Below are 113631 nucleotides of genomic sequence, written 5' to 3' on the forward strand. Positions count from 1 at the left end.
CACCGCTCGATCTACCAGGAGTTCCTCTGCTGCCAGCGGCAACACGCCCACCCGAGCTCAGTTCAGGAACAGGCTCTAACACTGTTTCTCACTCACGACTGTCAGCGGCCGTTCCAGTGCACGGTGGCCGGTGGCTCGAAGTACTTCCGCAGGTGCTGCTCCTCCGGGCGGCCGTGCAGCGGGAAGCGGAAGCTGGACCCGTCCGGCCAGGTCAGCGTGCGCTTCGGGAAGTTCAGCGCGGGGGCCTGCGGCTGCCGGGCCTCCCAGACGATCTTCGGCGGGGGCGCGTCGGCCGGGTCGGTGACGGTCGATCCGGTGTCCACCACCGCGAGGCACGACGGCGAGCACACCAGCCACGGCCCGCCGACCGGCCGCAGCCGGTCGGCCAGGTCGAGCACCAGCGCGTTCGCCGGACCGGAAACCCGGACCTCGCGCCGGAACGGCCGACCCGGCGCGCCGCCGTTGGCCAGTGCGAAGACGGCGAACACCGCCGTGCCGATCCCGCGCAGGACGTTCCAGAAGAACCGCCGGACGAGCCGCTTGCCCTTGACCGTGCCGTCCTGGCGACGGCCGGGGACGTCGAACCCCACGTCGGTGTCGCCGAGGCGCAGCACGATGACCGGCTCGCGCCACCGGTCCCGCATCAGCGCCTCGACGCTTTCCCGGAACCCCGGCCGGACCTGCGCTTCGGCCGACCAGCGCTCGACGCGGTCGGCGAACCCGTTCAGATGTCCAGGTCCCGGCGCGTGTCCTCCGGGCTCCGGTCCCCGCCGATCTCGCTCTTGTCGAACCACGGTTCGTCCCCCTCCGGCGTGACGGCTTCCTTGCCTTCGGCGAAGGCACCCTTCCCGGCCCCGATGCCCGCCTTGACCCCCGCGCCGGCGAGGAACGGCTTGACGCCGGCCGAGGTGCCGAACATCGTCGTGAGCGCCCGGTTGCTCGGCTGCCAGCCCTGGGCCGCCGCGCCGAAGCCGAACTTCGTCTCCCCCGGCATCACGCCGACCCGCAGCTTCCGGGTGAACACCTCGAGCTTCCCGGAGTACCTGACCAGGAACTCCATGAACTTGTCGAGCAGCTTGCCGAACTTGCCCAGGTAGCGCGTCACCTTCTGCAGCACGCTGGCCGCCTTGGCGATCGACGCGGTCATCGCGGCCGCGACCGAGCCGCCGAAGCTGATCACCGACGCGGCCAGCGCCGGCAGCCACAGCGTGATCAGCCAGGACACCAGCTCGGTGATGATCCCCTTGATCAGCTCTTCGATGACCACCATCACCATCGACCACATCTGCAGCACCTCGGCCACCGAACCGGCGGCCGAGCCGATGCCGCGGATCCCCGAGGAGAAGTCGCCGAGCGCTTCCTTCGCCGCGTTGCCGGCGTCGTCCACCCACTCGGCCAGCGCGGTGTCGCCGGTCTTCTCGAAGTCCTCGGCGAGCGCGACGAACCCCTGCGCGATCGTGACGAAGTTTTCCGAGGCGTGCCCGATGGCCGGGCCGTCGCCGGTGACCTGGTGCAGCGCGTCCTGCAGCGGCTGGACCAGTTCGAGCAGCATGTTGAGGCCGTGGCTGACCAGCCAGCCGATCGGGTCCATGGCGAAGGTGACCATGTCGCCGGCCGCGGCGCCGACGAACGCCGCGCCGTCACCCACCAGCGCGGCGCCCGCGGACGCCAGCTCGCCGGGGCCGTCGGCCTCCGCCGCCTGCCGCGCGTGCTCCCCGATCTTCTTGCCCGCCTTGTAGGCGGTGCCGGCCACCGGCACGTACCCGGCGGCGCGGTCGAGGTTGGCGCCCGTGCTCTCGTCGTAGGCCTCGACGTCCAGCGCGTCGGCGATGCTCTTCTTCGGCTCGGTCATCAGTCCTGCCCGATCGCGTCGATTTCCGCCTCGTACCGGCCGAAGGTGACCTTGCCGGCGTCTTCGGTGCCCTGGTACATCTCCGCGGCCTTGTTCAGTTTCGTGGTGAAGCCGTCCACGCCGTCCTTGAGGTCGGTCAGCAGCGAGCGCAGCTCGGCGAGGCGGTCGGTGTAGCCCTGCTTGGCGAAGAGGCCGACCAGCCCCCAGGCTTCGTTCGTCACGTCGGCGGCGTCGATCTTCGCGCCGAACTTGTCGGCTTCCTGCTCGTAGAACGGCAGTTGCCTGGCGTAGGCGGAGATCGCCCCGATGTTGGTCTGGATTCCTTCTGGCATCGCGGGTTCCCTCAGGATCGGCGGAGGATGGGGCCTTGACCGAAGTCGTCGTCGTCCTCGGCGGCGGGCCGGCGGGCGGGCCGCGACGGCTGCCGCGGCTGGGGTTCCGACGCAGGCTCGGCCGCCGCGGTTCCGAACGCTTCGGCCTGGGCTTCCCGCACCTGCGCCGAGACGTCCACGCCGAACGCGCCGCCGAAGGTCTCGTCGACGATCCCGGCCTGCTGCTGCGCGGCCCCGGCCGCGGCCCGGCGGATGGTGTCCATGATGGTGGCGGCCAGCTGCCCGGCTTCGACGCGCGTGGCGCCGGCGGTGAGCCGCAGGCCGGTGATGGTCCCGCCGGCGCCCGCGGTGACGGTCACGGTCCCGTCGGGCGAGGTGACGGTGGTCTCCAGCCGGGCGATCCGCTCCTGCATGTCACCCACGCCGGCGAAGCGAGCCTCGGCCTGCCGCACCTTGCTCTGGAAGTTCTGGAACTGGGCGATCAGCTCGTCCATCTGGGCGGACATCGTGTCTCCCTTGCGCGGTTCGGGGCCTGTGTCCGCATCATGGCAGATCCGGTCCGCCACCGATCGCGTTTCGCCGGAACGGGGCGCTCACGGACCGGCGAGCTCCACGGTCACGGTGCAGACGTCGCCCACGCCGAGCCCTTCGGCTTCGCGGACGGCCCGCTTGACGGGCAGCACGTAGGCGCCGCGCGAGGCGTCCGGGAAGATCGAGGTCCGCCAGTTCGTGGCGCCGATCGTCACCCGGACGCGCACCGAGCCGAAGCCGCGCCGCGGCCCGGCGTGGCGCGCGCGGATGTCGTCCGGCTCCTCGGCGGGCAGGCTGACGAAGGTCCAGCTGTCGGTGCGCCGGGCGTCCCATTCCCACAGCTCGGCCGCGAAGACGACGGTCAGAGGCACGGCGGGCGGTAGCCGTCGACGCGCAGGCCGCGGAACTCCAGCTCGTTCGGCGTCTTGCCCACGAACACCAGCCCTCGCGCCTCCTTCAGCGCCGAGGCGAACGAGTACGACGGCGTTCCCAGCTCGGGCAGCGACGTCCACCGGCGCGGCGAGAAGGCGAAGAACCGCGTCACCAGCCGGCCGCCCGTCGAGGGCACCAGGGTGAGCCACTTGTCGCCGCCGCTCCAGTGGGACGCCGGGCGCAGCTGGACGTACAGGTCCTCGGTCGCGCGGTAGGTCAGCAGGAAGCCCGCCGAGCGGGACAGGTCGGCCTGCGCCTCGAACCGGTTCCCCAGCCAGACGACGGCCACGTGCCACTCGGCGTTCAGGAACGTCACCTTGGCCGCGTACCGGCGGCCCTCCGGCACGAGGAGGCTCCCGGTGGCTGGGACGGTCGTCCCTTCGCCGCTGGCCAGCCACTGCTGCAGCCGGTCGATCGACGGGGTCGCGCACTCGCCGCCAGGCGACGCGGACGCGGCCGCCGGGGCGGTCAGCGGGAGGAGGAGCAGGGCAGCCAGGGCGGAAAGCGTTCTGGCGAAAGGAAACCAACCGCGCATTCCCGGCAAGTTAGCACCGCGGCCCGCCGAGCACCACCTGCCCGGGCGGGGCGGCAGGCCGCACGGCTAGGCTCTTCTCCGGCGAAAACGACCATTTTCGCCGAGGCAAGCGCACCACGACGCGGGAGAACAACCCATGCTGGACCGAGCGGTCATCGACGCACTCTTCCCTGCCGACCTGCCCGAACCCGAGCACTGGGAGCAGCAGTACCCCGCCCGCGACCTCCCCGGCGGCGCGCTGGTCACGCGCCTGGGCCCGTCCCCGACCGGGTCCCTCCACCTCGGCGGCGTCTACGTCGGCCTGATCGACCAGGACGTCGCCCGGCGCTCCGGCGGCCGCTACCTCGTGCGCATCGAGGACACCGACCAGTCCCGCGAGGTCGAGGGCATCCTGGAGCAGTTCGAGCGCGGTTTCTCGTACTTCGGCCTCGCCGCCGACGAGGACCTCGACCGCGGCGGCGACTACGGCCCGTACCAGCAGTCGGCCCGCGAGCGGATCTACCTCAGCTACGTCCGCCACCTCCTCCGCCAGGGCAAGGCGTACCTGGACTTCGCCACCAAGGAGGAGCTGGCCGCGATCACCCAGCGGCAGCAGGCCACCAAGCTGCCCACCGGCTACTACGGCAGCTGGGCCATCTGGCGCGACGCCGACCCGGCCGACGTCCAGGCCAAGCTCGACGCCGGCGCGCCGTACGTCGTGCGGTTCCGCGCACCGGACGACACCGGCGCGCGCGCCCGGTTCACCGACGCCATCCGCGGGCCCCTGGAAGCCGAGGCCAACCGCAACGACGTCGTCATCCTGAAGAGCTCCGACCAGAGCCCGCGGCTGCCGACGTACCACTTCGCGCACGCCGTCGACGACCACCTCATGCGGGTGAACCTGGTGATCCGCGGCGACGAGTGGATTTCCTCGGTCCCGGTGCACCAGCAGCTGTTCGACGCGCTGGGCTTCGAGCCGATCACCTACGCGCACATCGCACCGCTGATGAAGCAGGAGGGCGGCAGCAAGCGCAAGCTGTCCAAGCGCAAGGACCCGGAAGCGTCCGTCGACTTCTTCATCGAGGCCGGCTACCCCGCCGAAGCCGTCCTGTACTACCTGCGCGGCCTGGTCAACGGCCGCCTCGCCGAGATGCCGCTGGAGCAGGCGCTCACCGAGCCGATCAACCTCGCCGAGTGCGGCGTCGCCGGCCCGCTGGTGGACCTGGTCAAGCTGGACGACATCGCGGCCGACCACATCGCCACGCTGTCCGGCGCGGAGATCCTCGAGGCCGTCCGCGGCTGGGCCGGGCGGTTCGACCCCGAGCTGCGCCGGGTCCTGGACGAGGAGCCGGACCTCGCGCTGCGCGCGCTGGCCGTCGAGCGCGAAGGGGCCGAGAACCCGCGCAAGGACCTGAAGAAGTGGAGCGAGTTCCGCGCGGTCTACGGCTTCTTCTTCCCGCAGCTCCACGCGGCGGTCACCGGCCCCGAAGACGAGCGCATCGCGGCCCTCGGCGTCGACCCGGCGGTCGTGGCGGCGGTCGCCCGCGACTTCGCGGCGGACTACCGCCAGCTCGACGACGGCCAGGAGTGGTTCGACCAGATCCGCACGGTCGCGGCCAAGCACGGCTTCGCCCGCAACGCCAAGGAGTTCAAGAAGAACCCCGAGGGCTTCCCGGGCTCGATCCGCGAGGCGTCCCAGATCATCCGCATCGCCCTGACCGGGTCGACGCGCAGCCCGGACCTGCACGCGATCACGCAGGCATTGGGTCAGGAAGAAGTCCTGGGGCGGATCGCCGCGCTCACGAAGTAGCGGGCGGAGGCTCCGGCGTCACGCGCCGGAGCCCTCGCCGTCCTCGAACGGACGGAACGCGAACCGCACCACGCTCGGAACCCTTGCCCCGCTGTCGGCCACCGCGGCGATCAGGCCCGCCGCGTCCTCGCGATCGAGCCGGGCCAACAGCCGGGCCAGAGCCTCCGGCGCCCCCACCGGCTCCCCCGGCGTCTGGATCAGGGTGCGGTGGAGGATGCCCACGTCCCAGCCGTCGCCGCTGCCGCTGCCCGCCGCCGTGCGGATCGTTGCGTCGAGCAGCCAGCGGGGTGGCTTTCCGGTCAGTGCCGGTGTCGCGTGCGCCGTCAGGCCGACGACCTGGTCGGCGCGGAGCAGGCCGTCGCTGAGCGTGGCGAGCCACACGTTGGTCAACCCCATGGATCAACGATTAACAGCCCGGCGCGGGCGCCGCAATCCCCCGGCCGCTCACTCGGGGGCTTCGGTCTTCGTTTCCTCCATCATCAGCAACGCGCCGTGGCTGTCGCCGTTCGGGCCGCGCAGCGGGCTGCACAGCAGCCGGACCACCGCCGCGCGGCCGCGCCGGTTGATCGCGTCCAGCGTCAGCTCGCCGTAGTACGTCGCGTCGGACAGCGCTTCGCGCACCACCGGGCGCACCTCCGCCACCGGCAGGCCGATGTCCAGGTTCAGCAGGTGGGTGCCTTCGGCCTCCTCCCGCCGCACGCCCCAGAGGTCCTCGGCGCCGCGGTTCCACGCCTTGATCCGCATCTCGGCGTCGATCACCACGATGCCCGCCCGGATCGAGGTGAGCACCGACTCGAGGAACTCGTTCACCTCGTCGAGGTCGAGGCTGCGCTCGCGCAGGGCGTCGTTGATCGTCTGCAGCTCGTCGTTGGTGGACTGTAGCTCCTCGTTCATCGTCTCCAGTTCCTCGTTGGTGGACTGGAGCTCCTCGTTGGTGGTCTCCAGCTCCTCCACTGTGGACTGGAGTTCCTCGTTCGTGGTCTCGAGTTCCTCGTTGGTCGACTGCAGTTCCTCGTAGGCCGACTCCAGCTGCCGGTTCGTGTGCTCCAGCTCGGTGAGCAGCTGGCGCGCCCAGCTCACGTCGTGGAACACCACCGAGACGCCGAGCAGCGTCTTGTCCTTGTTCACCAACGGGTTGACGTGCACCTCGTACCACACGGTCTCGCCGGCCCGGCGCCACTCGACGTCCTTGATCCGCAGCGACCGGCGTTCCAGGCGGGCCTGCTCGACGTAGGCGCGCAGGGCCACCGGGCGGTAGGAGACGTCCAGGTCGCGCAGCGGCCGCCCGATGTCGCGATCGGACAGTCCGAACGCGACCTCCGCCTGGGAGTTGATCAGCGCCGTCGTCTCGCCCTCGGTGAAGACGATCTGCGCGACCGGGCTGGCCGAGAACGCGTGCTCGCGCAGCTCCTCGATGCCGGAGATCTCCTGGGTGCGGCGCTGCGGGAAGCCGTGCGAGACGAAGTGGTTGAAGCTCACCGGCGCGTTGACCGCCTTGCGGAAGACCCGCCGCTTGAGGTCCATCGGCTCGAAGATCCGGCTGTGCGACAGCAGCATCTCGGCCTTGCCGAGGAACAGCACCCCGCGCGGGGCGAGCGCGAAGTGGAAGCGCTCCAGGATCTTGGTCTGCGTCTCGGCGTTGAAGTACATCAGCGTGTTGCGGCAGACCAGCAGGTCGATCCGCGAGATCGGCGCGTCCTGCACCAGGTCGTTGCGCCCGAAGATCACCGACCGGCGCAGGTCCTTGCGGAAGCAGTACCGGCTGCCCTGCAGCTCGAAGAACTGCTCCAGCTGCGCTTCGGAGAGCCCATCGACCTCCGCCGGGGTGTAGGCGGCGTGCCGGGCCTGCGCCAGCGCCTCGTCGTCGACGTCGGTCGCGTAGATCTTCACCCGCTGCCGGAACGCTTCGATGCCGAGCGCGTCGGCGAAGAGCATCGCCAGGCTGTACGCCTCCTGCCCGGCCGCGCAGCCGGCGCTCCACACGCGGATCGGCTCTTCGGGGCTGCGCTCGGCCAGCAGCGCCGGCAGCACCTGACCCCGCAGGTGATCCCACGCGTCCGGATCGCGGAAGAACCCGGTCACGTTGATCAGGATGGTGTTGAACAGCGCGACGAACTCGTCGGCGTTGACCTGCAGCTGGTCGATGTAGTCCGCGTAGCTGTCGATCTCGACCTGGCTCATCCGGCGGCGGACCCGGCGCATGAGGCTGCTCCGCTTGTACCCGGTGAAGTCGAAGCCGCGCGATTCCTTGAGGTAGGTCAGCACGGACTCGAACTCGCCGTTGGGTTCCCTGGGCTCGCTCACGATCCGATACGCTACCCGGCGGAACGGGCACCGGCGGGCCGGGGACGGCGAAGCAGAACCGCCCAGACGACCTTCCCGCTGGCCCAGGATCGGCTGCAGCCCCACGAACGGGCGATCTGCGCGACGAGCTTCAACCCCATGCCGGGTTCGAACGGGGACAGCCGTTCGAGCAGCATGGCCGGGCGCGCGTCCTGGTCGGCCACAGCGACCGTGCACACCCCGCGGCGCAGGTCGAGCCGCAACCTCGGCTCGGAAGTCGTGTGCCGCAACACGTTCTCGACGAGCTCGGTGGCGATCAGGCGGGCGTCTTCGGCGAGCTCCGGGACCTGCCATTCGGTCAGCTTGTCGGTGACGAACTCGCGGATGTGCGACGACGTGCCCTCGACGCGCGGGAAGGTGCGTTCGCACCGGCGGCGCACCGGGTGGTCCAGTGCCGCCGTCGCCGCCGCCAGGTCGCCGCGGACCGGGACGTAGCGGTCGACGACGTGGCGGCGCAGCAGGTCCTGGAGCGCGGCCCCGGCGACGAGCGTGAACGGGATGCCCGGCCAGTCACCGATCCGCATGGCGATCAGGGAGAAGACGCTCACCAGCGAGGAGTCGTCGACGGCCAGGTCGCGGATGTCGGCCACCAGGCCGTCCGGTGCGTCGGTGGCGATCTTGAGCAGGCCGTCCCGGAGGGTCGGGTACGAGGCGAGGTTCAGCTCGCCGGTGACCCCGACGACGGTCGCCCGCTCCTGCCGGTCGACGTCCAGCCGGACGGAAGCGCGAGTCACGACGACGCCGTTTCCTCCCCGAAGGGGCCGGTCGCGTCGAGCAGGAACCGGCGCAGGGTCTCCGCGGCTTCGGCGGCCTCCCTGGCGGAGGTCGCATAGCGGTCCGCCAGGCCGCCGGGGCGGCTGCCGGAGAACTGTGCTGCCAGTTTCCGGGCCAGGCCCGCCTTTTCGTCGAGCGCGCGCAGCGCCTTCTCCAGCGCGAACCGGAACTCGTCGTCGTGGGCGGCGAACAGGGCCTGCGCCGACCAGGCGTGCCCGATCCGGCAGCGGTACCGGCCCTCCGGGTCGACTTCGGTGAGCCCACCCTGGCAGTCGGGGCAGGTGTACCCCGAGCCGTCGTGCTCGGCGGGCGGGAACGCGCCTGCCCGCACCGACTCGCGCGCGATCCGGTCCTCCAGCAGGAGCATTTCCGCGGGCGGCGGCACCGCGGACGGCTCCACCGGCATCCGGACCAGCTTGTCGAGCAACGCGCCGAGTTCACCGGCCCGCACCACGTGCTCGGTGTCCACCGCGGCCAGCGCGTTCTGCGGCATCCCACCGTACAGCGCGTCGTCGGGGTCCTGGACCACGGCGGCACCGCCCCGGTCCACGATCGCGCGCAGCCCGGCGGCCCCGTCGTCCAGCACCCCGGAGAGCACGACGCCGATGACCTTCGGCCCGCCGGTCAGCGCGGCCGAGCGGAAGGTCGCGTTGATCGCCGGCCGGTGCCCGTTCTCGGTCGGTCCCCGCGTGAGGACCAGGGCGCCGTCTTCGGTGAGCAGGTGCCGGTCGGGCAGCGCGACGTACACGGTGCCCGGCTCGATCGGCGTGCCGTGGCGGGCGGGCCGGGCGGGCAACGGGCCGGCCCGGTCGAGGATCCGGGCCAGTGCGCTCTGGGTGCCGGCGGCGAGGTGCATGACGACGAGCAGCGCCCCGGGGAAGTCCGGCGGCAGGGCGGACATCATCGTGCGCAGCGCTTCGACCCCGCCGGCCGAGGCGCCGACGACCACGAGGTCACGCCGGAAAGGTGGCACCCACCCCCACCTCCTCACTGTTCACTTCACGGTAGTAGAGGCCGTTCACTACGTCGAGTAGCCCCCGCGGCCGGAGCTAAACGCCGTCAGCGAGGCTTCCCGGCCGACGTGGTCCACGACGGCCCCGGCGATGCGGGACAGCGGCAGCACGGCGTGGACCAGGCCGGTGCCGATGGCGGCGCCGGGCATGCCGAAGTGCGCCGACGTCGCCTCGTCCTGGGCGAACACGGTGCCGCCGCACCGCGCGACGGCGCGGATCCCGGCCTGCGCGTCGGTGCCCTTGCCGGTCAGGACGACCGCCAGCGCCCGGGGCCCGCAGGTGACGGCGAGCGTGGCCAGCAGCAGGTCCGCCGACGGCCGCGCGGGCGGCAACGGGCCGGAGTCGACCAGCACGACGCTTTGCTCCGGGGTCAGCAGGAGGTGCCGTCCGGCCGGCACGACCAGCACCACGCCCGGTGCGAGGGCGTCGCCGTCCCGGGCTTCGGCGACCCGCAGCGCAGTGCGCTCGGCCAGGATCGACGTCAGGTGGCTCGCGCGGAACGGGTCCAGGTGCTGGGCGACCAGGACCGCCGCGGGGAGGTCCGCGGGAAGCGGGCCGAGCACCCGCGCGAGGGCGTCCAGGCCACCGGCCGAGGCGACCAGGGCGACGACCGGCACCCGCGCCGGATGGCCGGCGGTCACCGGCGCTCACCGCCGGCGACGACCGGCGAAATCCGCCGTCCTGCTCGACGGGCCCGCACCGATCCATCGTGTCACGGATCCGGGGCGGCGACCAGCGGACCGGGCCGGCCGCGGACGTGAGATGCTCGACCGCGCAGGCAGGCCGAAGGCGGGAGGCGCAGCGGGTGACCACCTGGATCGACGTGATCAACTTTGTCCGGACGCGGTACGAGGTCCTCGAGGAGTCGGAGGGCTGGCTGCGGTTCCGGCTGGAGGGCCCGCGGAACCGCACCCAGCAGGCGACGGTGCACCACCTCGCCGAGCTCGACGGCGGCTCCTGGATCGAGATCTCCTCCCCGGTCGGCTGGGCCGACCGGGTCGACCTGCGGCGGCTGCTCGAGCTCGCCGGCGCCTCGGCGGTCGGCGGCGCGGCGGTGGTCGACGGCGTCGCGCTGCTCAAGCACACGGTGCCGCTGGAGGACCTCAGCATCCAGGAGGAGTTCGAGCGCCCGTTGAAGGCGGTCGTCGCCCGCGCGGACGCGTTCGAGCACGAGCTCACCGACGCCGACGAGTTCTGACCGTCCACACCGGACAGGTCAGGCTCCGGCGCGGCGCGCCCGGTCGGTGCGCCGCCGGTTCTCCTTCTCCAGCGCGGTGACGAGCTCGTCCTTCGACATCCGGGACCGCCCGGGGACACCGAGCTGCTTCGCGCGTTCGTAGAGGTGCTGCCGGCTCGCGGTCGCGTTCACGCCGCCGCGGGTCGGCCGCTCCGGCTGCCCGGCCCCGCCGGCGGCCTGTTCGTCGGACGGCCCGCGTTCGGGTTTGGGTTCCCAGTGGTCGCCGACCTTCTCGAAGGTGTGTTTCAGCGCCGAGTAGGCGGTCTGCTGGGCCCGTCGGCCGGGGCCGTAGGTCCGCAGGGCGGAGTCGTGCGCGGCCACCCAGGTGTCCTGGGCCTTGCGCGGCGACCGCAGAAGGGTGCTGGGCAGGTCTTCGCGTCCGGGCATGCGGGCTCGGCTACCCGGTCGCCGGGGTGGTGAAACGGCGACGTGCGGCCACGCCGCGGATCCGGCTGCCGTCCGAAGAGGACCGGCGGGAGCCTCCCGTGCGGTGCCACGGCGGGATCGGGCATTCTGGGGGCCGGTGTGTTCGGGGACGAGAGGGCGGACATGGGTGTTTCACCCGATTTGACCATTCCGGCGCGGGTCGACAGCCCGGTGCCGCCGCAGCCACCCGCTTCCGGCGTGGCCCGGTGGCTGCTGGAGCACCGGGTGGCGCCCGTCGGGCGGGCCGGCGGTGAAGACCACGGCACGCCGCAGGCCTGGTGGAAGGTCATGTGCCTGACCGGCGTCGACTACTTCTCCACCCTCTCCTACCTGCCCGGGATCGCCGCGCTCGCCGCCGGGGCGCTGTCGCCGCTCGCGACGCTGCTGATCGTCGCGCTGACCCTGTTCGGCATGCTCCCGATGTACCGCCGGGTCGCCCGCGAGAGCCCGCACGGGCAGGGCTCGGTGGCCATGCTGGAGAACCTGCTGCCGTTCTGGCGGGGCAAGCTGTTCGTGCTCACGCTGCTCGGGTTCGTCGCCACGTCGTGGATCATCACGATCACCCTGTCGTCGGCCGACGCCACTGTGCACATGCTCGAAAACCCGTACCTGCCCGGGTTCCTGCACGGGCACGCGGTGCTGATCACCGTCGTGCTGCTGCTGATCCTCGGCGGCGTGTTCCTGCTCGGGTTCAGCGAGGCCGTCGGGGTTGCCATCCCCCTCGTCGCCGTCTTCCTGCTGCTCAACGCCGTGGTCACGGTCGCCGGCGTGATCGACCTGCTCGGCGACTCCGCCGCGCTGTCGCACTGGACCGACGCGCTGACCGCCGGCGGCGGCGGGTTCGGCGGCATCATCGGGCCCGCGGTCATCGCGTTCCCGATGCTGGTGCTGGGCCTGTCCGGGTTCGAGACCGGCGTCAGCATGATGCCGCTGGTGGCGGCGGACGGGAAGACCGCCGAGGAGAAGCTCGAGTCCCGGATCCGCAACACGCGCAAGCTGCTGACCGCCGCGGCGCTCATCATGTCGGTGTTCCTGATCGCGACCAGCTTCGTCACGACCGTGCTGATCCCCGCCGACGCGTTCAAGGACGGCGGTGAGGCCAACGGCCGGGCCATGGCCTACCTGGCCCACCACGAACTCGGCGAGATCTTCGGGACGGTGTACGACGTCAGCAGCGTCCTGATCCTGTGGTTCGCCGGCGCCTCGGCGATGGCCGGGCTGATCAACATCGTGCCGCGGTACCTGCCGTCCTACGGCATGGCCCCGGAGTGGGGCCGCGCCGTCCGGCCGGTGGTGATCGTCTACACGGCGATCAGCATCCTGATCACCATCGCGTTCGGCGCGGACGTCAACGCCCAAGCCGGCGCGTACGCGACCGGCATCCTGGCGATGATGGTCTCGGGCGCGGTCGCGGTCAGCATCTCGGCGATCCGGCACCGGCAGCGCGGCGCCGCGGCCGGCTTCCTCGTGCTCACGCTGGTCCTGCTCTACGCCCTGGTCGAGAACGTCATCGAGAAGCCGGACGGGATCGCCATCTCGGCGCTGTTCATCCTCGGGATCATCGTGGTCTCGCTGGTTTCCCGGGTCACCAGGACCACGGAGTTGCGGGCCGACCACATCGAGTTCGACGACGAGGCGCGCCGGTTCATCACGGAATCACTGGCCCACGACGGCGCCCTGCACATCATCGCCAACCGCCGCCAGGGCGGCGACGACGCCGAGTATTCGGCCAAGGAAGCCGAGCAGCGCGCGATGAACCCGGTGCCCGGCGCGGCGGACATCCTGTTCCTCGAGATCGACGTGGTGGACCCGTCGGAGTTCAGCAACGTGCTGAAGGTCCGAGGAGTCGACATCGACGGCCACCGGGTGCTCCGCGCGGCGAGCCCGGCGGCCCCCAACGCGATCGCGGCGATCCTGCTGGCGCTGCGCGACGTGACGGGGGTCCGGCCGCAGTGTCATTTCGAGTGGGCTGAAGGGAATCCGCTCGGCCACTTGTTCCGTTACCTGCTCCTCGGCCGCGGCGACACGGCACCGGTCGTGCGGGAGATCATCCGCAGCAGCGAGAAGGACCCGGACCGCCGCCCGGGCATCCACGTCGGCGGCTGATGCCCTCGGCGGCGGGGCACCTGCTTCGCCGCCGAGGCTCGCTGGCGTGGGCCGGGCCAGCTGCCGGGGCTCGCGCTGGGGCGGGCCACACCACCCGACTCCCCTGCCGACAGCCAGGCTCGCAGCCCTGGCTCCGCTCAGCAGGCGGTCATCGCACCGATGGGGGCGGGCCGCCCCGGCGGTCCGAGGGGTCTGGGTCCAGCCCACGGTCGCCCGCCGGGCGGCGCGCCTGGGCTTGGGCCTGAGGAGCCTGGGATGGCTGCGGGGCCGCCGGGCGGCGGCCGCAGGCCGGGCGTTCGGGCGGCGGCGCAGAGGCGGGCCAGCCGCAGAGGGCCGAACCAGCTACCGGAGCTCGCGCCGAGGGCGGTCCATCCCAGCCAACTCCCCCGCCGACGCCCGCGGCATCCGGGCTCCTTCAGCAGGCGATCATCGCGCCGGTGGAGGCGGGCCACCCCGGCGAGCCGGGGCGCGCGACGGAGCCCGCGCCGGCCCCCGATCGCCCGCCGGGCGGCGGGCCTGGGCCTGAGTCTGGGACTGGGCCCGAGCCGGGGCCCGGGACGGCTGCGGGGCCGCCGGCCGCCGGGCGCGGGCCGGGCGCTCGGGCGGTGGCACCGGGCCCGGCCGGTTGACCCACGAGTCGAAGAGCAGGATCAAGCCCGCGAAGACGGCGAACCCGATCCCCAGCCCCACGTTGACCAGTGCGCCGAGGATCCCCGCGACGAGCAGCACCGGGAACACCGCCATCAGGCAAAACGGGTCGATCCGGCCGAATTTCGGGCGCTTTCCTTCGCGCGGACTCACGCCGGGTTCCTTCGCGCCATTCCTGCAGTATGCAGGGCGCGGCCCGGCGTTGCCACCCGATCGGCCCATCTGGCCGATCATAATCACGGCGGGTGAGCACTGCGTGACGGCGGACAGAAACGGACAGGATTCCGCCGGTTCCGGGGAAGAACCGGCGAGTCCGTGGTGCAATGGCGCCCGCCGGAAAGGGGTAGGCGCATGAAGCGGCTCGGTCACGCACTCCTGGTCCTGGTCACGATGGGCAGCGCACTCGCCGGGGCCGCCGCCCCGGCCACCGCGAGCCCCGCACCGCCCTCGCTGGTGTTCGCCAACCCGGACAGTCAGGCGCTGTTCGGCAGCGCCTACGCCGCCGCGCTGCAGAACCTGTTGCGCACCAACACCATCGCCTACGACGCCAAGTACGACCGGGCCGGGCTGCTCGACCCGGCCACCGGGATCGTCCGCGCCGGCGGCGGGTACGCCCAGCCCTGGACCCGCGACGCGTCGGTCAACAGCTGGAACGCCGCCAGCCTGCTCGACCCGGCCCTGGCGAAGAACACGCTGTGGGCGGTCGTCGACAAGGACGCGACCGGTGCCCTGCGCGTGCAGCAGGACGACCAGCAGTGGGACCAGGTCGTCTGGGTCACCGCCGCCTGGCACCACTACCTGGTCACCGGCGACCGCGGGTTCCTCGAGAACGCCTACCGGACCGCGGCGGACACGCTGGCCATCCGCGAACACGCCACCACGGCCGGCTACAACACCGCGTACGGCCTGTTCACCGGCGCGTCGTTCTTCAACGACGGGATCGCCGGCTACCCCGCGCCGCCCGCGGACGCGACCGAGTCGGTCAGCACCGGGAGCATGCCGTGGCCGGGCGTCGCGAGCGGGATGTACCTGAGCACCAACGAGCTCTACTACGCCGCCTACGTCAACGCCGCCAACATGGCCGAGACGCTGGCCCGGCCGGAGACCGCCGGGTACCGGGCCAGGGCCGAGGCGCTCCGGACGGCGATCAACGACCACTTCTGGAACCCCGCCACCGGGCTGTACGACTACCAGCTCCTGGCCGACGGCCGCCGCGGCGCCTTCCAGGAGGGCACCGGGCTGGCGTTCGCGCTGATCTTCGGCGTCGCGAACCCCGCGCAGGCCCGGTCGATCGTGAGCCACGCCCGGGAACTGCCCTGGGGCATGCCGGACACCTACCCGAACTGGGCGCGCTACAGCGACGCGCAGCCCGGCCGGCACAACGCCATCGTCTGGCCGCTCGTCCAGGGGCTGTGGGCGAAAGCCCTCGCCGGGCAGGGCGAAACGAACGCCTACGCCGCGGAAACCGCGCGCCTGGCCAAGCTGGCCGGCGCCAACAGCGGGTTCTGGGAGATCCACCACGGCACCACCGGTGTCGTCGACGGCGGCTGGCAGCGGCTGGGCGACACCGTGAAGTTCCACTGGGGCTCCGAACCGGACCAGACGTGGTCGGCCACGGCGTTCCTCGACATGATCCACACCGGCCTGTTCGGGCTGACCTTCACTGACCGCGGACTGTCGTTCACCCCGCACCTGCCGGCCGGCTGGGGCGACGTCACGCTGCGGAACGTGCGGTACCGCGCGGCGAACCTCACCGTCACGCTGCACGGCGCGGGCGCCGCGATCCGGTCGGTCGCGGTGGACGGCCGGGCCGCCCGCGCGGAGCTGCCGGCCACGCTGACCGGCGACCACACCGTCGACATCACCCTCGCCGGCGCCCCGGCCGGCGACCGGGACGGCGACGGCGTGCCCGACGCGCAGGACCGCTGCGCCGACACCGCGGGCACCGCGGCCCTCACCGGCTGCCCCGACCCGGCGCACCTGGAAGCCGAGGACGCGCACAACTCCGGCGGCGTGAAGACGAACGTGAACCACACGGGCTATTCGGGCCGCGCGTTCCTCGACGGCCTCTGGGCGCAGGGTGCGTCGAGCTCCTTCACCGTGCACCGCACCACGACGGCGCCGGCCCGCGGCCCGATCACCGTCCGGTACGCCAACGCCAACAGCGACACGCGCACGATGACGCTGTCCGTGGACGGGCAGCCGCTGCGGCAGGTCGCCTTCCCGAAGGTGTCCGACAGCTGGGACGCGTGGGGCACGACGACGTTCGCCGACGTGCCGCTGACCGGCCGGGACCCGGTGGTGACCCTGTCCTACGGCCCGGGCGACACCGGCGCGATCAACCTCGACTGGCTGGCGTACCGCTAGCGGACCGCGAAGACCATCCCGATGTCGGCGGCCGCCTGGACCGGGTCCTGCACGGCCTCGACGGTGAAGCCGCGCGCGGTGAAGACGTCACGGACGGTTTCGCGGTGCTGCCCCCAGCCTTCGACCTCGACGACGGCCTGCCGGACCAGCGGCCAGTGCCGGTCTTCCAGGCCGCGCAGCACGTCGAGCTCGGCGCCTTCGACGTCGACCTTGAGCAGGTCGACGCGGTCGATGCCCTGTTCGTCGAGCACCGCCGAGAGCGGCCGGACGCGGACGCGGTGGGTCTCGAGCTGCCGCATCACCCGCAGCTTGCGCCCGACGATCCCGCGCAGCACGGGCGCGGGCACGCGGCGCAGGCCGGCGCCGAGTCCGCCGCGGCGGATCATCTCGACGACGCTGGCGGTGACTCGCCGCCGCTCGGCCTCGACGTTCCCCTCGTCCCGCCACGACGACGAGAAGATCGTCGCCGCCGGGAAGTAGCTGAAGTCGAGCTCGTCCTCGCGGGCGGCCAGGCCGTAAGGCAGCGCTTTCAGGCGGCCGCCGAAGAAGTCGCGGCCGTTGCGGTCGAGGGTCGCGTGCAGCGGCGGCAGCGGCTCGAACGCGTAGATCCGCACGTCCCCGTCCAGCCGCTCGTACACGGCCGCGGAGAAGACTCCGATGTTGGCGCCGACGTCGAGGACGGTGGCGCCGGGGGCGAGGCCGATCCCGTTGGCGAAGTAGGCGCCCACCTCTTCGCGCAGGAAGGACACCTCCCACGGGTTGATGCTGTGCAGGTCGATCGCGTCCATGGTCACGCGCAGAGGCTTATCAGCATCGGATTCCGCGGGGCACCCCCGTTCGGCGGCACTCCCCGCCGCGGCTTCAGTCCCCGGGTTCGTCTTCGATGTGCAGGGCGCCCTGTTCCGGGCCTGCGGCCACGGCCGGGCCCGCGTCCACCGCGACCTCGTCGGGCTCGGTGTCGGACGGCGGCCCGTCGCCCTCGACCGGCTCCAGCTGGATCGGGTCCTGCATCACCTCGCCGGTGTCGGGGTCCTCGCGCGCCCACTTGCGGGAGTCCTGGCCGCCGGGGTCGTGGTCGAGCTCGAGCCGCTCCTGCTGCTCGGAGCGGGCAGTGTCCGGTTCGGACATTCGTGGTACCTCCTCACTCGGTGGCCGGGTCCGGCACTTCGGTCGCCGGGTCCGGGCGCTCCTCGCCGAGCCGGTCGCCCAGCCCGCGCGGGTGGGCCTGCTCCCACGGCGTCATCCCGTACTTCGTGACGCCCGACCAGTGCTCGGGCGGGTCCATGCCCTCTTCGAGCGGGTCGGCCTTGATCCGGTCCTCGTCGAGGTCCTCGGCGCTGTTGAGCGCGGCGGGGTCGGTCTCGACGGCGTCGGGCTCGCCGGTGTCCTGCGGCGGGTCGTAGCTCTGGTTCGGCTCGGTCATCGGGCTCCTCCGTCCGGTGTTCCCCGGGCTTCCCGCTGACGCCGAGCCGAAACACGCTGCGGCCGCCTGGTGCACGCCGGGCTTTGATGCCGCGAATGACTCATTCGGGACGCCGGAGGTCCCGAATGAGTCATTCGCGGCATCGGTGGGCGCCCGGAGCCGGCTTCAGCCCCGGCCCCGGGGGTACCCCGCCTCCATGACCGAATCCGAAGAAGGCCCGCTGACCCCCGACGTCCCGCCGCCGCCCGGCACCCCGGAACTCGACCTCGACGTGCCCATCCCCGAGACCCACCGGGAACAGCCCGCCGCTCAGGACGTCGACGAGGACGCCGGCGAAGTGGAACCACCCAGCTGAGGCCATGGCGTGGCCGCCGCCATCAGGCCGATCATGCCCGCGACCAGGCGCATCTGGTCCACCGTGCGGATGTCGGCCTCCACCAGCCGCGGCGAGCACACCAGGACCGCCAGGGCCTGTGCCCGTGACAGCGCCACGTTGAGCCGGTTGCGGGACAGCAGGAAGTCCAGGCCGCGCGGCAGGTCGACCGCCGACGACGACGTCATCGTGGTGATCACCACCGGGGCCTCCTGGCCCTGGAACCGGTCGACCGTGCCCACCCTGACCCCGGGGAACCCGGCGTCCGCCAGAGCGCGGGTCACCGTCCGCGCCTGCAGGTTGTACGGGGCCACGACGAGGATGTCGGCGTCGCCGAGCGGCCGCGGCGGTCCGTGGTCGGTCCACAAGCGACCGTGCACTTCGGACACGATGCGGACCACCGCGGCCGCTTCCTCCACCGACCGGGTGGTGTTCCCGTGGTGGTCCACTTCGGACACATACAGCCCCGCCGCGACGCCCTCAAGTGCGCGGTCGGCGGCGGAGGCGTGCGCGTGCAGCCGTCCGGCGTAGGACAGGTTCGACACCGGTTCGCACACCGCCGGGTGCATGCGCCGCGTCTCGTCGAGGAAGTAGCCCAGCGACGGCGGCATGATGTCCGCCTCGCCGATCAGGTGCCCCAGCGCCGATGCCTCCGCGCCCGCCGGGTGGGTGCCCTGCACCACCTGCGGCAGCTGCTGCGGGTCGCCCAGCAGCAGGACGTTGCGCGCGCAGACCGACACCGCGAGCGCGTCGGCCAGGGCGAACTGCCCGGCTTCGTCGATGATCAGCAGGTCGAACGGCTCTTCGCGGATCGCCGCGTTGGCGAACGTCCAGGCCGTGCCGCCGACCAGGTGCCCGGTGTCGTGCTCCTCGCGCCACTTCACCAGCGCCGGGTTGCTCTTCGGCTGCTCCCAGGGCGCCGCCGGGTCCGGCGTCCGCTTCGCGCGCTTGGCGCACGGCAGGTCCGGTGCGCTCTTCATGGCCGCGCTCAGCACGTTCTCGACGGCCTTGTGGCTGTTCGACGTCACCGCGACGGTCCGCCCGGCCCGCACGAGGTGGGCGATCAGCTTCCCGGCGAGGTAGGTCTTGCCCGCGCCCGGCGGCCCCTGCACGGCCAGCGTCGACCCGTCCAGTGCGTCGACCGCCTCGATCACCGTGGCGACCAGGTCCGGCCCCGGTCCGGGCAGCGCCGCGCCGCCCCGCAGCCGCGGCGGGGTCCGCCGGAGCAGGTCGACGCCGGGGTGCCGGGGCAGCTCCGGGAGCGCGTCGACGACCAGGCGGGCGAGCTCGGCGACCGCCTCGTCCTTGGGCGAGGGCCGGACCGGGCTGCCGGGCAGCACCGCGGACGGCCGGTCGTTCGTGGTCGCGTCCGGCGGGCAGCTTTCCTCCAGGGTCAGCTCCACGGCCGACGCGGCGACGACCTTCGCGTCGCGGGCGGTGTCGCCGTAGCGCAGCCGCACGTCGTCGCCCGGTGCGAACGGGTGCGGCCGGTCCGGGTCGCACGCCAGCTGCAGGGTCCGCTTCGCGGTGCGCGCCCGCCCGGACGGCGGCACCCACTCCCCCGCGTCCAGGGCGACCGGCACGGCGCACGCGGTGTCCACTTCGAGGTCGCCGAGCGGCGCGGCCAGCTGGCGGAAGTACTCCCACCACGCCGGGTTCGTCTCGCGGCGGTGGTAGCCGACGGACGCCGCGAGCAGCGCGCGGGCCCGTTCCTCGCCGGTGAAGGCACCGGGGTCGTCCGGCAGCCCGTCGAGCAGCGGGTCGACCAGCGCGGCCAGCTGCGCGGCTCGTTCGGCGCGCCGCTCGGCGGCGACGTCCTCCTCGGCCGCGCGCAGCAGTGCGTCCTCCGCGGATTCGACGGCCGGTTCCGGGACCTCGATCCCCGCCTCGGCCCGGACCCGGTGCAGGAACTCGAACAGCCGCTGCGCGGAGACGCAGTCGTCCTCGGTGTTCTCGGCGATGCGGCGCAGCACCTCGCCGGCGCGTTCCGGCTCCCCGGACTGCGCGAACGCCAGGTACTCCTCGTACGCGTCGACGTCGGACACGGCGGTCTTCGCGCGGGCGCCCGGCTGGTAGAGCGGCTCGAGGTGCCGGATCGAATACGACCGCTGCGAGACGCGCAGCGCCTTGCGCACGACCGCGTGCAGGTCCACCACCGCGCCGCTGCGCAGCAGGTGGTCGACGGTCTCCTCGCGGGTGCCGTGCACCGCCGCGAGCCGTTTGATCGCGGTGACCTCGTACGGCGCGTAGTGGTAGACGTGCGAGCCGGGGTGCTCGGCGATCCGCGCCGCGGCGAAGTCGACGAACTCCTCGAACGCGCGCCGCTCCTGGGCCCGGCTGTGCGCCCAGAACGGCGTGAACTCCCGGCCGCCGACCGCGCCGAACAGGTACTCCAGCCCCTCGCCCGCCAGGGCGTGCGGGTCGCCGGCCAGATCGGCGAACACGTCGCCGGGCGCGGGAGCGGGCAGGGCGGCCAGCTCGTCCGGGTCGACGATCTCGTAGGCGACTTCGCCGGTGGCGTCCTGCCGGACCTGCAGGGCGGCCTGGGCGCGCAAGGTGGCGAACGCGGTCGCGGACAGGTCCCGCGGCCGGTCGGCCGGGCCGGCCGCGGCCAGGGCGTCGATCGAGCCGAGCCCGGCGTCGACCAGCTTGCGGCGCTGGTCGGCGCGCAGGCCGGCGACCAGCGAGAGGTCCCGGTCGGCTTCGCGGGCCGTCGCGCAGTGCCGGGCGAAGCCGCAGCCGGCGCAGGCCGGGCGCTCGTCGGCCCACAGCGGGACCGGCAGCCGCGGCGGCCGCCCGGCCAGCCGGGTCCGCAGCCGGTCCACGAGCGGCCGGAAGTCCTCGACGCGCAGGGTCCGCGTGCCGCCGTCGGTGAGCCTCAGGTGCAGGTGCGGCCCGGCGGGCCAGCCGGCGCGGGCCAGCGCGTCGGCGCACGCGGTCAGCCGGACGACGGTCGCGGGGGTGGCCTGCCGGACCGGGGTCGTGTCGTGGACCTCGTAGCGGCCTTCGCCGTCCCGGACCAGGACGTCCGCCTGCGCCGAGAACCCGCCGTCGAGGAAGACGGCCCGGTGGATCACCGGTGCGCCGGAGCGGAGTGCCTCCTCCGTCGCCTTCGCGGCGAGCGTCAGGTCTTCGGCGTCGGTGCGCTCGTGGCTGCCGGGCTCGGGCCGCGGCGCTCCCGGCAGGCCCGCGGCGAGCGCTTGGACGAGGAGGCTGCGGTGCTCGCATTCGAGCAGGTCGGCGAGATCGGCTGGGGTGACCATCGCCGCGCAGTCTGACACGGCCGCCGCGGGCCGCCGCCGCCCGACACGCCGGGCCGGGAACCCCGCGGCGCCCGCGTCCGTTGTCGGTTCCTACGGCACCGTAAGTTACGGTCGCGTAGGTACGGAAGGACATCCCCCATGCCGGTCCCCGAAACCACCCGCCTGCTGCACGAACTGGAAGGCACGGTCGAAGAGAACCTCAACCGGCACCTCGCCGCCGCCCAGGAGTGGATGCCGCACGAGTACGTCCCGTGGAGCCAGGGCCGCGACTTCGCCGAGCTCGGCGGCGAAGCGTGGGACCCGGAGCAGTCCCGGGTGAGCCCGATCGCCCGGACGGCCCTGGAGGTCAACCTCCTCACCGAGGACAACCTGCCCAGCTACCACCGCGAAATCGAGCGCGCGTTCGGCCGCGACGGCGCGTGGGGCACCTGGGTGCACCGGTGGACGGCCGAGGAGGGCCGCCACGGCATCTGCATCCGCGACTACCTGCTGGTCACCCGCGCCGTCGACCCGGTCGAGCTGGAGCGGATGCGGATGGAGACCATGCAGGCGGGCTACGACACCGGCGACAAGCCGCTGCTCAACGTCTGCGCGTACGTCTCGTTCCAGGAGCTGGCGACCCGGCTTTCCCACCGCAACACCGGCCGCTACACCCAGGACCCGCTGGCCGAGAAGCTGCTGGCCCGGGTGTCCACGGACGAGAACCTGCACATGGTCTTCTACCGCAACCTGGTCAAGGCGGCGCTGGAGATCTCGCCGGACGCCATGATGCGTGCGATCACCGACGAGGTGCTGAACTTCGCGATGCCGGGCGCGGTGATCCCGAGCTTCCAGCGCAAAGCCGCGCTGATGGCCAAGGCCGGCATTTACGACCTGCGCATCCACCACGACGACGTCGTGCAGCCACTGCTGCGGTACTGGAAGGTCTTCGACCTGACCGGCCTCGGCGCGGCCGGCGAAGCCGCCCGTGAGGAGCTGGCGACCTTCCTGAAGGGCCTGGACACGCAGGCGTCCCGGTTCGAGGAGCGCCGTGACGCGGCCGCCGCGCGCCGGGCCGCGCGGGGCATAGTGGACGCCTGAGCCACACCAGCCGGAGGTCGCCGTGCCGCACCGAGGTCGCGTGCCCGGCGCCACCGGGCCGGTGCTCGGCCGCGCGCTGCGGGTCCTCGCGGCGTTCTCGCCGGACCGGCCGGCGCTGCGGCTGGGCGAGGTCGCACGCCGGGCCGGGCTGCCGGCCGCGACCGCGCACCGCCTGCTGCGGGAGTTCTGCGAGTGGGGCGCGCTGGAGCGGGACGAGGCCGGCGTCTACCGGGTCGGGCTGCGGCTGTGGGAGCTGGGCTCGCTCGCGCCGCGGGGCCTGGGCCTGCGGGAACTCGCGCTGCCGTTCCTGGAGGACCTTTCGCAGATCACCCGCGAGAACGTCCAGCTCGCCGTCCGCGAAGGCACCGAAGTGGTGTACATCGAGCGGATCGCCGGAACGGGCGCGGTGCCGGTGCTGACCCGCGTCGGCGGCCGGTTCGCGCTGACCGCGACGGGCGTCGGGCTCGTCCTGCTCGCCCACGCCCCCGCCGAGGTGCAGGACGAGGTGCTCGGCGGCCCGATCGAGCGGTACACCCCCGAGACGGTGACCGACCCGGACCGCCTCCGGCACCTGCTGGCCGACGTGCGGACGCACGGGTTCTCGATCAGCGAGCGCCAGGTGACCCGGGACGCGCTGTCGGTCGGTGCGCCGATCCACGACGGGCGGGGCCGGGTGGTGGCCGCGGTGTCGCTGGTCGTGCGGTACGGGAGCGCGTCGCCGCACGCGCTGGCCCCGCTGGTGATGACCAGCGCGCGCGCCATCTCCCGCGCGCTTTCCATCTTATGAAAGTGCCCTTCGTGGTGCCGGGCCGCTCGCCCAGGCTGTGACCCGGCCCACCACGAAAGGACGACCGATGAGCGCCATTCCCCGCGACCAGTGGTACGTCGCCGCCTACAGCTCCGAGATCGGCACCGAACTGTTCGGCCGCACCGTCTGCGGCGAGCCGATCCTGTTCTGGCGGACCCGCGACGGGAGCGTCACCGCGATGGCCGACCGGTGCGTGCACCGGCGGTTCCCGTTGTCCCAGGCGCCTTCGCGGCTCGTCGACGACCAGGTCGTGTGCGGCTACCACGGCTTCACCTACGGCGTCGACGGCAAGTGCGTGGCCGTGCCCGGGCAGACCCGGGTGCCGCGGACCGCGCGGCTGGCGCGCTACCCGCTGGTGGAACAGGACTCCTTCGTCTGGGTGTTCATCGGCGACCCCGCGAAGGCCGACGCCTCGGCGATCCCGCGGGCGCCCTGGCTCGACTCGCCGGGCTACACCACGGTCTGCGGGATGGAGCCGCTCAAGGCGCGGTTCTCGCTGCTGGTGGACAACCTGCTGGACCTGTCCCACGAGACCTACCTGCACGGCGGCTACATCGGCACCCCGGAAGTCGCCGAAACGCCGATCACCACCGAGGTCGACGAGGCGGCCGGGATCGTCTACGTGTCGCGGCACATGGCCGACGCGGCGTGCCCGCCCTTCTACGCCAAGTCGACCGGCCTGGAGGGCCGCATCACGCGCTGGCAGGACATCGAGTACACCCCGCCGTGCCTGTACAAGCTGCACAGCCGCATCGCGCCGGTCGGATCGGTGCCGAACCCGGACGGCAGCGACCCGGACGCCTTCCACGTCGAGGTCGTGTACGCGATCACCCCGGAAACCGAGCACTCGACGCACGACTTCTGGGCGGTGGCCCGCGACTTCGCGCTCGACGACGAAGGCGTGTCGGCGTTCCTCGCGGAGAACAACCGGACCGTGGTGCTGCAGGACGTCGAAGCCCTCGACGTCCTCGAGCGGGTGATCGCCACCGAACCGGACGGCTACCAGGAGCTGTCGATCAACATCGACACCGGCGGCCTCGCGGCCCGCCGCCTGCTGCAGCGGCTGACCGGGCCGGTCACGTCATGACCCGGCCGATGCTGACGGGCGACCGCGTCAACCGGATCCACTGGGTGCTCGGCACGGACCGGCTGCGCGCGGTCTGCCACTGCGGCGCCGAGCGCGAGTTCGACGACCCCGTGCAGCTGTGGGACTGGCTGCTCGCCCACCCCGAAGGACACCGATGACCCTCGAACTCCTGGTGGACCGCAAGGAAGAGATCGCCGACGGGGTGGCCCGGCTGACGCTGCGCGCACCCGGCGGCGGTTCACTGCCGCCGTGGGAGCCGGGGGCCCACATCGACCTGGTCCTGCCGGGCTTCGTGCGGCAGTACTCGCTGTGCGGCGACCCGGCGGACACCTCGGCGTACCAGGTGGCGGTGCTGCACGAGCCCGGCGGCCGCGGCGGCTCGGCGTACGTGCACGACAAGCTGTCCGCCGGGGATCGCGTCGAGGTTTCCGCCCCGCGCAACCACTTCCCGCTGGTGGACGCCGGACGGTACCTGTTCATCGCGGGCGGCATCGGCATCACGCCGATCCTGCCGATGCTCGCCCGCGCGGGCGGTGACTGGCAGCTGGTCTACGGCGGCCGGACCCGTTCCTCGATGGCCTTCGCGGACGAGCTGGCCCGCCACGGCGACCGGGTCGTCTTCCGGCCGCAGGACGAGCACGGGCTGCTGGACCTGCCGGCGCTGCTGGCCTCGGCCGGGCCGGGCACGGCGGTGTACTGCTGCGGCCCGCAGCCGCTGCTGGCCGCGGTGGAGGCGCTGAAGCCGGACGACCTGCATGTCGAGCGCTTTACGGCCGTTGCGGACGAGGGGCCGCGCACGGCGTTCGAGGTCGAGCTCGCCGGGTCGGGGCGGGTGCTGCCGGTGCCCGCGGACCGGTCGATCCTGGAGGTGGTCGAGGAAGCCGGCGTCACGGTGCTGTCGTCGTGCCGGGAAGGGACGTGCGGCACGTGCGAAACCGGCGTGCTGGGCGGGGAGCCGGACCACCGGGATTCGGTGCTGACCGCGGACGAGCGGCTGGAGAACGAGGTGATGATGCTGTGTGTGTCCCGGGCGTGTTCGCCGCGGCTGGTGCTCGACCTCTGACGCTGCGTCGCTGCGCGGCGAACCGGGCCGATCTGTAGTGACATAGGACGGGTGAGAACTTTTCACTCTTTCGTGGATAAGGTGGACGAGCGGCTCGGCGACAGCCTGGAGCGGATCCTGTGCGCCCACCACCGGCGGCGGCTGCGCCGGCTCGGGTGGGGTGAGGTGCTCGAACCCGGCGGGGCCGGTGACCGGCTCGGCGGCCGGGCGCCCGTTCGCGACGGCAACCGGGTCGAGGTGCTGGTCGACGGGGAGGAGTCGCTGCCCGCCGTGGCCGAGGCCGTCCGGCGGGCGACCTCGCACGTGCACATCGCCAACTGGCACGCCAGCGCGGACTTCCGGCTGACGCGGGAGCCCGGTTCGCCCACCCTGCGCGAGCTGCTGGCCGAGGCCGCCGCGCGGGGCGTCGAAGTCCGCGTCCTGCTGTGGGCCGGGCCGCCGTTCCCCGCCTTCCAGCCGTCGCGGAAACTGGCGCGCTCGGAACAGCGGAAGTTCACCGAAGGCACCGGCGTGCGCTGCGTGCTGGACGCCCGTGAGCGGACTCTGCACTGCCACCACGAAAAGCTCGTCATCGTCGACGACGCCGTCGCCTTCGTCGGCGGTGTCGACTTCACCGCGCTCGAGGGCGACCGGCACGACAGCCCGGAGCACCCGCCGCGGCCGATCGGGTGGCACGACCTGATGGCGCGGGTCGAAGGGCCCGCCGTCGCCGACGTCGCCGTCCACTTCCGGCGGCGGTGGACCGAGGTGGCCGGCGAGACGCTGCCCGAGCCGGCGGTCCCGCCGGCCGCCGGCGCCAGCCGCGTCCAGCTGCAGAAGACGGTGCCGAACGACACCTACGGCTTCCTGCCGAAGGGCGAGTTCACCGTGCTCGACGGCTACCTGCGCGCCCTGCGCTCGGCGCGGCGGCTGGTCTACCTGGAGAACCAGTTCCTGTGGTCGCCGGAGATCGCCGAGGTCCTGCTGGACAAGCTCCGGAACCCGCCCGACGACCGCTTCCGGGTGGTCCTGGTGCTGCCGCGCAAGCCCAGCAACGGCTCGGACACCACCCGCGGCCAGCTGGGCAGGCTGCTGGACGCCGACGACGGCCACCACCGCCTGCTGGCAGCGACGATCAGCGCCCACGACGGGGACGCGTCGGCCCCGGTCTACGTCCACGCGAAGCTCGGCATCGTGGACGACGAGTGGCTGACCGTGGGCTCGGCGAACCTGAACGAGCATTCGCTGTTCAACGACACCGAGGTCAACCTCACCACCGACGACCCCGAGGTGGCCCGCAGCACCCGGCTGCGGCTGTGGGCCGAACACCTCGGGCGTCCGGTGCCGGAGCTGGACGCGCGCGACCCGGCCGACGTCGTGGACAACCTGTGGCGGCCGCTGGCCGAGGAGCAGGCCGAGCGGGAACGCCACGGCGAGCGGCGGACCCACCGGCTGGTGCTGCTGCCGGGGACCTCGCGCCGCGCGGCCCGGCTGCAGGGACCGTTGCGGGGACTGCTGGTGGACGGCTGAGCCCTGAACTCAATAAGGATTGCAGGGTCTCCCTCAGACCGCAGGGGGCGCAGGACGTAGCCCTCTGTGGCTACGGTCGCTGTCCGCCCTATTCAAACGGTTACCACCCAGTGCTGATGCAGCACCTTCTAGTGGACAAACTATTAGACTTTGCGCTCCGCGCAGTCCATCGGTCGAGTGCCAGGCCCCCAATCGGGCGCGAGCCGAACGCGCGACGATAGCTCTTCGTAACGGCTACGGCCACTGCGACCGACGCAAGCTGCCCGCTTCATCAGCAACGACTGCCTGAGCCGCAAGATCCAGAGGAACACTGATCCTGCGCAATGCGTAACTACGACTGCTCACGCTAGACTACTCACCGTGCCCCTTCGGCAGAACCGGCACCAGATAGGAGGTGCATCCGAATTGCCAAGCAGTACAACGCGTCAGGACGTCGTTCCAATTATCGCGGAACATGACACTTGGATAAGCGTCGACCCGATAATCGGCTGTCCAGCCAGGTGTTCGTACTGCTACCTTGGCCCAATAGACCTACGGGCACACCGCCCAAACGTGAGGCTGTCTCCCCAAGAATCAGTTGAATTGCTATGCGACTATCTTGCCGATACTCGCGACGACCTGCTCAATAGCCCAGATTCAACTCCAGTCTGCATAGGAAACTATACAGACATGCTTATGACACCATCAAACCGGCAGTACCTATATGATTTTGTTAGCGAGGTAGCCACCAGAAAGATCGACCGGATCATCGTACTCGTATCCAAGGGGCGAATGTCTCGGCCATTCGCCCAAGAGCTCGACACATTAGGGGTCAGAATAATCGCGTTCCACTCCCAGTCTTTTCATCGAGTGACGATGGACCGACCAACAGAGACAGGTCCCGTTCTCACCCCGGAGGGAACCTTCGCAGCCGCAGGCGCTTACCACAACTTGACAAACATCACCCCCATTCACTTCTGGCGGCCGATCACGAGAAAGAGCATTCCATCAAAGGAATGGTCAGTCGAAACAATCAGTAAGCTCAAAAATGCCGGATTCCGCGCGTCGGTCGCCATCGGCTTGGCGATTGGTCCCGGAATCGATCAGGCCGACCTGATCGACGACAGACTCTTGGAGCACAACTCGGAAGCAAGTGGCGAGATCTGGGACCAATCGACTTGGCTGGATATTTCCAATGCTGCCAAAATTGTGGGATACCCGGTTTACAGGAGTACATCCTGCGCGATCGCCCTGGCGAGAAGCAAACCGGAAGAGTTGGGCACATGGCACCGATCGAGGGGCGCCACATCGCGATGCATACCGTGCAATTGTCCGCAAACTCAGCGAGCAAAGTGCAAAGTCGGCCGACTCAGCTCCGCCAACTTAGGAAAAAATATTTCGTGGATCGCCGATTATGCAGGAAAAAAAGTCTCTCAGTTCACCGTCCTAGCCGACCGACGAGTTCGAGTAGCCGGCCAAATCAGACAATCGGCAGTCAGTTTGGCCCTGCATAAGTACCAAATCGAACTCGTACCCGATTCTGTTTTCACCGAACGCGCATGGGTTGGGCATTTCGGCAGAGGACTCGACAGTGAATAGCGACAGGACCCGCGCATCATTGCTACCAGGCTGGCTTCACTCCGCAGCGAGCAGACTCCGAGACATCACCGGTTTCATCACCGTGTATCCACATGGCGGAGATCAACGGACGCGCGCGTTTTCACGCTACGATCACGTCGCCCGAGTTACATCCCTTGCACTATCAATGGCAAATTACCGCGGCGTTGATCGGCAAGAGGTACTACTTCTCTCCTGGTTACACGACATCAATCGGTGGCCTTTTGCACATAATTCAGAAAGAGGAAATTTTGATCAGGCTCATGACATTGCACGTTTCATAGCAGGCCGACTTCCGGACAGAACAGTCGAACAGGCAGTCGGCGTAGCCAATAAGGACATAGCATTACTGAACGATCCAGCACAAATCGTCTTGTTAGCCGACATTGTGACAGGATTCATTGAAGACACCCTCTTCACGATCACCGGCCTAAACCTCACGCCCTCCGACCTGCCAACCGAAGCATTAGACCTGATGCGACTACCAGTAGGCGATGCAACCTTCCTCGAAGAGCTGCAATACCTGCACAATTCCTTGAACCGAGACCGCGATATACCGAGATACACCCAGAACTTCAACTCGCTCGTATTTAGATCGGCTCATCGCTTTTTGGCAGATCACAGTTTTTGGAACGAAAGCGTACTTCAGAACGAGAGGTTCTGGAATATCAGGAGGTTCCTTCGCGACGAACTATTAAGAGAACATATCTTTCCACTAAATAACGAAAAGGTGTGTCACGGCCAACTGATTCGGGAAACCTTGATAGCGCCACTGCTAGACAATCTCGGTCGCAGCGCTAGCGAGCATCTGACTCAGTGGACCGAAGTCGACATCTTTACCTACTGCCTACAACACAATCTAGCATCTGACAACACATTGATTGATTTAGTCCCAGAAATCGACTACATTCAGCACAATGAACCTATGCGATCTTTTATGCAACAGTTACCATGATATGACGCTTACGCATCAACCGTTGGCGCGCCGCCATGCACTTAGATACTCCTGGTAGATGAACTTTTGAGCCGGACTGCCCCGAAATGAATAACGCTTCAAGGCAGTCCGCGCCCCCACCCAAATGCCTCCAACCTTAGGAATTCCCGGCACAGTCGTCGCCGCTGCCGATAAACCTTCCGCAAGCTGCTTCTCCAATGGCGTCAATTCTGCCGTACTCAATCCCAGGCGTTCGTTGAGCTTCTGTGCAATCTCGTCAATGCCTCTTTCGAAGCGAAGAACGTCTTCTTCAGTCTTGACGCTCCGGACAATATCGCGAAGAGGCGCTGCCTCCCTTCGATAACTCAAGATTCGATCGCAAACTAGATTGATCCATTCACGCTCGGGTCGCACACCAGCCTCTTCATCACTCCACAATCTGCCCCCTACCAAGGGAAGCTCAAGGCGAAGTAGTTCGAGCTGACGAGCCAACTTCGAACTGCCTGAATAATTCAGCCCTGAATGTATACCACGCACCAATTTGATAATATCGATCGCAACGTCTTCCCCAAGATCCGCAGAAAAAATTTGACCGGTAACCGCAAAATCTCGCCGGAGCCCATGAGGCTGGTAAGCATGGCCGGCAACCGTGGCGCGGGCCTGATATTTCAAGGATCTCGCCAGTGCCGCAATCAGGTTCGAAGGTTCGACCGCATCAGGCATCATCGGGCGAAACAGTTCACCGATCGACACCGAGGCGGCGCGAACCCACTCGCCAAGGCGATCTACTTCAATCCCATCCTTAGTGGGCACGCGCACTAAGTGATGAGGAATCTGCGATTGATGAAACTGGTTCCATTGCAATATCCTTCGCCGGAGCCCCAGCCCTCCCGCAGCCTCGGTCTCGCGATCACATGTTTCCATCGAGTTCAAATAGGAGAGCATCGCCGCAATGCCCTTAGTTTGAAGTGTCACGAGAACGTCCGCCTCTGCATCAGCGAGGCGCCGAACCGATCCGGCATGAACACGAACTGGTGACACCACGCCAAGTTCGAACAACCGACGCAACAGATAAGGCTCTTCGCCGAAGTCATGAGGCCTAGGGTCAAGATTGACCGGATGGATCACACTCACTGCAGGCTGGAAGATAATCGATTGAACGAGTTCAATATACGATTGCCGGGCGAATGGATCCAAACTGCGCTCACCGCGGTTTTGAGCACAAATGAACTCCTGAGCACTGATAAAGGTAGAATTGTCCAGCGCTATAGGAGGGTTTTCCATGTGACTTACCTTACAGCTTGGTCAATCATCGCGCCAGCGCTCTCTCTCCAGGAGCTCTGATTTCGGCAGTTGATCTAACACAGGCACGCCGCCACCTGCAGTCGTGGCTGATGGGTGACATGAAGGCAAAGCTAGCTGCCGATCTTGGTCCCGAGTGAAAGCCAGCGGCAGACGATGCCGCCGCCGGCGCTTCCGGCAGGTTCCGCGGTTTAGGCCAGTTACACGGTGATCAAGTAAGTGATCATGAAGTGCGACAACAACCAAGCCGAAAATAGGCCTAGCAGACCAACTGGCCATCGCCTCACACTCGTAAGCCCAGATGCCGCTCAGCGCTACCGGATCCGCAGCTTCCGCATCAGCTTGAGCCCGGAAAGCATGCTCTCCACGTACTTTTCGTACCCCTGGCCCGGCCGCGGCCCCATGACCTGCTTCTTCAGCACGGCCAGGTTCTGCACGTCCGTGTACTTGAGCAGCCCCTGGTCACCGTGCCGCGCGCCGACGCCGGAGTTCTTCACCCCGCCGGACGGGGTGCCCTTCGCCGCGTAAGCCGTCGCCAGGACGTCGTTGACGTTGACGTTCCCCGACTCGATCCGCGCCGCCAGCGCGCACCCCGCCACGACGTCGCCGCTCCAGACCGAGGCGTTCAGGCCGTAGTCCGTGTCGTTGGCCAGCGCCACGGCCTCGTCGACCGTGCGGTACTTGTGCAGGGCCACCACCGGGCCGAAGGTTTCGGTGACGCCGCACAGCATGTCCGTGGTGACGCCCTCGAGGATCGTCGGCTCGAAGAACGCCGGGCCCAGGTCGGGGCGGGGCTTGCCGCCGTGCAGCACCGTCGCGCCCTTCGCCACCGCATCGTCCACATGGGACTTCACCCGGCGCATGTGGTCCACCGAGACCAGCGAACCCATGTCGGGGCCGAAGTCGTACGCCGCGCGGACGTCGAGGGCCGCGGCCGCCGCCACGAACGCCGTCTTGAACTCGTCGTAGCGGGACTCCGGCAGGTAGATCCGCTCGATGTGCATGCAGATCTGGCCGGTGTTGCCGAACGCGCCGAAGACCGCGCCCGGCACCGCCTGCGAGAAATCGGCGTCCTCGAGCACGATCATCGGGTTCTTGCCGCCGAGCTCGAGGCAGCAGCCGATCAGGTTGCGGCCCGCGCGTTCGCCGATCACCCGGCCGGTCGCCGTCGAGCCGGTGAACATCACGTAGTCCGCGCGGTCGATCAGCGGCGGCCCGACGTCCGGGCCCTCGCCGCAGACCACCTGGAACAGCCCCTCCGGCAGGCCCGCCTCCTCCAGCAGCCGGACACCGTACAGCGGCGAGAGGGCGGTCTTGTTGTCCGGCTTCAGCACCACCGCGTTGCCGGCCATCAGGGCGGGCACCGCGTCGGAAACGCCGGTGGCGAACGGGAAGTTCCACGGCGCGATGATGCCGACCACGCCCTTGGGCAGCCGGACCTCGGTCGACGTGGTGAGCATCGGGACCGGGCCGCCGCGCTTCACCGGCGCCAGCAACCGGGCCGCCCGCTTCAGGTAGTGGCTCATCACCATCGGCGGGTCGCAGGTCTCCTCGATCGCCATCCGCCGGTTCTTGCCGCTCTCGACCTGGATGAGGTCGGCGACGGTCCGCGCGTGCTCGACGAACAGCGCGTGCGCCCGCCGGAACACCGCCAGCCGCTGCTTGACCGGTGTCGCCGCCCACTTCCGCTGGGCCTCCCGGGCGGCGGCGAACGCCCGCTCGATGTCGTCGGCCGTCGACTGCGGCAACTCGACGAGCACGTCGCCGGTATAGACCTCGGTGAGCTTCCAGGTCTCGCCGGACGAGCCCGGCACGCGGGAGACCAGCTGCTGCAGGAAGGCGTCGGTGACCGACGCGGGACGGCCGAGGCCGAGTGGCGTGAGCGTCATGACCGGCTCCCGAGAACGAGCTGGGCGCCCATTTCGCCGATCATGATGCAGGGCGCGTTGGTGTTGCCGCCGGTGATCGACGGCATGATCGAGGCGTCGCAGACCCGCAAGCCCTCGACCCCGTTCACGCGCAGGTCGGGGCCGACGACGGCGAGCTCGTCGACGCCCATCCGGCAAGTACCGACGCCGTGGTAGACCGATGTCGCGCGGTTGAGGATGGCGTCGCGCAGCGCCTGGCCCGTGAGGTCCTTGCCCGGGTGGATCTCTTCCTTGACCGCACCTTTGAACGCCTTGGACGCGAAGATCTCGCGCACCATCTCCGAGCCCTCGCCGAGCAGTTCGAGGTCGGCCGGGTCGGACAGGTACTGGAAGTCGATGAGCGGCGCCGCGGCCGGGTCGGCCGAGGCGAGCCGCAGCGTGCCGCGGCTCTTCGGGTAGATCAGGGTCGTCAGCACGGTGAGCGCGGGCCGCTTGTCGACGTCGTGGCGGATCGGCGCGTCCTGGTTGGGCGACACGTAGGCCCACGGCAGCAGGTGCAGCTGCAGGTCGGGGACGGCACCGGCCTGCGAGGTCCGCAGGAACGCGACCGCTTCGAAGACCGAGTTGGCCAGGAACGTGCTGCCCGGCCGCAGCAGCTCGCGGGCCAGGCCGCGGGCGAAGTACGGCGCGGTGCCCTTGTTCTTGCTGGTCGACACGTGGAACGTCAGTGCGTGGAACATGTGGTCGTGCATGTTGTCCCCGACCGGCAGGTCGGCGACGACGTCGATGCCGTGTTCCTTGAGGTGCTCGGCGTGGCCGATGCCCGACAGCATGAGCAGCTGCGCGGACCCGATGACACCGGCGGCGAGGATGACCTCCTGGCCGGCGCGGATGGTGCGGCGGCGGCCGCGGTCGAGGACCTCGACGCCGACGGCGCGGCCGTTCTCGATCAGCACCTTCTCGGCCACCACCCGGTCCTGGAGTTCCAGCGTCGGGGGCGCGAGGTGGTGGAGGTAGCCGCGTGAGGCGCTGTAGCGCAGGCCGTCGGCGGCGTTCTGCTGCATCCGGCTGACGCCTTCTTGGGACTCGGCGTTGTAGTCGTCGAGGATCTTGCAGCCGAGCGCGTCGGCGGTGGCGTCGACGAACTGCAGCGAGCCTTCCTGGGGGTGCTTCGCACGGGTGACCCGGATTGGGCCGCCCGCGCCGCGGAAGGCGTTCTCGCCGTCCTCGAAGTCCTCCATGCGCTTGTAGGCGGCGTTGACGCTGTCGGCGTCCCAGCCGGTGTTGCCCTCGGCGGCCCAGGAGTCGAAGTTGGCGCGGTTGCCGCGGACGTAGACCATGCCGTTGATGGAGCTGGAGCCGCCGACGACCCGGCCGCGCGGCACCGGCATCCGGCGATCGAGAACGTGTTTCTGCGGGACGCCGTAGAAGCCCCAGTCGTTGAGCGCCTTGAGCTGCGGCACGGCGTGCATCGGGCCGACCAGCCCGGGCTTCTTCACCAGCAGCTGCTCGTCGCTCTTGCCGGCTTCGAGGACGATCACGCTGGCCCCGGCCTGCGCCAGCCGCCCCGCGATCGCCGCCCCCGAGCTCCCCGACCCGACGACGACGTAGTCGGCCTCGTCGCCGCGCGCCGCCCTGTTCGCCATGTCCGCTCCTCGCTACGACCGGCCACCAGAACTGTAACGTGTTCTAGTTCAAGGCAACCGTATAGCGCCGACCCCGGGAAGCGCAACGGCCCGCGGCGGCCGGCCGGATGCCGCGAATGACTCATTCGGGACGCCGGAGGTCCCGAATGAGTCATTCGCGGCATCGGTGGGCGCCCGGAGCGGGGGTCAGCCCCAGGTCAGGAAGCGGTAGTGCAGGCCGGTCGAGGACTCCAGCCACTCCCCCGCCGACTCCGGCGCACGCCCCACCTCAGGCGCGTACGTGTCGCCCTCGAAGGACTCCCGCAGCTCGGTGACGACGATCCGGTCCGCGAACGGCAGCGCCGCCCGGTACACCGCCGCGCCGCCGATCACCCACAGGTCGCCGGGCACCCCCGCGAACGCCGAAGCCAGGTCCGCGAAGGTTTCGGCCCCTTCCTGCGGGGTCGACGACAGCACCAGGTTGCGCCGTCCCGGCAGCGGCCGGAACCGCGGCGGCAGCGACTCCCACGTGCGGCGGCCCATCAGCACCGCCGATCCCGCGGTCACCGCGCGAAAGTGCTTGAGGTCCTCCGGCAGGTGCCACGGCAGCTCGCCGTCGCGGCCGATGACGCCGTTCGCCGACTGGGCCCAGACCAGCCCGATCACACCGCCACCGGCGCCTTGATGCCCGGGTGCGGGTCGTAGCCGTCGAGCGCGAAGTGCTCGTAGGTGTAGTCGAACAGGCTCTCCGCCGGCTTCAGGTCGAGCGTGGGGAACGGCCGCGCGTCGCGGGCGAGCTGGGTGCGGACCTGCTCTTCGTGGTTGTCGTAGATGTGGCAGTCGCCGCCGGTCCAGACGAAGTCGCCGACGCCGAGCCCGACCTGCGCGGCGATCATGTGCGTCAGCAGCGCATAGCTGGCGATGTTGAACGGCACGCCGAGGAACAGGTCCGCGCTGCGCTGGTACAGCTGGCAGGAGAGCTTGCCGTCGGCGACGTAGAACTGGAAGAACGCGTGGCACGGCGGCAGCGCCATGCGCGGGATGTCGGCGACGTTCCACGCCGAGACGATGATCCGCCGCGAGTCCGGATTTTCACGCAGCGTGCGCAGGACCTCGGCGATCTGGTCGACGTGTCCGCCGTCCGGGGTCGGCCACGAACGCCACTGGACGCCGTAGACCGGGCCGAGGTCGCCGTCGGCCGCCGCCCACTCGTCCCAGATCGTGACGCCGTGCTCCTGCAGCCACGAGACGTTCGCGTCGCCGCGCAGGAACCACAGCAGCTCGTAGGCGATCGAGCGGAAGTGGACTTTCTTCGTGGTGATCAGGGGAAAACCCTCGGACAGGCGGTAGCGCAGCTGGTGCCCGAAGATCGACCTCGTGCCGGTGCCGGTACGGTCGCCCTTGCGGGCGCCCGTGGCGAGGACGTGGCGGAGGAGGTCTTCGTACTGCGTGTCCGGCATGCCCGGGACTCTAGCCATGCCGCTGACTCAGCGTGAACCCCGGATGGCCCACACGGACGGGCGTCATAACTTGACCCATTCCAGAAAAGGTCCTAGGGTCGGCGGCGATGTCGGACTTCGAAGCACAGCTGCGGGCGGTCTCGCTGCGGGTCACGCGACCCCGGCTGGCCGTGCTGGCCGCGCTGCGCGACCATCCCCACGTCGACACCGAGACGGTGATCGACCTGGTGCGCGCCGAGCAACCGTCGGTGTCGCACCAGACGATCTACGACGTGCTGCGGGCGCTCACCGAAACCGGGCTCATCCGGCGCATCCAGCCGGCCGGCGCGAACGCCCGCTACGAGTCGCGGGTGGGTGACAACCACCACCACGTCGTGTGCCGTTCGTGCGGGGCGATAGCCGACGTCGACTGCGCCGTCGGCCACACCCCCTGTCTCACCGCTTCGGACGACCACGGTTTCGTGATCGACCAGGCGGAGGTCGTCTACTGGGGCACCTGCCCCGACTGCGCGGCCGCCCGTCCCCGAAATGATTCGCCGCTCCCGGAAGGAAGTAAATGAGCTCCACCCAGGACAACCCGTCCTCCGCGCAGGGCGTGGACAAGAAGGCGGCGGCCGGTTGCCCGGTCGCGCACGACTCGGTGACTTCGCACGGCAGCGAGAGCGAGAACCCGGCGATCGACTCGCCGTCCCCCAAGACGGGCGGCCGGCCGCGCACCCTCCAGGACTGGTGGCCGAACCAGCTCGACCTCACCCCGCTGCACGCGCACTCGTCGAAGAGCAACCCGCTCGGCGAGAAGTTCGCCTACGCCAAGGAGTTCGCGAAGCTCGACGTCGAGGCCCTCAAGCGGGACATCACCGACGTCCTGACCACCTCGCAGGACTGGTGGCCGGCGGACTTCGGCCACTACGGCGGCCTGATGATCCGGATGAGCTGGCACGCGGCGGGCACCTACCGCATCTACGACGGCCGCGGCGGCGCGGGTGACGGCGGGCAGCGCTTCGCCCCGCTGAACAGCTGGCCGGACAACGCCAACCTCGACAAGGCCCGCCGCCTGCTGTGGCCGGTCAAGCAGAAGTACGGCCAGAAGATCTCCTGGGCCGACCTGCTCGTCCTGGCCGGCAACGTGGCCCTGGAGTCGATGGGCTTCAAGACCTTCGGCTTCGGCTTCGGCCGCGTCGACACCTGGGAGCCGGAAGAGATCTTCTGGGGCCCGGAGGACGACTGGCTGGGCGACGAGCGCTACGCCAGCGACACCGAGATGGTCCCGGAGCTCGGCGCGACCGAGATGGGCCTCATCTACGTCAACCCCGAGGGTCCCCGCGGCAGCGCGGACTTCGAGGCCGCGGCGCACTTCATCCGCGAGACCTTCGCCCGGATGGCGATGAACGACGAGGAGACCGTCGCCCTCATCGCCGGTGGCCACACCTTCGGCAAGACCCACGGCGCCGGCGTGGCCGACGACCACGTGGGCCCGGAGCCGGAGGGCGCCCCGCTGGAGGCCCAGGGCCTCGGCTGGCTGAACACGCTCGGCAGCGGCAAGGGCCCGGACCAGATCACCAGTGGTCTCGAGGTGACCTGGACCGACAAGCCGACCGAGTGGAGCAACCGCTTCTTCGAGATCCTGTTCGGCTACGAGTGGGAGCTCACCACGAGCCCGGGTGGCGGCAAGCAGTACGTCGCCAAGGACGCGCCGGAGATCATCCCGGACCCGTTCGACCCGAACAAGAAGCACAAGCCGACCATGCTGACGACGGACCTGTCGCTGCGCTTCGACCCGGTCTACGGCCCGATCTCCCAGCGGTTCAAGGACAACCCGGACGAGTTCGCGCTGGCCTTCGCCAAGGCCTGGTACAAGCTGCTGCACCGCGACATGGGCCCGGTCAGCCGCTTCCTCGGCCCCTGGGTCGCCGAGCCGCAGCTGTGGCAGGACCCGGTCCCGGCCGTCGAGGGCGACCTCGTCGGCGACGCCGACATCGCCGCCCTCAAGGCGAAGGTGCTGGAGTCGGGCCTGTCGGTCTCCGAGCTGGTTTCGACGGCGTGGGCGTCGGCCGCGAGCTTCCGTTCCACCGACAAGCGCGGTGGCGCGAACGGCGCCCGGATCCGCCTGGAGCCGCAGCGCAACTGGGAGGTCAACCAGCCCGAGCAGCTCGGCAAGGTGCTGGAGATCCTCGAGGGCGTCCAGCGCGAGTTCAACGAGGCCGGCGGCGCGCAGATCTCGCTGGCCGACCTGATCGTGCTGGCCGGTTCGGCCGCCGTCGAGAAGGCGGCGCGCGACGCCGGCGTCGAGACGACCGTGCCGTTCCACCCGGGCCGCACCGACGCGTCGCAGGAGCAGACCGACGTCGACTCGTTCAAGGTCCTCGAGCCGCGCGCCGACGGCTTCCGCAACTACCTGCGGGCCGGCGAGAAGCGCCAGCCCGAGGTGCTGCTGGTCGACCGCGCGTACATGCTCGACCTGACCGCGCCGGAGATGACGGTCCTGGTCGGCGGCCTCCGCGCGCTCGGCACCAACCACGGCGGTGCCGCGCACGGCGTCCTCACGGACAAGCCGGGCGTGCTCACCAACGACTTCTTCGCCAACCTGCTCGCGCCGGGCACGAAGTGGAAGGCGTCGGAGGCAGCCGAGAACGTCTACGAGATCCGCGACGTGACGACCGACGAGGTCAAGTGGACCGCCACCGCGGTCGACCTGGTCTTCGGGTCGAACTCGCAGCTTCGCGCGCTGGCCGAGGTCTACGCCAGCGACGACGCCCGCGAGAAGTTCGTGGCCGACTTCGTGGCCGCGTGGACGAAGGTCATGGAGCTGGACCGCTTCGACCTCGCCTGATCCGGTCCGTGCACGGGCCCGGCCGATCTTCCGGCCGGGCCCGTTCGCGTGGGCGGCGATCTTGACATCGGGTGCACGCCGACCTACCGTGAGTTCCACGCCGCCGGGTTGTCCAGACCATTTATTCGCGAAAGGACACCCGATGATGCGTGTGCGCGCCTTGCTCGCCCTCCTGGCGGTCCCGGCCCTGGCCGCGGCGACCGCCTCCCCCGCATTGGCGGCCAACCCGGCCGTCGCCCCGGGCGGCAACTTCGACCTCGCGGTCTGGCAGCTGCAGGAGCCGGTCGGCTCGCCGGGCAGCCCGACGACCATCTCCTCGTCCCGGCTGCAGGGGCCGAACGGGTTCCAGGACAGCTACTTCTACACCGACACCCGCGACGGCGCGATGACCTTCTGGGCGCCGGAGAAGGGCGTCACCACGCCGAATTCGAACTACGCGCGGTCGGAGCTGCGCGAAATGAACCGAGACGGCTCCGCGGCGAACTGGTCGCTGAGCGGGTCGCACAAGCTGAGCGCGACCCTGCGCGTGGTCTCGGTGACGTCGAACGTGTGCGTCGGCCAGGTCCACCTCGGGACCGGCGGCTCGTCGACAAAACCGCTGCTGGAGCTGTACTACCGGGCGAGCGGCGACATCGTGCTCGGCACGGAGGACTCCCCCGACGGCGGGCAGACGCCGCACACCGTCGGGCACGTGTCGATCGGCAAGACGTGGACCTACACGATCGGCATCTCCGGTGGCAACACCATCGACCTCACGGTCAACGGGACCACCACGCACTACGGCATCCCGTCGTCGTTCAAGGCGTACAAGCAGTACTTCAAGGCCGGCTCGTACAACCAGTCCTCTTCGGACAGCACGACGAAGGGCGCGCGCGTCGCCTTCTACGGCCTGAAGGTCACGCACAGCTGAGGCGAGCGGCCCGGCCGCCACCGGGCCGCCGCTCGTCAGCGCCAGCCCAGCTCCGGGGCCACGTGCTTCAGGATGTTCTCCAGCACGTGCGCGTTGTAGTCGACGCCGAGCTGGTTCGGGATCGTCAGCAGCAGCGTGTCCGCGGCCTGGATCGCCTCGTCCTCCTTGAGCTGCGCCACGAGCTCGTCGGGTTCCCCGGCGTAGGAGCGGCCGAAGATCGCCCGGGTGTTCTCGTCGATCATGCCGACCTGGTCGCGGGAGTGGCGGTCGCGGCCGAAGTACGCGCGGTCGGTGTCGTTCGTCAGCGCGAAGATGCTGCGGCTGACCGAAACCCGCGGCTCCCGCTCGTGCCCGGCTTCGGTCCACGCCTCGCGGTAGGCCTCGATCTGCTTGCGCTGCTGGACGTGCAGCGGCTCGCCCGTCTCGTCGTCCTTGAGCGTCGAGCTCTGCAGGTTCATGCCCAGCTTCGCGGCCCAGACGCTCGTCGCGTTCGAACCGGAGCCCCACCAGATGCGGTCGCGCAGGCCCTCGGAGTGCGGTTCGAGCCGCAGCAGGCCGGGCGGGTTGGCGAACATCGGCCGCGGGTTCGGCTGCGCGAAGCCCTCGCCCTCCAGGAGCTTGAGGAACACCTCGGTGTGCTGGCGGGCCATGTCGGCGTCCGTCTCGCCCTCGCCGGGGGCGTACCCGAAGTACCGCCAGCCGTCGACCACCTGCTCGGGGGATCCCCGGCTGATGCCGAGCTGGAGCCGGCCGCCCGAGATGAGGTCCGCGGCGCCCGCGTCCTCGATCATGTACAGCGGGTTCTCGTAGCGCATGTCGATCACGCCGGTGCCGAGCTCGATCTTCGACGTCCGCGCGCCGATCGCCGCCAGCAGCGGGAACGGGCTGGCCGCCTGCCGCGCGAAGTGGTGCACGCGGAAGTAGGCGCCGTCCACGCCGAGCTCCTCGGCGGCCACCGCCAGGTCGATCGACTGGTGCAGGAAGTCGGCGGCCGACCTGGTCTCGGAGTGCGCGCCCGGCGACCAGTGGCCGAACGACAGGAAACCAATCTTCTTCACGCCCCCTCAGACGTCCGGGAGCCGCGAATGATTCCCGGGTGTGACCGCCGTCGTCGCTCGTTCCGGTGAACCGGTGTCCAGGCCCGGCCGGGCCGGGTACCCCGCCGGAAACGAGGAGGAGACGCATGCCCGACAACGACCTCACCGGCTTCCTGATCATCGGCCTGGTTTTCGTGGTGGCCGACGGCCAGGTCCTCTACCGCGGCGGCCGCCGCTACCTCAGCGGGCCCGACGGCGGCGAGGGGACAGGGTCGATGGCGTGGATGGTGGTGACCGTCTTCCACCTCGTCTCCTTCGGTGTGCTCGCCCTGCTCTCGGTGGTCGGCCCGCAGTGGTCCGGCTCGACGGCCGCGCTGGTCGGCAGGCTCGGCGTCTTCCTGCTGCTGATGGCCGTGGCCCACGTGCTCACGCTGGCCGTGCTCTCCCGCCGCCGCCAGGACCGGATCGTCGAAGAGCACTTCCAGGAGGAGCGGGTGGCGACGGAGTCCCACGTCCGGCCGGCCGGCGAGGTGGTCGTCGAGCCGGCGGTGACGGACCCGGCGTGGCGCGCCACCGTCACCCCGGTGCCCGGGCAGGAGGGCGCCCAGCCGCGGGTCAGCCCCGATCTCGGCAACCACGGCCCGTACCGCACCTGACCTGCCCCGCGGCGTTCACCGGATCGAAGGAATCCCCCCGGCGAGCCGCGGTTTTCGTGCTGCCGCTCCCCCGCCCGCCGTGATTGGATCTTGCCCGGCCGGTGCGCGAGGAAGGAAAACTGCGGTGCGAACGTCCCGAGCTGGGCTGGCGGTGGCGGTCTCGGTCCTGGTGGCGGCCACGGCGCCCGCCGCCGCGACCACGCCCGACCCGCTCGCGCCCTACCGGGGGCAGGAGGTCGCCTGGGGCGCCTGTCCCTTCAAGCAGGGCGCCCACGCCCGGGCCGCGCAGTGCGCGCGGATCACCGTCCCGCGGGACTGGGCGGCGCCGTCCGCCGGCACCGACCTGAAGGTCTCGATCAGCCGCGCGGCGGCCACCGGGACCCGGCAGGGCGCGCTCCTGGTGAACCCCGGCGGCCCCGGCGGCCAGGGCACGTCGCTGGCCGGCGCGCTGGCGAGCCTGGAACCGGCGGTGAACGAGCACTACGACGTCATCGGCATGGACCCCCGCGGAACCGGCCAGGAGGGCGGCGAAGACAAGGGGTACGTCTGCCGCGTGCCGCTGGGCCGGCTGCCCGCGGACGACGACGACCTCGACGCCCGCGACCGCTCGGCGGCCAGCATCACGCTGCACCAGCGGACGCCGCGCGTGCTGGCCGAGGCGTGCCAGAGCGACGCGCTCGCGCCGTTCATCACCACCTGGCAGACCGCGCACGACATGGACCTGATCCGCTCGCTGCTGGGCGACGAGAAGCTGAACTACCTCGGCTTCTCCTACGGCACCTGGCTCGGGGCGAAGTACGCGTCGCTGTTCCCGGACCGCGCCGGGCGGATGGTCCTCGACTCCAGCGTGAACTTCGAGGGCAGGCTGCAGGCCGCGTTCGAGGCGTTCCCGAAGATCGACCAGCGCCAGTTCGACGGCGTCTACGCACCGTGGCTGGCGCGGCGGTTCCCGGACCAGCTCGGCAAGACCGCCGCCGAGGTCCGGGCCAAGTGGGAGCGGCTGCGCACCTTCTTCAAGACCAAGGGGGTGCCGCCGGACGTCTTCGACTCGGTCTTCGTCGGCAACGGCAGCACCCGGCAGTGGATGACCGGCGCCCTGGTCCTCACGAAGGGCGCGGCGGCCATGGACGGCACGGCCGCCCCGCCGCCCGCCGCGCTGCGCAGCGACCTCGACCGGGCCGCCCGGGCGGTGTTCGGCCGTCCGGCGGACCGGCTGACCGCCGCCGACATCGCGGCCGACCCGCCCGAGCCCGACTACGCCGACGTCCCGGGGACGCGGCTGGCCGTGGCGTGTGGCGACCAGCCGACGCGGACGTCGAGCTGGTACAAGCTGCTCAGCGACCTGCAGGGGCCGGCCTACCCGCTGTTCGGCTGGGCGTACGGCCTGAGCGAGGCGTGCGGCTTCTGGTCCGACCCGCCCCGCCATGAGCTGCCGAAGCTTTCGGCGCGCGCGGCGAAGAACATCCTGGTCGTGCAGGGCGAGTTCGATCCGCAGACCGGGTACGAGCAGGCGGAGGCGGCGGCGCGGGCGGCCGGGATCCCGATGGTCTCGGTGGCGGAATCGCCCTTCCACGGCCAGTACGCCGTCAGCGGCAATTCCTGTGTGGACGATCTGGTGAACGGCTTCTTCCTCGGCGGCCCCCGCCCGGCGGCCACCATCTGCCCCGGTGTCCCGCTGCCCGGCGAGCACCAGGTCTTCCCGGTGCCGGGCCCGGCGGGCCGCTCGGCCGAACCGCCGGTGCCCGCCGCGCGTGACGCCCTGTCGACCGCGCGGGAACGGCTTCAGGACGACATCAGCACGATCAACCGCGACCGCTGACCCGTCCGCCCCCGGGGCGAAAATCTCCTGTGGCGAGGGTAGACATTCCCCTTCCGCCGGAGGTAATGTTCTGGCCGAACCGAGAGAGACCAGACGGGAAGGAAGGGCACGGGAACGTCACTGGATCGCCCGCTGCGGCCGGCTGCCGCGCGGGTGCCGCAGTCCCATCGAGTTCGGAGGTGGTGCTCGGTCACGGATGAGCGATCCCCGCGCCGGTCGGCGCGGGTGCAGGAGGTCGGCGGTCGCGCCGGCCCGCAGTAGTGATACCCAACCCTCGAGGACCCCGGGTGCCACCCACGGCACCCGGGGTCCTTTCCGATGTGGAGGTGGCATGCTCCCCGACCGGGAAAGACCGGCGACGCCCGGCAAGTTCGACGACGAACACTACCCCGGCTACACCATGGGCCGGGCCGCGGACATGCTGGGCACGACCCAGGGCTTCCTGCGCAGCCTCGACGAAGCCGGCCTGATCACGCCGCAGCGGTCGGCCGGCGGGCACCGCCGGTACTCGCGCCACCAGCTGCGCCTGGCCGCGCGGGTGCGGGAACTCGTCGACCAGGGCACGGCCGTCGACGCCGCCTGCCGGATCGTCACCCTCGAAGACCAGCTCCACGAAGCGCGTCTCCTCAACCGCTCCCTGCAGGGCGAAGCCGAGAGCTGACCGCCCGCCTGTCCACCGTTCGGCCGAAGCGGCCACCTCACCCCGTGTAGTCCACTACGCCGGTGAACGCGCAGGATCCCCGAACCCACGTCACCCGGTTGCGCCGGGCGTGCCGGTACGCCGAAGCCGAACAAGCCGCCGAGAAGCTGCTGGACGGCGCCGACGCGCACGTCGAACTGGGGCGGATCGCGTTCGAGCGGGGACGCGCCGACGTCGCGTCCCAGCACTTCGCGCGGGCCGTCGAGCTGGCTCCGGACGACGAATTCGCGCAGGCGTGGCGGGTGGCGGGGCTGAGCAGGCAACGCCAGTACGCCGAAGCCCGGGCTGCCGCGGACGCCGTCCTCGCGCGGAACCCCGGCGCGCACCTGGTCCGGATCGCCAGGGCCCGGGTGGCCGAGGACGAGACCGACGAAGAGCAGTACCTGCTCGACGAGCTCGAAACCGTGCTCGCGGGCGACCCCGGTCACCTCGAAGCCCTGGAAGTCCGCGTCCGGACGCTGGGCACGATGCACCGGCCCGACGAAGCGGCCGCGGCCGCGCGGAAGGCTGTGGAGATTCACCCGGACGCGGCCGAGCTGTACGTCGCCTGGGGCGAGGCGCTGGCCGAAGCCGGCCGCTTCACCGCCGCGGTCGAGAAGTTCGACCGGGCCCTGGAGCTCGAGCCCGAGTACGTCGAAGCGCACTACCGGAAACTCGGGACGCTGAACGACGCCTGGCGCCAGGACGAAGTGTGCACGCTCGCCGAACGCGCCGCCCGGCAGCTGCCCGGGGCCGCCCGGCTCCTCCTCCCCTGGGGTGTCGCGCTCAACGAGCTCCAGGACTTCGCCGGGGCGCTGGCGAAGTTCGAGCGCGCCGCGGAACTCGATCCCCACCGCGCGCTGTACCACCGCTGGCGGGCCACCGTCCTGAGCAACCTCGACCGGGAAGCCGAGGCCCTCGAGGTGCTGCGCACGGCCCTGGCGGCCACCCCGGACAGCATCGACCTGCTGGTCGCGCAAGCGTGGCGGTACCACGACCTCGACGAGCTCGAAACCGCCGTCACCGTGGCCGAACAGGCCGTCGCCCTCGATCCGGCGGACGGGTCCGCGCTCACCTGCCTCGTCACCTTCCTGCGGTGGTCGCACCGGTTCGCCGAGGCGGAATCCGTGGCGCGGTCGGCGCTCGAGCGGCGCCCCGGGGACGCGGAGCTGCACAACGACCTCGGCTGGGTCCACGCCGACCAGGACCACGACGAAACGGCACTGGAGTGGTTCCGCCGGGCGAGCGACCTGCTGCCCTTCGCGGCCGGCTACGTCGTGGACGTCACCAAGGCGCTGCGCTGGCTCTACCGCCACGACGAAGCCGAGCGGCTGCTGGCGGAGGCGTGCGCGAAGCTCCCCGAGTCGGCCGACCTGGTCGAACAGCGGGCGCTGGTGCTCGAAGACCGGGGTGACCTCGCCGCGGCCGTGGACCTCTACACGGAGATGAACGACCGCTGGCCGCGGCACGTCCGGGCGTGGATCGGCCGGATCCGGCTGCTGGTGAAGCGGGATCGCCACGCCGAGGCGGAACAGGCCGCGCGGCTGGCGGTGGCGGCCAACCCGCGCACCTACCAGCTCCGCAGCTGGGCCGCGTCGGTCCAGGACACGATCGGCGGGCCGGGCAAGGCAGCCGAATCGCTGCGCACCGCCTGCGCGGAGCAGCCCGGCCGGGTGGTGCTGTCGCTCGAACTGACCTGGTACCTCCGCAGCGCGGAAAACCACGGCCAGGCCCGGGAAATCCTGTGGCAGCTGCCGGATCGCCCGGACGTCCTGATGAACCGCGTCGGCCTGCTGCGCGACACGCGGGAACACGCCGAAGCGATCACCATCGCCACGGAGGGCGCGGAACGCTTTCCCCGTGACCTCCGGTTCCGGCGGGTGCTCGGCGACATCCACGCCGAACTGGACGACGACGAGCAGGCGCTGGCGGCCTACGAAGCCTGCCTCGCCCTGAACCCCACCGACCGCGCGAGCCTGCGCGGGAAGCTGCTGTGCCTGCGGCGGCTGGGCCGGTTCGACGAGGCCGAGCGGATCCTGCTCGAAGAGCTGGCCCGGCGCCCGAACTACGTCGAGCTGCACATCGAGCTCGCCTGGACCTACGCCCAGCTGGAGCGGCGGGAGGAGGGGATCGCCGTCTACGAGAGGGCCATCGAACTCGATCCCCGGCACGCCGGCGTCCGGCTGAACCACGCCAACGCCCTGCGGCTGGCCGGGCGGCACGACGACGCCGACGCCGCCCTCACCGCCGCGCTGGAACTGTGGCCCGGCAACGCATCTCTCGTCCTGGAGATGGGTGAACTCCGCGACGCGCAGAACCGGCACGAAGAAGCGCTCACCTGGTTCGACCGGGGCCTCGCCCGGTCGCCGCGGTCCGTCTGGGCGCTGGCCGCCAAGTCGGCCGCGCTGCGCTCCCTCGGGCGGTTCGGGGAAGCCGAACGGCTGCTCGCGCCGAAACTGGCGAAGCCGGACGTCGCCACCACCGTGGTCATCGAATGGGGCTGGGTCCTCCGCGACCGCGGCGAGCTCACCCGGGCCGGCGAGGCGTTCGAACGCGCGCTCGGCCTGGCCGTCGGGACGCGCAGCCGGGCCGACGCCCTCCACGGCCTCGGCTGGGTCGCCTTCAGCGCCGGCGACTTCGAGCAGGCCGCGCTCCGGTTCCGGGCCGCCATCGCCGAGAACCCCGAGTCCCTCGACGCGGCGGTCGGCCTCGCGTGGACACTGGTGCACGAAGGGGAACCGAACGGCGAGGACGAGGCGGAACGCCTGTGCCTCACCACGCTCGCCGAGTCGCCGCGCCGGCACCTCGCGCACACGTGCCTGGGTGTCCTCTACGCGCGCCAAGGCAACCTGCCGCAAGCGGAGTACCACCTCCGCCGGTCCATCGAGATCGATCCCTACGGCGGGAGCTACGTCGACCTGGGTGCCCTCTTCGCCCAGATGGCCCGCTTCGAAGAAGCCGAAGCGCTGTTCCTCAAGGCCCTCGAACGCAACTGGTACGACAGCCAGGCCCACATCGAACTCGGCGCCCTCCACCTCCAGCGCGACTTCGACGGCCCCGGCGACCCGGCCGACGCGCGGCGCGCGGCCCGGCACTTCCGGCAGGCCCTGGTGATCGAGCCGACCCGCGGCGCCGCGGCCATCGGGCTGTCGCTGGCCCTGACCAAGTCCCCCGGCGACCTGCCGGCCGCGGAGCGCGTGCTGCGGGACGCCCTGCGGCGCAAGGACTGCGACCAGCCGCGGTGGCAGCTGCTCGTCGCGCTCGCCCGGCTGCTCATCGGCCGCGGCGACGAAACCCAGCGCCGCGACCTGCACCTCGAAGCGCTCAGCACCGCGCGGCAGGCGATCGAGCTGGCCGCCGGCGAGGCCGACCCGCACTACGTCGCCGGCGTCGCGGCCTACAAGGCCGGGGAAAGCGGGCCGGAAGCGCAGGCGCGGCCGTACTACCGCCGCCGCGCCCTGCACCACTTCCGGCGCTGCCTGCACCACGATCCCGAGCACATCGAGGCGCGCCGGGTGATGACGCTCGCCGAGCAGAGCCTCGCGATCACCCGCAACAGCCTGGCGGGCAGCGCGATGATGATCGCGGTGGCCGGCGGCCTGCTGATCACGCTGTGGCTGGGCTTCTTCCTCACCGACAAGGTGACCACGGTGGTGATCGGCACCCTGACGCCGATCCTCGTCGGCCTGGTGGCGCTGGGCTTCGTGCTCCCGTTCCTGGTCCGGCTGAAGCTGCCCGGCGGCGTCGAAGCCGACCTGTCCACCAGCCTGAACCAGGTGGCGTCCGGGCCGACCGGCGAGGTGAGCATCGGCCCCGGGCGGCTGGTCGGGACCAGCTCCGACAGTTCCCCGGTGTGGTCCCCGCTGGGTACCGGCCCGCGCGGCGAACTGCCGCGGCTGGGCTGATCCAGCGCGTCCGGTGCACTGGTCCGGAGCCGCATCAGCACTCCGGACAGCTTCTGAGGCACGGGCGGGGGTGCCGGACCGCACCCCCGCCCCCCCTTCTCAACCAGTCGGTTGACAACGGCCGGGTCGCCCGCTACGTTCCTGCTCAACCGAGGAGTTGAGAAGACAGGTGGACGAAGGGACCGAACGGCTCAACCGGGTGTTCGCGGCCCTGGCCGATCCGACCCGGCGGGACCTGGTGGCCCGGCTGGCCGGCGCGGACGCGACCGTCGGCGAGCTGGCGGAGCCGTACGACATGAGCCTCCAGGCGGTCTCCAAGCACGTGAAGGTGCTCGAGGAGGCCGGGCTGGTGACGCGCAGCAAGGACGCCCAGCGCCGGCCGGTCCACCTCGACGCCGAGGTGTTCGACCTGATGACGAAGTGGATCGACCGGTACCGGCGGCAGGTCGAGGAGCGCTACCGGCGGCTCGACACCCTGCTGGACCGGATGACCGGCGACGCCGCCCCAGCCCGCGAGGACGCATCATGACCACGGTGAAACACGAAACCGAGATCCAGGCCGACGGGCGGGTCCCGACGATCCGGATCGTCCGGGAGTTCGACGCGGCTCCCGAGCTCGTGTTCCGCGCCCACGTCGACCCCGAGCTCTACGCGCAGTGGATCGGGCCGTACTCGGTCACCACGCGGATCACGCGCTGGGACGCGCAGACCGGCGGCGCGTGGGCGTTCGCCAACGACCGGGACGGCGAGGAGATCGCCGCCTTCCACGGCAGTTTCCACGACGTGCGGCCGAACGAGCGGATCGTGTGGACGTTCACCTACGACGGCGAGCCCGACGGCGTCGCCCTGGAAACCTTTGCCTTCGAAGAACTCGAGGGTGGCCGCACCCGGCTGCAGGTGCTGAGTGTGGTGCAGGACTTCGAAACCCGGGACGGCATGCTGGCGAGCGGCATGAACACCGGCCTCACCGAGGGCTACGCCAAGCTCGACGAACTGCTCGCCAAGGAGGCGTGACATGACACCCACCGGACCCGCGCAGCGGCACGCGCACGACGCCGCCCGGTTCACCGAGCTGACGGAATCGGCTTCGGCCGCCGACTGGACGCGGCCCAGCCCGGTCGCGGGGTGGACGGCGCTCGACGTCGTCAAGCACCTGGTCGAATGGCCGCGAGCCTTCCTCGGCGGAGCGGGGATCGAACTCCCGGCGCTGGCGGTCGAAGCCGACCCGGCCGGCGCCTGGAAGCAGCACGTGGCCGACATCCAGGCCATCGTGGAGCAGCCCGCCGGGCGCGTGCTCAGCAACCCGCACACCGGCGACCGGCCGGTGGACGAGGCGATCGACCAGTTCTACACCAACGACATCTGGATGCACACCTGGGATCTCGCGAAGGCGCTCGGCCGCGAGCCCGACCTCGGCGAGGAGCGCTGCGCCGCCACCTTGGCCGGGATGCAGCCGATGGAGGAGCTGCTGCGCGGCAGCGGCCAGTTCGGCCCGGCGGTGCCGGTCGGCGGCGACGCCTCGGCGCAGGACCGGCTGATCGGCTTCCTCGGCCGCGACCCGGCCTGGCGGCCCTGAGCGGACGGCGGCACGCGCCCCGGGCGCGTGCCGCCGCCGAAGATTGACAACGGCCGGTCCCCGGAGGACTCTGGGAGCGCTTCCAGAAACGCCGCCGGGGTCGCTTCCGCCTGCCCCGGCACGCAAGCGGAAGGAGAGTCCATGGGATCCGCCGCCCGCCGGGGCGCCGCGCGCCCGGCCGTGCTCGCCGCGGTCGCCCTGCTGGTCCTGGGGGTTTCCGTGCTGTGGCCGTGGCCGTCGGGCGCCGCGCCGTCGACCCCGGTGACCGGCAACGCCACCCACTTCGACGCGCTCGGCGCGCCCTACGGCGGCTGCGGCCTGCCCCAGGAGCAGCTCGACTCGCCGGACTTCGTGGCCCTCAACGTCTACAACACCCCCGGCGACTACAGCTTCTACCCGCGGCCGATCCCGCCGGCGCAGGCCGCCAAGATCGGCCTGTGGGACAACGGCCGCAACTGCGGGCGGTTCGTCCAGGTCACCATCGGCGACTACTGCACCGGCGTCAACGACGGCGCGCCGGGACAACCGTTCTGCCGCAACGGGTCCTGGGTGACCGACGGCTACGCGGGCGCGCAGCTGACCATGGTCGTGGCCGACAGCTGCGGCGACGCGAACGCCTGGTGCCGCGACGATCCCGGCCACCTCGACCTGTCGACGGCGTCGCTGAACCGGTTCATCAAGAACGGCGCCCCGGTCGGGGACATGAACCCCGCGCACTGGAACAACCGGCACGTCTCCTGGTCCTACGTGGCCGCGCCGAACTACACGGGTGACCTGAAACTCGGCTTCCTCCAAGGGGCGCAACGGTATTGGACGGCCATCGCCGTGTCGCACCTGCCCAACGGCGTCCACGGCGTGGAGTTCCTCGGCGCGGACGGCACCTGGCAGCAGGCGCAGCCGGACAGCGATCTGGGCCAGGCGTTCCTCATCGGCCCGACCGCCACCGCGGGCACCGCGTACGCGATCCGGGTCCGCGACGCGAGCGACGCGCTCGTCAACGACGGCCGCGTCTACCGCTTCACGTTGCCGGACCAGTGCCTGTCGGGGTGCGGGCCCGCCTACACCGCCATCAGCTACACGACGGGCACCGGCACCCCGACGAACACGACCACGCCCACTACGCCGACGGCGCCGACCACGACGACGACCACCCCGGCCGGGGTGTCGTGCACGGCGACCGCCGCGGTCACGTCCACCTGGAACGGCGGGTACCAGCTGCAGTTCACCGTGCGGAACACCGGCTCCGCCCCGGTTTCGGGCTGGACCACGTCGTTCTCGTTCGCGGACACGCAGCAGGTGACCAACTCCTGGAACGCCGCGCTGACCCAGACCGGCCGGGCCGTGCAGGCGGCCAACCAGTCCTACAACGGGACGCTGGCCGCCGGCGCGACGACGACCTGGGGCGCCGTGGTGACCGGCAGCGCCCAGCCGGTGTCCGGCTTGGCCTGCGCCGCCCGCTGACCTCAGTGGACGGTCGCCCAGAACCCGGTCAGCGCCGCCGCGGCGCGGGCCGGGTCGTGGGTCATCCACCAGTGGCCCAGTCCTTCGAGCACGGCGACCTGCGCGCCCGCGCGGGCGGCGGACCGGCGGCGCTGCTCCCCGGTGCCGACGACGTGGTCGGCCGTCGCGAGGACGGCCAGCCCCGGCCGGGCCGCCGCCCGTTCCAGCGGCAGGCCAAGGCCGGGGCCGTCCTCGGCGGCGGACCGGTACAGGCTGAGCACCGCGCGGCCCATCGCTTCGTCCTGCCCCGCCGCGACGCGGGCCGCGACGGCCTCGCCCATCCCCCGCTCCACCAGCACCGCCGCGCGTTCTGCGGCCGTGCCGCCGAACCGCGCCGCGACGTCGGCCTCGCCGGCACCCGGCGTCTGCCAGCGGCGGGCGAGCTCGTGCCACTCGTAGCCGGGGTCGTAGATCCCGAGCGCGTCGCTGACCCAGCTGCGGACCAGCTCCGGGTGGCTCAGGACGACGTTGACGACGTGCCCGCCGCCGAGGTCGTGCCCCACCAGGTCCACCGGTTCGCCGAACTCCGCCAGCTCCGCGACGAGCCAGTCGCGGTAGCCGGCGTGGGTCGCCTCGAACCCCGCGGGCAGCGGCGCGCCGAAGCCGGGCGGCGAAAGGCAGACCACATCGGACCGCGGGAGTTCGGTCAGCAGCAGGTCCCACACCGCCGCCGTCTCGGGGTTGCCGTGGACGAACACCGCGGGCATCACGCCCCCGCCGGCGTGGTCGGCTGCAGGACCGATTCCTGCAGCGCTTCGGTGCGCAGGTGGGCGACCGCCTGGTATTCGGGGTCGCGGACCATGGCCGCGAACGCCTGCCGGTCGGGGTAGCGGACGAGCGCCACCATGTCCCACGCCTGGCCGTCCTCCGCGACGAGCGCGCGGCCGCCGTGGCCGAGGTACTCGACCGCCAGGCCGTAGCGGGCGTTGAGCCCGCGGTTGAGGGCTTCGACGTAACGCCGGTAGCTCTCGCGGCCGCCGTCCGGGCGGAACCGCAGCAGGTTGAGCATCACGACCGGGCCACCTGGATCCTCGGCGAGCAGGGTGTCGAGGGCGCGGTCTTCGATTTCGATCATTTGGACCTCCTTGGCCGTCACAGTACACATACTTGTTGAGCGACACGCAAGTTAGTTTGCTATGCTGGTGTCATGCCGACCGCCCGCCGCACCCAGCAGGAACGCCGCGACCAGGCCGAGACCGCGCTCCTCACCGCCGCCGCCGAACTCGTCGTCGAGCAGGGCGTGCGTTCGCTGACGCTCGCCCGCGTCGGGGAACGCGCGGGGTACAGCCGCGGCATCGTCACCCACCACTTCGGCGGGAAGCAGGCGCTGGTCGAACGGCTGGCGCGGGCCACGCAGACCGGGTTCGTGCCCGGGCTCGAAGACGTGCCGCCCGGGCTCGGGCGCCTGCTGCGGCTGATCGAGGGCTACCTCGGCGAACTCGGCCGGCTCGGGGTGTTCAACCGGGCTTTCCTGCTGCTGTGGGCGGAAGCGGCCACCCAGCCGGACCTGGCGCCGATCTTCCGCGAGCGGGACGCGGCCTTCCGCGCCGACCTGCGCGAAGACGTCGAGGCCGGCATCGCGGACGGAACGGTCGACGGGAGCGTCAGCCCGGCCGAAGTCGCGACCGCCGTCGTGGGGCAGCTGCGCGGGATCGCCCTGCAACGGCTGCTCGATCCGGCGAGCGTCGACACCGAGAGGCTGCGCCGGAGCGTCCCCGACCAGTGGCGCCGGGCCCTCCGGCCGCCGGCGGAAAGCGCGCCGCGCGGACGGGCTTCCGCCGCCGGGACACCGGCGACCCCTTAGGCTCTTCGTCGGACCGCGGAGGGAGGTGGCGGGTGACCGGGCGGCTGCCGCGGATCAAGCGCGTGACGATCGAAGACGTGGCCAGGGCGGCCGGGGTCGGCCGGCAGACCGTTTCGCGCGCGCTGCGCGACCTGCCGGAGATCGCCCCCGAAACCCGCGACCGCGTGCTGGCCGCCGCGAGCAGGCTGGGTTACCGGCCGAGCGCGCTGGCGAAGGGCATGCGCACCCAGCGTTCGGACGTCATCGCGCTGGTCGTGTCCGACATCGCGAACCCGTTCTACCCCGCGGTGGCGCGCGGGGTGTACGACGCGGCGGAGGCCGCCGGGTGCAGTGTCGTGCTGTACAACACCGACGCCGACCCGGGCCGCGAACGCGACGCCATCGAGGACGCACTGGCCCGCTCCGCGCGCGGCGTCGTCGGCTTCTTCTACGGAACACCGGAAGACGTCCTCGCGGGCTACGCGCGCTCGGTACCGCTGGTCGTCGCCGACCGGGAGCTGTCGACCGAAGTGGCCGCCTCGGTGAGCAACGACTTCGCGGCCGGCACCGCGGCCGCCGTCGACCTGCTCGCCCGGCGCCCGGACGCGTGCCTCGGCATGCTGGACAGTTCGGTCGGGGTCGCGGTGGACGAGCGGCGGCTGGCCTTCCTCGCCGCCTGCGCCGCCCACGGCTTCGGCGACGTCTCGGCCCGCATCATCCAGGGACCGCCGAGCATCGCGGGCGGCACCGAGGCGGCCTCGCGGCTGCTCGACGACTGGCCCGAGGTCAACGGCATCTTCGCGTTCAACGACCTGATGGGCATCGGCGCGGTCCAGGCGGTGCTCGCCCGCGGCGCCACCGTCCCGGCCGACTGCGCCGTGGTGGGCTTCGACGACCTGGAGATGTCGGCGTACCTGAACCCGCCGCTGAGCACGGTCCGGATCGACAAGTACGACCACGGGCAGGCCCTGGTCCGGGCCCTGCTGGCGGACACGGCCGACCGGATTTCGCTGCCGGTTTCGTTGATCACCCGCGCCACCGCCTGACGCCGGTCCCGGCGAACCCGCCCTTGACGGCGTCCCCCTGAGGTGCGCATACTCCCCGGGAACCAGAGCCGGGAACATTCCCGGGAACGTTCCCGACAATCGGTGGAGACGGAGACAACGGCATGCACGCAGGCGATCCGGGACCGGTCGGGCCCCGCCTGTTGTCGCGGGTCCGGGCCGGTTGCGCAGGACTGGGTGAGGCTCGCTGCTGCGGTGTGTGCCGGGGCGCCGCTGCTACGTGCCACCCGGGCCGCGGTTGGCGCCCGGGCCCCGCTCCTGCCCGCGGCGGGCACCAGAACCCCGCGACCGCCCGCCACCAAGACCACCGTCCACTTCGGCCCCCCCGTCTCCTCCCGCCTCCCCTCCCGCTCCCCGAAGCCCGGATCACCCCATTCCCGGACCTCGGCCGGCTCCGCCGCCACCCCGAAAGGACCGAACGCAATGGCGCGTACCTCTCCCCCGACGACACGGCTCCGCCGGCTCGGCGCCGCACTGGCCGCGGCCGGGCTCGCCCTGACCGCCGCCGCCTGCGGCAGCGCTGACTCCGCCGCCCCCGCCGCCGCGGCCTGTGCGCCCTCCGGGGGCAAGGTCGAGCTGTCCTTCTGGTCCTGGCTGCCCGGCATCGACCAGGCCGTCGCCCTCTGGAACCAGGGGCACCCCGACATCCACGTCACCGTCGAACAGACCCCGCAGGGCAACCAGGGCACCTACAACAAGATGTTCACCGCTCTGAAGGCCGGCCAGGCGCCGGACCTCGGGCAGGTCGAGTTCGACTCGCTGCCCGGTTTCCGCGTGCAGCAGGGGCTGCGGGACATCTCCGGCTGCCCCGGTGTCGCGGAGGCCAAGCCGAAGTTCGTCGACTGGACGTGGGCGCAGGCCTCGGTCGGCGGCGACGGTGTGTTCGCCGTGCCGCAGGACACCGGCCCGATGGGCCTGTTCTACCGCAAGGACCTGTTCGAGAAGTACCACGTGCCGGTGCCGACGACGTGGGACGAGTACGCGCAGGCCGCCAAGACCCTGCACGCCGCGGACCCCGGCCTGACGATCACGCACTTCCCGCAGAAGGACGTCAACTGGTTCGCCGGCCTCGTGTGGCAGGCGGGCGGGCACTGGTTCGCCCAGGACGGTCAGCAGTGGAAGGTGAACCTGACCGACCCGGCGTCGGCCAAGGTCGCGGACTACTGGCAGAACCTGCTGTCGCAGGGGCTCGTGTCGAACTACCAGGGCTTCTCGGAATCGTGGAACAAGGCGCTGGACTCCGGGCAGATCGCGACCTGGACCGGGGCCGTGTGGGGCGTCGGCACGATCGCGAAGGCCGCGCCGTCGACCGCCGGGAAGTGGGCCGTGGCGCCGCTGCCGCAGTGGACCAAGGGCGAACAGCGCTCGGGCAACTGGGGCGGCTCGACGACGGCGGTGTTCGCCGGCACCAAGCACCCGGCCGAAGCCGCGCAGTTCGCGCTGTGGCTCAACAGCGACCCGAAGGCCCTGGCCGTTCTCACCGCCCAGGGCGGCATCTACCCCGCCACCGTCGACGCGCAGGCGAACGCGAAGGCGTCGCCCGAAAACACGCAGTTCTTCGGCGGCCAGGACGTCGACGCGGTGTTCCGCGAGGCGGGCAAGGGGGTCAGCCAGGACTTCACCTGGGGACCGTCGATGGAACAGACCTACGCCCACGTCCGTGACGGGTTCGGCGCCGCGCTCGCCGGGAACGGCACGCTCGGCAAAGCCCTTTCCGAGGCCGGCGCGGCGACGATCACCGACCTGCAACGCCAGTCCATCCCCGTGGCGAAGTAGGGCGACGATGGTTGTCGCAGCGTCTCGAACCGCCGCCGGCGTGCCCGCCCGCCCCCGGGTGGCACGCCGGCGGCGGGCGGGGACGAGCACCCGCGCCGCCTGGCTGCTGCTCGCCCCGTTCCTGCTCGGGTTCGCGGTGTTCTACGTGGCCCCGATCGTCGTGGCCGTGGTGAAGAGCTTCACCGCCGTCACCCGGACCTCGACCTACGGCCGTCCCGTCGAGGTGTTCGCCGGGCTCGGCAACTACACCGCCGCGCTCGGCGACGCCGGGTTCACCGGCTCGATCGGGCGGGTGCTGCTGTTCGGCGTCGTCCAGATCCCGGTCATGCTCGGCCTGGCGCTGCTGCTGGCGCTCGCGCTGGACTCGGCGGTCGTGCGGCTGCGGCGGTTCTTCCGGCTCGCCTTCTTCCTGCCGTACGCGGTGCCCGGCGTGATCGCCGCGGTGATGTGGGGCTTCTTCTACGCCCCGAACCTCTCGCCGGTCAACCAGCTGCTCGACCCGGCCGGGATCCACCCGGACCTGTTGTCCGGCAACGTGATCCTGTACTCGATCGCGAACATCGTCACCTGGACGTTCACCGGGTACAACATGCTGATCCTCTACTCGTCGCTGCAGGCGATCCCGCCCCAGCTGTACGAAGCGGCTCGGCTCGACGGCGCGTCCGGCTGGGCGATCGCCTGGCGGATCAAGGTGCCGGTGATCGCGCCTTCGCTGGTGCTGACCGGGGTGTTCTCCATCATCGGCACCTTCCAGCTGTTCACCGAACCCCAGGTGATGGCCGGGGTTTCGAGCGCGGTGTCGTCGTCCTACACGCCGTCGATGGCCGCCTACGCCCAGATTTCCGCCCAGAACTACGGCCTCGGCGCCGCGATGAGCGTGCTCGTCACGCTGCTCATCGCGCTGCTGTCGTGGCTGTTCTTCCGGATCACCCGTGCGAGGGCCGCCCTGTGACCACCCAGCCGAGCACCCGGGCTTCGTCCGTCGTGGTCACCACGGCGATGTTCGTGGCCGCCGTCTACTTCCTGCTGCCGGTGGTGTGGCTGGCGATCTCGGCCACGAAGTCCGCGTCCGACCTTTCGACGACGTTCGGGCTGTGGTTCTCCGGCAACCACCTCGGGCAGAACCTGCACGACACCGTGACGTTCGGGGACGGCCTCTACCTGCGCTGGCTGGCCAACAGCGCGCTGTACTCGGTGGTCGGGGCCGCGGCGGCCACGCTGCTGTCGGCGATGGCCGGGTACGCCCTCGCGAAGTTCCGCTTCCGCGGGCGGTCGTTCACGTTCTCGGCCGTCCTCGCCGGGGTGCTGGTGCCGCCGACCGCGCTCGCCGTCCCGCTGTTCCTGATGCTCGCCGGGGCGGGACTGACGAACACGGTGTGGTCGGTGCTGCTGCCCAGCATGATCAGCCCGTTCGGGGTCTACCTGGCCCGCGTCTACGCGGCGGCGTCGGTCCCCGACGAGCTGCTCGAAGCCGGCCGCATCGACGGCGCGGGCGACGTGCGCATGTTCTACGCGGTGAGCCTGCGCCTGATGGCCCCGGCGCTGGTCACGATCTTCCTGTTCCAGTTCGTCGCGATCTGGAACAACTTCCTGCTCCCCCTGGTGATGCTGACCGGCGACCGGCTGTACCCGGTGACGCTCGGCCTCTACACGCTCAACACCCAGATCACCCGCGACCCCGACCTGAAGGCCGTCGTGGTGACCGGTTCGCTGCTGTCGATCATCCCGCTGATCCTGGCTTTCCTGGCACTGCAACGGTTCTGGCGCACCGGGCTGGCCGCCGGGGCGGTCAAGGACTGACCACGCCCGGCAGCCGGACGACGAACCGCGTGTCGCCGGGCGCCGACACCGCCTCGATCGAGCCGTTGTGGCGGATCGCGACGATCTCGTGGCACAGGTGCAGGCCGAGGCCGGTGCCGTGGCCGATGTCCTTGGTGGTGAAGAACGGCTGAAACAGCCGCGGCAGCAGGTCCGGTGGGATGCCCGGGCCGCTGTCGCGCACCTCGACGACCGCGCAGGGGCCCTCCCGGCGGGTGGTCAGCCGCAGCTCCCCGCGGCCGCCCATGGCCTCCGCGGCGTTGCGGACCAGGTGGGTCCAGACCTGGTTGAGCTCCCCGAGGTGCGCGGTGACCCGCGGCAGGGGGGCGTAGTCGCGGACGATGGTGAGGCCGGTGAGCGTCGGGGCCAGGACTCGCAGCGTCGCTTCGAGTCCTTCGCCGATGTCGACCTCGCGGTCCGGGGCGCGGCCGAGATCGGAGTAGGCGGCGGCCGAAGCGACCAGCGCGCTGATCGCCCGGCCGGCGGCCTGCGCATCGGCGGCGAGCGCCCGGACGGACAGGCGCCCGGCGAGCACCCGGACACCGACGGCGAGCACGGCCGGCCGGAGGGCCGCGGCCAGGCCGTCCAGCGCGGCGGTGGTGACCGCGGAGAGGGCGGGGGCGAGGCCGGCGGCGCCGGGGACGCCGGCGCCGGTGAGCCAGTCGGACACCGCATCGACGGCTTCCGCGGCGGCCAGGGGGTCCGGTTCCGGGTTCGCGGCCGTGGTGGCCACGGGGGCCGCGGGACCCGCCAGCCGGTCCGGCCGCTCAGCGGCCGGTGCTGGTGGCCGGTCGGACGCGGCCCGGCCACCGGTCAGGACCGCGGCCCCCGCAGCGGCCGGACCCGGACTCGTCAACCGGTCCAGCGCGGCCCGCTCATCGGCCGAGGCCATGGCTCCCCAAGCCGTCGCCGCGTCGGCCAGCTCCGTTGCCGTGCGGTCGAACTCCGCCGCTGCGCGGACCACCGCCGCCACCGGGTTGTTGAGCTCGTGGGCCAGGCCCGCGGCGAGCGTTCCCAGTCCCTCCATCATCGTGCGCCGGCCTGCCTGGGCCTCGTACGAGCGGATCCGCCAGACCAGCACCGGCAGCAGGACCCGGCAGATCTCCGGGCAGCGCTCCAGCATCCGCAGGAACGTGTCCCGGTCGTAGGCGAGCAGTTCCACCGGGCCGACCGCCGTCGCCGCCGCCACGTAACCGCCGCCCGCCAGCAGCGGGAGCTCGCCCGTGTACTGGTGCGCCGCCGTGGGCTTGTCCGCGGCGTGGGGTGCCGCGGCGGGGTCGGCGAAATGCCGTCCGACGATCTGCTCGCGGCCGTCGATCTGCTTGCTCAGCAACAGTTCCCCGCTCAGCAGCACGTAGAAGTGCTCCGCGGGCTGGCCGTCGTCGAACAGCTTTTCGCCGTCCCGCAGGACCTGCCGCGTGCCGGCCGCCGCCAGCCAATCCCGGCGCTCGTCGTCGAGGCCGGCGAACAGCTCGATGCCGCGCAGCCGTACTCCCGTCACCGGCGTCATGCGTACGGCCGGATCCACGCGTCGCCGGTCTCCGGGACGCCGGCGTTCTCCTGCAGGACGCGGTAGGCGTGCGCCACCGACGCCAGCGTCACGTGGTGGTGCCAGCCGCGGAAGGACCGGCCCTCGAAGTCGGCCAGGCCCGATTCGTCGTGCAGCCGGGCCAGCCCCTCGGCGACGCCGCGGTGCCTCCGCACCAGGTGCACCAGGTCCGGCATCCGGGCCTGGGTGATGTTGGTCAGGTGGATCAGGTCCGGCTGCGCCCGGCCGGACACCCGCTCGGCCAGCAGCTGCCGGGTGCCGCGGTGCAGCCGGGCCGGCGCGGGCGGGGTGCGGCCGGTGACGGCCAGCGGGGCCAGCACGAACTGCGAAATGCTCGCCTGCCCGTGCGCGGTCTCCCGCCAGTTCATCGTCATCCGGCCGAGCCGGCGGGCCTGGCGCACCAGCTCGCCCGCGGTCCCGGGCTGCGGCGCGCCCAGCGCCGCCGCGGGCACCGCGCCCGCCACCGGGGTGTCCTCCGAAACCTGCACGACGTAACGCAGGCCGCGGCGCTCCAGCCCGCGCAGCAACGCCTCGACGTGCCGCTCGTGCCGGGCGTCGACGAGCACCGGCAGCGCGGGCAGGTCCCAGCCGTCGAGCATCTCGTCCAGCATCTCCATGACGTGCGCCCAGCGCGGCCGGTGCCGCTCGCCCGGCGGCACCCGCGAGCGCGTCCGGCGGCCGCTGTCCTCGTCCCACTCCCTCGGTAGCTGCAGCCGCCAGTCGACCGGCACGCTGCCTTCGTCGCAGGCGAGGAACACGGCGAGACCCAGCTGGCAGTTGAGCACCCGCTGGCAGCTCGGGGCGAACTGCTTGGCCACGCCGACCGAGCTGGCGCCGTTCTTCGGGAACACCGCTTCGGTGATCACCAGCGCCCGCGGCCGCAGCGTGCCGGCGACCGCGCGCGCCAGCGCGGCGCGGACCGGTGCCCAGTGCCACGGGCTCTGGTTGACGAACTGCTGCAGCGACTGGTCGGCGCGCCAGCCGACGACGTGGTCGGAGATCCGGCGGATCGTCTTGCGGCCGGGTAGCGAGTACAGCCCGCGGACGTACACCTCGCCCCAGCGTCGCTGGTCGGAGCGGGCGAAGGAGGCGAACAGCTCCTGGCAGAAGGCGGACAGGTCCACCGGATCGGCGGGTGCGACCGGGACGAAGCGCTCGATGCGGGCAGTGGTCATGGTTCCCCCAAACGGTTTGCTTCTCGTGCCGTGCGGTGGATCAGGCCGCGGCGCGGCCGACCCGGCCCACGGCGAGCTCGTCCTCGCCGTGGGCGTAGTGCAGCCGGACACGCATCGCCGCGGCCTGCGGCGCGTACCGCGTGCGCCAGTCCTGGAAGTGCGCCCACGCCTCGCCGTAGCCGCGCTGCTCGGGCAGCCCGGCGAGCACCGCCACGCGGACGCTGTGTTCGAACCCGCGTTCCTCCCTCCCCTGGAGGCTCACCGCGGGCCGCGGCAGGTCGATGCCGAGCTGCCGGGCCAGCGCGGGCAGGCAGCTCGAACCGGCGTCGAGCACCGAACGCGCGCTGTGCGGGGCCCACGCCGGTGCGACGGCGTGGGTCAGCGCGGCGGCGTCGAGCACCAGCACCGCCGCGTCCAGCCAGCACAGGTCGCTGGCGGGCCGGAAGCAGGTCAGCGCCGGGTAGCCGGTGTGGGTCGCCCGGATGTCGGCCAGCCAGGCGGTCCACTGCCGGAACAGGTCGTCGAGGTGCTCCCGCGAGCCGAAGCGCAGGTGCTCGGCGAGCAGGAACTCCGCCTCGGACGGCTTGGTGCTGTCCGTGCACAGTTCGGCGACCATCCGCTCGCGACGGTGGTACGCGGCGACGATCCGCGAGAGGTGCAACCCGAAGACGAGGAGCACCTGCAGCACGGCGAGCCAGCCCGCGACGGCCAGCAGGGCCGCCCCGGAGTCGTCGCGCAGCGCCATGAACCGCGCGACCCCGCCCGGGTTCGGCGGGATGCCAGCCAGCGCCGGGGAAAGCAGGGCGGCACCGAGGAAGGTGGCCGCCGTCCAGCTGCCCCCGACGAGCATGAGGGCGAGCGGGCCGCACAGGTCCAGCACGCGTTCGCGGCCACCGGACGGCAGCCACCGGGCGAGGGCGGCTCCCCCGCCGCCGACCGCCCGCACGGCCAGCCGCATCAGCCGGCCGGACCGCTGCCGCGGGGCGAACACCGTCCGCAGCACGCTCAGCCAGGTCAGCCCGAGCAGGACGACCCCGGCGAGCAGGAGCACCGCCGGGATCACCGGTGCACCACCGGGGCCGGTCGCCGTGGATCTCCGTCGTGCCGCACCCGCCCGTTCATCCCACCGGCCTCCAGTCCGTCCAGTTCTTCGAGCGTGCGCTGGTGAACGAAGTTCAAACAGAACCGGCTTGTAGTGGTACTGGGAATGCCTGCACTCGGTTGAGTGACGGAAGTGGTCACACTCCGTCAGCTCGATCTTGACCGGCTCCGCTGTCCGGGCGAGCGTGAACACTCATCCACCAGCGGAAAGGGGAATCCGATGGACTGGCACTTCGTCGGCCGGGCCGAGCACCTCGAGCGGATCCGGTCCCGCCTCGCCGAACGCGAGCCGGATCCGCTCGTGGTCGTCGGGGAGCCTGGCATCGGCCGTACCAGTGTGGTGCGCAAGGCGCTGGCGAGCCTCGATCCCGGCCGGGACGCGCTGCTGGAGGTCCGCCCGGGCGGGCACGAGCCGTTCTCGTCGCTGCGGCACCTGCTGCCGTCCGGTGCGGCGCGGCCGGCGGGCCGCGACGCGGTGCGGGAGGTCGCGGACGCGGTGCGGGCGCTGGCCGCGGGCCGCCGCCCGGTGCTGCTGGCCGACGACGCGCACCTCGCCGACCACGAGACGATGCTGGTGCTGCAGCACCTCAACCGGCACGCGGGGGCGTTCCTGCTGCTGACCCACCCGATCCCGGCGCCCCGCCCGGGCGGCGGCGACCCGGTGGACTGCCTGCGCTACGAACGCGGGATCCAGACGGTCCGGCTGCCCCCGCTGTCGGTGGACGAGGTGGGCGCGGTCCTGGCCCGGCTGATGGAGGGCCCAGTCCGCTCGGCCACAACGGAGGCGTTGCACGCGGCGACGGCGGGCAATCCGGGGTTGCTGCACGACATCGTGGTCCGCCAGGAGCTGCGCGGGCGGATGGTCCGTGACGGGGGGCGCTGGCGGCTGGCGGACGCACCGCCGGCCGAGGGCCCGGCGCTGACCTGCCGCGGCGTCGCGCACCTGCTGGCGGCGGTGGCGCGAGCGTGGGAGTCGCTGGCGCTGGACCAGGTGGAGGACCTGTGCCGCCTGGCGGCGTGGAGCGGCGCGGGTGGCGAGGTGGCCCTGGTGAAGGCGGCGGTGCATTTGCTGCGGGGCCGCGCGGCGGAGGCGTTCGCCGCGCTGGACGGCCGGTGGGAGGGATCGGGAGGGAACCACGGCGGCGGTGCGGGAGTGGGCGCGGTGCTGGACCGCGGCGGCGCAGGCTCGGGCGCGGTTCTCGAACGCGGGGCCGCGGGTGCCGGGGTGGGCCCCGATGATCCGCACCCGCTCCTCCTCCGCGCCATGTGCCTCGCCTTCGGCCGCCAGGATCCCGCTGAAGCCGATGCCTTCCTCGCCGCCGCCGCTGCTGCCTCGCCGCACCGGGAACGGCTGCATGCCTACCGGGGCTGGCTGCTCGCCGTTGCCGGGCGCGCCTCCGATGCCGCCGATGTGCTGGCCGGTCTCACCCTCCAGCGGGACCGGCACGCCGCGCTCTTCGCCCATGCCGCCGAGGCCATCGGGCACCTCGAACTCGGGCGGGGCGCCGCCGCCGTGGCGCACCTGCGGCGGGCGCTCGTGCTCGCCGAGGCCGACCGGGCCGTTCTTCCGTGGATGGCGCCCTACCTGCGGGCCTACCTCATCGATGCGCTGCTGCTCGCCGGGCGGATCACCGAGGCCACCTCGCTGGCCGGCGAATTCCACGCCGCCGCGCCGGACTGCGGGTGGAAGGTCGCCGTCGCCATGGCCGCGCTGACCGCCGCCGCCCGGACCGACGATGCCCCGGTCTCCTGAGCGCTCTACACGAAACGCTGCCCGAAGAAAGGACCACCCGGCCGCTTTCCGAAACGACGGACGCCGGGCGTTTGGTCCTTTTAGGTCGTTTCGCCGGGTATCGGCGGATAGTTCACACCAGCGGACCGCCGTGGCCGCCCGGATGCGGCCGGTGCGGCCCGTATGCTGTCCGAATGGCCCATTGCCTGGGGGATTTCCGTCCGTCTGTTCAGCGCACCCGAGGTCGGCATGTCCTCGGCCGGTGACAGCCGCCGGGAGCTGGCCAAGTTCCTGCGCAGCAGACGCGAGCGGATCACACCGGACGAGGTCGGGCTGCCCGCCGGGCCGCGGCGGCGGACCGTCGGGCTGCGGCGCGAGGAGGTCGCCGTCCTCGCCGGACTCAGTCCCACCTGGTACACCTACCTCGAACAGGGCCGCGGCATCCAGCCCTCGCGCGAAGTCCTCGACAGCCTGGCCCGCGTCCTGCGCCTGACCGAGGACGAACGCCGGTACGTGCACAGCCTCGCGCACGGCTCGGTCGTCCAGACCGCGCCGCTGACGACGGACGTGACCGCGACCGACCTCATCCGCCAGGTCGTCGCCCAGTTCGACGACAGCCCGTACCCCGTCTACGCGGGCGACCAGTACTGCGAACTCGTCGCGTGGAACCAGGCGGCCTGCGAGTGGTACGACGACTGGTCGGCACTGGCACCGGGGCACCGCAACTTCCTGCACTGGCTGCTGTCCTCGCCACTGGCCCGCGAACGCCTGGTGGACTGGGAAGCGGTCACCCAGGACACGGTGGCCCGCTGGCGCGCCGAGTGCGCCCGCCACCCCGACGACCCGCACATCCGCGCGCGGATCGCCGAGTTCACCCGGCTCAGCCCCGCCTTCGGCGACTGGTGGGAGAGCCACGAAGTCCTGGAACACCGGTCGGCCGTGCGGCTGTTCCGGCACGGGCACCTGGGGGTCCAGGCGATGCGGATCGTCGTCCTGCAGTCGCCGGAGTTCACGCCGTCCGGTGTCGTGCTGCACCTGCCCGCCGCCGCCGAATAGCGGCCGCGCGTTTCGGCATTCCGTTATTTGGTCGTTGACCACCGGTCGGTCGGCGAGACAGGCTGTGCGCAGTGTGCCGATCCTGCTCGGTATTGCCGCCCATGTCCAACCGGTTGCGGCCCCGGGCAAAGATCTGCCGACTGGGGAACAAGCGATAAGGGCCATGCCCGCCATTCCGGGATCGCCGATGATGACCCGTGGCTGCCTGAGGGGAAGTTATGATCTTGAGGACGAGCAGGAACCAAGCCCGGCAAACTCCCGCGGAGCAGGGTGTCGCCATTGTCGGAGCCGGCTGCCGGCTGCCCGGCGCCGACACTCCGGCACAGTTCTGGGAGGTGCTGCGAACCGGCCGGGACACCATCACCGAAGTACCGGACGACCGTTTCGACATCGACCGGTGGTTCTCCCCCGAAATGGGAAAGCCGCACACCATCCGCAGCCGAAGCGGTGGCTTCCTGGATCGAATCGACCAATTCGACGCACGTTTCTTCGGCATTCTGCCCAACGAAGCGGAGCAAATGGACCCGCAGCAGCGGATGCTCCTCGAAGTCACCTGGCAGGCCCTGGAAGACGCCGGCCGGACCGCGGACGAACTGGCCGGCTCGAATACCGGCGTCTACGTGAACATGTGCAATTCCGGATACTGGGACGTGCTGCGCGCGGCCGGCCGCCACGACCTGCACGCGGCGATGGGCGGTGAAGCGGGCGGGATGGCCGCGGGCCGGATCGCCTACCACCTCGACGTCCGCGGCCCGACCATGGCGCTGGAGTCCACCTGCGCCACCGCCCTGCTGGCGGTGCACGTAGCCGGCCGTGCCCTGCGGTCCGGGGAGATCGACCTGGCCATCGTCGGCGGCGCGAACCTGCTGCTGTCGCCGGACCCGTACTTCGCGCTGAGCGAAGCGGAACTGCTCTCCCCTACCGGGCGCTGCCGGTTCGGCGACCGGGACGCGGACGGCTACGTGCGCAGCGAAGGCGCCGTGGTGCTGGTGCTCAAGCGCCAGGAGGACGCGGACGCCGACGGCGACCGGACCTACGCGACGATCATCGGCACGGCGGTGCGCGGGGACGGCCGCAGCGGCGGCAGCCTCACCAGCCCGGGTGTGTCGAGCCAGGAAGTCCTGCTGCGCACGGCCTACGAGGACGCCGGGGTCTCACCGGCCGATGTGGACTTCATCGAGGCGCACGGGCCCGGGACGCCGGCGGGCGACCCGGTCGAGCTGGCGGCGCTGGCCACCGTGCTCGGCGAAGAGCGCGATCCGGCCCGGCCGTGCCTGATCGGCTCGGCCAAGTCCAACGTCGGCCACCTCGAAGGCACCGGCGGAGCGGTCGGCCTGCTCAAGGCCGCCCTCGCGCTGTACCACCGGGAACTGCCGGAAACCCTGCACGTGCGCAACCCGCTGCCGGTCTTCGACGAACCCGGCGGCCCGCTGCGGCTGGTGCGGGAACGGACGCCGCTCACCCCGATCGGCCGCCCGGCGCTCGCCGGGGTGAGCGCGTTCGGCCTTTCCGGCGGTCACGCGCACACCGTGCTGTCCGAAGCGCCGCTGGCGAACCGCGCCACGCCTCGCCGCGAGGAGGCGCCGGCGTACCTGCTTCCGTTGTCCGCCAAGGATCCCACCGCGCTGCGGACGCTCGCCGCGGCGACCGCCGAGCTGCTCAGCGCGCCGGACGGGCCGTCCGCCGCGGACGTCTGCCACACCGCCGGGACCCGGCGCACCCACCACGAGCGCCGGGTGGCGGTGGTGGGCCGGAACCGGGCGGAGCTCGCCGACGAGCTGATCGCGGTGGCCGGCGGGCGCGGTGCCCGGCCGGCGCCGGTGCGCGCGCCCCGCGTCGTGTTCGTCTTCCCCGGACAGGGTTCGCAGTGGCCCGGCATGGGCCGCGAGCTGCTGCGCACCGATCCGGTGTTCGCCGCGCGCCTGGCCGAATGCGACCGGGCGGTGTGCGACGAGGCCGGGTTCTCCGTGCTGGACGCGCTGGAATCGGGCCGCACACTGTCCACTATGGACCAAGTGCAGCCGGTGCTGTGGGCGGTGCAGGTGGCGCTGGCCGCGAGCTGGCGGAGCCGGGGCGTCGAGCCGGGGCTGCTGATCGGGCACAGCATGGGCGAGGTGGCCGCGGCGGTGACCGCCGGCGCGCTGACGGTCGCCGAAGGTGCCGCGGTGATCTGCCGGCGCAGCGGCCTGCTGGCCCGCCGCCGGACGCCGGGGGCGATGTGGGCGGTGCAGCTCGGCGAGGAACCGGCGGCCCGTGCCATCGGCGCGCACGCCGACCGGGTCTGCGTCGGGGTGGTCAACAGCCCGCACGCGACGGTGCTCTCCGGCGACCCCGGTGCGCTCGCCGAGGTCGTCGCGCCGCTGCGCGCGACCGGCGTCCACTGCCGCCAGGTGCAGGTCGACTACGCGTCGCACGCGCCGCAGGTGGCCGGGCTCTGCCCGGACATCGAACGGTCCCTCGCCGGGCTGCGCCCGCGCGAAGGCCGGGTGCCGCTGCACTCGACCGTGCTGAACCGCGTGGTGGGCGGCGCCGAGCTGGACGGCCGCTACTGGGCGGACAACCTGCGCCTGCCGGTCCGGTTCGCCGACGCCGTCGGCACGGTCCTCGCCGACCCGCGGCCGGTGCTGTTCGTCGAAATCAGCCCGCACCCGATCCTGCACGCGGCGCTCGAGGACGGTATCGAGGCCGCGGGCGCGGCCGCCGCCACGGTCACCGGCTCGCTCGAGCGGGAAAGCCCCGAAGCGGCGACCATGCTGCGGGCGCTCGCGACCGCGTACGCGGCGGGCTGCGACCCGGACTGGGCCCGGCTCACCGAAGGCGGCTCGTTCGTCCCGCTGCCCGGCTACCCGTGGCAGGGCGAGCGGTACTGGGTGGACGACGGCGCCGGGGCGTGGACGTCGCCGGTGATCTCGCTGCCCCACCGGCACGTCCCCGCCGCCGAGCGGTTCGACGAGCCGGGCGACCGCCCCCGCCGGGGCCCGCGCACCCCGGCGGAGTGCGCCGCGGACCTGCGCCGCCGGACGGCCGCACTGCTCGGCATCGACACCGACGAGGTGGATCCCGCGGTGCCGCTGCTGCAGCTGGGGGTGAACTCGCTGTTCGCGGTGAAGCTGGCCTACCGGCTGCGGTCCGATCTGGACATCACGATCAGTGTCCGCGAGCTGCTGCAGGCGACCTCGATCACGGAGCTGGCCGGGCTGGTGCACGACCGGCTGCCGGGTGCGGTGGACGCCGACCAGGCGTCCTGACCGGCCGGTGGCGGCCGCCTCCCCGCGGGTGGCCGCCACCGGCTCAGGGCGCCGATCCCTCCACTGTGGACCGCCACCACCGCTGGAAGCCGCCCTCGTCCATCGCCGCCCAGTCCGGCGTCCGGCCGACCTGGGCGGCGCCGAGGCGGCGGCCGAGGGCCACCAGCTCGGCGCCGTTCGCCGTGCGGGGCGGGTCGTAGGCCGCCAGCACCGCGTCCCACCGGTCGTGCTCGCGGCAGGCCGCTTCCAGGGCCAGTGCGTCCTGGATCGCCTTCGTCACGCCGGTGCCCGTGTGCGGGCGGGCCAGCGCGCCCGCGTCGCCGGCGAGCAGCAGGCGGCCGGTCGCGTACCGGGGCACGGCGAGGTCGTAGATCGGCTGCAGCGCCAGCTCGGCCCGGGTCGTGGCGCGGACCACCCGGGCCCACCGGGCCGGGAAGTGCGCTTCGACGACCCGGTCCAGCACCGCCGCGAGGCCGTCGCCGACCGTGCCCGGTGGCAGGGACAGCAGCCCGCCCGGCCGCGGCAACGGCAGGTAGGCCGCCCAGTTGACCCGGGTCTGCGCGCCCGGCAGGCCGGGGATGAGGTAGCAGACCGCGTGGCCGCCGGGGAACATCACCGAGACCCCGGTCCCGGCCGGCACCGGCGGTGCCGTCCCCAGGCGCGACACCGGGTAGTTGCCGCGCCAGAGCGCGTAGCCGGCGTAACCGGGACGACCGCCGCCGGCGATCCGGCGGACCTGCGAGGCGTACCCGTCCGCGCCGACGACGACGTCGAAGCGCCCGGGCACGCCGTCCGCGGTGACCTCGGCGCCGTCTCCGGTGTCGCGCACGCCGGTCACCGTCGCGGTGTGCCAGGCGACGGTGTCCGGGACGCGCTCGCGCAGGCCGCGCCAGACGATGCCCCAGTTGGTCAGCAGCAGGTCGAGGGGCTGCCGCCAGGCGAGCCGCCCGGCTTCGCCCGCCGCCGGGTCGGCCACGATCCACGCGCGCGACCGGCAGGGCAGGGCGGGCGTCTCCGCGGCGAAGTAGCCGGCGTCGGCGAACTCGCGCCAGGCGGGCCCGGCCAGCCCGATGCCGAACCCGCGGTCCGCGAGCACACCGCGGCTGCGTTCGAACACGGTGACCGCGCAGCCCGCGCGGGCGAGCGCGATCGCCGTCGCGCATCCGGCGACGCTGCCGCCGACGACGGCGACCCGGCTGCCCCGCACCCGCCTGCCGGGGAACCGCGTCACGGGCGGCTCCGCCGGTGCAGCGCCAGCATGGTGATGTCGTCGGACTGCTCCGCGCCGGAGACGAACCGCGACAGCGTGTCCTCCATCTCCAGCAGCAGCTTCTCGGCCGCCGTCCCCGCCCGCCCGGCCACCGCGGTCATCCGGTCCATGCCGAACAGCGCGCCCGCCCGGTCGCGGGCTTCGACGACCCCGTCGGTGTAGAGGAACAACGTGTCGCCGCGCTGGAGGCTGGTGTGGCCGAGGGTGTACGCGCTGCCGGGCATCATGCCGACCGCGGGCCCGGTCGGGGTGAGCAGCTCGTGCCCGCCGTTCGCCCGCACCAGCACCGGCGGGTTGTGGCCGCCGTTGATGTAGAGCAGCGCGCCGGACGCCGGGTCGAGCACCCCGAAGAACACCGTGGCGAAGTAGCCCTGCCGCAGGTGGTTGCGCGCCATGTACCGGTTCGTGCCGAGCACCGCCTGGATCAGCGGGCCGGCGCCGAGGGACAGCAGCGGCGGCAGCGCGGCACCGGCCGGGGCGACCTCGGGCACGGCGTCCACCGGGCTCCAGGTGCCGGTGTGCTCGGCGGTGTGCCGCAGCAGGGTCCGGATCAGCGCCATGAACAGCGCGGCGCCGATGCCCTTGTCGCAGACGTCGGCGACGACGAACCCCAGCCGGCGGCCGTTGACCAGCTCGAAGCCGTCGTAGAAGTCGCCGGCCACCTGGCGCGCCGGGCGGAACCGCGAGGCGAACTCCCAGCCCGGTGCCGACGGCAGCTCCTGCGGCAGGAACCCGGACTGGATCTCCCGGGCGATGCTCAGGTCGCGTTCGTACTCCCGCACGCTCGCCGCGGCCGCCATCTCCTCCACCGTCATGGTCAGCTGCCAGCGTTCCCAGCACGACGTCATCCGGCTCCGCAGCAGGCCCGGCAGGTAGGGCGGGACGACGAAGTCGAACCCGCCGCGCGCGCACGCCTCCAGCGCCTGGAAGTCCTCGCCTTCCGGGAACACCAGCAGGGTGGCCGAGGCGCCGGCCACCGCGACCTGCTGCGCGATCAGCGCGACCCGCTGCAGGCCGAGCGACGCCGACACCAGCAGCACGTCGGCGTCGAGCCGGCCGGGCCGCTCGGCGAACCCGGCCGCGCTGACCTTCGTCAGGCCGATGTCCTCCGCGCGCAGCACCCGCTCGAGCTCGGGGGCGGGGTCTTCGCTGTCAGCGACGAGAAGCGCGGTCGTACCGCTCATCGTTTCCTCCGTCGGTCGTGGCGCCCCGGTGCCCGCCGCGTTCCCGGTGCAGCACCAGGATGTTGCGGTTGCGGCCGCGCACGTGCTCGTAGCCGAACTCGTCGACGACGGTCAGGGCCAGGTGCAGGCCGAGGCCGCCCGCGGCGCGCAGCGGCGGCTCGGCCTGCAGCCGGGGGTCGGGGTGGTGGCCGCGCGGGTCGAACGGCGGCGCGTCGTCCTCGATGCTCAGCCACACCCGCCCGTGCGCCGCGTAGCCGCCGAGGTCGATCACCCCCGGCGCGCCGCGGTAGCCGTGGCAGGCGATGTTCGTGGTGATCTCGTCCGCGGCGAGGCGCAGCCGGTAGGCCTGCGGCGCCGCCAGGCCGCCCTGCGCGGCCAGCTCGGCGACCAGCCCGGCCAGGACGCCGTTGACGTCGTGGCCGCTGTTGACCAGCAGCCGGCGCGCGGCCATCAGGGCTCCGCCCGGCTCTGCATCACGATGGCGCGGTCGAAGCCGGTCAGCCGGATCGTCTCGGCGACCTCCGGGCGGGCGCCGACCAGCACGATGTCGCCGGTGCGGCCGAGCTTCTGGTGCGCGAAGACCAGGCACCGCAGCCCGGCCGAGGACAGGTAGGTCAGCTCGCCCGCCAGCAGGACGATCCGGCGGACCCGCTGCTCGACCGCCCGGGTGACCAGCTCGTCGAGCACGGCCGCCGAGCGCGAGTCCAGTTCGCCGGACAGCCACACCGTGGCGGTCCCGTCGTCGACGTCGAGCTTGGCCTGGAAGTCCGTGGGAACACTCATCGGTGGATCACTCCTCGTGCGGTTGCGCCGCGGCCGGGCCCGGCCGGGCGAGCAGCACCGCGGACGACCGCGGGGCCAGCCGGACCGAGTCCTGCCGGGGCAGGGGTGGTTCGGTGCCGGGCGCGTGGCTGTCCGCGCCCGGCCCGGCGCCGGTGTCGGCGAACCGGTGCCAGGTCAGCTCCGGCGGCAGCGCGGGCAACTGCAGCTCGTGCGGCTCCCAATGCGCGTTGGCGGCCACGTAGACGCAGTCGTCGGCGCCGCCCGGGTCGCGCGCGCACAGCATCGCGGCGAACACGCGGCTGTGCGGCGACCAGTCCGGCGTCCACGCGCGCACGCCGTGCCAGCTGACGTCCGGGAACAGGCCCTGGGTGCGCCCGGTGGGCTGGCGGCGCCGCCGCAGGCACGGGTGCGCGCGGCGGAAGGCGATCAGGTGCCGGGTGAACCGGACCAGCTCGGCGTTGCGCTCGACCAGCGTCCAGTCGAACCAGGACAGCTCGTCGTCGTGGCAGTAGGCGTTGTTGTTGCCGTGCTGGGTCCGGCCGGCTTCGTCGCCGGCCAGCAGCATCGGGATGCCGTGGCTGGTGAGCAGGATCAGCAGCGCGTTGCGCACCTGCCGGTCCCGCAGCCGGGCGACCGGGCCGCCGTCGACCGGGCCCTCGTGCCCGCAGTTCCACGAGATGTTGTGGTTCTCGCCGTCGCGGCCGTCCTCGCCGTTGGCGTCGTTGTGCTTTTCGTTGTAGGACACCAGGTCCCGCAGGGTGAAGCCGTCGTGCGCGGTGACGAAGTTGACCGACGCCACCGCGCCGCGGCGGGCGTAGAGGTCGGGCGAGCCGACGAACCGGGTGGCCAGCTCGGCCACGCTGCCGACGTCTCCCTTGAGGAAGTGCCGCAGCGCGTCGCGGTAGCCGGCGTTCCACTCCGCCCAGCGGCAGTAGTCCGGGAAGCTGCCCACCTGGAACAGCCCGCCCGCGTCCCACACCTCGGCGACCAGCTTGCAGTCGCGCAGCACCGGGTCGTGGGCCAGCGCCTCCAGCAGCGGCGGGTTGGCCAGCGGGACGCCGTCGGTGGCGCGGCCGAGGATCGCGGCGAGGTCGAACCGGAAGCCGTCGACGTGGAACTCCGACGCCCAGTACCGCAGGCAGTCCAGCACGAACCCGCGCACCACCGGGTGGTTGCAGTTGAGCGTGTTGCCGGTGCCGCTGAAGTTGAAGTAGTGCCCGTCGGGCGTGAGCATGTAGTAGGTGCGGTTGTCCAGGCCGCGCAGCGACAGCGTCGGGCCCCGCTCGTCGCCTTCGGCGGTGTGGTTGAACACCACGTCGAGCATCACCTCGATGCCCGCCCGGTGCAGTTCCTTGACCGTGTGCTTGAACTCGTCGACCTGCATGCCGTGCCGTCCGGTGGCGGCGTAGCCCGCCTTGGGCGCGAAGAAGCCGACCGTGCTGTAACCCCAGTAGTTGGCCAGGGGCTCGCCGGTCCGCGGATCGGCGCGGACGTTGTCCCGCTCGTCGAACTCGAACACCGGCATCAGCTCGACGCAGTTCACGCCGAGCTCGACCAGGTACGGGATCTTCGCCACCAGCCCGGCGAACGTGCCCGGCGCGCCGACACCCGAGCTGGGGTGCGCGGTGAACCCGCGCACGTGCGCCTCGTAGACGACCAGGTCCTCGGCCGGGATCCGCAGCGGCCGGTCGCCTTCCCAGTCGAAGTCGGCGGGCGCGATCCGGGAGCGCCACGGCCGGTCCGGCCCGCACCGCCAGCGTTCGCGGCCCGACAGCAGCGTCGCATACGGGTCGACGAGCAGCGCCCGGCCGTCGAACCGGTCGCCTTCGGCCGGGGCGAACGGGCCGTCCGCGCGGTAGGCGTAGGCGATCGCCTCCGGGTCGAGGCCGAACACCGTCATCGCGTACACCCCGCCGATCCGGAAGGACTCGTCGAACGGCAGTTCCGCGAGCGGTTCGTCCGCGCCGGCGCGGAAGAGCACCAGCGTCATCGCGGTGGCGTTGTTCGAGTACACCGAGAAGTTGACCCCGCCGGGCACCGGTGTCGCCCCGAAGGGCAGCGGCTGCCCGGCGCGGACCTCGAACCCGCCGATGCGGTGGGTCGGGTACGCGTCGATCCGCGCCGGCAACGACGTCCAGCTCATCACACCTCCTGCGTCCGGTTCGCCGTCACGGCTCGAGCGCGGCGAGCCCCTCGGCGAGCGTGTCGGTCACGGTGAAGAACCCGAGGAACCCGGTCGCCGCCATCACCTCGCGGACGTCCGGCGGGGCGCACGCGAGCGCCAGCCGGGCGCCGTTGGCCTGCGCCTGCCGGTAGACCAGCAGCAGCACCCGCAGCCCCGCGCTGGACATGTACGACGTCCGGCCGAGGTCGATGAGCACCAGCCCGCGCGGCGGCACCAGGTCGCCGAGCTGCTCGTGCACCCGGGGGGCGGTGCTGCTGTCCAGTTCCCCGTCGAGCGCGATCACGGTGACCGCGCCCTGCATGTACTTCGCGACTTCCATTTCGGTTCTCCGGTCTCCATCGGGCGATCAGCGGTCCACCGGCGAGAGGTGGGCGCACACGGTCAGTTCGCCGTCGCTGGCGGGCAGGCGCACCAGCAGGCGCTCGGGGTCGTAGCCGGCGTACGGCCGTCCGTCGACCTCGACCCAGTCGAGCCGGACCCGGCCCGGCGGCAGCGCGTCCGGCGCCACCCGCAGCACCCGGCCGGCGTCGGCGCGCGGGCGGAACCACAGCGACAGCGGTTCCCCGCCGATCAGCAGCCGCTGGTACACCGTGGCGAGGTAGCACAACTCGGAGGCGTGGTACATGCTCATCGAGTGGCTACCCTTCAGCCGTTCGGTGCCGAGCAGGTACGGGATGCCGGACGCGAGCACGTTGAAGTAGACGCCGCCCTCGTCGTGGTCGAGGAAGAAGGCGTTGTAGAACGCCGAAGCCTGGCGGGCCTGGTCGAGGAAGGCCGGGTCGCCGCCGTTGCCCGCGAGCACCAGGTAGGCGAGGATCGCCTGCTCCTGCTGCCACCACGCCTTGCGGTCGTGCCAGACGAACCGGTGCCGCCCGTGCCCGGGCGCCGTCGTCCGCTCGACGACGTCGTACCAGCCGCCGCGGCGCAGGTCGGCGCCGTACTCGGGCAGGGACTTGCCGATCCGGGCGGCCAGTTCCCGGTAGGCCGCCTTGGGCCGGATCGCGTTCATCCGCAGGAGGTTCCAGGCGATCTTGAGGTTGTGGCCGACGACCGCGCGGTCCTGCTGCCAGCCGTGCCCGGTGTCGGGGGTCCAGTCGGCGTGGAAGCGCTCGCGCACGAACGGGCTGCCTTCGTCCGGGAAGTGCTCGACGATCAGGTCGAACGTCTCCTCCAGCATGTCCGCGTGCCGCTCGTCGCCGGTCGCCAGGAACAGGTTGACCAGGTACGCGGGCGCGTGGTCGCCGATCGAGTTCCAGTTCTTGCGCGCCCGGTTCGGCCCGAGCGACTCCTCGTGCGGGCTCAGCCGGAGCGGGTCGATGTGCGAGAAGTAGCCGCCGTGCTCGGGGTCCCGGAAGAACCGGCGGAACAGCCGCAGGGTCGCCTCGGCGTCGTCGGCGATCCGCGGGTCGCCGGTGATCCGGTAGGTCTGGGCCGGGCCGGCGAGGGCGTAGATCTGCTCGTAGGCCGGGATGGCGTGGTAGTCGTCGCCGAACTCGGAGGTGAACAGCTTCTCGTGGTAGCCGCCGCGGACGTCGATGCCGTGGTACCAGTAGACGACGTCCTCGTCGCGGTCGACGAACCGCATGTGCTCGCGCAGGTACTCGGTGCCGCTCTCGGCGACGCGCAGGTAGTCCTCTTCGCCGGTGAGCAGGAACGCCGACGCCATCCCGTAGACCAGCCGCGAGATCGTGTCGGTCTCCTGCACGTGGTGGTCGCTCTTGTCGCCGCCGAGGCGCAGGACCGTGCGGTAGTCGGCGAAGTCGGCGGGCGCGGCGGTGCCGAACTGGGCCCGGCGGTAGAACCGGGCCAGCTCGGCCAGCTGCCGGACCCACCACCCGCGCTCCTCGAACGCGTACTCCGTCGCCGACCGGCCGCAGAACACGATGTCCTTGGCCTCGAAGACGTGCCCGCCGCGGTCCGGGTAGAACACGCCGTAGGCGAACAGCGGACGGCCCGGTTCCAGGAGCTCGTCGAGCTCGCCGGTGGCGTCCGCGCCCGGCTCGCCGAGGTTGCGCAGGAACCGCGCCGACGTCGTCGGGGTCAGCTCGGCGCGAACCGGACGGCCGTCGTGCGTGCGCAGGTCGGCCACCCGCGTGCGGCGGTCGTAGCCGGTGACGCGCGCGGCCACCAGGTCGGAGAAGGGGAAGTCGGTCATGACAGGCACTCCCGGCCGGAGATCCGAAGTGGACAGTGCATCGGTCAGCTGGCGCGGCGCCACCGGCGGGGCCGCCGCGCCGAGCGCGCCGCGACCAGGTCGATGATCGCCCGGGCGAACAGGTGGCAGTGGTCGGCGCTGCGCGCGGTGACCAGGTCGCCGTCGACGACGACGTCCTGGTCGGTGTAGACCGCGCCCATGTTGCGCACGTCGCCGAGGAGGTTCACGTGCGCGGTCACCCGGCGGCCGCGGACGTGCTCCGGGATCGGGGAAACCAGCCACATTCCGTGGCAGATCACGCCTTTCAGCACCCCGGGCATGCCGAACGCGCGGCGCAGCAGGTCCACGGCCGGGGCGAGGCGAGCCGGATCCTCGGTGTAGCGCAGGCGGTCGGAGACCATCCCCGAGGGCACGATCAGCGCGTCGAACCCGGCGAGGGTGTCGTCGTCGACCCGCTCGAGGTCGTCGTCGACGGTCACCGGCAGGCCGAACTCGTGCCCGGTGAAGGTCAGCGAGTCCTGGCCCCAGAGCCGGGTGAGCCAGCGGACGGTGGCGCCCTCCTCGGCGAACCGGCGTTCGTAGTAGTGCAGTTCCGGCTCGACGTAGTCGGCTTCGAGCAGGATCGCGATCGTCCGCCCGGTCAGCACGCCGCCTTCGCGCGGCACCAGCTGCTTCATCACGCCGTCACCAGGTCGATCAGGAACGGCCCGGAAGCGGCCAGCATCCGTTCGACGGCATCGTCCACTTCGGACACCTTGGCCACGCGGACGCCGTCGACGCCCATGGCCGCGGCGAGCTCGACGAAGCCGATCTCCGGGTCGCCGAGCGCGAAGCCGCCGGGGTAGCCGTGCGGCTCGATGCCGCGCTCGGCCCGGTACTGGTCGAGGTTGTGGTCCAGGAGCCGGTAGCGGCCGTTGTTGCAGACGACGAACCGGGCGGCGATGCCGTAGCGCGCGGCCGTCCACAGCGCCTGCGGGGTGTACATGCTGCCGCCGTCGCCGGTGAACCCGACGACCTGCGCCTCCGGCCGGGCCAGTTTCGCGCCGATCGCCCCGGTGATGCCGACGCCGAGGGAACCGCCCCGAGTGAGGAAGTAGTTCCCCGGCACGCGCGGCGGCAGGTGCTTGACCAGACCGGGTGACGCGGTCAGCGCCTCGTCGAACACCACCAGGTCCGGGCCGGCCTGGGCGGCCAGCGCGGCGGCGAACCGCTCGGCCAGGGGGCTGTCGTCGGTCACCTCGGGGGCGGTCCAGGTGTGGCGGGCGAGGTCGGTCCAGCCCGTGTCGGGCAGTTCGTCGGCGAGCAGGTCGCCGAGCGCGGCCAGGGTCGGCTTCGGGTCGGCCACCAGCGGCACGTCCACCGGGAAGTTCTTCGCCACCTCGTAGTCGTTCAGGTCGACGTGGACGATCTTCGCACCCGGCGCGAACGGGCTGCGTAGTTCCGGGAACACCTCCGGGAAGACGTAGGTGCCGGCGATCAGCACCGCGTCGGCGCCGGCGACGACGCCCGCGCTGTGCGTGCCGAACATGTGCCCGAGCTGCCCGCGGTAGAGCGGGTGCGTGGTGTCCATGTTGACCTCGGAGTCGTTCACCCCCCACACCGGCGCGTTGAGCAGCTCGGCCACCCGGGTCAGCTCGGCCTGCGCGCCGGACACCGAGACGCCGTCGCCGAGCAGCACGATCGGCTGCTGCGCCGACGCCAGCAGCGCGGCCGCCCGGTCGAGCTCGCCCGGCACCGGCAGCACCGCGCGGGTCGGCACCACCGTGCGCACCGCGGGCTCGGTGGTGAGCTCGTCGAGCACGTCCATCGGCAGCGAAACGAACACCGGGCCGCGCGGCGGGGTCATCGCGATCTTCACCGCCCGCCGCAGCACCCGCAGCAGCGAGCCGGGGTGCAGCACCCGCGTCGCGTACTTCGTCACCGGGCGCGCCATGGCGACCAGGTCGGCCGCCATCTGCGCGTCGAGCGCGTCGTAGCGGACGCCGGCCTCGCCCGCGATCACGACCAGCGGCGAATGCCCCCGCATGGCCTGGTACAGCATGCCGATCCCGTTGCCGAGGCCGACGCCCGTGTGCAGCTGGACGAGCGCCGGCCGGCCGCCGGCCCTGGCGTACCCGTCGGCGATCCCGACGACCGCCGCCTCCTGCAGGCCCAGCACGTAGCCGATGCCGGGGAAGTTCTCGAGCTCGTCGAGGAAGCCCTGTTCCACCGTGCCCGGGTTGCCGAACATCCGGGTCATGCCGTCGGCGGCGAACTGCTCGAGCATCGCCACCCGGCCCGCGCGTGCGGTCATCGTGTGCTCCTTTACTCTTCCGCGGTCACCAGCCGAAGCGGCGCAAGCCCTGTTCCAGCACCTCGACCAGCTTCTGGCCGGCGAGGAACGAGTCCGGGGTGGACCGGGCGGTGATGAACGGGTAGTCGACGATCACCGACGTCTCCTTGCCCACGTTGCCGTGGTAGCGGCCGTCCGGGGCGGTGGCGTCGCGGAGGATGTACTCCAGCGGGTACGGCGGCGGCCCCATGTTGAAGTCGACGCCGACGAACCCGGTGCCGTCCTTGTAGTCGTACTCCTTGCAGTGGCCGGTGACGTGCTTGCCGCGGATGATGCTGGTCCGGTCCTCCCAGTCGCGGGCGAAGGCCAGCGGCGCGACGCCGTAGCACTCGCCGACGACCGGCTTGTCCGCGCGGACGAAGGCGAGGATCAGCTCGTGCAGCCGCCCGTTGTTGGCCAGGTCGACGATCGGGCCGCTGCCGCCGACGATGACCAGCGCGTCGTACCGGGCGACCTCGGTGTCCAGGGTGGACAGATCGCGGTAGTACGCCTCGATCAGCCGCAGGAAGCCGGGTTCGCTGTGGTACGGCCGTTCCGGGATCAGGTCGGCCAGGCTCAGCGGGTCGTCCAGCCGGGCGGACTCGTCGAGCTCGCGCGCGGCGACGGCGACCTCGGGCGTGGTGACCGAGCGGCCCAGCGGCGGGTCGACGTAGCCGGGGTCGAGGCTCGGCGGCAGCGCCTGCGGCCGTTTCCCGTTGGGGGTGGCGAACACGCTCTCGTAGCCGGCCGCGTCGGTGGCGGTCACCGGGCCGAGCAGCTCCTCACCCCAGTAGCCGTACTCGGAGAGCACGTACAGGATCTTCTTGGACATCGGCACTCCCGTGCTGGTGAACTTCCCGGAATCCGGGCTGAGGCCAGTGAAGCAACCGGATCGGCCGCGGGGCCAGGGAAAAGCCTTACGGCACCGTCACTTCGACAAGTCGGGCCGGGTGCCGGGCGTCGGTTCGGGGGTACCTCGGCGGACTTCGTGACGTCGGGATCGGCGCGGGTGGGTGCGGTGCGGACACTGCGATCATGGTGACCGCCAAGCAGTCCGCGCCCGCCCTGCTGGTCGTCGACGACGACCCGACCGTCCTCAGCGCGCTGAGGCGGGACCTCGGCCGCTACCGCGACCGGTACCGCGTCCTGGCCACCGGCACGCCCCGGGCGGCACTGGGCATCCTCGACACGCTGCGCGAGCGCGGCACCGAAGCGGCGTTGCTGCTGGTGGACCAGCGGATGCCGGAGATGACCGGCACCGAGTTCCTCGGGCACGCGCGGGATCGTTTCCCCGCGGCCAAGAAGGTGCTGCTGACCGCGTACGCGGACACGTCCGTCGCGATCACCGCGATCAACGAGGTGCGCCTGGACCACTACCTCGTCAAGCCGTGGGAGCCGCCGGAGGAGCGGCTCTACCCGGTGCTCGACGACCTGCTCGCGTCGTGGGAGGCGGCCTACTGCCCGCCCTACGGCGGCATCCGCGTCGTCGGCCACCCGTTCGCGCCCGCCACGCACCGCCTGCGCGACTTCCTGACCCGCCACCAGCAGCCGTTCCGCTTCGTCGACGTCACGACGGCGAGCGGCGCCGACGCCGAGGGCACGGCGTGGCCGCGGGTGCACCTGCCCGACGGGACCCGGCTGTCGCAGCCGACGCACCGGGAGCTGGCCGAGGTGCTGGGGCTCGCCCCGGCCGTGGACCGGCCGCACTACGACACGGTGATCGTCGGCGGCGGCCCGACCGGGCTGGCGGCGGCCGTCTACGGCTCGTCCGAGGGGCTGAGCACGCTGCTGGTGGACGCCTACGTGCCGGGCGGGCAGGCGGGCACGTCGAGCCGGATCGAGAACTACCTGGGCTTCCCCGCCGGGGTGTCGGGCGCGGAGCTGACCCGGCGCGCGGTGGCGCAGGCCCGGCGGTTCGGCACCGACATCCTGGCGCCGGTTTCGGCGGTCGCGTTGCGCGCGGCGGGCCGGGCCCGGGTGCTGTGCCTTTCGGACGGCCGGGAGGTGACCGCGGGCGCGGTGCTGCTGGCGACCGGACTCGCGTACCAGCGGCTGGCGGCGGCCGGCGCGGAACGGTTCGAAGGAGCCGGGATCTACTACGGGGCCACGACTTCGGAGACGACGAACTGCGCGCAGGGGCACGTGTGGATCGTCGGCGGGGCGAATTCGGCGGGCCAGGCGGCGCTGCACTTCGCCGAGCACGCGTCGCAGGTGACGCTGCTGGTGCGCGGGTCCTCTGTGGAGTCTTCGATGTCGCGCTACCTGATCGACGAGATCCGCCGCCACCCGGCGATCGACGTCCGCCTGGACACGACGGTGGTCGCGGTGGACGGCGACGACCGCCTGCGCCGCCTGACCCTGTGCGACCGCCGCACCGGCCGGGTGTCCACAGAGGACGCGGAGTACCTGTTCACGTTCATCGGCGCCCGCCCCCGCACGGAGTGGCTGGCGGACGCGGTGGCCCGTGACGCCCACGGTTTCCTGCTGACCGGCCCCGACCTGCCCGACGGCCCCCGGACCGGCTGGGACCTGCCACGGCGGCCGTTCCTGCTGGAGACGAACATGCCGGGGGTGTTCGCGGCCGGGGACGCGCGGGCCGGCTCGGTCAAGCGGATCGCGTCCGGGGTCGGCGAAGGCGCCATGGCCGCCTCGCTCATCCACCGCTACCGCGCCGGGTCCTGAGGCCGGACAGCGGAAAGGCCACCCGGGCCGCGCCCGGGTGGCCTTTCCGCGCGCCCGGGTCAGGACGTCACGGTCAGCAGGTACTGCAGCAACGTCACCAGCTCACCGCGTTCGGCGTCCGAGAGCACGTCGAACACCGGGGCGAGCAGCTGGTTGGTCACGTCGATCGCGCTCTGCCAGCGCTTGCCGACCTGGCGGACCCGCGACGCCTCCAGCTGGCCCGGCCAGCCGAACAGGTCCCAGATCACCGACGGCGAGTGGTAGCGCAGCGCGTCCTGCGGGGCCAGGTCGCCCGCGAGGACCGCGACCATGTGGCGGGCGCCGCGCAGCTCGCGCAGGACGTTGAGCTGGTGCAGGGCGTGCGCCTTCGGCTCGGCCGGCACCTCCAGGGCCCGCCAGCCGGCGAACACCGGGGCCAGTTCGGGGCCCGCCGCGGCGACGACCGGGTCCAGGAGCTCGGCCAGGCGGGCCGCGTCGAACTCGTCCGGGATGTGCTCCTGAGCCCAGTCGGCCGCGCAGATCGCGAACTCGACCGACGCCTCCTGCCGCGGCAGGACGTCACGGCTGCGTTCCCAGACCACCCGCAGCGACTCGGCGTTGACGAAGGTGAAGCCGGCCGCGACGACGTCGGAGTCGACGTCGCCCAGCACCCCGCCGCGGCCGACGAAGTAGAAGTCGGACTCGACGAACCCCAGTTCCGCGCCGCGGGCCAGGGTCTTGCTGCCGAGCATGAAGCCGGACGGGATCCGGCGGATCGGGTCCTCGGTCGCCGCGGCGACGTCGAGTGAATGCATGGCTGGCTCCTTCTCGCCAGGAGGATGGGGGAAGGCCGGCAACACGTGCGACGGCACGGCCTGGCGCCAGCATGCGCCCCGGCCGGCGCGGTCAGCCAGAACCGGCTCATGCTGGTACTGCCAATACCACGACTGGTTCAGGCTCTCCACGCGCGCGACGGGTGCCCCAGGCTGGTCCCATGGCTACTGACGCATCCCGGCCGGACCCGCCCACGCGCTTCGGCGCCCGGCGCTGGCTCCTCCTCATCATGCTCTGCGCATCGCAGTTCATGGTCGCGCTCGACTTTTCGATCGTCAGCGTGGCCCTGCCCGCGATCGGGCACGACCTCGGCTTCACCTCCACCGCGGACCTGCAGTGGGTGATGACCGCCTTCATCCTGTTCATCGCCGGGTTCCTGCTGCTGTTCGGGCGGGCGTCCGACCTGTTCGGCCGCCGCCGCCTGTTCCTCATCGGCGTCGCGCTGTTCACGGTGTTCTCGCTCGCCGGCGGCCTCGCCGAGACGCCGTGGCTGCTCATCCTGGCCCGGGCCGGCCAGGGCATCGGCGCGGCGATGGTCGGCCCGTCGGCGATGTCGCTGCTGACGACGTCGTTCCGCGAGGGGCCGGAACGGCAGAAGGCGCTCAGCGTCAACGGCGCGGTGCTGATGCTCGGCTTCATCGTCGGGGTGATCAGCGGCGGCATCATCACCGGCGCCCTCAGCTGGCGCTGGACCATGCTGCTGCTGGCGATCATCGGCGGGCTGGTGTTCGTCGCCGCGATCGCGCTGCTGGAGGAGAGCAAGGACGCCAACGCCGCCCGGCTCGACGTGCCCGGCGCGGTGCTCGCCACGGCCGGCATCCTGGCGCTCGTCTACGGCATCTCGACCGGCGACAGCGCCGGCTGGGCGAGCCCGGCGACGATCGGGACCCTCGCCGCCGGTGTGGTGTTCCTGGGCTTGTTCCTGTACGCCGAGGCGAAACACCCGGCCCCGCTGGCGCCGCTGGACGTCCTGCGGCGGCGGTCGGTGAAGTGGGGCGGGCTGGCCGGGTTCATCACCTTCGGCATGTGCGGTGGCGCGACCGTGCTGGAAACGCTCTACATGCAGGACGTGCTGGGCTACAGCCCGATGCGCACCGGCCTGTCGCTGATCCCGCTCGGCGGTTCCGCGGTGATCGGCGGGCTGATCGGGAACCGGACGATCGGCGCGCTCGGCGTGCCGCGCGCGCTCGTCTGCGGGCTGCTGCTGCAGGCGGTGTCGACCGGGCTGATGGTGCTGCTGCCGCAGACCGGGAACTTCACGCTGCTGGTGCTGACCAACATCGGCCTCGGCTTCGGGCACGTGACGGCGGTCATCGCGTTCAACATCACGGTGACGTCGGGGCTGCCGGACGACAAGCAGGGCCTGGCCGGCGGCCTGGCGCAGACGGCGCAGCAGCTGGGCAGCGCGGTGTGGCTGCCGGTGCTCGCGGCGGTGGTCACCGCCCGCACGGCGAGCCTGGCGGTCACCGGCGACACGGCGGCGGCGACGACGAGCGGCCTGCACGCGGGCCTGCTGACGGCGGCACTGATCGCGTTGTTCGGCGCGGCGGTGGCCACGGTCTTCCTGCGCGGCCGCCGGACCGCGGCCGCCGCGGCCCCGGTCGCCGCGGGCGTCAACGACTGAACCACCCACCCCCCGAGCAGGCGCTCGCCGGTCTTCCCAGGGACCGGCGGGCGCCTCTGTTCCTGACCCAGACCCGGTTGCCGGCGCCCCGGAAGTGTCGCGAATGACTCATTCGGGACCTCCGACGCCGCGAATGAGTCATTCGCGGCACCGGCGGCCCCGCCACGCCAGGAGCTCGCTACCCGGAAGACCGCACTTCGTGCAGGACGCCTTCCCGGCAGACCGCGGCCGGCCGCCGGGTCGCGCGGATGTCGGCCAGGGGGTCACCCTCCACCAGCACCAGATCCGCCCGCTTCCCCGCAACGACCTCCCCGCGGTCCGCGAGGCCGAAGCGGCGTGCCGGCGCCGAAGTCGCGGCCGTCAGGGCCGCCTGCGGGGTGAGCCCGGCCTCGACCAGCAGCGCGAGCTCCCGGTGCAGGCTCAGCCCGTGCGCGGTCCCGGGCGCACCGGCGTCGGTCCCCGCGAGCACGCACACCCCCGCGCGGGCCAGCGGCGCCACGACGTCGGCCGCATACCCGGCCGCGTAGCCGTCGGTCGCCTCCGTGGCCATCGTCGCCGTCAGGGTCGCCAGCGCGGCCGCGTCCAGGACCCGCGCCGCCTCGGGCTCCACCGCGCCCGGGCGGCCGCAGAACGACTCCAGCACCGTCAGCGTCGGCACCACGAAGGCGTCCCGCGCCGCGAGTTCCGCGACGAACTCCGGGCCGGGCGGCCGGTCGAACGGCAGGTGCACCAGACCGTCCGCACCGGCGCGGACGGCCGCCAGTGCGGACCGCACGTCCATCGCGTGCACCACCGCGAGCAGCCCGTGCTCGTGCGCCGCCGCGACCAGCGCGGCCACGGCGTCCGCGGTCAGCGACGGCCGGTGCCCCTCCCCCGGCACCGAGGACGCGAACACCTTCAGGTAGTCCGAGCCCTCGGCCACGCGCGCCGCGACGAACGCGGGCGCCTCCGACGGCGACGCCAGCGTCGGGAACGGCCCGAACAGTCCGTGGTGGACGAGCTGGGCCGGGTGCCCGCCCGGGGCCGTGGCACCGGTCCCCGCCGACCGGAAGTCCGAGACGGCCCCGCCGCGCGCAGCCTCGGCACGCAGGGCCCACAGCACGGCGGGGTCGGCGAACATGTCGAGCTGCGTGGTGACACCGAAGGCGAAGCCGTGCCGCAGCCCGGAGCGCGTGATGTGCACGTGCGCGTCAATCAGGCCGGGCAGCAGCGTCCGGCCCGCGCCCGCGACGACGTCGGCGCCGGGCGCCGTCAGCCCGTCGCCGACCGCGGTGATCCGGCCGCCGTCGGCGAGCACGCTCGTCCGCGGGTGGACGCCGTGGCCGTCGAACAGCCGGACGTCACGGAACAGCAAGGGCGGCACGGGAACCTCCTCCTGGCACGGGAAGGCCGCCGTCCGGCAGGACGGCGGCCTCGGGCATCCGGGGTTCAGCGCGGCTCGGGACCGATGATCCAGTTCTCCCGCACGACCAGCTCGTGCACGTACCGGGGTTCCACAATGGACAGCAGCTCTTCGTGCGCCCGCTGGTACGCCGGCGAGTCCAGCGCCGCCGCGAGCGCGTCGGTGTCGTCGAACCACAGCTGCTGCGCCGCGTCCAGCAGCGCCTCGCCGACGCCGTAGTAGCCGTCGCGGGTGGTGCCCTGCAGGTACCGGCGCAGCCCGGGGACCTCGGCGGCGAGGTCGGCGTACTTGCCGCGCAGCCGGTCGCGGAACTCGGCCAGCGGCAGCCCTTCGCGGCGCTTGACCAGCTGGATCAGCTTGACACCGCCCGCGTCGGCCCGGCCGGGGACGACTTCGCGGGCGTCGGTGTCGAGGACCACCGTGCGCCAGAAGGCGGCCCAGCGCGGCTCGTCGAGCCGGGCACCGTTGAGGAATTCGTCGGTCTGCAGCGAGGCCAGCTGCTCTTCGTCGTTGGCCAGCCAGATCTCCGCGACGCCGCTCCACATCGGATCTTCCGGCTCGGGTCCGAACGGGATCCGCGTGTCGATCAGGTACTTCCTGATCTGCGGGATCTTGGCGGCGTACCGGACCGCGTGCTCTTCGACCCAGTAGCGCTGGAACTCCTGTTCGCTCATCCCCGGCTTGGGGTGGGCGAAGATCAGTTGGTGGATCATGCGGTGCTCCCTTGTCGGTGCGCGTGGTGACCGGATCCCATGGCACCGCGCGGCGCGCGCGGGCGGCAAGGGCGCCGGGCGCACTCCCCCAAGTCGGGCCGCGACCGCACGAAGTAGCTCCCGGATCGGTGCGGTGACGGCGGTTCCGCCGTGAGAATCCGTGGCATGGCTGGACGTGGAGTGCTCGTCACCGGTGGCTCGAGTGGCCTGGGCGAGGCGATGGTGCGCAGGTTCGCGCTCGGCGGCGACCGGGTCTGGTTCACCTACCGGTCCCACCCGGACGCGGCCGCGCGGCTGGTCGCCGAGGTGGCCGGCCGCGGCGGCAAGGCGGAGGCGTTCGAACTGGACCAGGGGGACGCCGGGAGCCACCGGCGGCTGCTGGAGCGGGTCCACGGCCCGGTGGACGTCCTGGTCAACAACGCCGCGGTCGGCACCAAGACCGTCGAGAACGTCGTCGACGGCCCGGTCGAGGAACGCGACGAAGCGTTCCTGCGGATCAACAGCGCCGGTCCACTGTGGATGATCCGGGCGCTGCTGCCGGCCATGCTGGACCGCGGCTACGGCAAGATCGTCAACGTCTGCAGCGTCGGCGGCGGGATCGCCACTTTCCCGGCGTTCGACGTCGCCGACGGGATGAGCAAGGCGGCGCTGGCCTACCTGACCCGCCACCTCGCCGCGCAGCTCGTGCACGACCCGGTGCACGTGTTCGCGATCTGCCCCGGCGCGACGCACACGCCGATGCTGCGCGCGAGCCTGCTCGACGCGCTGAGCGAGCCGCAGCTGGCCGAGCTGACGAGCCGGCTGCCCGGCGGGCGGCTGCTCGACCCGGCCGAACTCGCCGAGCTGACCTGGTGGCTGTGCGAAGAACCGGCGGCGCTGCTGCACGGCGCGGTGCTGGACGCCTCGCGCGGCCTCGGCGTGCACCCCGGCCTGGTCACCGGCCCGGAAGCGGGCCGCTGATGGTGGCCAAGCGCGCCGCCGCGCTGGCCGGGCACGTCCCGGCGATCGCCGCGGCCCACCTGCGCGCCGAAGCGGACCCGTACCACCCGGTCGCCAACCCCGGCGGCTTCCTCAACCTGGGCACGGCGGAGAACCGGCTGGTCTGGGACCTGCTGGCCGGCCGCGTCACGGCGCCGCGGCGGCTGACCCCGGCCGACGTCCGGTACGGCCCGCTGCACGGCTCGCGCAAGCTGCGCGAAGCGACCGCCGCCCAGCTTTCCCGGCTCCTGAACACCGCGGTCGACGCCGACGAGCTGGTGGTCGTCAGCGGGGCCAGCGCTGCCCTCGACATCGCCGCGAGCGTGCTGTGCGACCCGGGTGACGCCGTCGTCGTGCCCGCCCCCTACTACGGCGCGCTCGAGGTGCTGCTCACGGTCCGGTCCGGCGCGCGGCTGCTGCCGGCTCCGATGCGCGCCGCGGACGGCTTCCGGCTCGACCCGGCCGTCGTGGCCGAGACGGTGGTCGCCGCGCGCCGCCGCGGCGAAACCGTGCGGGCGCTGGTGCTGACCTCCCCGGACAACCCGACCGGCCGCGTCCACCCGCCCGGGGCGCTGCGCGAGCTGCTCGCCGTCGCCGCCCGGCTCGACCTCGACGTCGTCGCCGACGAGATCTACGCCGGCTCGGTGTTCGGCCCGGTGCCGTTCACCAGCGTGCTCGACGGCGGCCCGCGGGTGCACGTCGTCTGGGGCTTCGCCAAGGACTTCGGGCTGCCGGGGCTCAAGGTGGGCGCGCTGTGCAGCCGGGACCCCGAAGTGCTGGCCGCGGCCCGCGCGCTCGCGTACTTCGCGCCGGTGTCGAGCGACACCCAGGCGCTGCTGGCCGGGCTCCTCGCCGACGGCGACTGGGTGCGCGGCTACCTCGACGCTTCCCGCGCCCGGCTGGGCGCGGCCTACACCGGCGTCACGGCCGCGCTGGCGGACGCGGGTGTGCCGCACGTGCCGGCGGGCGCCGGGTTCTCGGTGTGGCTGGACCTGCGCGCGTGGCTGGCGGAACCGGGCACGCCGGGTGAGCACGAGCTGTGGCGGCGGATCCTGGATTCGGCGCGGGTCAACGTCCTGCCCGGGTCGGCGTTCGGCGCGCCGGAGCCGGGCTGGTTCCGGCTCTGCTTCGCCACCGACGCGGCCCTGGTGCGGGAGGCCGTCCGGCGGCTGGGTGCGCTTCCGCGGGGTCCGCGATGAGCCGCGGCCCGCTCGACGGCTGGTACGAGGCCGCCGGCGTGCGCACCGGCGTCCGGCGGATGCTGCACGACGACTCCGCCGCCGGCAAGGTGTTCTTCCCGGAGCGGCTGGTGCCGTACCTGGCGCACGAGGCCGTGGCGGCGCTTCCGGCGCCGCGGCGGCGGGAGCTGGCCGTCCGGCACCTGTACCAGTTCCTGCTGTCGACGACCCACTTGGAGACGCGGGTGGTCAACCGCGGCGCCGAGCTGATCGCCGACGACCGCTGCGGCGTCCCGGTGGGCACGACGGCCCGGCTGGACGCGTTCAAGGTGTACTGCGACGAGGGCTACCACTCGCTCTACAGCCTCGACCTGGCCGCCCAGGTGGCGGCGGCGACCGGGATCGCCATCCCGCGCTGGGACTACGGCGGGTTCGTCGCGCAGCTCGACGACGCGGTCGTGGGCACCTTGCCCGAGCACCCGGCGCTCGCGCCGCTGCTGCAGACCGTGGTGTTCGAAACGCTCGTCACCAGCATCCTCAACGAGGTCCCGGCCGACACCGGCGTCGTCACCACGGTCCGCGACCTGGTCCGCGACCACGCGAAGGACGAAGGGCGGCACCACCGGTTCTTCACGGCGTTCTTCCACGAGCTGTGGCACGGCCTCGACGCGGGCACCCGGTCGGCGGTGGCGTTCGCGCTGCCGGAGCTGATGAAGAGCTGCCTGGTCTGGGACGTCGCCCCGGTGCGGTCGTCGCTGCGCCTGGCCGGGCTGGACGCAGCCACCGCCGCGGCCGTCACCGACGACTGCTACCGCGCCGACGACGAACGGTTCCGCACGATCTGCCGCGCTTCGCTGCGCATGTGCGCGTCCGCGGGCGTGTTCGAGGTCCCCGGCGCGGTGGACGCCTTCGCCGCGCACGGGCTGCTCACCGGCGAGGAGTGCTGATGCCGGGTTACGGGGACTACCTGCAGCTGCCGGCGCTGCTGGCGCTCCAGCGGCCGCAGGCGGGGCCGGGGGCGCGGGACGAGCTGCTGTTCGTCGTGGTGCACCAGGCGTTCGAGCTGTGGTTCAAGCAGCTGCTGTTCGACCTCGAGGACGCCCGCGACCTGATGCTGACCGGCGACGGGCACGTCCCGCGCCGCCGGCTGGAGCGGGCGGTGGCGGTGCAGCGGATGCTGCTGGGCCAGTTCGACGTCCTCGACACGATGGCCCCGCAGGACTTCCGGCTCTTCCGCGGGGTGCTCGGCACGGGCAACGGCGGGCAGTCGGCGCAGTTCCACGAGATCGCCCTGCTGTCGGGCGCTCAGCAGGACGGCGGGTTCGACCGCCCGTGGTATTCGGCGGCGGAGCGGTCCCGCCTGCGGCGGCGCGCGGCCGAGCCGACGCTGTGGGACGGGTACCTGGCGGTGCTGGCGAAGGCGGGCTTCCCGGTGGCGGCGGAGGAGGAGCGGTTCGCGGCCTACGCCCGGATCGCGGCGGAGCGGGACGGGCTGTGGGAGCTGGCCGAGGCGCTCGTCGCGCACGACCAGGCCTGGGCCGCGTGGCAGGGGCGGCATCTGCTGACGGTGCAGCGGCAGATCGGGCGCCGGCGCGGAACGGGCGGGACGACGGGGGCGGCGCACCTCGCCGCTCGGCAGCAGGCGCGGTTCTACCCGGAGCTGTGGGAACTGCGCGCCCGCCTCTGAAGCGGGCGCCGTGTCACGTCAACGGGGTGCGCTTGCAGCCCGCGGACTCGAGCTGCCCGGCCACCGCGGCCCCGAGCGGCGTGGCCGGATCCGTCAGGTCGTAGGGCAGGTCGAAGTGGTTGCGGCCGGCGGCGACGTGGTCGGTGACGTCGGCGCCGGCCGCGGTCAGGGTGGCGGCCATCGCGTCGTGCTGGCGGACGAACTCGGCGGGTTCGTGCTCGCCGCGGGCCAGGATCACCGGCGGGAGGACCGGCGGGAGCTTGCCCAGCGGGCTGTTTTCGCGCGCCTCGACGACCGAGAGCGCCAAGGCGTCGTCGACCGGCGAGCCGATCAGCGGTTCGAGCTCGTACAGGCCGCTGAGCAGCGTCACACCGGCGAGCGGGGCACCGCCGGGCAGCAGGGCCATCGCGGCCAGGTGCGCGCCGGCCGAGCTGCCGGCCAGGTGGATGCGCGCCGGGTCGACGCCGAGGGCCGGAGCGACGTGCGTCAGCAGGCGGATCGCCCGGCGCACCATCGCGGCCATCTCGCCGAGCCGGTAGGACGGCGCCAGCCCGTAGCCGAGCGCGGCGAACGCGACGCCGCGATCGAGGAACCCGGCCGCGGCGAAGGCGGCCTGGTGCCGCCCCGACTCCTGCCAGAACCCGCCGTGGACGAACACCACCAGCGGGGCCCGCGTGGCGCCCGGGACGGGGAAGAAGTCGAGGAGCTCGGGCTCGGCGCTGCCGTACCGCAGGGTCCGGTGCCGACGCCGCCGCGCGGCGGCGGTCCGTGCGGAGTACTCGTCGAGGTAGCGGCCGACGTCGGGCACCAGCCGGCCGGGCAGCAGGTCGTCCGGCGAAAGGGTGCCTCGCGTACCTGGACGGCCGGTTCGCGTGCCTGGAGGGTCGGTTCGCGTACCCGGACGGTCGGCTCGCGTGCTCGGGGGGTCGGGTGTCATGCCGGGACCGCCTCGATCACCGAGGCCCGCTCGCCGGGCGTCACGCTGCGGACCTCGAAGCCGCCGTCGGCGAGCACCTGCCGCCAGGCGGGTTCCGTGCGCTCGCGGCCGCCCAGGAGGACCAGCATGTGCAGGTCCAGCAGGTGGCCCGGATGCGGGCCGCCGTCCTCGGGGATCACCTGCTCCAGGACGAGCAGCCGCCCGTGCGCCGGCATCGCCGCGCGGCAGCTGCGCAGGATCCGCGCCGCCCGCGTGTCGTCCCAGTCGTGCAGGATCTGCGCCAGCAGGTACACGTCCCCGCCTTCCGGTACCGCCACGAAGAAGTCGCCCTCGACGCGGCGGCACCGCTCCGGCACGTCCGCGGCCGGCACCACCCCGGGCCGGTCGAACACCGTCCCGCGCAGCTCCGGGTGCGCGGCCAGCAGCAGGCCGAGCAGCACCCCGTTCCCGCCCCCGACGTCCACGACGTGCCCGACGCCGTCCCACGACCGCTGCAGCAGCGGCTGCGCGCGCACTTCGGCCAGGCCGGCCTGCGCCCGGTCGAACTCGGCCTGCCGCTGCGGCCGGTCCGCGAGCCACTCGAACAGCGGCGCGCCGAACACCGGCTCGAACGCCGGGGCGCCGGTGCGCAGGCTCAGCGACGCCTCTTCCCAGACCCGGTACGCCTCGCCGGTCATCAGCCGCGACAGGTGCCGCAGCGAGCCCGGGACGTCCGACCGCAGCAGCTCCCCGGCCGGCGTCAGCGCGTACTCCCCCGCCGCCACCGTGAACAGCCCTTCCCCGGCCAGCGCCCGGAGGAACCGCGTCAGCGCATCGACGTCGGCGCCGAGTTCCGCGGCCAGCTCCGCCGCCGTGGCGGGGCCGGACGCGAGCCGGTCGACGACGCCGAGTTCGGTCACCGCGTGGATCGCCTGGGCCAGCACCGCGCCCATGATCTTCCGGCGCAGGCCGGCGTACCCGGTCACGCGGGCACCCCCACCGGCCGGGCGGCCAGCGCCGGGAACAACGGCACCGCGGCCGCCCGGCGCAGGTACTCCGCGCCCGTCGTGCCGCCCGTGCCCGGGACCGTGCCGATGATCTTCACCGTGATCCCCCAGTGCGTCCGCTTCATCGCGCACCACGCCTCGTCCAGCCGCGTCAGGTCCGCGCACAGCCGGGCCGTCGCGACGCCGCCGAGCCGCTCGCCCGCCCGCAGCGCCGCCTCCTGCAGGGAACCGCCGCACAGGGTCTCGATCCGGCGGAAACCGCGGGACTGGATCGCGCTGCGGCCGTCCGTGTGCGCCCGGATCACCGCGAACACCTCCGGCGGCATCGTGGTCACCACCCGGTAGAGCGCGGGCGACAGCGCCAGGAGCCCGGCCGCGTCGGCGACCAGCACCCGCGCGCGCTCGACCGCCAGGCGCACCAGGGCATCGCGGGCCGCCGCCAGCGCGTCGCCGATCCGGCGGTACAGCGTCTCGAACAGCTGCAGGCAGCGGACGAACATCTGCTCGTCGTGCAGCGGGGTCATCGGCAGCAGCGACAGCTCGGTGACCATCCGCACCCGCGGCGCCGTCGTCTCGGCGGTCTCGGCGATCCAGGCCGCGGCGAGCTCGGCGAGGTCCTCGTCGGCGGACGGCGGCGGCACCGCGTCCGCCCGCAGCCGCGCCAGGACGCCGAGGCAGGCGCGGGCCCGCTGCCGCTGCACCCGGCCCGGCCGGCGTCCGAGGGCGCGGACCTCCAGCTCGAGCAGGTCGGCGGCCAGGGCCCGCAGCAGGTCCGCCGCCGCCCGGTGCGGCGGCAGGTCGGCGCCGGCCGGGCTGTCGAGCAGCGGCACGGCGAGGTAGCCGTCGTAGCCGCCGCCCGCCTGGTCGGCCGTGCTCGGCAGCCAGTCCGGCAGCGGCCACGCGAGCCGCGCGCGGCTCGCGTGGCCGCCGGACAGTCTGCTGTGGATGGTCCGCAGCAGGCCGACGAGCTCGTCGCCGGCGTAGCCGCGGCCCACCGCCCGGTAGTGGCGCAGCACCGGCGCGAACGGGAACCGGGCCACCGCGGCCGGGCCGATCGGGGCCGGGGCGCCGGCCAGCCAGGCGTGCACCGCCGTGACGGCCGCGCGCCGGTCACCTCCGCGCGCCGCGGCCTCGCTCACGCCGCCGACCCCGGTCCCGCCGGGCCACGGCCCGGCGCCGTCGCTCGCTGCCACCACCGTGCTCCCCGCCTTCCGCTGAGTTCAGACCTGGTAACGCTTCTTGACGTCCTCGGCGAACCCGAGGTAGTCCCGCAACGGCCAGACCGCTTCGAACTCCAGGTACTCCCGCATCGGCAGCCGCCCGAGTGCCGTCCGGTCGAGCTCCTCGGCGTCCGGCGAGTCGATGATCGCGATCACCCGCTTCTGCGCGGCGACCTTCCAGATCCCGACGCAGAACCCGGAGTCGACGGTCTCCTGGGCGTGCTCGGCCTCGTCGGCCTCGACGTCCCACAGCTCGTCGAGGGTGATCCGGCCCTCGTGGTTCCATCTCATCTGGACGTAGAACAACATCGGCGTGATCCCTTCCGTGGGCGCGAAACCGGTTCAGAGCGCCCGGATGCGGGCGGTGAGGCTGTGGTCCGGGCCGAACACCTCGGCGGCGATGTCGAGCGCGGTCTTGCCGTCGTGCCCCTCGACGTCGACCCGGGCACCGGCGTCGAGCAGGATCGACGCGCAGTCGTCGTAGCCGTGCCAGAGCGCGTCGTGCAGCGCGGTGTAGCCGTTGGTCGCGCCCTGGTAGTCCAGGTCGGCGCCGGGTGCCGAAGCCAGCGCCGAGGTGATCGCCGCGTGTCCGTTGTAGACGGCCTTGTGCAGCGGGCTCGCCCCGAACGTCGGCTCGGTCGCGTTGACGTCGGCGCCGCCGCGCAGCAGCAGCCCGGCGATCTCGGCGTGCCCGTCGCGCGCGGCGACCAGCAGCGGGGTGTGCTGGTCGTTGAAGCCGTTGAGGACCGGGTACCGCGCGTCGACGTCGGCGCCGGAGGCGATCAGGGACCGCACCCGCTCGACGTCGTCCGCGGTCACCGCGGCCATCAGCTCCTGCGCCGTCACGGCGTCCTCGTCGGACTTCGCGCGGTCCTTCAGCGCCTGCTCGGCTTCGAGCAGCTTTTCCTTGCCGAGCTTGTTGACGTTCAGCTCGTACTCGAAGTGCTCCTTCATCGAGAAGCCGTAGTGCGTCGAGAGGTTGACGCCGGCGCCGAGTTCCAGCAGGTACCGGGCGATGTGCGGCCACTTGTACCAGAGCGCGTCCATCAGCGGGGTGTGGCCGGTGGTCGCGGCCACCGCGTCCACGAACGCGCCCGCGTCCACCAGCACCCGCACGGTCGCCAGGTCGCCGCGCTGGACCGCCTTGTGCAGCGCGGTCGCGCCGCCGCGGCTGTCGGTGGTGAACACGTCGGCGCCGGCGTCGACCAGTTCGCGCACCACGCCGGCGTTCCCGAGGCCGGCGGCCACCAGGAACGTGGTCAGCCCGGTGGCGGGGTCGCGGCGGTCCGGGTCGGCGCCGTCGCGGACGAGCCGCCCGGCCTCTTCCCGGTCGCCGTCGCGGACCGCGGCGAGCAGCCGCTCGTCGATGTCGGAGCGGAACAGCGCGATTTCCGGGCTGGCGTCGAAGAACGCGCGCCAGTGCGTCACCAGGCCGTCGTCGCCGACGGTCAGCACCATCGCGAACTCGAAGTCCACCTCCATCCCGGTCCGGTGGTGCTTGAGCTTCTGGTAGTTGACGACGAACGCCCGGTCGCCTTCGACGACCAGCTGCCGCTGCTCGAACTCGGTGACGTCGGCGTAGAGCGTGCGCAGCCGGAACGCCTCCAGCACCTCGTCCTTGCCCCGCCACACGCGCAGGTTGGGCACGATCGTGTTGAACTCGTTGCCGGGCAGGTCGAAGACGATCGCCGGGGAGAGGGCGGCGAGCACGCCCTCGACGTTGCCCGACGCGACGTCGGAGAACAGTTGCGTGACCACCGCACGGGTGCTTGTGCTGTCCGCCATGAGAGATCCTTCGGCCGTTGTGTCTACTGTGGTGTGCCGGGCCTTTCCGCTCCCCAGCACACCGCGCCCCGGCCGCGGCGGGCAAGGCGCCGCCGCGCACTATCCGAAGTCGCCGCCACCGGCGCGCCGGCCGGGCTACTCCGTGCATTCGCCCTTGCCCGCCAACGGGTCCGCCTCGACGCTGGAAGGAGCCGCCGTCCACCGCGGTGGCCGGGTGAGCGCAGGAGGGTTTCGCCATGTCCCTGTCCCCAGAACTACCCCGCTCCACCGACGTGCTCGTGGTCGGCGCCGGGCCGGTGGGCCTGACGATGGGCTGCGCGCTGCGCACGCTCGGGATCGACCACGTCGTGATCGACCGCGCGCCCGGGCCCGCGGCGCACTCGCGGGCGTCGGCGGTGCACGTGCGCACGCTCGAGTCGCTGGCCGCGATCGGGGTCGCCGACGAGCTGGTGGCCCGGTCCATCCCGGGCCGCACGTTCACCGTCCGCGACGCGGAAAAGGTGCTGCTGTCCATCCCGTTCGCGGAGCTGGACACGCCCTACCCGTACGCGCTGAGCATCCCGCAGATGACGACCGAAGAGGTGCTCGCCGAGCGGTACGCGGCGCTGGGCGGCACCGTGCACCGCACCACGTCCCTGCTCGACCTGCGGGACAGCTTCCCCGGCAGCACGGCGTCCATTGTGGACTCCGACGGGGTCGTGCGGGCGATCGACGCCCGGTACGTGATCGGCGCCGACGGCATCCACAGCACCGTCCGCGACCGGATCGGCGTCGGCTTCCCCGGCGGCGCGCGGCCGCAGACCTTCATGCTGGCCGAGGTCACCATGGACTGGCACGGCCCGGAGGACGAGGTCGTCACGTTCTACTTCTCCCCGCGCGGGCTCGGCGCGGTCGCGAAGATCCCCGGCGACCTCTACCGCGTGGTGGCGCTGGTCGGCGACGACGCCGGTGTGCCCACCCGCGAGGACGTCCAGGAGGTCATCGACACGCGCGGCCCGGGCGCCGCGGGCGGCCGCGTGCGCGAGGTCATGATGGCGTCGAACTGGCGGGTGCACGAGCGGCTGGCCGACAGTTTCCGGCGGGGTCCGGTGTTCCTCGTCGGCGACGCCGGGCACGTGCACAGCCCGGTCGGCGGGCAGGGCCTCAACACCGGCGTCCAGGACGCGCTGAACCTCGCCTGGAAGCTGGCCGCGGTGCTCGACGGCACCGCCGCCCCGGCCCTGCTGGACACCTACGACGCCGAGCGGCGCCCGGTCGCGGCCGGGGTGCTCGGGTTCACCGGCACGCTCACCGAGATCTCCACCCAGACGAACCCGGCGAGCATCGGGCTGCGCAACGAAGTGCTCGACTCGGTCGCGCAGCTGCCCGCGTTCCGCTCGTGGCTCGCCACCCGGCTGGCCGGCCTGCACATCGGCTACCCCGGCGAGGACGGCCCGCACGCCCCCGGCCCGGGACGGCGGGTCGCGCCCCGGCGCGGGATGGCGCCCGGCATCGGCTGGACGCTGGTCATCCCGCCGGCCGCCGACGCCGTCGCGGTCAAGGAGGCCGCCGAAGCGAGCGTCACGCCGATCACCGTGCTCCCGGCCGACGACGCCACGCACGCCACGCTCGTCCGCCCCGACGGCTACGTCGCGCTGACCGCCGGCGCCGACGCGGCCGCGACCCTGCCCGCCGGGCTCGCCGCCTGGCTGCGGCGCTCCTGACCCCGGTGCCCGTCCCGGGTCCCCGGTCCGCACCACCCCCGATGGCAGTACCCAACCGAGGAGGTAGTCCCATGTCGGCACCCTGGTCCCGCCCGCCCGGCTCGGCCACGCTGATGCACGTCGCGATCCTCTGCAAGGACGTCGACGAATCCCTGCGGTTCTACCGCGACGGGCTCGGCTTCGCGAAGACCTACGAGTGGTCCAAGACGACCAGCGACACCGGTCAGGTGCTCTACTGCGACCGGGGCGTCTACATCGAACTGGACGGCCACACCTACATCGAACTGTTCCCCGGCGGCCGCGACGACGTCACGTCGATCTCCGGGCCGCTGCAGCACATCGCGCTGATCGTCGGCGACGTCGACGAGGCGTACACGAAGTGCCTGTCCGCCGGCGGCGCCGCCTTCCCGATCGAGGACTGGGACGGCGCGCCGACCCAGGTGTTCATCAACGGGGAGCCGGAGATGGAGGTCCGGGTCGCGTTCGTCCGCGGCCCCGGCGGCGAGCTGATCGAGCTGTACCAGCAGCTCAGCCCGGTGGTGGCGGTCGACCGCACCACCACCGCCGCCGGCGCTTCGGCGTAGCGGCACAAACGGAAGCGGGCGGTCCCTCCGGGGGCCGCCCGCTTCGTTCGTGCCGGGGGTCAGAACCGCAGGGCGCGGATGATCGAGCACGGGTCGGTGTAGGACTTCCAGCGCACGATCCGCCCGCCGCGCACGGTGAGGCATTCGACGTACTCGATCTCGAACGCCACGCCGGTGCCGCGGGCGACGCCCTTCTCGTGCACGATGCCGACCGCCTGGTCGCCGTCCACCACCAGGCCGCGCAGCTCCTTGCGCTTCACCTCGCAGACCGAGGTGAACGCTTCGAAGCTGGCCAGCACGGCGGCCGGGCCGTGGTAGGTGCCGATCCACGGCATGCAGTCGTGGTGGCCGGGCACGCCGACGAAGTTGACCCACTCGACCTCGTCGCCGAGCAGGTCCGCGGCCTGCGCCACGTCGCCGCCGCACACGCGCTCGAACCACGCCAGCGCGGTGGCCCGGGTGCTGCCGGTGTCCTCGCCGGCGGCCGGGACCGGGCCGCCGGTCTGCCAGTCCGGGGTGAAGGTGACCCCGGTGATCCGCCAGCCGCCGCCGGTGCGGCGCAGGTTCATCCGGTAGTGGCCGCCGAGCACCCACGGCGGCCCACCGGCGGCGGGCACGTGCGTGGCCTGGACCTGGCAGCGGCAGACCGCGGTGCCGCCGTCGAGGGCGACCACGTGGTTGCCGATGAGGTGCTGGGTGGTGGCGTACCCGGCGAACTCCGCCGCCCAGCCCGCCACCGCGTCGGCGGCCGCCACGGTCGCCGGGTCGCCGCCGTGCAGCGCGCGGTAGTCCAGGCGGACCGCGCCGGCCAGCAGCCCGGTCATCGCCGTCCAGTCGCGGCGGTCGGCGTACCAGCCGAACCTGTCGCACGCCTCGATCACGTCCAGCCGGTCGGTCGCGGTCATCCCCTGCTCCTGTCCGCCAGGTGCGCCGCGGCCAGGTCGAGCGCCGCGGCGACGGTGGGTTCGTCGTCGTAGAAGTCGAACTGCGTGCCGGTCAGCCAGTGCACTGTGGACGGACCGGCCAGCCGCGCGAGGAACTTGCGGACGCCGCCGGGCAGGGCCGCGTCCTCGCTGTGCACGAGGAGGACCGGCGCGGCGACGCGGCTCGCGACGGCGATGGGGTCGAACCGCAGCCAGTGCGGCCAGGACAGCTCCGCGAACCGGTTGGGCCACTGCGGGACGGCGCCGCGGGCCGGGTCGAGGTAGTAGCGGAAGGGGCCGGGCATCGCGGCCGCCGGGTCGGTGGTGCTGACGGCCGGGACGTACCGGACGGCTCCAGTGCGCGCGAACTCGGCGGCGGCCGCCTCGCCGCGGCGGATCCGCTCGGCGACCCCGGCTTCGCCGCCGTAGACCTCGCCGACCAGGTCGGCGTCGTGCAGCCAGGGGGCGATCAGCGCGAGAGAACCGAAAAGGGCGGGTTCCGCGGCCGCCGCGACGGCCAGGTAGCCGGCACCGGCGCAGACGCCCGCCCCGCCGACGCGCGCAGTGTCCACAAGGGAGCACCGGCGCAGGAAACCGGCGGCGGCGACCAGATCGGCGACCTTCCGGTCCGGCAGTTCGGCGTCGCGCGGGGAGCCACCGGAAGCGCCGTGGCCGCGGAAGTCGAAGGCCAGCGCGGCGATCCCGCGCCGGGCGAGGCCGCGGGCGTACCGGCCGGCCATCTGCTCCTTGACGGTGGTCCACGACCCGGCGACGACCACGGCGGGTGGCGGCGGCCCGTCGCCGGGTGGAAGGTGGAGGTCGCCGACCAGGGTCTCGCCACCGGATCGGAACTCGACCTGCCGAACTGTCATGTCTGGCTCCCCTTCGTTCCGCCACGCACGCCTCACGACGCCGCCTTCAGAACCACACACCCCAGCTCGGTCAGCTCGGCCGGGACCACCGTGCCGGGCATGCCCGGCCGCGCCGGGCCGAGAAGACCGGCGCGGGCCAGCTCGTGCACCGCGTGCTGGTCGCAGCAGGCGACCCCATCCACGAACAGGTCCGGCGCGCAGCCGCAGCGCAGGGTGGCCCGGCCGTCGGCCACCGCGCGCAGGATCGCCCGGTCCCGGTGGCTCAGCGCCGTCACCGGAGACCCCGGCCGAGCTCGGCGCGGGGGTCCGTCCCCGCGATCTCCGCGTAACCCGAGCAGAACGCGTCGCGTGCCGTGCCGTCGCCGTCGAGGCCGGTGCGGGCGATCGAGCGCAGGAGGCTCTCGACGTCCCGCAGCGGCGACTGCACGGCCGCTTCCGCGTCGAACCCGGCCAGCAGCCAGCGGGTCGGCGTGCGCCGGACGTTCCCGAGGTGCAGATCCCCGTGGATGCGCTGGGCGAGCCCGCCGGACGGCAGCGGGATCGTCCCGAACCGGCCGGCGAGCGTCCGGTGCACGGACGCGACCGCCCGGCCGAGGACGCCCGCCTCGGCGGCGAGGGCCGGCCCCGCCAGGCGCCGGCCGTCCACGGCGTCCGTGGCGGAGGACTGCAGCACGGCGAGGACGACCGGAGCACCGTCCAGGTCGCCCTCGATCGAACCGAGCAGCGGGGCGATGTGCGGGCTGCCTGCCGCGTCGAGCGCGCGGTGCAGCTCCAGGTCGGGGTGGACGAGCCGGCGGAACAGCGTGAGGAGGTAGCGCTCGCCCAGCACCACCGAGGTGGCGCCCCGCCCGGCTGCGGCCGGCCTGCCGGTCAGCCCGCGCCGCGGCACCAGCGCCAGCCCGGCCCGCTGCCGGGGCACGAACCGGACGCGGTCGCGCGCCGCGCCCGTGCCGATCAACGCCGTCAGCTCGGCGGTGAGCAGGTCGTCGGCGGCCGCGTCGTACACGGCCAGTTCGCCGGTGGTCGCGATGGGGACGACGCCGGGCAGCGGCGTGCGCGGCGCGCGCAGGCCCAGCGGCAGCCCGTAGCGCACGACCTCGCCGCCGGTGCGGACCTCGGCCACCGTGAGCAGCCCGGCGGGACCGCCCCAGGCGAGCTGGTCGGTGAACCGGCCGAGCACGCGGAGCCGGACCCGGTCCACGCGGCGGCCGGCCCAGGGCTGTCCGGGCAGCCAGGTGCGCAGCGCGAGCTCGGTGTCGCCGAGCAGGGCGCCGAGGCGGTCGTCGAGGGCGGCGGTCATCAGCGTCCCCTTTCGTCGTGCAGCGAGAACCAGAAGAACCCGTGCCGGGGCAGCACCAGCGGGTACGGCTCCGCGCCGATCAGCGGGAAGCGCACCGAACCGGTCAGCTCCACCGGGCGCCGCCCGGCGAACTCGGTCAGCTCCAGCGCGGCCGGCTGCGGGTGCGGCGACAGGTTGTTGACGCAGAGCAGGACGTCGTCCACGCCGTCGTCGCCGACGTGCCGCCGCAGGAACGCCAGCACCGCCGGGTTGCCGGCGTGCAGGTCGCTGTACTCGCCGAGGCCGAACGCGGGGTGCGCGCGCCGCACCTCGAGCATCCGGCGCGTCCAGTGCAGCAGGGACGCCTCCCCCGCCAGCTGGGACTCGACGTTGACCGCCTGGTAGCCGTACACCGGGTCGGCGATCACCGGCAGGTACACCCGGTTCGGGTCGCACGCGGAGAACCCGGCGCTGCGGTCCGGGCTCCACTGCATCGGCGTGCGGACGCCGTCGCGGTCGCCGAGCCAGATGTTGTCGCCCATCCCGATTTCGTCGCCGTAGTAGAGCACCGGCGAGCCGGGCAGCGACAGCAGCAGCGCGGTGAACAGCTCCTGCCGGTCGCGGTCGTTGTCCAGCAGCGGGGCCAGCCGGCGGCAGATGCCGATGTTGGCCTTCATCCGCGGGTCCTTCGCGTACTCCGCGTACATGTAGTCGCGTTCCTCGTCGGTGACCATTTCCAGGGTCAGCTCGTCGTGGTTGCGCAGGAAGATCCCCCACTGGCAGCCGGACGGGATCTTCGGCGTGTGCGCGAGCATCTCCGAGATCGGGAACCGCGATTCCCGCCGCACGGCCATGAAGATCCGCGGCATCAGCGGGAAGTGGAACGCCATGTGGCACTCGTCGCCGCCGGCCGCCGGGTCGCCGAAGTAGTCGACGACGTCGGCCGGCCACTGGTTGGCTTCGGCCAGCAGCACCCGGCCGGGGAACTCCTCGTCGACCACCCGCCGGACGCGTTTGAGGAACTGGTGGGTCTCGGGCAGGTTCTCGCAGTTCGTGCCCTCGCGTTCGAACAGGTAGGGCACCGCGTCCATCCGGAAGCCGTCGATGCCCAGGTCGAGCCAGAACCGCACGACGTCGAGCATCGCGTCGGCGACGGCGGGGTTGTCGTAGTTGAGGTCGGGCTGGTGCGAGAAGAACCGGTGCCAGTAGAACTGCCCGCGGACCGGGTCGAACGTCCAGTTCGACGTCTCGGTGTCGACGAAGATGATCCGCGCGTCGGCGTACCGGGAATCGTCGTCGCTCCACACGTAGAAGTCGCCGAAGGGACCGTTCGGGTCGCGGCGGGACTCCTGGAACCACGGGTGCGCGTCGGAGGTGTGGTTCATCACGAGGTCGGTGATGATCCGCAGGCCCCGCCGGTGCGCTTCGTCGAGCAGCTCGACGAAGTCCTCGACGGTGCCGCCTTCCGGCTGCACGCCGCGGAAGTCGCTGATGTCGTAGCCGCCGTCGCGCATCGGCGAGCTGTAGAACGGCGGCAGCCAGAGGCAGTCCACCCCGAGCCACTGCAGGTAGTCGAGCTTGCCGAGCAGCCCGCGCAGGTCCCCGACGCCGTCGCCGTCGGAGTCGCTGAACGCGCGCACGAGCACCTCGTAGAACACCGCCCGCTTGAACCAGCCGGGATCGGCGCGCACCGGCGGGATCATGCCGGGCCGGCCGAGCCGATGTGCGCCACCGACCGGTGCGGGTCGAGCTTCACGTAGGCGTGGCGGCCCCATTCGAAGATCTCGCCGCTCACCTCGTCGTGCACCGTGCAGCGCTGGTCCGGGGACCACCCCAGCGCGGCGAAGTCCCAGTGCACGGTGCCCTCCTGGGTGTGGCAGTGGTCGAGGGTGACCACGCAGAGCACGGTGTCCCCGGACGCCGGGTCGGTCTTGGAGTAGGCGATGAGGTGGTCGTTGTCGACGTGGTGGAAGCGCAGGGTGCGCAGCTGCTGCAGCGCCGGGTGCGCGCGGCGGATCTCGTTGAGCCGGCTCAGCCACGGCTGCAGCGAGCGGCCTTCGGCGAGGGCGGTGACGTAGTCCCGCGGCCGCAGCTCGTACTTCTCCGAGTCGCGGTACTCCTCGGCGCCGAGTGCTTCGTGTTCGTAGAGCTCGAATCCCGAGTAGACGCCCCAGGTCGGCGACAGCGTCGCGGCGAGCGCGGCCCGCGCGGCGAACGCGGCCGGGTTCCCGGTCTGCAGTTCCGCCGGCAGGATGTCCGGTGTGGTGACGAACAGGTTGGGCCGGGCCTCGTCGGCGTGCTCGACCAGCTCGCGGCCGAACTCCGTCAACTCGGCTTTCGTGGTGCGCCAGGTGAAGTAGGTGTAGGACTGGCTGAAGCCCAGCCGCGCGAGCCCGTACAGCCGGGCCGGCCGGGTGAACGCCTCGGCGAGGAACAGCACGTCCGGGTGCGCCTCCTGGACGTCCCGGATCAGCCGGTGCCAGAACGCCGGCGGCTTGGTGTGCGGGTTGTCGACGCGGAAGATCCGCACCCCGTGCCGCACCCACAGCCCGACGATCCGGCGCACCTCCGCGTAGATGCCCTCGGGGTCCTGGTCGAAGTTCAGCGGCAGGATGTCCTCGTAGCGCTTCGGCGGGTTTTCCGCGCAGGCGATCGTGCCGTCCGGCAGGGTGCTGAACCACTGGGGGTGCGCGCGCACCCACGGGTGGTCCGGCGCGCACTGCAGGGCCAGGTCGAGCGCGACCTCCAAGCCGAGCTCCCGCGCCCGCGCGACGAACGCGTCGAAGCCGGCGAAGGTGCCGAGCGCGGGTTCGATGGCGTCGTGCCCGCCCGCGGCCGAGCCGATCGCCCACGGCGAGCCGACGTCACCGTCCGCGGCGGCCACGGAGTTGTTGCGGCCCTTGCGGTGCACCGTGCCGATCGGGTGCACCGGCGGCAGGTAGACGACGTCGAAGCCCATCGACGCGATCCGGTCCAGCTGCGCGGCCGCGGTGGCGAAGGTGCCGTGCACCGGGCGGCCGGTGCCGTCCGTCCCGCCGGTCGACCGGGGGAAGAACTCGTACCAGGCGCCGAAGCCGGCGCGGACGCGGTCGACGCGCAGCTGGCAGACCCGGCCGCGGGTGCACAGTTCCCGCACGGGGTGCTCGCGCATCACCGGCAGCACGGCGTCCGACAGGGCGGCGGAAAGCCGTTCGCGCACCGGCAGGTCCCGGCTGCGCACCGCGGTGGCGGCGTCGAGCAGCGCCTCCCGCTCGGCGCGGCGGTCGGGCCGGGCGGCGACGCGTTCGAGCAGCCGCGCGCCGATTTCGAAGTCGTTGGCCAGCTCGGGCGCCCCGAGCCCGGCAGCGGCCTTGGCGCGCACCGACCGCTCCCAGGCGGTCCACGGTTCGCTCCAGGCGTCGATCCGGAAGGTCCAGACCCCGGGTTCGTCGGGGACGACGACCGCCGCGAAGCCGTCCCCGCCGTCGCCGTCGGGCCGCAGGCGGGTCCGCCGGCTGGACCCGTCCGGCCACCGCAGTTCCACCGCGGCGGCGACCGCCTCGGTGCCTTCCGCCCACACGGTGGCCGACACCCGCACGGCCTCGCCGACCACCGCCTTGGCCGGGTGTTCCGCCGTCCCCACCGTGGGGCGGACGTCCTCGATCACGATGCGCCCGACCACCGCGCTCACCTCCCGCGCCGATACCGCTTCCTGTCCTCAGCGTGACAAGAGCGGTGCCGTCGAAGGGAAAACCCGGGTCGACTTTGGAAACTCGACGCAGTCAGTGCGCGCGCAGGGTGTACCGACGCTCCGCATAGGCCAGATCATCCCGCCACAACCGCGCGGCGGCCCGGCGCATGAGCGGCCGCAGAACCGGCGCAAACCGTGCAGCGTGGGCGAAACCCGGCCGGTCCGACGCCGCGATCGTCGCCTCGATCACCGCGGTTTCCGGGCGGCCGTCCGGGCCGGGACCGAGCGGGGTGGCGTGCGTCTCGACCACGCTGCCCACCCCCTCACCGTCCACAATGGTCATCAGGACGGTGCGCGGGCCCGGGCAGGTGAACTCCGCGACCACCGGGACGCCGATCTTCCCGGCCAGCCGGAACGTCACCTCGACGACGAACCGGTCGTCCGCCTCGGCCACGTCGACACCCTGCGGCGCCGACAGCACGCGCAGCCGGGCGAAGGAGTACGGGTGGAACCACGCGCCGTGCCACGGGTCGAGGCGGTTGGCCACGACGTCCTCCGGCTCGCAGACGCCGGTGAGTGTCGCGACCGCGTCCACCGTGGTCCCGTCCGGGCGCACCGGCACGGGCGGGCGTTCTGTGGGCGGTTCGCCGCCGTCCCGGTCGAGCCGGACCCAGGCGAGCACGCCGTCGTCGTGGGCCGGGAGGGCCGTCCACCCGGGACGGCCCGCGCCGACGCGCAGCCCGTGCCAGCGGCAGACCAGCTCGCCGCAGTGCACCCGCGCCTGGTCCAGCGGCGCACCGAGGTGGGGGCACGCACCCGGGCCGACGAGCAGGTCACCGTCCGGCCCGCGCCAGGCGACCAGCTCCCGACCGGCCACCCGGAACCCGGACGGCCGCTCGGCACGCACGTCCCGCGAGGCGGCGAAGACGAACCAGTTGCCGGCCGGCCGGGTCCCGGCCCGTTTCACAGCGGCTTCGATCAGCGCGGGGCTGCAGTCCCGGTAGGTGGGTTCCTGCCGCGCCCAGGCCGGTTCCCGGAACGGCTGCACCGGCCACCGCGCCGGCCAGCGCTCGATCACCTGCCGCTTGAAGTCCACCAGACACGCTCCCGCCCGCCACGGCCGGCCGAGGGGCCGGCACGCGAGCCATCCTCAGGCATGTGAAGCGATTGCGCAACGCTTCCACCGCCGCCCGCCGCGGTGCCGCCGGGCCCTCCCACCCTCGCAAGCGTCGCGAATGACTCATTCGGGACGTGCGAGGTCCCGAATGAGTCATTCGCGACCTGCGGAGCCGGGTGGGCCATTCGCGACCTGCGACGTCCCGAATGAGTCATTCGCGACCTGCGACGTCCCGAATGAGTCATTCGCGACCTGCGACGTCCCGAATGAGTCATTCGCGACCTGCGGAGCGGGCGGCGGCAGGCGCACCTCCCCGCCCCGCCCCGCCCACCACGCGGAGGCCGCCCTACCCCTTCAGCCGCTCTGCCGCCAGGTCCAGCGCAGCCGCGAGGTCGTTCACCCACGTGACCTCGCGGCCGGCCAGGTTCTCCCAGCCCGGGCCGGCCATCACGACGTCGAATCCGTCGCCGTGCAGGCGGCGGACCAGGCCGTCGTCGGCCGTGCCCGGGGACATCGACCACAGGAACACCGCCGCCGGGCCGAGCTTGGCCGCGGTGGCGGCCGTCGTCTCGGCGGGGACCAGCTGGCCGAGGTACACCGCCGGGATGCCGGTTTCCACCATCGCCGCCCGCAGCACCTCCATCGGGAGGCTGTGGCGCTCGTCCGGGCAGCACGCCAGCAGCACCGCCCGGCCCGGCGGGATGTTCGCGAACCGGGCGCTGTAGCGCTGCAGCGCGAGCGAAACCTCGCCGGTCAGCGCCCATTCGGACTCGAAGCACACGTCGCCGCGCACCCAGCGGTCGCCGAGGTGGCTCAGCACCGGCACCAGCACGTCCGTCCACGCCCGGGTGGGGCCGAGCGCGTCGAGCAGCTCGTCCAGCAGTGCGGCCAGCGACGCGAAGTCGAGGTCCTCCGCCGCCTGCTCCAGCTCTTCGACGCGCCGGGCGGCCGGGACGTCCGGCACCGCCTCCTCAAGCCCCGAAAAGACCGCCGCGGCGGCTTCGCGGGCGCGCAGGCCGCGGTTGATGAGCCGCTGCATGTGCTGCAGCCGCCGGACGTCGGTGTCGGAGTAGCGCCGGTGGCGTCCGTCATCCCGCAGCGAGGGGCCGACGCCGTAGCGCGCCGCCCAGGTGCGCAGCGTCACCGGCGAGACGCCGAGGAGCTCGGCGACCTTGCCGGGGGTCCAGGCACCCCGGCCACCCACCACGTCGACGTCCATCCGCACCACGTTCCTACTGCCGGGCTCCTGTTCTCTCCTACCCATACCCCATCGGGGGTGATTTGTGATGCAGATCACGGTTTATCCGGCTCACATCCGGCGACGCCCGGTGTGGAGTCCGGGCGCCGCCGGATGCCGGGCCCGCGCCGAGGGGGTGTAACGGCGGGCCCGGCGGGGCGGCGCGTGGCATCGCCACCCCGTCCACAGGAAAGTCGCTTCGATGCGGCACCGATCACGCCGGTCCGCCGCCACGTCTTCACCCGTTCAAGTGGACAAGCTACACCCCATATGAAACGGTTGCGAATCGAATAGCCTGACTGTGGGAGGGCGGGGGATGACCGCGACGACGACGCCGGCCGGCGGGCTGGACGCCCTGGGGCGGCGCTGCCTGGCCGAGGCGCACGGTTTCGTGCGCGAACGGGCGGCCGAGCACTTCGCCGGGCGCAGCGAGGGCGCGCTCGCGGTGACCGCGGTGCCCGAGTTCGTGGCGGGCGGGAAGTGCCTCCGGCCGCTGTTCGCCTACGCCGGCTGGCGGTGCGGGCAGCCGGATTCCGACGCCGCGGTCCGGGCCGCCGCCGCGCTGGAACTGCTGCACTGCTTCGCCCTGGTCCAGGACGACGTGATGGACGGCTCGGAGCTGCGCCGGGGACGGCCCGCCCTGCACGTCCGGTTCGCCCGGTGGCACGAGGAGCAGGGCTGGGCCGGCTCGGCCGCCCGGTTCGGCGAGTCCGCCGCGACGCTGTTCGGCGACCTGTTCCTGGTGTGGTCGGAGCAGCTGCTGCGCGAAAGCGGGCTGGCCCCGGACCGGCTGGCCCGCGGCTGGCCGCACTACGACGCGATGCGCGCCGAACTGGCCGTCGGGCAGCTCGCCGACCTGGTGAACGACGCGCGGGCGCTGCCCAGCTGGGACACCCTGCTCGACGTCCTGCGCCGCAAGTCCGGCAACTACACGGTCCGGCGGCCGCTGGAGTTCGGCGCGGCGCTGGCCGGCTGCGGGCCCGAGCTGACCGCCGGGCTGTCGGAGTTCGGGGGCCTGGTCGGCGAGGCGTTCCAGTTCCGCGACGACCTGCTGGGCGTGTTCGGCGATCCGGCCGTCACCGGCAAGCCCGCCGGGCAGGACCTGCGCGACCGCAAGGCCTCCAGCGTCGTCGTGCTGGCCGCCGCGATGGCCGACCGGCGGCAGCAGACCGACTTCGCCGAGCTGATCGGCCTCCCCGCCGTCGGCGACGAAGCGGTCGGGCGCTGGCGGGAGCTGATCGTCGCGACCGGCGCACGGGACCGGCTGGGCGAGCTGATCCGGGAACGGGCCGACAAGGCGCTCGCCGCGATCGACCCGGCGGTGGTCCCGCAGCCGGCCGCCGACCTGCTCGCCGCGCTCGCGGCCCGCTGCACGGACCGCGACCGATGAGGACCGTGCCCGGACCGGCGGACCGCGTCGTCGTCGTGGGTGCCGGGCTGGCCGGCCTGGCCGCGGCCCTGCACCTGGCCGGCCGCGGCCGGGAGGTCACCGTCCTCGAGCGCGATCCCGGCCCGGGCGGCCGCGCGGGCCGCGTCGAACGGGACGGCTACCTGCTCGACACCGGCCCGACCGTGCTGACCATGCCCTCGATCCTGCGGGACACCTTCGCCGCGGTCGGCGCCCAGCTCACCGAGGAACTGCCGCTCACCCGCCTCGATCCGGCGTACGTGGCCCAGTTCGCCGACGGCAGCACGCTGCCGGTGCACTCCGACGCGGACGCCATGACCGAAGCGGTCCGCGAGTTCGCCGGGCCGGCCGAAGCCGCGGGCTACACCCGCCTGCGCGACTGGCTGACGAAGCTGTACCGCGCCGAATTCGGCCGGTTCGTCGACGCGAACATCGACTCCCCGCTCGGCATGCTCCGGCCGGAGCTGGCCCGGCTGGTGGCGCTGGGCGGCTTCCGGCGGCTCGACGGGCAGGTCGGCCGGTTCCTCTCCGACGAGCGGCTCAAGCGGGTGTTCACCTTCCAGGCGCTCTACGCGGGCGAATCCCCGATGCGGGCACTGGCGCTGTACGCGGTGATCTCCTACATGGACACCGTCGGCGGGGTGTACTTCCCCACCGGCGGCATCGCCGCCCTGCCGCGGGCGCTGGCCCGGGTCGCGGCCGACGCCGGGGTCAAGTTCGAGTACGGCGACGCCGTGCACACCCTCGAACGCCGCGGCACCCGCGTCACCGCCGTCCGGACCGCCTCCGGGGGCCGGTACCCGTGCGACGCCGTCGTGCTCACCACCGAGCTGCCGGAGAGCTACCGGCTGCTCGGGCGGCGGCCGCGGCGGCCGGTCCCGCTGCGGGCCGCGCCGTCGGCGCTCGTGGTGCACGCCGGCGGCCCGGCCCGGCACCCGGACGTCGCCCACCACACGATCTCCTTCGGGCACGGCTGGCGGTCGACGTTCGACGAGCTCATCACCCAGGGACGGCGGATGAGCGACCCGTCGCTGCTGATCACCCGGCCGACCGCGTCCGAGCCCGGCCTCGCCCCATCCGGGCGCGAGCTGTACTCGGTGCTCGCGCCGGTGCCCAACCTCGACCGCGGCCCCGCGGACTGGGCGGCCGAGTCCGACGCCTACGCCGAAGAAGTCCTCGACGTCGCCCGCGCCCGGCTGCTGCCCGGCTTCGAGCCGGAGTTCACGCACGTGCTCGGCCCGGCCGAGTGGGCGGACCGCGGCCTGGTCGCCGGGACACCGTTCAGCTACGCGCACTCCTTCGCCCAGACCGGGCCGTTCCGGCCGCGGAACCTCCCGCGCGGGACGGACAACGCCGTCCTGGCCGGCGGCGCCACCGTGCCCGGCGTGGGGGTGCCGACCGTGCTCATCTCCGGCAGACTGGCCGCCGACCGGATCACCGGAGGGACTCGATGACCCGACGTGAACTCGACGCCGCCGGCATCCGCGCACCGGGCCTGCGCTCGGCCTACACGTGGTGCCGCGAACTCAACGCCCGGCACGGCCGCACGTACTTCCTCGCCACGCGGCTGCTGACCCCGGCCCAGCGGCCGGCGATCCACGCGCTCTACGGCTTCGCCCGCTGGCTCGACGACATCGTCGACGAGCCGGCCGTGGACGCGACCCCGGAGCTGCTCGACACCCGCCTGCGGGAGGTGGAGAACCGCTTCCTGGCCGATCTGAAGGCCGGGGTGAGCGACGACCCGCTGCTCACCGCGGTGATCGACACGGCGGCCCGGTACACGCTCGCCAAGGCGTACTTCGAGGCGTTCTTCACCTCGATGCGGATGGACCTCACCGTCACCGGCTACGCCACCCGCGCCGATCTCGACACCTACGTGCACGGCTCGGCGGAGGTGATCGGGCTGCAGGTGCTGCCGGTGCTCGGCACCGTCGCCCCGCGCGAGGAGGCCGAGCCGCGGGCCGCCGCGCTGGGCAAGGCGTTCCAGCTGACCAACTTCCTGCGCGACGTCGCCGAGGACCTGGCGCGCGGGCGCGTCTACCTGCCGTCCGACGAACTGGCCGCGCACGGCGTCGACCGCGACCGGCTGCTGTGGTGCGCCCGGCACGGGCGGGCCGACCAGCCGGTCCGGGCGGCGATCCGGAACCAGATCGCCGTCACCCGCGACGTCTACGCCGAGGCCCGCCCGGGGATCGCGATGCTGCACCCGGTGTCCCGCCCGTGCGTGGCCACGGCCGCGACGCTGTACGGGCGGATCCTCGACCGCATCGAGGACGCCGGCCACGACGTCTTCGCCGGCCGCGCGGCGGTTTCCCGCGGGCGGCGGCTGCTGGTGGCGTGCGGCGCGGTGGCCCGCACGCAGTGGGCGCGGGCCCGCCACCCCGCCCCGGCGCTGCCGGTGGCGGTGGGCTGAGGTGGGCCAGTTCGAATACCTGATCGTGCTGGCGGCCTGCGTCCTGGTCACGCTGCCGCTGGAGCTCGCGGGGGCGCGCGTGTACCGGCAGCCGCGGCGGCTGGCCCGCACGGTGCTGCCGGTGGCCCTGGTGTTCCTGGTGTGGGACGCGCTGGCCATCGCCGGCCGCGTCTGGGACTACGCGCCGGGCCGCGTGACAGGCGTTCGCGCGCCCTTCGCCGTGCCGCTGGAGGAAGTCCTGTTCTTCGTGGTGATCCCGATCTGCGGGCTGCTGACCTACGAAGCCGTCCAGCTCACCGCCGCGCTGGTCCGGCGGTTCGCGCGGAAGGAGGTGCGCCGGTGATCCCCTGGGGTTACACCGTGCCCGCGGCCGCCGCGGTGGCCGTCGTCGTGCTGGCCGAACTCCGCCTGCTGCGCACGGGCCTGTTCCGGCGCCCGGCCTACTGGTTCACGATGGCCATCGTGACCGCCTTCCAGATCCCGGTGGACGGCTGGCTGACCAAGCTGTCCGACCCGATCGTCCGCTACTCCCCCGAGCACATCACCGGCTGGCGCTTCCCCTGGGACATCCCGGTCGAGGACTTCCTCTTCGGCTTCGCGCTGGTGACCGCGGTGCTGCTGGTGTGGGAACGAACCGGCCCCCGCGAGGAGCGATCATGAGCGCGATGGCGAAGAACGGCCTCCCCCGCGGGGCGGTGCCGTCGGCCTTCGACACCGAAGCCCGCTGGTACGACCGGCTGGTCGGGGCCAACCCCGGCTACCACGAGCACCTCCGGCTGTCGGCGCGGCGGCTGGCGCTGCCCGCCGCCGGGGCGGGCCTGCGGCTGCTGGACGCCGGCTGCGGCACCGGCGCGTCGACGGCCGCGTTGCGGTCGGCCGCGCCCGGGGCGGAGATCACCGCGTTCGACGCCTCCGGGGAGATGCTCGCGCAGGCCCGGTCGAAGCAGTGGCCCGGCACGGTCACCTTCGTGCACACGCCGGTCGAGGAACTCGCCGGGATCTCCGGCCCGTTCGACGCGATCCTGGCGGCGTACCTGCTGCGCAACCTCACCGACCCGGACCGGCAGCTGCGGCGGCTGCGCGGGTTGCTGCGGCCTGGCGGCCGCATCGCGATCCACGAGTACTCCGTCCGGGACTCGCGGCGCGCCCGGTGGGTGTGGAACGCGGTCTGCGCGGGCGTGATCATCCCGCTCGGGAAGGTGACCACCGGCGACGCGACGCTCTACCGCCACCTGCGCCGCAGCGTCCTCGAGTTCGACGGGATCCGCGCGCTCGCCGGCCGGCTCGCCGCCGCCGGGTTCACCGACGTCCGGACCGCCACGATGCCGGGCTGGCAGCACGGCGTCGTCCACACCGTCCTCGGCACCAACCCGCAGGAGCAGCCGTGACCCTCGGCCGAGACCGCCGGATCGAGACGCTCCCGGGCGCGCCCGGCCTGCCCGACGCCGGACGGCTCGCCCGCCGGCCGGCCGCGGCGGTCGTCGGCGGCGGCATCGCGGGCCTCGCCGCGGCCACCGGGCTGGCCGAGCGCGGGGTCACCGTGACGCTGTTCGAGCGGGAGGACCACCTCGGCGGCCGGGTCGGCGGCTGGGCCGAGCGGCTGGCCGACGGGACGCCGGTGACGATGAGCCGGGGCTTCCACGCCTTCTTCCGCCAGTACTACAACCTGCGGTCGCTGCTGATGCGCACCGATCCGCAGCTGGACCGGCTCACCCCGCTGGCCGACTACCCGCTGCTGGACGCCCAGGGCCGCACGGACACCTTCGCCGGGCTCCCCCGGACGCCGCCGTGGAACGCGCTGGCGTTCGCCTGGCGCAGCCCGACGTTCACCGCGCGGGACCTGGTGCGCCTCAACGGCCGCGGCGCGCTGCCGCTGGCGACGGTGCGCGTCCCGGAGACCTACCACCGGCTCGACGAGACCGACGCCGCGAGCTTCCTCGAGGCGATCAACTTCCCGGAAGCGGCCCGGCACCTGGCGTTCGAGGTGTTCTCCCGCAGCTTCTTCGCCGATCCCCGCGAGCTGTCCGCGGCGGAGCTGGCGACCATGTTCCACCTGTACTTCCTCGGTTCCAGCGAGGGTCTGGTCTTCGACGTGCCCGCCGAACCGTTCCCGCAGGCCCTGTGGGACCCCCTCGCCGGGTACCTGGCCGACCGCCGGGTGACCATCCGGTCCGGCACGCCGGTGGCCTCCCTCGGCCGCACGGCCGAGGGGTTCACGGTCACCACGACGGCGGACACCACGCCGTTCGACGCCGTCGTGCTCGCCTGTGACGTGCGCGGGCTGCAGGAGATCGTCGCCGCCTCGCCGGGCGTCGGCACGCCCGGGTGGCGGGACGGTGTCGCGGGACTGCGCACCGCACCGCCGTTCCTGGTGCGGCGGCTCTGGCTCGACCGGCCGGTCGACGCCGGCCGGCCGCCCTTCCTCGGCACCGGCAGCGTGCCGCCGCTGGACAACATCAGCCTCCTCGACCGCTACGAGGGCGAGGCACGGCGGTGGGCGGCCCGCACCGGCGGTTCGGTCGTCGAGCTGCACGCCTACGCGGCCGCGACCGACGACCGCGAGACCCTGGTCAAAGCGGTGGACGACCGGCTGCACGCGATCTACCCGGAAACGCTCACCGCGCGCGTCACGGGGGCCGTTTCGCTGTGGCGCGAGGATTGCCCGCTGTTCGGGCTCGGCGACTTCGCGCGCCGGCCCACGGTCACCACCCCGGACCCGGCGCTGGCGCTGGCCGGCGACGGCGTGCGGATCGACCTCCCGGTCGCGCTGATGGAACGCGCGGCGACCACCGGCTGGGCCGCGGCGAACACGCTGCTTGCCGGCTGGGGCCTCGCCGGGCACCCGCTGCGCTCGGTGCCCAACCGCGGCCGGATCGGCCTGCTGAACCGGCTCGCTTCGGCCACCGCGGGAGGGGCGCGATGACCGGCCACGAAGTCGTCGTCGTCGGCGCCGGCCTCGCCGGCCTGGCCGCCGCCGTGACCCTGCACCGGGCCGGGGTGCCGTGCGCGGTGCTGGAAGCCGCCGACGACGTGGGCGGGCGCGTGCGCACCGACGTCGTCGACGGGTTCCGCCTCGACCGCGGGTTCCAGATCCTCAACCCGGCCTACCCGGCGATCCGGCGGCTGGTGGACGTCGACGCCCTGGACCTCGGCCGGTTCTGGCGCGCGGTCCGGATCGCCGACGACGACCGCGTCTCGCTGCTCGGGAACCCGGTCGACACGCCCAAGGCGCTGCGCGACATCGCGGCCCGGCGGTACCTGTCGGCGAAGGACCTCGCCGCGCTCGGTGCGCTGTCCGCCCGCGTCGCCGCGGGACCGGCGAAGGCGATCCTCGACCGCGACGACCGCACGACGCTCGACGAGCTGCGGCGCGCCGGGGTGTCCGCGCGGGCCGTGGAGACGGTGTTCCGGCCGTTCCTCTCGGGGGTGTTCCTGGAGCACGACCTGACCACGTCGGCGCGGTTCTTCCAGCTGGTGTGGCGCAGTTTCCTGCGCTCGGCGCCGTCGCTGCCCGCCCTCGGCATGGGCGAGCTGCCGCGGCAGCTCGCCCGCGTCCTGCCGACGGCGGCGGTCCACCTGAACGCGCCGGTCGAGGAGGCCGGGCCCGGCCGGGTCCGCACGGCGGGCGGCGAGACCTGGACGGCCCGCGCGGTCGTCGTCGCGACCGACGGCTCGGCGGCCGCCAAGCTGGCCGGTGTCGCGGAGCCGCGGTGGAACAGCGGGACGACGTGGTACTTCGCGCCACCGCGGTCGCCGTTGCGCGAACCGGTCATCGTGGTCGACGCGCGGGGCGGGCCGGTCGTCAACACCAGCGTGATCAGCGAAGTGTGCCCCACCTACGCGCCGCCGGGAGCCGCGCTGGTGAGCGCGTCGGCGCTGAGCCCGCTGCCGGAGCACGAGGTGCGCCGCGCGCTGGGCCGGCTGTACCGGACCGACACGAGCCGCTGGCCGCTGGTGGGCCGGTACGAGATCGCCCACGCCCTGCCGTCGATGCCGCCGCCGCACGAGATCCGGCGCCCGGTCCGCCTCGGCGACGGCTTGTACGTGTGCGGCGACCACCGGGACACGAGTTCTCTGCAGGGTGCCCTGGCTTCGGGCGCGCGAGCGGCGCGCGCCGTGCTCGCCGACCTCGGCCGCGCGGCGCGCTGACCGCGTCCCGCGTTACGACATCCGGGCGGAAATTCGCTCCCCGCCCCGCGAAAACCGCCGCGATTCGCCCGGACGGGCGGCACCCTTCGTGCCGGTGCGGCGGTCTTCGTCGCCGGATGGAGTGAAAGCCGCGCGGCGATCTTCGGTGTTCCGGCGCAGCGCGGCCCTGGTCTCCGTAGCCCGGCCCGGCCGCCGCAACCCGTTGAGCGCCTTGACATGCGGCGCTCCGGGTGACGCGTCCCCGCCCTGCTAACGAAATCCCGCGCATTCCGTCTTCCCGAGGCAACCCGCAGTAAACCGGCCTTTCGGAAGGGAAGTCCATGTCGCGGAGCTCCTTGTTCGTCGCGCTGACCACGGTCAGTGCTTTGCTCGCCCCGGCCGCGGTGGCCGCCGCGGCGCCGCCCGGCGTCGATCCGGCCACCGTCGACCTCACGCTCGCCGCCGGGGCGAGCGCCGTCGTCACCAAGCACGTCACCACCTCCGCCGTCCCGCCGAACCCCGACCTCGTGCTGCTCGCGGACACCACCGGGAGCATGGGCGGCGCGATCGACAACGTCCGCGCGAACGCGAACGCCATCACCGGGGACGTGCTCGCCGCGCAACCGACCGCCCAGTTCGGCGTGGCCGAGTACAAGGACTTCTCCGACTCCGTGCCGTTCAAGGTCAACCAGGGCATCACCGGCAACACCGCCGCGGTGCAGGCCGGCATCGACCAGTGGTCGGCGGCCGGCGGCGGTGACACGCCCGAAGCCGACCTCAACGCCCTGTACGAACTGGCCACCGGCGCCGTCGCCTACCGCCCGGACGGCACCCGCATCATCGCCTGGTTCGGCGACGCGCCGTCGCACGACCCCAGCGGCGGGCACACCCTGGCCCAGACCATCGACGCGCTCAAGGCGGCGAACATCCGCGTCGTCGCGGTCAACGTCGGCGCGCTCGACGCCCTCGGCCAGGCGAGCGCCATCGCCACGGCCACCGGCGGCGTGCTGCTGAACAACGTGCCGTCGAACCAGGTGTCGCAGGCGATCCTCGACGGCATCAAGTCCATCGAGGTCACCGTCGCGCCGAAGGTCACCAGCTGCGACCCGCAACTGTCGCTCACCAACGCCCCGGCGAGCGTCAAGGTGCCCAGCGGCGACGTCGCGACGTTCACCGAGACCGTCGCGGCCGCGGCCGACGCCGCCCCGGGCACGTACCACTGCACGGTCGACTACCTGGTCGACGGCGTGTCCCGCGGGTTCGTCGAGACGACGACCGTGCGCGTGCTCGGGCTGAGCATCAACGACGTCACGGTGAACGAGGGCTCCGGCGGCGCGCCGGTGCGGGCCACCTTCACCGTGTCGCTGCTCGGCGGCGCGAGCCCGAACCCGGTGACCGTCCACTACGCCACCGC

At 72.5% G+C, this 113631-nt stretch carries 103 protein-coding genes (1 of these 103 only partly in view); 49 read left to right on the top strand and 54 right to left on the bottom strand.

Translation table 11 applies throughout. The features are described 5' to 3' along the window. Positions 1 to 101 precede the first annotated feature (101 nt). From OO60_RS26880 to OO60_RS26905, 6 genes are all read right to left on the bottom strand, one after another. Positions 102 to 644, bottom strand: coding sequence for a hypothetical protein (locus OO60_RS26880; RefSeq protein WP_004562214.1), 543 nt, complete (start codon positions 642 to 644; stop codon positions 102 to 104). 80 nt (positions 645 to 724) lie between these two features. Beyond that, positions 725 to 1852, bottom strand: a complete 1128-nt coding sequence (locus OO60_RS26885) for a hypothetical protein (protein WP_004562213.1) — start codon at positions 1850 to 1852, stop codon at positions 725 to 727. Further along, positions 1852 to 2184, bottom strand: a complete 333-nt coding sequence (locus OO60_RS26890; RefSeq protein WP_004562212.1) for a hypothetical protein — start codon at positions 2182 to 2184, stop codon at positions 1852 to 1854. The genes OO60_RS26885 and OO60_RS26890 overlap by 1 nt, the downstream gene beginning before the upstream one ends. An 11-nt stretch (positions 2185 to 2195) precedes the next feature. Continuing rightward, on the bottom strand, positions 2196 to 2690 hold the full coding sequence (locus OO60_RS26895; protein ID WP_033262346.1) for a YbaB/EbfC family nucleoid-associated protein: 495 nt from the start codon (positions 2688 to 2690) through the stop codon (positions 2196 to 2198). An 87-nt stretch (positions 2691 to 2777) separates the two neighbouring features. Continuing rightward, positions 2778 to 3080, bottom strand: a complete 303-nt coding sequence (locus OO60_RS26900; RefSeq protein ID WP_033262403.1) for a DUF1905 domain-containing protein — start codon at positions 3078 to 3080, stop codon at positions 2778 to 2780. Continuing rightward, positions 3077 to 3682 (bottom strand): hypothetical protein, encoded by a 606-nt coding sequence (locus OO60_RS26905; protein ID WP_004562209.1) that lies wholly within the window; start codon positions 3680 to 3682, stop codon positions 3077 to 3079. The genes OO60_RS26900 and OO60_RS26905 overlap by 4 nt, the downstream gene beginning before the upstream one ends. Before the next feature lie 136 nt (positions 3683 to 3818). Between OO60_RS26905 and OO60_RS26910 the strand changes: the two genes are divergently transcribed. Next, the gene (locus tag OO60_RS26910) at positions 3819 to 5471 is read left to right on the top strand and encodes a glutamate--tRNA ligase (protein ID WP_004562208.1); all 1653 of its coding nucleotides are present in this window, start codon (positions 3819 to 3821) and stop codon (positions 5469 to 5471) included. Positions 5472 to 5489: 18 nt separating this feature from the next. Here OO60_RS26910 and OO60_RS26915 read toward each other — a convergent pair whose 3' ends face one another. From OO60_RS26915 to OO60_RS26935, 5 genes are read right to left on the bottom strand one after another with little or no spacing between them, the layout of a single operon-like run. Beyond that, complete coding sequence (locus tag OO60_RS26915; RefSeq protein ID WP_004562206.1) at positions 5490 to 5867, bottom strand: hypothetical protein; 378 nt, start codon at positions 5865 to 5867, stop codon at positions 5490 to 5492. A 48-nt stretch (positions 5868 to 5915) separates the two neighbouring features. Continuing rightward, entirely contained in the window at positions 5916 to 7775 is a 1860-nt protein-coding gene (locus OO60_RS26920; protein ID WP_004562205.1) for a CheR family methyltransferase, read from the bottom strand. 11 nt (positions 7776 to 7786) lie between these two features. Then, positions 7787 to 8548 carry an ATP-binding protein gene (locus OO60_RS26925; protein ID WP_004562204.1) on the bottom strand — a complete coding sequence of 254 codons (762 nt, stop codon included), beginning with the start codon at positions 8546 to 8548 and terminating at the stop codon, positions 7787 to 7789. After that, entirely contained in the window at positions 8545 to 9561 is a 1017-nt protein-coding gene (locus tag OO60_RS26930) for a chemotaxis protein CheB (RefSeq protein WP_004562203.1), read from the bottom strand. The genes OO60_RS26925 and OO60_RS26930 overlap by 4 nt, the downstream gene beginning before the upstream one ends. Before the next feature lie 48 nt (positions 9562 to 9609). Further along, positions 9610 to 10242 carry a chemotaxis protein CheB gene (locus tag OO60_RS26935; protein WP_004562202.1) on the bottom strand — a complete coding sequence of 211 codons (633 nt, stop codon included), beginning with the start codon at positions 10240 to 10242 and terminating at the stop codon, positions 9610 to 9612. 164 nt (positions 10243 to 10406) lie between these two features. Here OO60_RS26935 and OO60_RS26940 point away from each other — a divergent pair, with 164 nt between their 5' ends. Continuing rightward, positions 10407 to 10799, top strand: coding sequence for a hypothetical protein (locus OO60_RS26940; RefSeq protein ID WP_004562201.1), 393 nt, complete (start codon positions 10407 to 10409; stop codon positions 10797 to 10799). 18 nt (positions 10800 to 10817) lie between these two features. Here the strand turns inward: OO60_RS26940 and OO60_RS26945 are convergent, their stop codons facing one another. Then, complete coding sequence (locus tag OO60_RS26945; protein ID WP_004562200.1) at positions 10818 to 11225, bottom strand: ChaB family protein; 408 nt, start codon at positions 11223 to 11225, stop codon at positions 10818 to 10820. 162 nt (positions 11226 to 11387) lie between these two features. Here OO60_RS26945 and OO60_RS26950 point away from each other — a divergent pair, with 162 nt between their 5' ends. Next, the gene (locus OO60_RS26950; protein ID WP_033262347.1) at positions 11388 to 13370 is read left to right on the top strand and encodes an APC family permease; all 1983 of its coding nucleotides are present in this window, start codon (positions 11388 to 11390) and stop codon (positions 13368 to 13370) included. Between the two features lie 426 nt (positions 13371 to 13796). Here OO60_RS26950 and OO60_RS26955 read toward each other — a convergent pair whose 3' ends face one another. After that, on the bottom strand, positions 13797 to 14171 hold the full coding sequence (locus OO60_RS26955; RefSeq protein WP_051767778.1) for a hypothetical protein: 375 nt from the start codon (positions 14169 to 14171) through the stop codon (positions 13797 to 13799). A 198-nt stretch (positions 14172 to 14369) separates the two neighbouring features. Between OO60_RS26955 and OO60_RS26960 the strand changes: the two genes are divergently transcribed. After that, entirely contained in the window at positions 14370 to 16385 is a 2016-nt protein-coding gene (locus OO60_RS26960) for an MGH1-like glycoside hydrolase domain-containing protein (protein ID WP_033262348.1), read from the top strand. On the opposite strand, the gene OO60_RS26965 is transcribed toward OO60_RS26960, so the two are convergent. From OO60_RS26965 to OO60_RS47880, 3 genes are all read right to left on the bottom strand, one after another. Further along, on the bottom strand, positions 16382 to 17173 hold the full coding sequence (locus tag OO60_RS26965) for an FkbM family methyltransferase (protein WP_240490913.1): 792 nt from the start codon (positions 17171 to 17173) through the stop codon (positions 16382 to 16384). The genes OO60_RS26960 and OO60_RS26965 overlap by 4 nt on opposite strands. A 73-nt stretch (positions 17174 to 17246) precedes the next feature. Further along, complete coding sequence (locus OO60_RS47875) at positions 17247 to 17513, bottom strand: hypothetical protein (RefSeq protein ID WP_033262349.1); 267 nt, start codon at positions 17511 to 17513, stop codon at positions 17247 to 17249. A 13-nt stretch (positions 17514 to 17526) separates the two neighbouring features. After that, positions 17527 to 17808: a hypothetical protein gene (locus OO60_RS47880; protein WP_420835591.1), complete on the bottom strand. Its 282-nt coding sequence runs from the start codon at positions 17806 to 17808 to the stop codon at positions 17527 to 17529. Between the two features lie 196 nt (positions 17809 to 18004). Here OO60_RS47880 and OO60_RS46565 point away from each other — a divergent pair, with 196 nt between their 5' ends. Then, the gene (locus OO60_RS46565; protein ID WP_155849059.1) at positions 18005 to 18163 is read left to right on the top strand and encodes a hypothetical protein; all 159 of its coding nucleotides are present in this window, start codon (positions 18005 to 18007) and stop codon (positions 18161 to 18163) included. On the opposite strand, the gene OO60_RS26980 is transcribed toward OO60_RS46565, so the two are convergent. Further along, on the bottom strand, positions 18118 to 21444 hold the full coding sequence (locus OO60_RS26980) for a TM0106 family RecB-like putative nuclease (RefSeq protein ID WP_033262350.1): 3327 nt from the start codon (positions 21442 to 21444) through the stop codon (positions 18118 to 18120). The genes OO60_RS46565 and OO60_RS26980 overlap by 46 nt on opposite strands. Positions 21445 to 21582: 138 nt before the next feature. Between OO60_RS26980 and OO60_RS26985 the strand changes: the two genes are divergently transcribed. From OO60_RS26985 to OO60_RS46575, 8 genes are all read left to right on the top strand, one after another. After that, positions 21583 to 22524, top strand: a complete 942-nt coding sequence (locus OO60_RS26985) for an acyl-ACP desaturase (protein ID WP_033262351.1) — start codon at positions 21583 to 21585, stop codon at positions 22522 to 22524. 22 nt (positions 22525 to 22546) lie between these two features. Beyond that, the gene (locus OO60_RS26990) at positions 22547 to 23311 is read left to right on the top strand and encodes an IclR family transcriptional regulator (protein ID WP_051767779.1); all 765 of its coding nucleotides are present in this window, start codon (positions 22547 to 22549) and stop codon (positions 23309 to 23311) included. A gap of 67 nt (positions 23312 to 23378) precedes the next feature. Continuing rightward, the gene (locus tag OO60_RS26995; RefSeq protein WP_003057320.1) at positions 23379 to 24419 is read left to right on the top strand and encodes an aromatic ring-hydroxylating oxygenase subunit alpha; all 1041 of its coding nucleotides are present in this window, start codon (positions 23379 to 23381) and stop codon (positions 24417 to 24419) included. Then, positions 24416 to 24577, top strand: coding sequence for a hypothetical protein (locus tag OO60_RS47215; protein WP_063749421.1), 162 nt, complete (start codon positions 24416 to 24418; stop codon positions 24575 to 24577). Before OO60_RS26995 ends, OO60_RS47215 begins: the two co-directional genes overlap by 4 nt. Further along, positions 24574 to 25482: a PDR/VanB family oxidoreductase gene (locus OO60_RS27000; protein ID WP_003057326.1), complete on the top strand. Its 909-nt coding sequence runs from the start codon at positions 24574 to 24576 to the stop codon at positions 25480 to 25482. The genes OO60_RS47215 and OO60_RS27000 overlap by 4 nt, the downstream gene beginning before the upstream one ends. Positions 25483 to 25533: 51 nt before the next feature. After that, on the top strand, positions 25534 to 26991 hold the full coding sequence (locus tag OO60_RS27005; RefSeq protein ID WP_033262352.1) for a phospholipase D-like domain-containing protein: 1458 nt from the start codon (positions 25534 to 25536) through the stop codon (positions 26989 to 26991). 855 nt (positions 26992 to 27846) lie between these two features. Continuing rightward, a complete protein-coding gene (locus OO60_RS46570) occupies positions 27847 to 28569 on the top strand; it encodes a hypothetical protein (protein WP_156081324.1) in 723 nt (240 codons plus the stop codon). Beyond that, positions 28562 to 29542, top strand: coding sequence for an HD domain-containing protein (locus OO60_RS46575; RefSeq protein WP_156081325.1), 981 nt, complete (start codon positions 28562 to 28564; stop codon positions 29540 to 29542). Before OO60_RS46570 ends, OO60_RS46575 begins: the two co-directional genes overlap by 8 nt. 15 nt (positions 29543 to 29557) lie before the next feature. Here OO60_RS46575 and OO60_RS46580 read toward each other — a convergent pair whose 3' ends face one another. The 5 genes from OO60_RS46580 to OO60_RS27025 all read right to left on the bottom strand — a co-directional run bounded on the left by OO60_RS46580 (position 29558) and on the right by OO60_RS27025 (position 35776). Next, complete coding sequence (locus tag OO60_RS46580; RefSeq protein ID WP_155848809.1) at positions 29558 to 30805, bottom strand: hypothetical protein; 1248 nt, start codon at positions 30803 to 30805, stop codon at positions 29558 to 29560. 332 nt (positions 30806 to 31137) lie between these two features. Next, entirely contained in the window at positions 31138 to 32712 is a 1575-nt protein-coding gene (locus OO60_RS27010; protein ID WP_003057331.1) for a succinic semialdehyde dehydrogenase, read from the bottom strand. Next, positions 32709 to 34337 (bottom strand): GMC family oxidoreductase, encoded by a 1629-nt coding sequence (locus OO60_RS27015; protein ID WP_003057333.1) that lies wholly within the window; start codon positions 34335 to 34337, stop codon positions 32709 to 32711. Before OO60_RS27015 ends, OO60_RS27010 begins: the two co-directional genes overlap by 4 nt. A gap of 186 nt (positions 34338 to 34523) precedes the next feature. After that, the gene (locus tag OO60_RS27020; RefSeq protein ID WP_003057335.1) at positions 34524 to 34982 is read right to left on the bottom strand and encodes a dihydrofolate reductase; all 459 of its coding nucleotides are present in this window, start codon (positions 34980 to 34982) and stop codon (positions 34524 to 34526) included. After that, positions 34979 to 35776, bottom strand: coding sequence for a thymidylate synthase (locus tag OO60_RS27025; protein ID WP_003057336.1), 798 nt, complete (start codon positions 35774 to 35776; stop codon positions 34979 to 34981). The genes OO60_RS27020 and OO60_RS27025 overlap by 4 nt, the downstream gene beginning before the upstream one ends. 107 nt (positions 35777 to 35883) lie before the next feature. Here OO60_RS27025 and OO60_RS27030 point away from each other — a divergent pair, with 107 nt between their 5' ends. The 3 genes from OO60_RS27030 (at position 35884) to OO60_RS27040 (ending at position 39516) form a co-directional block, all read left to right on the top strand. After that, positions 35884 to 36336 carry a Fur family transcriptional regulator gene (locus tag OO60_RS27030; protein ID WP_003057338.1) on the top strand — a complete coding sequence of 151 codons (453 nt, stop codon included), beginning with the start codon at positions 35884 to 35886 and terminating at the stop codon, positions 36334 to 36336. Next, positions 36333 to 38606, top strand: coding sequence for a catalase/peroxidase HPI (gene katG, locus OO60_RS27035; RefSeq protein WP_003057340.1), 2274 nt, complete (start codon positions 36333 to 36335; stop codon positions 38604 to 38606). Before OO60_RS27030 ends, katG begins: the two co-directional genes overlap by 4 nt. A 142-nt stretch (positions 38607 to 38748) precedes the next feature. Beyond that, complete coding sequence (locus OO60_RS27040) at positions 38749 to 39516, top strand: polysaccharide lyase family 7 protein (protein ID WP_003057342.1); 768 nt, start codon at positions 38749 to 38751, stop codon at positions 39514 to 39516. Between the two features lie 35 nt (positions 39517 to 39551). Here the strand turns inward: OO60_RS27040 and OO60_RS27045 are convergent, their stop codons facing one another. Then, the gene (locus OO60_RS27045; RefSeq protein ID WP_003057345.1) at positions 39552 to 40574 is read right to left on the bottom strand and encodes an LLM class flavin-dependent oxidoreductase; all 1023 of its coding nucleotides are present in this window, start codon (positions 40572 to 40574) and stop codon (positions 39552 to 39554) included. A gap of 125 nt (positions 40575 to 40699) precedes the next feature. Here OO60_RS27045 and OO60_RS27050 point away from each other — a divergent pair, with 125 nt between their 5' ends. The 8 genes from OO60_RS27050 to OO60_RS27085 all read left to right on the top strand — a co-directional run bounded on the left by OO60_RS27050 (position 40700) and on the right by OO60_RS27085 (position 50649). Beyond that, positions 40700 to 41209: a hypothetical protein gene (locus tag OO60_RS27050; protein WP_003057347.1), complete on the top strand. Its 510-nt coding sequence runs from the start codon at positions 40700 to 40702 to the stop codon at positions 41207 to 41209. A gap of 124 nt (positions 41210 to 41333) precedes the next feature. Further along, complete coding sequence (locus tag OO60_RS27055) at positions 41334 to 43028, top strand: alpha/beta fold hydrolase (protein ID WP_244885584.1); 1695 nt, start codon at positions 41334 to 41336, stop codon at positions 43026 to 43028. Positions 43029 to 43359: 331 nt separating this feature from the next. Then, positions 43360 to 43689 carry a helix-turn-helix domain-containing protein gene (locus OO60_RS27060; protein ID WP_003073132.1) on the top strand — a complete coding sequence of 110 codons (330 nt, stop codon included), beginning with the start codon at positions 43360 to 43362 and terminating at the stop codon, positions 43687 to 43689. Positions 43690 to 43751: 62 nt separating this feature from the next. Beyond that, positions 43752 to 47612 (top strand): tetratricopeptide repeat protein, encoded by a 3861-nt coding sequence (locus tag OO60_RS27065; protein WP_155848874.1) that lies wholly within the window; start codon positions 43752 to 43754, stop codon positions 47610 to 47612. Between the two features lie 169 nt (positions 47613 to 47781). Continuing rightward, the gene (locus tag OO60_RS27070) at positions 47782 to 48141 is read left to right on the top strand and encodes an ArsR/SmtB family transcription factor (RefSeq protein ID WP_003073126.1); all 360 of its coding nucleotides are present in this window, start codon (positions 47782 to 47784) and stop codon (positions 48139 to 48141) included. Further along, positions 48138 to 48626: an SRPBCC family protein gene (locus OO60_RS27075; protein WP_003073123.1), complete on the top strand. Its 489-nt coding sequence runs from the start codon at positions 48138 to 48140 to the stop codon at positions 48624 to 48626. The genes OO60_RS27070 and OO60_RS27075 overlap by 4 nt, the downstream gene beginning before the upstream one ends. 1 nt (position 48627) lies before the next feature. Continuing rightward, positions 48628 to 49188 carry a maleylpyruvate isomerase family mycothiol-dependent enzyme gene (locus OO60_RS27080; protein ID WP_003073120.1) on the top strand — a complete coding sequence of 187 codons (561 nt, stop codon included), beginning with the start codon at positions 48628 to 48630 and terminating at the stop codon, positions 49186 to 49188. Between the two features lie 141 nt (positions 49189 to 49329). Further along, on the top strand, positions 49330 to 50649 hold the full coding sequence (locus tag OO60_RS27085; protein ID WP_033262354.1) for a cellulose binding domain-containing protein: 1320 nt from the start codon (positions 49330 to 49332) through the stop codon (positions 50647 to 50649). 2 nt (positions 50650 to 50651) lie between these two features. Here OO60_RS27085 and OO60_RS27090 read toward each other — a convergent pair whose 3' ends face one another. Both OO60_RS27090 and OO60_RS27095 read right to left on the bottom strand, forming a co-directional pair. Beyond that, the gene (locus OO60_RS27090; RefSeq protein ID WP_033262409.1) at positions 50652 to 51395 is read right to left on the bottom strand and encodes an alpha/beta fold hydrolase; all 744 of its coding nucleotides are present in this window, start codon (positions 51393 to 51395) and stop codon (positions 50652 to 50654) included. Next, positions 51395 to 51763 (bottom strand): DUF1330 domain-containing protein, encoded by a 369-nt coding sequence (locus OO60_RS27095; protein WP_033262355.1) that lies wholly within the window; start codon positions 51761 to 51763, stop codon positions 51395 to 51397. Before OO60_RS27095 ends, OO60_RS27090 begins: the two co-directional genes overlap by 1 nt. Before the next feature lie 72 nt (positions 51764 to 51835). On the opposite strand from OO60_RS27095, the gene OO60_RS27100 reads away from it, so the two are divergent. The 5 genes from OO60_RS27100 to OO60_RS27120 all read left to right on the top strand — a co-directional run bounded on the left by OO60_RS27100 (position 51836) and on the right by OO60_RS27120 (position 57111). Then, complete coding sequence (locus OO60_RS27100) at positions 51836 to 52492, top strand: TetR/AcrR family transcriptional regulator (RefSeq protein ID WP_051767780.1); 657 nt, start codon at positions 51836 to 51838, stop codon at positions 52490 to 52492. 32 nt (positions 52493 to 52524) lie between these two features. Then, positions 52525 to 53517: a LacI family DNA-binding transcriptional regulator gene (locus tag OO60_RS27105; RefSeq protein ID WP_033262356.1), complete on the top strand. Its 993-nt coding sequence runs from the start codon at positions 52525 to 52527 to the stop codon at positions 53515 to 53517. A 441-nt stretch (positions 53518 to 53958) separates the two neighbouring features. Continuing rightward, the gene (locus tag OO60_RS27110; protein WP_033262357.1) at positions 53959 to 55311 is read left to right on the top strand and encodes an ABC transporter substrate-binding protein; all 1353 of its coding nucleotides are present in this window, start codon (positions 53959 to 53961) and stop codon (positions 55309 to 55311) included. A gap of 40 nt (positions 55312 to 55351) precedes the next feature. Then, entirely contained in the window at positions 55352 to 56263 is a 912-nt protein-coding gene (locus tag OO60_RS27115) for a carbohydrate ABC transporter permease (protein WP_240490722.1), read from the top strand. 32 nt (positions 56264 to 56295) lie between these two features. Continuing rightward, positions 56296 to 57111, top strand: coding sequence for a carbohydrate ABC transporter permease (locus tag OO60_RS27120; RefSeq protein ID WP_033262411.1), 816 nt, complete (start codon positions 56296 to 56298; stop codon positions 57109 to 57111). Here OO60_RS27120 and OO60_RS27125 read toward each other — a convergent pair. From OO60_RS27125 to OO60_RS27135, 3 genes are read right to left on the bottom strand one after another with little or no spacing between them, the layout of a single operon-like run. Continuing rightward, positions 57101 to 58630: an ATP-binding protein gene (locus OO60_RS27125; protein ID WP_162186954.1), complete on the bottom strand. Its 1530-nt coding sequence runs from the start codon at positions 58628 to 58630 to the stop codon at positions 57101 to 57103. The two genes, OO60_RS27120 and OO60_RS27125, sit on opposite strands and share 11 nt — an antisense overlap. A 5-nt stretch (positions 58631 to 58635) precedes the next feature. Beyond that, a complete protein-coding gene (locus tag OO60_RS27130; RefSeq protein ID WP_051767782.1) occupies positions 58636 to 59853 on the bottom strand; it encodes an IS701 family transposase in 1218 nt (405 codons plus the stop codon). Between the two features lie 40 nt (positions 59854 to 59893). Further along, positions 59894 to 60916 carry a hypothetical protein gene (locus OO60_RS27135; RefSeq protein ID WP_033262359.1) on the bottom strand — a complete coding sequence of 341 codons (1023 nt, stop codon included), beginning with the start codon at positions 60914 to 60916 and terminating at the stop codon, positions 59894 to 59896. 258 nt (positions 60917 to 61174) lie between these two features. Between OO60_RS27135 and OO60_RS27140 the strand changes: the two genes are divergently transcribed. From OO60_RS27140 to OO60_RS27150, 3 genes are all read left to right on the top strand, one after another. Further along, positions 61175 to 62707 (top strand): AAA family ATPase, encoded by a 1533-nt coding sequence (locus OO60_RS27140; RefSeq protein WP_003082667.1) that lies wholly within the window; start codon positions 61175 to 61177, stop codon positions 62705 to 62707. Between the two features lie 228 nt (positions 62708 to 62935). Beyond that, a complete protein-coding gene (locus OO60_RS27145; RefSeq protein WP_003082666.1) occupies positions 62936 to 63742 on the top strand; it encodes a helix-turn-helix transcriptional regulator in 807 nt (268 codons plus the stop codon). A gap of 218 nt (positions 63743 to 63960) precedes the next feature. Then, on the top strand, positions 63961 to 66990 hold the full coding sequence (locus tag OO60_RS27150; RefSeq protein ID WP_081911266.1) for a type I polyketide synthase: 3030 nt from the start codon (positions 63961 to 63963) through the stop codon (positions 66988 to 66990). A gap of 43 nt (positions 66991 to 67033) precedes the next feature. Here OO60_RS27150 and OO60_RS27155 read toward each other — a convergent pair whose 3' ends face one another. Genes OO60_RS27155 through OO60_RS27200 form a run of 10 tightly spaced genes read right to left on the bottom strand, consistent with a single transcriptional unit; the run spans position 67034 to position 77710 of the window. Then, complete coding sequence (locus OO60_RS27155; RefSeq protein ID WP_209441404.1) at positions 67034 to 68221, bottom strand: FAD-dependent monooxygenase; 1188 nt, start codon at positions 68219 to 68221, stop codon at positions 67034 to 67036. Beyond that, positions 68218 to 69444: a PP2C family protein-serine/threonine phosphatase gene (locus tag OO60_RS27160; RefSeq protein ID WP_003077065.1), complete on the bottom strand. Its 1227-nt coding sequence runs from the start codon at positions 69442 to 69444 to the stop codon at positions 68218 to 68220. The genes OO60_RS27155 and OO60_RS27160 overlap by 4 nt, the downstream gene beginning before the upstream one ends. Next, the gene (locus OO60_RS27165) at positions 69413 to 69895 is read right to left on the bottom strand and encodes an ATP-binding protein (RefSeq protein ID WP_003077067.1); all 483 of its coding nucleotides are present in this window, start codon (positions 69893 to 69895) and stop codon (positions 69413 to 69415) included. Before OO60_RS27165 ends, OO60_RS27160 begins: the two co-directional genes overlap by 32 nt. After that, on the bottom strand, positions 69895 to 70227 hold the full coding sequence (locus tag OO60_RS27170; RefSeq protein WP_003077069.1) for an STAS domain-containing protein: 333 nt from the start codon (positions 70225 to 70227) through the stop codon (positions 69895 to 69897). The genes OO60_RS27165 and OO60_RS27170 overlap by 1 nt, the downstream gene beginning before the upstream one ends. Positions 70228 to 70234: 7 nt before the next feature. Continuing rightward, the gene (glgX, locus tag OO60_RS27175; RefSeq protein ID WP_033262360.1) at positions 70235 to 72370 is read right to left on the bottom strand and encodes a glycogen debranching protein GlgX; all 2136 of its coding nucleotides are present in this window, start codon (positions 72368 to 72370) and stop codon (positions 70235 to 70237) included. 25 nt (positions 72371 to 72395) lie between these two features. Next, positions 72396 to 72731, bottom strand: a complete 336-nt coding sequence (locus OO60_RS27180; RefSeq protein ID WP_003077073.1) for an STAS domain-containing protein — start codon at positions 72729 to 72731, stop codon at positions 72396 to 72398. A 27-nt stretch (positions 72732 to 72758) separates the two neighbouring features. Next, positions 72759 to 74567 (bottom strand): AGE family epimerase/isomerase, encoded by a 1809-nt coding sequence (locus OO60_RS27185; RefSeq protein WP_003077075.1) that lies wholly within the window; start codon positions 74565 to 74567, stop codon positions 72759 to 72761. 44 nt (positions 74568 to 74611) lie between these two features. Further along, positions 74612 to 75244 (bottom strand): DJ-1/PfpI family protein, encoded by a 633-nt coding sequence (locus OO60_RS27190; RefSeq protein ID WP_003077077.1) that lies wholly within the window; start codon positions 75242 to 75244, stop codon positions 74612 to 74614. Further along, on the bottom strand, positions 75244 to 76860 hold the full coding sequence (locus tag OO60_RS27195) for a thiamine pyrophosphate-binding protein (protein ID WP_003077079.1): 1617 nt from the start codon (positions 76858 to 76860) through the stop codon (positions 75244 to 75246). Before OO60_RS27195 ends, OO60_RS27190 begins: the two co-directional genes overlap by 1 nt. 25 nt (positions 76861 to 76885) lie before the next feature. Next, positions 76886 to 77710, bottom strand: a complete 825-nt coding sequence (locus OO60_RS27200) for a type 1 glutamine amidotransferase domain-containing protein (RefSeq protein WP_003077081.1) — start codon at positions 77708 to 77710, stop codon at positions 76886 to 76888. A gap of 203 nt (positions 77711 to 77913) precedes the next feature. Between OO60_RS27200 and OO60_RS27205 the strand changes: the two genes are divergently transcribed. Beyond that, on the top strand, positions 77914 to 79560 hold the full coding sequence (locus OO60_RS27205; RefSeq protein WP_003077083.1) for an NAD(P)/FAD-dependent oxidoreductase: 1647 nt from the start codon (positions 77914 to 77916) through the stop codon (positions 79558 to 79560). Between the two features lie 59 nt (positions 79561 to 79619). Here the strand turns inward: OO60_RS27205 and OO60_RS27210 are convergent, their stop codons facing one another. Next, positions 79620 to 80354: a helix-turn-helix domain-containing protein gene (locus OO60_RS27210; RefSeq protein WP_003077085.1), complete on the bottom strand. Its 735-nt coding sequence runs from the start codon at positions 80352 to 80354 to the stop codon at positions 79620 to 79622. Positions 80355 to 80533: 179 nt separating this feature from the next. Between OO60_RS27210 and OO60_RS27215 the strand changes: the two genes are divergently transcribed. Beyond that, complete coding sequence (locus OO60_RS27215) at positions 80534 to 81997, top strand: MFS transporter (RefSeq protein WP_003077087.1); 1464 nt, start codon at positions 80534 to 80536, stop codon at positions 81995 to 81997. Between the two features lie 178 nt (positions 81998 to 82175). Here OO60_RS27215 and OO60_RS27220 read toward each other — a convergent pair whose 3' ends face one another. Next, positions 82176 to 83360: an amidohydrolase family protein gene (locus OO60_RS27220; protein WP_003077089.1), complete on the bottom strand. Its 1185-nt coding sequence runs from the start codon at positions 83358 to 83360 to the stop codon at positions 82176 to 82178. Between the two features lie 65 nt (positions 83361 to 83425). Continuing rightward, positions 83426 to 84112, bottom strand: coding sequence for an EthD domain-containing protein (locus OO60_RS27225; RefSeq protein ID WP_003077091.1), 687 nt, complete (start codon positions 84110 to 84112; stop codon positions 83426 to 83428). Between the two features lie 165 nt (positions 84113 to 84277). Here OO60_RS27225 and OO60_RS27230 point away from each other — a divergent pair, with 165 nt between their 5' ends. Genes OO60_RS27230 through OO60_RS27245 form a run of 4 tightly spaced genes read left to right on the top strand, consistent with a single transcriptional unit; the run spans position 84278 to position 87955 of the window. Beyond that, positions 84278 to 85072 (top strand): SDR family NAD(P)-dependent oxidoreductase, encoded by a 795-nt coding sequence (locus tag OO60_RS27230; protein WP_033262361.1) that lies wholly within the window; start codon positions 84278 to 84280, stop codon positions 85070 to 85072. Further along, positions 85072 to 86289 carry an aminotransferase class I/II-fold pyridoxal phosphate-dependent enzyme gene (locus OO60_RS27235; protein WP_003077095.1) on the top strand — a complete coding sequence of 406 codons (1218 nt, stop codon included), beginning with the start codon at positions 85072 to 85074 and terminating at the stop codon, positions 86287 to 86289. The genes OO60_RS27230 and OO60_RS27235 overlap by 1 nt, the downstream gene beginning before the upstream one ends. Continuing rightward, positions 86286 to 87215 carry a diiron oxygenase gene (locus OO60_RS27240; protein WP_003077097.1) on the top strand — a complete coding sequence of 310 codons (930 nt, stop codon included), beginning with the start codon at positions 86286 to 86288 and terminating at the stop codon, positions 87213 to 87215. The genes OO60_RS27235 and OO60_RS27240 overlap by 4 nt, the downstream gene beginning before the upstream one ends. Next, complete coding sequence (locus OO60_RS27245) at positions 87215 to 87955, top strand: tryptophan 2,3-dioxygenase family protein (RefSeq protein ID WP_003077099.1); 741 nt, start codon at positions 87215 to 87217, stop codon at positions 87953 to 87955. Before OO60_RS27240 ends, OO60_RS27245 begins: the two co-directional genes overlap by 1 nt. Positions 87956 to 87968: 13 nt before the next feature. Here the strand turns inward: OO60_RS27245 and OO60_RS27250 are convergent, their stop codons facing one another. From OO60_RS27250 to OO60_RS27270, 5 genes are all read right to left on the bottom strand, one after another. Continuing rightward, entirely contained in the window at positions 87969 to 88763 is a 795-nt protein-coding gene (locus tag OO60_RS27250; RefSeq protein ID WP_003077101.1) for an alpha/beta hydrolase, read from the bottom strand. Positions 88764 to 88888: 125 nt separating this feature from the next. Further along, positions 88889 to 89857, bottom strand: coding sequence for a methyltransferase (locus tag OO60_RS27255; RefSeq protein ID WP_003077103.1), 969 nt, complete (start codon positions 89855 to 89857; stop codon positions 88889 to 88891). Beyond that, a complete protein-coding gene (locus tag OO60_RS27260; protein ID WP_156081326.1) occupies positions 89854 to 91071 on the bottom strand; it encodes a hypothetical protein in 1218 nt (405 codons plus the stop codon). Before OO60_RS27260 ends, OO60_RS27255 begins: the two co-directional genes overlap by 4 nt. Positions 91072 to 91098: 27 nt before the next feature. Next, the gene (locus OO60_RS27265) at positions 91099 to 91407 is read right to left on the bottom strand and encodes a muconolactone Delta-isomerase (RefSeq protein ID WP_033262363.1); all 309 of its coding nucleotides are present in this window, start codon (positions 91405 to 91407) and stop codon (positions 91099 to 91101) included. Between the two features lie 33 nt (positions 91408 to 91440). Next, positions 91441 to 92883 (bottom strand): ankyrin repeat domain-containing protein, encoded by a 1443-nt coding sequence (locus OO60_RS27270; protein ID WP_003065224.1) that lies wholly within the window; start codon positions 92881 to 92883, stop codon positions 91441 to 91443. A gap of 236 nt (positions 92884 to 93119) precedes the next feature. Between OO60_RS27270 and OO60_RS27275 the strand changes: the two genes are divergently transcribed. Together OO60_RS27275 and OO60_RS27280 are read left to right on the top strand one after the other, a co-directional pair. Next, positions 93120 to 94586 (top strand): FAD-dependent monooxygenase, encoded by a 1467-nt coding sequence (locus OO60_RS27275; RefSeq protein WP_081911267.1) that lies wholly within the window; start codon positions 93120 to 93122, stop codon positions 94584 to 94586. Between the two features lie 71 nt (positions 94587 to 94657). Beyond that, positions 94658 to 95170 (top strand): VOC family protein, encoded by a 513-nt coding sequence (locus tag OO60_RS27280; RefSeq protein ID WP_033262364.1) that lies wholly within the window; start codon positions 94658 to 94660, stop codon positions 95168 to 95170. Positions 95171 to 95229: 59 nt separating this feature from the next. Here the strand turns inward: OO60_RS27280 and OO60_RS45060 are convergent, their stop codons facing one another. The 8 genes from OO60_RS45060 to OO60_RS27320 all read right to left on the bottom strand — a co-directional run bounded on the left by OO60_RS45060 (position 95230) and on the right by OO60_RS27320 (position 104250). Beyond that, the gene (locus OO60_RS45060; protein ID WP_051767786.1) at positions 95230 to 96075 is read right to left on the bottom strand and encodes a nuclear transport factor 2 family protein; all 846 of its coding nucleotides are present in this window, start codon (positions 96073 to 96075) and stop codon (positions 95230 to 95232) included. Next, a complete protein-coding gene (locus OO60_RS27290) occupies positions 96072 to 96965 on the bottom strand; it encodes an alpha/beta hydrolase (RefSeq protein WP_003100843.1) in 894 nt (297 codons plus the stop codon). Before OO60_RS27290 ends, OO60_RS45060 begins: the two co-directional genes overlap by 4 nt. A gap of 32 nt (positions 96966 to 96997) precedes the next feature. After that, positions 96998 to 97240: a hypothetical protein gene (locus tag OO60_RS27295; RefSeq protein ID WP_003100841.1), complete on the bottom strand. Its 243-nt coding sequence runs from the start codon at positions 97238 to 97240 to the stop codon at positions 96998 to 97000. Then, positions 97237 to 98265, bottom strand: a complete 1029-nt coding sequence (locus OO60_RS27300; RefSeq protein ID WP_033262365.1) for a maltokinase N-terminal cap-like domain-containing protein — start codon at positions 98263 to 98265, stop codon at positions 97237 to 97239. Before OO60_RS27300 ends, OO60_RS27295 begins: the two co-directional genes overlap by 4 nt. After that, positions 98265 to 99947, bottom strand: a complete 1683-nt coding sequence (gene treS / locus OO60_RS27305; RefSeq protein WP_004560861.1) for a maltose alpha-D-glucosyltransferase — start codon at positions 99945 to 99947, stop codon at positions 98265 to 98267. The genes OO60_RS27300 and treS overlap by 1 nt, the downstream gene beginning before the upstream one ends. Continuing rightward, entirely contained in the window at positions 99944 to 101905 is a 1962-nt protein-coding gene (locus OO60_RS27310) for a maltotransferase domain-containing protein (protein WP_033262423.1), read from the bottom strand. Before OO60_RS27310 ends, treS begins: the two co-directional genes overlap by 4 nt. Positions 101906 to 102005: 100 nt before the next feature. Further along, positions 102006 to 103010, bottom strand: a complete 1005-nt coding sequence (locus OO60_RS27315; protein ID WP_003088715.1) for a Rieske (2Fe-2S) protein — start codon at positions 103008 to 103010, stop codon at positions 102006 to 102008. Positions 103011 to 103377: 367 nt separating this feature from the next. Next, positions 103378 to 104250: a MerR family transcriptional regulator gene (locus OO60_RS27320; protein ID WP_033262366.1), complete on the bottom strand. Its 873-nt coding sequence runs from the start codon at positions 104248 to 104250 to the stop codon at positions 103378 to 103380. A gap of 334 nt (positions 104251 to 104584) precedes the next feature. Between OO60_RS27320 and OO60_RS27325 the strand changes: the two genes are divergently transcribed. From OO60_RS27325 to OO60_RS27365, 9 genes are all read left to right on the top strand, one after another. Continuing rightward, positions 104585 to 105658 (top strand): polyprenyl synthetase family protein, encoded by a 1074-nt coding sequence (locus OO60_RS27325; protein WP_003088717.1) that lies wholly within the window; start codon positions 104585 to 104587, stop codon positions 105656 to 105658. Continuing rightward, entirely contained in the window at positions 105655 to 107130 is a 1476-nt protein-coding gene (gene crtI, locus OO60_RS27330) for a phytoene desaturase family protein (RefSeq protein ID WP_033262367.1), read from the top strand. The genes OO60_RS27325 and crtI overlap by 4 nt, the downstream gene beginning before the upstream one ends. Further along, positions 107127 to 108089: a phytoene/squalene synthase family protein gene (locus OO60_RS27335; protein WP_033262368.1), complete on the top strand. Its 963-nt coding sequence runs from the start codon at positions 107127 to 107129 to the stop codon at positions 108087 to 108089. Before crtI ends, OO60_RS27335 begins: the two co-directional genes overlap by 4 nt. A 1-nt stretch (position 108090) precedes the next feature. Next, positions 108091 to 108432 (top strand): lycopene cyclase domain-containing protein, encoded by a 342-nt coding sequence (locus OO60_RS27340; RefSeq protein WP_003103964.1) that lies wholly within the window; start codon positions 108091 to 108093, stop codon positions 108430 to 108432. Then, positions 108429 to 108749 carry a lycopene cyclase domain-containing protein gene (locus tag OO60_RS27345; RefSeq protein WP_033262369.1) on the top strand — a complete coding sequence of 107 codons (321 nt, stop codon included), beginning with the start codon at positions 108429 to 108431 and terminating at the stop codon, positions 108747 to 108749. The genes OO60_RS27340 and OO60_RS27345 overlap by 4 nt, the downstream gene beginning before the upstream one ends. Then, on the top strand, positions 108746 to 109477 hold the full coding sequence (locus OO60_RS27350; RefSeq protein ID WP_033262370.1) for a class I SAM-dependent DNA methyltransferase: 732 nt from the start codon (positions 108746 to 108748) through the stop codon (positions 109475 to 109477). The genes OO60_RS27345 and OO60_RS27350 overlap by 4 nt, the downstream gene beginning before the upstream one ends. Next, the gene (locus tag OO60_RS27355) at positions 109474 to 111012 is read left to right on the top strand and encodes an FAD-dependent oxidoreductase (protein WP_051767787.1); all 1539 of its coding nucleotides are present in this window, start codon (positions 109474 to 109476) and stop codon (positions 111010 to 111012) included. Before OO60_RS27350 ends, OO60_RS27355 begins: the two co-directional genes overlap by 4 nt. Beyond that, positions 111009 to 112238 (top strand): NAD(P)/FAD-dependent oxidoreductase, encoded by a 1230-nt coding sequence (locus OO60_RS27360; RefSeq protein WP_004562489.1) that lies wholly within the window; start codon positions 111009 to 111011, stop codon positions 112236 to 112238. The genes OO60_RS27355 and OO60_RS27360 overlap by 4 nt, the downstream gene beginning before the upstream one ends. Positions 112239 to 112558: 320 nt before the next feature. Then, on the top strand, positions 112559 to 113631 hold the 5' portion of the coding sequence (locus OO60_RS27365) for a Calx-beta domain-containing protein (RefSeq protein ID WP_033262371.1). It continues 802 nt past the right edge of the window; only the first 1073 of its 1875 coding nucleotides appear in the window; its start codon is at positions 112559 to 112561; its stop codon lies off the right edge, out of view.

Source organism: Amycolatopsis vancoresmycina (assembly GCF_000716785.1).
GTDB classification, from domain to species: Bacteria; Actinomycetota; Actinomycetes; order Mycobacteriales; family Pseudonocardiaceae; genus Amycolatopsis; species Amycolatopsis vancoresmycina.

Coding starts and splice junctions, on each gene's coding strand:
- OO60_RS26880 (WP_004562214.1), bottom strand. CDS start 644: ATGCGGGACCGGTGGCGCGAGCCGGTCATCGTGCTGCGCCTCGGCGAC.
- OO60_RS26885 (WP_004562213.1), bottom strand. CDS start 1,852: ATGACCGAGCCGAAGAAGAGCATCGCCGACGCGCTGGACGTCGAGGCC.
- OO60_RS26890 (WP_004562212.1), bottom strand. CDS start 2,184: ATGCCAGAAGGAATCCAGACCAACATCGGGGCGATCTCCGCCTACGCC.
- OO60_RS26895 (WP_033262346.1), bottom strand. CDS start 2,690: ATGTCCGCCCAGATGGACGAGCTGATCGCCCAGTTCCAGAACTTCCAG.
- OO60_RS26905 (WP_004562209.1), bottom strand. CDS start 3,682: ATGCGCGGTTGGTTTCCTTTCGCCAGAACGCTTTCCGCCCTGGCTGCC.
- OO60_RS26910 (WP_004562208.1), top strand. CDS start 3,819: ATGCTGGACCGAGCGGTCATCGACGCACTCTTCCCTGCCGACCTGCCC.
- OO60_RS26915 (WP_004562206.1), bottom strand. CDS start 5,867: ATGGGGTTGACCAACGTGTGGCTCGCCACGCTCAGCGACGGCCTGCTC.
- OO60_RS26945 (WP_004562200.1), bottom strand. CDS start 11,225: ATGCCCGGACGCGAAGACCTGCCCAGCACCCTTCTGCGGTCGCCGCGC.
- OO60_RS26950 (WP_033262347.1), top strand. CDS start 11,388: ATGGGTGTTTCACCCGATTTGACCATTCCGGCGCGGGTCGACAGCCCG.
- OO60_RS26960 (WP_033262348.1), top strand. CDS start 14,370: ATGAAGCGGCTCGGTCACGCACTCCTGGTCCTGGTCACGATGGGCAGC.
- OO60_RS26965 (WP_240490913.1), bottom strand. CDS start 17,173: ATGGACGCGATCGACCTGCACAGCATCAACCCGTGGGAGGTGTCCTTC.
- OO60_RS47875 (WP_033262349.1), bottom strand. CDS start 17,513: ATGTCCGAACCGGACACTGCCCGCTCCGAGCAGCAGGAGCGGCTCGAG.
- OO60_RS47880 (WP_420835591.1), bottom strand. CDS start 17,808: ATGACCGAGCCGAACCAGAGCTACGACCCGCCGCAGGACACCGGCGAG.
- OO60_RS46565 (WP_155849059.1), top strand. CDS start 18,005: ATGACCGAATCCGAAGAAGGCCCGCTGACCCCCGACGTCCCGCCGCCG.
- OO60_RS26980 (WP_033262350.1), bottom strand. CDS start 21,444: ATGGTCACCCCAGCCGATCTCGCCGACCTGCTCGAATGCGAGCACCGC.
- OO60_RS26985 (WP_033262351.1), top strand. CDS start 21,583: ATGCCGGTCCCCGAAACCACCCGCCTGCTGCACGAACTGGAAGGCACG.
- OO60_RS26995 (WP_003057320.1), top strand. CDS start 23,379: ATGAGCGCCATTCCCCGCGACCAGTGGTACGTCGCCGCCTACAGCTCC.
- OO60_RS47215 (WP_063749421.1), top strand. CDS start 24,416: ATGACCCGGCCGATGCTGACGGGCGACCGCGTCAACCGGATCCACTGG.
- OO60_RS27000 (WP_003057326.1), top strand. CDS start 24,574: ATGACCCTCGAACTCCTGGTGGACCGCAAGGAAGAGATCGCCGACGGG.
- OO60_RS46570 (WP_156081324.1), top strand. CDS start 27,847: ATGGACCGACCAACAGAGACAGGTCCCGTTCTCACCCCGGAGGGAACC.
- OO60_RS46580 (WP_155848809.1), bottom strand. CDS start 30,805: ATGGAAAACCCTCCTATAGCGCTGGACAATTCTACCTTTATCAGTGCT.
- OO60_RS27010 (WP_003057331.1), bottom strand. CDS start 32,712: ATGACGCTCACGCCACTCGGCCTCGGCCGTCCCGCGTCGGTCACCGAC.
- OO60_RS27015 (WP_003057333.1), bottom strand. CDS start 34,337: ATGGCGAACAGGGCGGCGCGCGGCGACGAGGCCGACTACGTCGTCGTC.
- OO60_RS27025 (WP_003057336.1), bottom strand. CDS start 35,776: ATGCCGGACACGCAGTACGAAGACCTCCTCCGCCACGTCCTCGCCACG.
- OO60_RS27030 (WP_003057338.1), top strand. CDS start 35,884: ATGTCGGACTTCGAAGCACAGCTGCGGGCGGTCTCGCTGCGGGTCACG.
- katG (WP_003057340.1), top strand. CDS start 36,333: ATGAGCTCCACCCAGGACAACCCGTCCTCCGCGCAGGGCGTGGACAAG.
- OO60_RS27040 (WP_003057342.1), top strand. CDS start 38,749: ATGATGCGTGTGCGCGCCTTGCTCGCCCTCCTGGCGGTCCCGGCCCTG.
- OO60_RS27050 (WP_003057347.1), top strand. CDS start 40,700: ATGCCCGACAACGACCTCACCGGCTTCCTGATCATCGGCCTGGTTTTC.
- OO60_RS27060 (WP_003073132.1), top strand. CDS start 43,360: ATGCTCCCCGACCGGGAAAGACCGGCGACGCCCGGCAAGTTCGACGAC.
- OO60_RS27075 (WP_003073123.1), top strand. CDS start 48,138: ATGACCACGGTGAAACACGAAACCGAGATCCAGGCCGACGGGCGGGTC.
- OO60_RS27080 (WP_003073120.1), top strand. CDS start 48,628: ATGACACCCACCGGACCCGCGCAGCGGCACGCGCACGACGCCGCCCGG.
- OO60_RS27085 (WP_033262354.1), top strand. CDS start 49,330: ATGGGATCCGCCGCCCGCCGGGGCGCCGCGCGCCCGGCCGTGCTCGCC.
- OO60_RS27090 (WP_033262409.1), bottom strand. CDS start 51,395: ATGCCCGCGGTGTTCGTCCACGGCAACCCCGAGACGGCGGCGGTGTGG.
- OO60_RS27095 (WP_033262355.1), bottom strand. CDS start 51,763: ATGATCGAAATCGAAGACCGCGCCCTCGACACCCTGCTCGCCGAGGAT.
- OO60_RS27100 (WP_051767780.1), top strand. CDS start 51,836: ATGCCGACCGCCCGCCGCACCCAGCAGGAACGCCGCGACCAGGCCGAG.
- OO60_RS27110 (WP_033262357.1), top strand. CDS start 53,959: ATGGCGCGTACCTCTCCCCCGACGACACGGCTCCGCCGGCTCGGCGCC.
- OO60_RS27130 (WP_051767782.1), bottom strand. CDS start 59,853: ATGACCACTGCCCGCATCGAGCGCTTCGTCCCGGTCGCACCCGCCGAT.
- OO60_RS27140 (WP_003082667.1), top strand. CDS start 61,175: ATGGACTGGCACTTCGTCGGCCGGGCCGAGCACCTCGAGCGGATCCGG.
- OO60_RS27145 (WP_003082666.1), top strand. CDS start 62,936: ATGTCCTCGGCCGGTGACAGCCGCCGGGAGCTGGCCAAGTTCCTGCGC.
- OO60_RS27150 (WP_081911266.1), top strand. CDS start 63,961: ATGATCTTGAGGACGAGCAGGAACCAAGCCCGGCAAACTCCCGCGGAG.
- OO60_RS27160 (WP_003077065.1), bottom strand. CDS start 69,444: ATGAGCGGTACGACCGCGCTTCTCGTCGCTGACAGCGAAGACCCCGCC.
- OO60_RS27165 (WP_003077067.1), bottom strand. CDS start 69,895: ATGGCCGCGCGCCGGCTGCTGGTCAACAGCGGCCACGACGTCAACGGC.
- OO60_RS27170 (WP_003077069.1), bottom strand. CDS start 70,227: ATGAGTGTTCCCACGGACTTCCAGGCCAAGCTCGACGTCGACGACGGG.
- glgX (WP_033262360.1), bottom strand. CDS start 72,370: ATGAGCTGGACGTCGTTGCCGGCGCGGATCGACGCGTACCCGACCCAC.
- OO60_RS27180 (WP_003077073.1), bottom strand. CDS start 72,731: ATGGAAGTCGCGAAGTACATGCAGGGCGCGGTCACCGTGATCGCGCTC.
- OO60_RS27185 (WP_003077075.1), bottom strand. CDS start 74,567: ATGACCGACTTCCCCTTCTCCGACCTGGTGGCCGCGCGCGTCACCGGC.
- OO60_RS27190 (WP_003077077.1), bottom strand. CDS start 75,244: ATGAAGCAGCTGGTGCCGCGCGAAGGCGGCGTGCTGACCGGGCGGACG.
- OO60_RS27195 (WP_003077079.1), bottom strand. CDS start 76,860: ATGACCGCACGCGCGGGCCGGGTGGCGATGCTCGAGCAGTTCGCCGCC.
- OO60_RS27200 (WP_003077081.1), bottom strand. CDS start 77,710: ATGTCCAAGAAGATCCTGTACGTGCTCTCCGAGTACGGCTACTGGGGT.
- OO60_RS27205 (WP_003077083.1), top strand. CDS start 77,914: ATGGTGACCGCCAAGCAGTCCGCGCCCGCCCTGCTGGTCGTCGACGAC.
- OO60_RS27210 (WP_003077085.1), bottom strand. CDS start 80,354: ATGCATTCACTCGACGTCGCCGCGGCGACCGAGGACCCGATCCGCCGG.
- OO60_RS27215 (WP_003077087.1), top strand. CDS start 80,534: ATGGCTACTGACGCATCCCGGCCGGACCCGCCCACGCGCTTCGGCGCC.
- OO60_RS27225 (WP_003077091.1), bottom strand. CDS start 84,112: ATGATCCACCAACTGATCTTCGCCCACCCCAAGCCGGGGATGAGCGAA.
- OO60_RS27230 (WP_033262361.1), top strand. CDS start 84,278: ATGGCTGGACGTGGAGTGCTCGTCACCGGTGGCTCGAGTGGCCTGGGC.
- OO60_RS27235 (WP_003077095.1), top strand. CDS start 85,072: ATGGTGGCCAAGCGCGCCGCCGCGCTGGCCGGGCACGTCCCGGCGATC.
- OO60_RS27240 (WP_003077097.1), top strand. CDS start 86,286: ATGAGCCGCGGCCCGCTCGACGGCTGGTACGAGGCCGCCGGCGTGCGC.
- OO60_RS27245 (WP_003077099.1), top strand. CDS start 87,215: ATGCCGGGTTACGGGGACTACCTGCAGCTGCCGGCGCTGCTGGCGCTC.
- OO60_RS27265 (WP_033262363.1), bottom strand. CDS start 91,407: ATGTTGTTCTACGTCCAGATGAGATGGAACCACGAGGGCCGGATCACC.
- OO60_RS27270 (WP_003065224.1), bottom strand. CDS start 92,883: ATGGCGGACAGCACAAGCACCCGTGCGGTGGTCACGCAACTGTTCTCC.
- OO60_RS27275 (WP_081911267.1), top strand. CDS start 93,120: ATGTCCCTGTCCCCAGAACTACCCCGCTCCACCGACGTGCTCGTGGTC.
- OO60_RS27280 (WP_033262364.1), top strand. CDS start 94,658: ATGTCGGCACCCTGGTCCCGCCCGCCCGGCTCGGCCACGCTGATGCAC.
- OO60_RS45060 (WP_051767786.1), bottom strand. CDS start 96,075: ATGACCGCGACCGACCGGCTGGACGTGATCGAGGCGTGCGACAGGTTC.
- OO60_RS27290 (WP_003100843.1), bottom strand. CDS start 96,965: ATGACAGTTCGGCAGGTCGAGTTCCGATCCGGTGGCGAGACCCTGGTC.
- OO60_RS27300 (WP_033262365.1), bottom strand. CDS start 98,265: ATGACCGCCGCCCTCGACGACCGCCTCGGCGCCCTGCTCGGCGACACC.
- treS (WP_004560861.1), bottom strand. CDS start 99,947: ATGATCCCGCCGGTGCGCGCCGATCCCGGCTGGTTCAAGCGGGCGGTG.
- OO60_RS27320 (WP_033262366.1), bottom strand. CDS start 104,250: ATGGACGTCGACGTGGTGGGTGGCCGGGGTGCCTGGACCCCCGGCAAG.
- OO60_RS27325 (WP_003088717.1), top strand. CDS start 104,585: ATGACCGCGACGACGACGCCGGCCGGCGGGCTGGACGCCCTGGGGCGG.
- crtI (WP_033262367.1), top strand. CDS start 105,655: ATGAGGACCGTGCCCGGACCGGCGGACCGCGTCGTCGTCGTGGGTGCC.
- OO60_RS27335 (WP_033262368.1), top strand. CDS start 107,127: ATGACCCGACGTGAACTCGACGCCGCCGGCATCCGCGCACCGGGCCTG.
- OO60_RS27350 (WP_033262370.1), top strand. CDS start 108,746: ATGAGCGCGATGGCGAAGAACGGCCTCCCCCGCGGGGCGGTGCCGTCG.
- OO60_RS27360 (WP_004562489.1), top strand. CDS start 111,009: ATGACCGGCCACGAAGTCGTCGTCGTCGGCGCCGGCCTCGCCGGCCTG.